General features: G+C 52.1%; 78 protein-coding genes, 1 tRNA gene and 35 pseudogenes (1 of these 114 running past the window's edge). 54 read left to right on the plus strand and 60 right to left on the minus strand.

Annotated features, from left to right (window positions below; genetic code table 11):
* From ACMZI0_RS06630 to gmk, 5 genes and pseudogenes are all read right to left on the minus strand, one after another.
* Positions 1-740, minus strand: a 740-nt coding sequence (locus ACMZI0_RS06630) for an OB-fold nucleic acid binding domain-containing protein (protein WP_415672372.1), incomplete at its 3' end; no start/stop codon positions are given.
* Between the two features lie 11 nt (positions 741-751).
* Positions 752-1,441: pseudogene (gene trmH / locus ACMZI0_RS06635) on the minus strand (tRNA (guanosine(18)-2'-O)-methyltransferase TrmH).
* Positions 1,442-1,500: 59 nt separating this feature from the next.
* Positions 1,501-3,603: a bifunctional GTP diphosphokinase/guanosine-3',5'-bis pyrophosphate 3'-pyrophosphohydrolase gene (gene spoT / locus ACMZI0_RS06640; RefSeq protein WP_415672373.1), complete on the minus strand. Its 2,103-nt coding sequence runs from the start codon at positions 3,601-3,603 to the stop codon at positions 1,501-1,503.
* 18 nt (positions 3,604-3,621) lie between these two features.
* Positions 3,622-3,897 (minus strand): DNA-directed RNA polymerase subunit omega, encoded by a 276-nt coding sequence (gene rpoZ, locus ACMZI0_RS06645; protein ID WP_415672374.1) that lies wholly within the window; start codon positions 3,895-3,897, stop codon positions 3,622-3,624.
* 56 nt (positions 3,898-3,953) lie between these two features.
* The gene (gmk, locus tag ACMZI0_RS06650) at positions 3,954-4,577 is read right to left on the minus strand and encodes a guanylate kinase (protein ID WP_415672375.1); all 624 of its coding nucleotides are present in this window, start codon (positions 4,575-4,577) and stop codon (positions 3,954-3,956) included.
* 251 nt (positions 4,578-4,828) lie between these two features.
* On the opposite strand from gmk, the gene ACMZI0_RS06655 reads away from it, so the two are divergent.
* The 5 genes and pseudogenes from ACMZI0_RS06655 to ACMZI0_RS06675 all read left to right on the plus strand — a co-directional run bounded on the left by ACMZI0_RS06655 (position 4,829) and on the right by ACMZI0_RS06675 (position 8,048).
* Positions 4,829-5,152, plus strand: coding sequence for a hypothetical protein (locus ACMZI0_RS06655; RefSeq protein ID WP_415672376.1), 324 nt, complete (start codon positions 4,829-4,831; stop codon positions 5,150-5,152).
* Between the two features lie 266 nt (positions 5,153-5,418).
* A pseudogene (gene eptB, locus ACMZI0_RS06660) lies at positions 5,419-7,057 on the plus strand (kdo(2)-lipid A phosphoethanolamine 7''-transferase).
* Positions 7,058-7,166: 109 nt separating this feature from the next.
* A tRNA-Pro gene (locus ACMZI0_RS06665) sits at positions 7,167-7,243 on the plus strand.
* 289 nt (positions 7,244-7,532) lie between these two features.
* The gene (locus tag ACMZI0_RS06670) at positions 7,533-7,787 is read left to right on the plus strand and encodes an Ail/Lom family outer membrane beta-barrel protein (protein ID WP_415672377.1); all 255 of its coding nucleotides are present in this window, start codon (positions 7,533-7,535) and stop codon (positions 7,785-7,787) included.
* Between the two features lie 15 nt (positions 7,788-7,802).
* Complete coding sequence (locus ACMZI0_RS06675) at positions 7,803-8,048, plus strand: Ail/Lom family outer membrane beta-barrel protein (RefSeq protein ID WP_415672490.1); 246 nt, start codon at positions 7,803-7,805, stop codon at positions 8,046-8,048.
* 77 nt (positions 8,049-8,125) lie between these two features.
* Here the strand turns inward: ACMZI0_RS06675 and ACMZI0_RS06680 are convergent, their stop codons facing one another.
* The 9 genes and pseudogenes from ACMZI0_RS06680 to ACMZI0_RS06720 form a co-directional block, all read right to left on the minus strand.
* Complete coding sequence (locus ACMZI0_RS06680; RefSeq protein WP_415672378.1) at positions 8,126-8,743, minus strand: EAL domain-containing protein; 618 nt, start codon at positions 8,741-8,743, stop codon at positions 8,126-8,128.
* The gene (locus ACMZI0_RS06685) at positions 8,710-9,711 is read right to left on the minus strand and encodes a CSS-motif domain-containing protein (protein ID WP_415672379.1); all 1,002 of its coding nucleotides are present in this window, start codon (positions 9,709-9,711) and stop codon (positions 8,710-8,712) included. The genes ACMZI0_RS06680 and ACMZI0_RS06685 overlap by 34 nt, the downstream gene beginning before the upstream one ends.
* A gap of 224 nt (positions 9,712-9,935) precedes the next feature.
* On the minus strand, positions 9,936-11,018 hold the full coding sequence (fbpC, locus tag ACMZI0_RS06690; RefSeq protein WP_415672491.1) for a ferric ABC transporter ATP-binding protein: 1,083 nt from the start codon (positions 11,016-11,018) through the stop codon (positions 9,936-9,938).
* A gap of 25 nt (positions 11,019-11,043) precedes the next feature.
* Positions 11,044-13,103, minus strand: a pseudogene (locus ACMZI0_RS06695) (ABC transporter permease).
* A gap of 71 nt (positions 13,104-13,174) precedes the next feature.
* The gene (locus ACMZI0_RS06700) at positions 13,175-14,206 is read right to left on the minus strand and encodes an ABC transporter substrate-binding protein (protein WP_415672380.1); all 1,032 of its coding nucleotides are present in this window, start codon (positions 14,204-14,206) and stop codon (positions 13,175-13,177) included.
* A gap of 31 nt (positions 14,207-14,237) precedes the next feature.
* Positions 14,238-14,669: pseudogene (locus ACMZI0_RS06705) on the minus strand (MFS transporter family glucose-6-phosphate receptor UhpC); the annotation flags it as partial.
* Positions 14,670-14,874: 205 nt separating this feature from the next.
* Positions 14,875-15,504 carry a response regulator gene (locus ACMZI0_RS06710; protein ID WP_415672381.1) on the minus strand — a complete coding sequence of 210 codons (630 nt, stop codon included), beginning with the start codon at positions 15,502-15,504 and terminating at the stop codon, positions 14,875-14,877.
* A 110-nt stretch (positions 15,505-15,614) separates the two neighbouring features.
* Positions 15,615-16,014, minus strand: a pseudogene (locus tag ACMZI0_RS06715) (rhodanese-like domain-containing protein).
* Between the two features lie 121 nt (positions 16,015-16,135).
* Positions 16,136-17,638: pseudogene (locus tag ACMZI0_RS06720) on the minus strand (PLP-dependent aminotransferase family protein).
* Positions 17,639-17,874: 236 nt separating this feature from the next.
* Between ACMZI0_RS06720 and ACMZI0_RS06725 the strand changes: the two are divergent.
* From ACMZI0_RS06725 to ACMZI0_RS06735, 3 genes and pseudogenes are all read left to right on the plus strand, one after another.
* Positions 17,875-18,696, plus strand: a complete 822-nt coding sequence (locus tag ACMZI0_RS06725; RefSeq protein WP_415672382.1) for a YggS family pyridoxal phosphate-dependent enzyme — start codon at positions 17,875-17,877, stop codon at positions 18,694-18,696.
* 56 nt (positions 18,697-18,752) lie between these two features.
* Positions 18,753-20,025: pseudogene (glyA, locus tag ACMZI0_RS06730) on the plus strand (serine hydroxymethyltransferase).
* An 88-nt stretch (positions 20,026-20,113) separates the two neighbouring features.
* Entirely contained in the window at positions 20,114-20,944 is an 831-nt protein-coding gene (locus tag ACMZI0_RS06735) for a LysR family transcriptional regulator (RefSeq protein ID WP_415672383.1), read from the plus strand.
* Here ACMZI0_RS06735 and ACMZI0_RS06740 read toward each other — a convergent pair.
* A pseudogene (locus tag ACMZI0_RS06740) lies at positions 20,941-22,846 on the minus strand (TonB-dependent copper receptor); the annotation flags it as partial. The gene ACMZI0_RS06735 and the pseudogene ACMZI0_RS06740 sit on opposite strands and share 4 nt — an antisense overlap.
* Before the next feature lie 301 nt (positions 22,847-23,147).
* The gene (locus ACMZI0_RS06745) at positions 23,148-23,525 is read right to left on the minus strand and encodes a DUF2946 family protein (protein WP_415672384.1); all 378 of its coding nucleotides are present in this window, start codon (positions 23,523-23,525) and stop codon (positions 23,148-23,150) included.
* A 209-nt stretch (positions 23,526-23,734) separates the two neighbouring features.
* Here ACMZI0_RS06745 and ACMZI0_RS06750 point away from each other — a divergent pair, with 209 nt between their 5' ends.
* The 3 genes and pseudogenes from ACMZI0_RS06750 to ACMZI0_RS06760 all read left to right on the plus strand — a co-directional run bounded on the left by ACMZI0_RS06750 (position 23,735) and on the right by ACMZI0_RS06760 (position 25,568).
* A complete protein-coding gene (locus tag ACMZI0_RS06750; protein ID WP_415672385.1) occupies positions 23,735-24,181 on the plus strand; it encodes a TetR family transcriptional regulator in 447 nt (148 codons plus the stop codon).
* Entirely contained in the window at positions 24,147-24,404 is a 258-nt protein-coding gene (locus tag ACMZI0_RS06755; protein ID WP_415672386.1) for a TetR family transcriptional regulator C-terminal domain-containing protein, read from the plus strand. Before ACMZI0_RS06750 ends, ACMZI0_RS06755 begins: the two co-directional genes overlap by 35 nt.
* A gap of 193 nt (positions 24,405-24,597) precedes the next feature.
* Positions 24,598-25,568, plus strand: a pseudogene (locus ACMZI0_RS06760) (MDR family oxidoreductase).
* Between the two features lie 71 nt (positions 25,569-25,639).
* On the opposite strand, the gene ACMZI0_RS06765 reads toward ACMZI0_RS06760, so the two are convergent.
* From ACMZI0_RS06765 to ACMZI0_RS06775, 3 genes and pseudogenes are all read right to left on the minus strand, one after another.
* On the minus strand, positions 25,640-25,876 hold the full coding sequence (locus ACMZI0_RS06765) for a hypothetical protein (RefSeq protein WP_415672387.1): 237 nt from the start codon (positions 25,874-25,876) through the stop codon (positions 25,640-25,642).
* 381 nt (positions 25,877-26,257) lie between these two features.
* Positions 26,258-26,689, minus strand: coding sequence for a hypothetical protein (locus tag ACMZI0_RS06770; RefSeq protein WP_415672388.1), 432 nt, complete (start codon positions 26,687-26,689; stop codon positions 26,258-26,260).
* Between the two features lie 604 nt (positions 26,690-27,293).
* Positions 27,294-28,696 (minus strand): annotated as a pseudogene (locus tag ACMZI0_RS06775) (M24 family metallopeptidase).
* A gap of 345 nt (positions 28,697-29,041) precedes the next feature.
* Between ACMZI0_RS06775 and ACMZI0_RS06780 the strand changes: the two are divergent.
* The 4 genes from ACMZI0_RS06780 (at position 29,042) to ACMZI0_RS06795 (ending at position 31,690) form a co-directional block, all read left to right on the plus strand.
* Entirely contained in the window at positions 29,042-29,686 is a 645-nt protein-coding gene (locus ACMZI0_RS06780; protein WP_415672389.1) for an RraA family protein, read from the plus strand.
* 31 nt (positions 29,687-29,717) lie between these two features.
* Positions 29,718-30,371 carry an RraA family protein gene (locus ACMZI0_RS06785; protein WP_415672390.1) on the plus strand — a complete coding sequence of 218 codons (654 nt, stop codon included), beginning with the start codon at positions 29,718-29,720 and terminating at the stop codon, positions 30,369-30,371.
* Between the two features lie 162 nt (positions 30,372-30,533).
* Complete coding sequence (locus ACMZI0_RS06790) at positions 30,534-31,544, plus strand: MFS transporter (protein WP_415672391.1); 1,011 nt, start codon at positions 30,534-30,536, stop codon at positions 31,542-31,544.
* A gap of 20 nt (positions 31,545-31,564) precedes the next feature.
* On the plus strand, positions 31,565-31,690 hold the full coding sequence (locus ACMZI0_RS06795; protein WP_415672392.1) for a hypothetical protein: 126 nt from the start codon (positions 31,565-31,567) through the stop codon (positions 31,688-31,690).
* Between the two features lie 69 nt (positions 31,691-31,759).
* Here ACMZI0_RS06795 and ACMZI0_RS06800 read toward each other — a convergent pair.
* Positions 31,760-32,646 (minus strand): annotated as a pseudogene (locus ACMZI0_RS06800) (LysR family transcriptional regulator).
* 238 nt (positions 32,647-32,884) lie between these two features.
* A complete protein-coding gene (gene norR, locus ACMZI0_RS06805) occupies positions 32,885-34,399 on the minus strand; it encodes a nitric oxide reductase transcriptional regulator NorR (RefSeq protein ID WP_415672393.1) in 1,515 nt (504 codons plus the stop codon).
* Positions 34,400-34,586: 187 nt separating this feature from the next.
* Here norR and norV point away from each other — a divergent pair.
* The 3 genes and pseudogenes from norV to ACMZI0_RS06820 all read left to right on the plus strand — a co-directional run bounded on the left by norV (position 34,587) and on the right by ACMZI0_RS06820 (position 38,209).
* Positions 34,587-36,029 (plus strand): annotated as a pseudogene (norV, locus tag ACMZI0_RS06810) (anaerobic nitric oxide reductase flavorubredoxin).
* On the plus strand, positions 36,026-37,153 hold the full coding sequence (gene norW / locus ACMZI0_RS06815; RefSeq protein WP_415672394.1) for an NADH:flavorubredoxin reductase NorW: 1,128 nt from the start codon (positions 36,026-36,028) through the stop codon (positions 37,151-37,153). The pseudogene norV and the gene norW overlap by 4 nt, the downstream one beginning before the upstream one ends.
* 156 nt (positions 37,154-37,309) lie before the next feature.
* Positions 37,310-38,209, plus strand: a complete 900-nt coding sequence (locus tag ACMZI0_RS06820; RefSeq protein ID WP_415672395.1) for an EamA family transporter — start codon at positions 37,310-37,312, stop codon at positions 38,207-38,209.
* 213 nt (positions 38,210-38,422) lie between these two features.
* Here the strand turns inward: ACMZI0_RS06820 and ACMZI0_RS06825 are convergent, their stop codons facing one another.
* The gene (locus ACMZI0_RS06825; RefSeq protein WP_415672396.1) at positions 38,423-39,490 is read right to left on the minus strand and encodes an NAD(P)/FAD-dependent oxidoreductase; all 1,068 of its coding nucleotides are present in this window, start codon (positions 39,488-39,490) and stop codon (positions 38,423-38,425) included.
* 269 nt (positions 39,491-39,759) lie between these two features.
* On the opposite strand from ACMZI0_RS06825, the pseudogene ACMZI0_RS06830 reads away from it, so the two are divergent.
* The 3 pseudogenes from ACMZI0_RS06830 to ACMZI0_RS06840 form a co-directional block, all read left to right on the plus strand.
* Positions 39,760-40,800, plus strand: a pseudogene (locus tag ACMZI0_RS06830) (inorganic phosphate transporter); the annotation flags it as partial.
* Between the two features lie 507 nt (positions 40,801-41,307).
* A pseudogene (uspA, locus tag ACMZI0_RS06835) lies at positions 41,308-41,619 on the plus strand (universal stress protein UspA); the annotation flags it as partial.
* 6 nt (positions 41,620-41,625) lie between these two features.
* Positions 41,626-42,426, plus strand: a pseudogene (locus ACMZI0_RS06840) (glutamate dehydrogenase); the annotation flags it as partial.
* Between the two features lie 264 nt (positions 42,427-42,690).
* Here the strand turns inward: ACMZI0_RS06840 and ACMZI0_RS06845 are convergent.
* The 4 genes and pseudogenes from ACMZI0_RS06845 to ACMZI0_RS06860 all read right to left on the minus strand — a co-directional run bounded on the left by ACMZI0_RS06845 (position 42,691) and on the right by ACMZI0_RS06860 (position 47,556).
* Positions 42,691-43,938, minus strand: a pseudogene (locus tag ACMZI0_RS06845) (LVIVD repeat-containing protein).
* 11 nt (positions 43,939-43,949) lie between these two features.
* Positions 43,950-45,003, minus strand: a pseudogene (locus tag ACMZI0_RS06850) (sugar ABC transporter substrate-binding protein).
* A 48-nt stretch (positions 45,004-45,051) separates the two neighbouring features.
* Complete coding sequence (locus tag ACMZI0_RS06855; RefSeq protein ID WP_415672397.1) at positions 45,052-46,047, minus strand: ABC transporter permease; 996 nt, start codon at positions 46,045-46,047, stop codon at positions 45,052-45,054.
* Positions 46,044-47,556, minus strand: a pseudogene (locus ACMZI0_RS06860) (sugar ABC transporter ATP-binding protein). Before ACMZI0_RS06860 ends, ACMZI0_RS06855 begins: the two are co-directional and overlap by 4 nt.
* A 180-nt stretch (positions 47,557-47,736) precedes the next feature.
* On the opposite strand from ACMZI0_RS06860, the pseudogene ACMZI0_RS06865 reads away from it, so the two are divergent.
* Positions 47,737-48,809, plus strand: a pseudogene (locus ACMZI0_RS06865) (oxidoreductase).
* Between the two features lie 120 nt (positions 48,810-48,929).
* Here ACMZI0_RS06865 and ACMZI0_RS06870 read toward each other — a convergent pair.
* The 4 genes from ACMZI0_RS06870 to ACMZI0_RS06885 form a co-directional block, all read right to left on the minus strand.
* Positions 48,930-49,274, minus strand: a complete 345-nt coding sequence (locus ACMZI0_RS06870) for a helix-turn-helix domain-containing protein (RefSeq protein ID WP_415672398.1) — start codon at positions 49,272-49,274, stop codon at positions 48,930-48,932.
* A gap of 76 nt (positions 49,275-49,350) precedes the next feature.
* Positions 49,351-50,097 carry a 16S rRNA (guanine(1516)-N(2))-methyltransferase RsmJ gene (gene rsmJ, locus ACMZI0_RS06875; RefSeq protein ID WP_415672399.1) on the minus strand — a complete coding sequence of 249 codons (747 nt, stop codon included), beginning with the start codon at positions 50,095-50,097 and terminating at the stop codon, positions 49,351-49,353.
* The gene (prlC, locus tag ACMZI0_RS06880) at positions 50,094-52,136 is read right to left on the minus strand and encodes an oligopeptidase A (protein ID WP_415672400.1); all 2,043 of its coding nucleotides are present in this window, start codon (positions 52,134-52,136) and stop codon (positions 50,094-50,096) included. Before prlC ends, rsmJ begins: the two co-directional genes overlap by 4 nt.
* Positions 52,137-52,370: 234 nt before the next feature.
* The gene (locus ACMZI0_RS06885) at positions 52,371-52,691 is read right to left on the minus strand and encodes a DUF2623 family protein (RefSeq protein WP_415672401.1); all 321 of its coding nucleotides are present in this window, start codon (positions 52,689-52,691) and stop codon (positions 52,371-52,373) included.
* A gap of 190 nt (positions 52,692-52,881) precedes the next feature.
* Here ACMZI0_RS06885 and ACMZI0_RS06890 point away from each other — a divergent pair, with 190 nt between their 5' ends.
* Positions 52,882-53,724, plus strand: a complete 843-nt coding sequence (locus ACMZI0_RS06890) for a 23S rRNA (adenine(2030)-N(6))-methyltransferase RlmJ (protein ID WP_415672402.1) — start codon at positions 52,882-52,884, stop codon at positions 53,722-53,724.
* Positions 53,725-53,852: 128 nt separating this feature from the next.
* Positions 53,853-55,218 (plus strand): annotated as a pseudogene (gene gorA, locus ACMZI0_RS06895) (glutathione-disulfide reductase).
* Positions 55,219-55,298: 80 nt separating this feature from the next.
* Here gorA and ACMZI0_RS06900 read toward each other — a convergent pair.
* Positions 55,299-55,913 (minus strand): TetR/AcrR family transcriptional regulator, encoded by a 615-nt coding sequence (locus ACMZI0_RS06900; protein WP_415672403.1) that lies wholly within the window; start codon positions 55,911-55,913, stop codon positions 55,299-55,301.
* Between the two features lie 181 nt (positions 55,914-56,094).
* Here ACMZI0_RS06900 and ACMZI0_RS06905 point away from each other — a divergent pair, with 181 nt between their 5' ends.
* The 4 genes from ACMZI0_RS06905 (at position 56,095) to ACMZI0_RS06920 (ending at position 59,406) form a co-directional block, all read left to right on the plus strand.
* Positions 56,095-57,459 carry an efflux transporter outer membrane subunit gene (locus ACMZI0_RS06905; protein ID WP_415672404.1) on the plus strand — a complete coding sequence of 455 codons (1,365 nt, stop codon included), beginning with the start codon at positions 56,095-56,097 and terminating at the stop codon, positions 57,457-57,459.
* Positions 57,460-57,487: 28 nt separating this feature from the next.
* Positions 57,488-57,889, plus strand: coding sequence for a biotin/lipoyl-binding protein (locus ACMZI0_RS06910; protein WP_415672405.1), 402 nt, complete (start codon positions 57,488-57,490; stop codon positions 57,887-57,889).
* A 217-nt stretch (positions 57,890-58,106) separates the two neighbouring features.
* Complete coding sequence (locus tag ACMZI0_RS06915) at positions 58,107-58,574, plus strand: HlyD family efflux transporter periplasmic adaptor subunit (protein WP_415672406.1); 468 nt, start codon at positions 58,107-58,109, stop codon at positions 58,572-58,574.
* The gene (locus ACMZI0_RS06920; protein ID WP_415672407.1) at positions 58,540-59,406 is read left to right on the plus strand and encodes a hypothetical protein; all 867 of its coding nucleotides are present in this window, start codon (positions 58,540-58,542) and stop codon (positions 59,404-59,406) included. Before ACMZI0_RS06915 ends, ACMZI0_RS06920 begins: the two co-directional genes overlap by 35 nt.
* 126 nt (positions 59,407-59,532) lie before the next feature.
* Here ACMZI0_RS06920 and ACMZI0_RS06925 read toward each other — a convergent pair.
* Positions 59,533-60,793 (minus strand): annotated as a pseudogene (locus ACMZI0_RS06925) (valine--pyruvate transaminase).
* Between the two features lie 382 nt (positions 60,794-61,175).
* Here ACMZI0_RS06925 and ACMZI0_RS06930 point away from each other — a divergent pair.
* Positions 61,176-62,591 (plus strand): PhoPQ-activated pathogenicity-related family protein, encoded by a 1,416-nt coding sequence (locus ACMZI0_RS06930; protein ID WP_415672408.1) that lies wholly within the window; start codon positions 61,176-61,178, stop codon positions 62,589-62,591.
* A gap of 44 nt (positions 62,592-62,635) precedes the next feature.
* Here ACMZI0_RS06930 and ghrB read toward each other — a convergent pair.
* Together ghrB and ACMZI0_RS06940 are read right to left on the minus strand one after the other, a co-directional pair.
* Positions 62,636-63,399, minus strand: a pseudogene (ghrB, locus tag ACMZI0_RS06935) (glyoxylate/hydroxypyruvate reductase GhrB); the annotation flags it as partial.
* Positions 63,399-64,064, minus strand: a pseudogene (locus ACMZI0_RS06940) (ADP-ribosylglycohydrolase family protein); the annotation flags it as partial. The pseudogenes ghrB and ACMZI0_RS06940, both read right to left, overlap by 1 nt.
* A gap of 278 nt (positions 64,065-64,342) precedes the next feature.
* Between ACMZI0_RS06940 and ACMZI0_RS06945 the strand changes: the two are divergent.
* Positions 64,343-65,098 (plus strand): IclR family transcriptional regulator, encoded by a 756-nt coding sequence (locus tag ACMZI0_RS06945; protein WP_415672409.1) that lies wholly within the window; start codon positions 64,343-64,345, stop codon positions 65,096-65,098.
* A 50-nt stretch (positions 65,099-65,148) separates the two neighbouring features.
* Here ACMZI0_RS06945 and ACMZI0_RS06950 read toward each other — a convergent pair.
* From ACMZI0_RS06950 to ACMZI0_RS06980, 7 genes and pseudogenes are all read right to left on the minus strand, one after another.
* Positions 65,149-66,448 (minus strand): annotated as a pseudogene (locus ACMZI0_RS06950) (MFS transporter).
* Positions 66,449-66,611: 163 nt separating this feature from the next.
* Complete coding sequence (gene ilvD, locus ACMZI0_RS06955; RefSeq protein ID WP_415672410.1) at positions 66,612-68,282, minus strand: dihydroxy-acid dehydratase; 1,671 nt, start codon at positions 68,280-68,282, stop codon at positions 66,612-66,614.
* 27 nt (positions 68,283-68,309) lie between these two features.
* Positions 68,310-69,338, minus strand: a complete 1,029-nt coding sequence (gene dmpG / locus ACMZI0_RS06960) for a 4-hydroxy-2-oxovalerate aldolase (RefSeq protein ID WP_415672411.1) — start codon at positions 69,336-69,338, stop codon at positions 68,310-68,312.
* Positions 69,339-69,363: 25 nt separating this feature from the next.
* A pseudogene (locus tag ACMZI0_RS06965) lies at positions 69,364-70,202 on the minus strand (acetylating acetaldehyde dehydrogenase).
* 3 nt (positions 70,203-70,205) lie between these two features.
* On the minus strand, positions 70,206-71,114 hold the full coding sequence (locus ACMZI0_RS06970) for a dihydrodipicolinate synthase family protein (RefSeq protein ID WP_415672412.1): 909 nt from the start codon (positions 71,112-71,114) through the stop codon (positions 70,206-70,208).
* Between the two features lie 186 nt (positions 71,115-71,300).
* A pseudogene (locus tag ACMZI0_RS06975) lies at positions 71,301-71,735 on the minus strand (N-acetyltransferase).
* Entirely contained in the window at positions 71,728-72,294 is a 567-nt protein-coding gene (locus tag ACMZI0_RS06980; RefSeq protein ID WP_415672413.1) for a DNA-3-methyladenine glycosylase I, read from the minus strand. The pseudogene ACMZI0_RS06975 and the gene ACMZI0_RS06980 overlap by 8 nt, the downstream one beginning before the upstream one ends.
* A 217-nt stretch (positions 72,295-72,511) precedes the next feature.
* On the opposite strand from ACMZI0_RS06980, the gene ACMZI0_RS06985 reads away from it, so the two are divergent.
* The 3 genes from ACMZI0_RS06985 to glyS all read left to right on the plus strand — a co-directional run bounded on the left by ACMZI0_RS06985 (position 72,512) and on the right by glyS (position 76,076).
* Positions 72,512-72,919 (plus strand): TSUP family transporter, encoded by a 408-nt coding sequence (locus ACMZI0_RS06985; protein ID WP_415672414.1) that lies wholly within the window; start codon positions 72,512-72,514, stop codon positions 72,917-72,919.
* A gap of 167 nt (positions 72,920-73,086) precedes the next feature.
* Positions 73,087-74,001, plus strand: coding sequence for a glycine--tRNA ligase subunit alpha (glyQ, locus tag ACMZI0_RS06990; protein WP_415672415.1), 915 nt, complete (start codon positions 73,087-73,089; stop codon positions 73,999-74,001).
* Positions 74,002-74,006: 5 nt separating this feature from the next.
* Positions 74,007-76,076 (plus strand): glycine--tRNA ligase subunit beta, encoded by a 2,070-nt coding sequence (gene glyS / locus ACMZI0_RS06995; protein WP_415672416.1) that lies wholly within the window; start codon positions 74,007-74,009, stop codon positions 76,074-76,076.
* 55 nt (positions 76,077-76,131) lie between these two features.
* Here the strand turns inward: glyS and ACMZI0_RS07000 are convergent, their stop codons facing one another.
* Positions 76,132-76,611, minus strand: coding sequence for a hypothetical protein (locus ACMZI0_RS07000; RefSeq protein WP_415672417.1), 480 nt, complete (start codon positions 76,609-76,611; stop codon positions 76,132-76,134).
* A 415-nt stretch (positions 76,612-77,026) separates the two neighbouring features.
* Between ACMZI0_RS07000 and ACMZI0_RS07005 the strand changes: the two genes are divergently transcribed.
* Entirely contained in the window at positions 77,027-77,335 is a 309-nt protein-coding gene (locus ACMZI0_RS07005; RefSeq protein WP_415672418.1) for an addiction module antidote protein, read from the plus strand.
* Between the two features lie 191 nt (positions 77,336-77,526).
* Here ACMZI0_RS07005 and ACMZI0_RS07010 read toward each other — a convergent pair whose 3' ends face one another.
* Positions 77,527-77,931, minus strand: coding sequence for an aminotransferase class III-fold pyridoxal phosphate-dependent enzyme (locus ACMZI0_RS07010; protein WP_415672419.1), 405 nt, complete (start codon positions 77,929-77,931; stop codon positions 77,527-77,529).
* A gap of 37 nt (positions 77,932-77,968) precedes the next feature.
* Between ACMZI0_RS07010 and ACMZI0_RS07015 the strand changes: the two are divergent.
* The 3 genes and pseudogenes from ACMZI0_RS07015 to ACMZI0_RS07025 form a co-directional block, all read left to right on the plus strand.
* Positions 77,969-78,963, plus strand: a pseudogene (locus ACMZI0_RS07015) (PTS sugar transporter subunit IIA); the annotation flags it as partial.
* A 65-nt stretch (positions 78,964-79,028) separates the two neighbouring features.
* Positions 79,029-80,183 carry a mannitol-1-phosphate 5-dehydrogenase gene (locus ACMZI0_RS07020; protein WP_415672492.1) on the plus strand — a complete coding sequence of 385 codons (1,155 nt, stop codon included), beginning with the start codon at positions 79,029-79,031 and terminating at the stop codon, positions 80,181-80,183.
* 24 nt (positions 80,184-80,207) lie between these two features.
* The gene (locus ACMZI0_RS07025; protein WP_415672420.1) at positions 80,208-80,741 is read left to right on the plus strand and encodes an MltR family transcriptional regulator; all 534 of its coding nucleotides are present in this window, start codon (positions 80,208-80,210) and stop codon (positions 80,739-80,741) included.
* A 111-nt stretch (positions 80,742-80,852) separates the two neighbouring features.
* Here ACMZI0_RS07025 and ACMZI0_RS07030 read toward each other — a convergent pair.
* From ACMZI0_RS07030 to fdhD, 3 genes and pseudogenes are all read right to left on the minus strand, one after another.
* A pseudogene (locus ACMZI0_RS07030) lies at positions 80,853-82,660 on the minus strand (methyl-accepting chemotaxis protein).
* Positions 82,661-83,134: 474 nt separating this feature from the next.
* Positions 83,135-83,758: a superoxide dismutase [Mn] gene (gene sodA / locus ACMZI0_RS07035; RefSeq protein WP_415672421.1), complete on the minus strand. Its 624-nt coding sequence runs from the start codon at positions 83,756-83,758 to the stop codon at positions 83,135-83,137.
* A gap of 285 nt (positions 83,759-84,043) precedes the next feature.
* Entirely contained in the window at positions 84,044-84,856 is an 813-nt protein-coding gene (fdhD, locus tag ACMZI0_RS07040; RefSeq protein ID WP_415672422.1) for a formate dehydrogenase accessory sulfurtransferase FdhD, read from the minus strand.
* A 296-nt stretch (positions 84,857-85,152) separates the two neighbouring features.
* Here fdhD and ACMZI0_RS07045 point away from each other — a divergent pair, with 296 nt between their 5' ends.
* The 3 genes from ACMZI0_RS07045 (at position 85,153) to ACMZI0_RS07055 (ending at position 88,356) form a co-directional block, all read left to right on the plus strand.
* Positions 85,153-86,685: an aldehyde dehydrogenase family protein gene (locus ACMZI0_RS07045; RefSeq protein WP_415672423.1), complete on the plus strand. Its 1,533-nt coding sequence runs from the start codon at positions 85,153-85,155 to the stop codon at positions 86,683-86,685.
* Between the two features lie 114 nt (positions 86,686-86,799).
* A complete protein-coding gene (locus ACMZI0_RS07050) occupies positions 86,800-87,252 on the plus strand; it encodes a GNAT family N-acetyltransferase (RefSeq protein ID WP_415672424.1) in 453 nt (150 codons plus the stop codon).
* 111 nt (positions 87,253-87,363) lie between these two features.
* Complete coding sequence (locus ACMZI0_RS07055) at positions 87,364-88,356, plus strand: acyltransferase (RefSeq protein WP_415672425.1); 993 nt, start codon at positions 87,364-87,366, stop codon at positions 88,354-88,356.
* On the opposite strand, the pseudogene xylB reads toward ACMZI0_RS07055, so the two are convergent.
* Positions 88,349-89,735: pseudogene (gene xylB, locus ACMZI0_RS07060) on the minus strand (xylulokinase). The gene ACMZI0_RS07055 and the pseudogene xylB sit on opposite strands and share 8 nt — an antisense overlap.
* A gap of 107 nt (positions 89,736-89,842) precedes the next feature.
* A pseudogene (xylA, locus tag ACMZI0_RS07065) lies at positions 89,843-91,162 on the minus strand (xylose isomerase).
* Between the two features lie 361 nt (positions 91,163-91,523).
* Between xylA and xylF the strand changes: the two are divergent.
* The 4 genes and pseudogenes from xylF (at position 91,524) to xylR (ending at position 96,591) form a co-directional block, all read left to right on the plus strand.
* Positions 91,524-92,519 (plus strand): annotated as a pseudogene (gene xylF, locus ACMZI0_RS07070) (D-xylose ABC transporter substrate-binding protein).
* An 82-nt stretch (positions 92,520-92,601) separates the two neighbouring features.
* Positions 92,602-94,089 carry a xylose ABC transporter ATP-binding protein gene (locus ACMZI0_RS07075; RefSeq protein WP_415672493.1) on the plus strand — a complete coding sequence of 496 codons (1,488 nt, stop codon included), beginning with the start codon at positions 92,602-92,604 and terminating at the stop codon, positions 94,087-94,089.
* 31 nt (positions 94,090-94,120) lie between these two features.
* Positions 94,121-95,290: a sugar ABC transporter permease gene (locus ACMZI0_RS07080; RefSeq protein ID WP_415672426.1), complete on the plus strand. Its 1,170-nt coding sequence runs from the start codon at positions 94,121-94,123 to the stop codon at positions 95,288-95,290.
* A gap of 116 nt (positions 95,291-95,406) precedes the next feature.
* A complete protein-coding gene (gene xylR / locus ACMZI0_RS07085) occupies positions 95,407-96,591 on the plus strand; it encodes a D-xylose utilization transcriptional activator XylR (RefSeq protein ID WP_415672427.1) in 1,185 nt (394 codons plus the stop codon).
* A gap of 38 nt (positions 96,592-96,629) precedes the next feature.
* Here the strand turns inward: xylR and ACMZI0_RS07090 are convergent, their stop codons facing one another.
* Complete coding sequence (locus ACMZI0_RS07090) at positions 96,630-97,208, minus strand: DJ-1/PfpI family protein (protein WP_415672428.1); 579 nt, start codon at positions 97,206-97,208, stop codon at positions 96,630-96,632.
* Positions 97,209-97,338: 130 nt separating this feature from the next.
* Between ACMZI0_RS07090 and fic the strand changes: the two genes are divergently transcribed.
* Complete coding sequence (gene fic, locus ACMZI0_RS07095; protein WP_415672494.1) at positions 97,339-98,406, plus strand: protein adenylyltransferase Fic; 1,068 nt, start codon at positions 97,339-97,341, stop codon at positions 98,404-98,406.
* Between the two features lie 356 nt (positions 98,407-98,762).
* Entirely contained in the window at positions 98,763-100,118 is a 1,356-nt protein-coding gene (gene argG, locus ACMZI0_RS07100) for an argininosuccinate synthase (protein WP_415672429.1), read from the plus strand.
* A 243-nt stretch (positions 100,119-100,361) separates the two neighbouring features.
* Here argG and ACMZI0_RS07105 read toward each other — a convergent pair whose 3' ends face one another.
* Positions 100,362-101,099: a hypothetical protein gene (locus tag ACMZI0_RS07105; RefSeq protein ID WP_415672430.1), complete on the minus strand. Its 738-nt coding sequence runs from the start codon at positions 101,097-101,099 to the stop codon at positions 100,362-100,364.
* 27 nt (positions 101,100-101,126) lie between these two features.
* Here ACMZI0_RS07105 and ACMZI0_RS07110 point away from each other — a divergent pair.
* A pseudogene (locus ACMZI0_RS07110) lies at positions 101,127-101,867 on the plus strand (Gfo/Idh/MocA family protein); the annotation flags it as partial.
* 201 nt (positions 101,868-102,068) lie between these two features.
* Positions 102,069-102,407 carry a GlpM family protein gene (locus ACMZI0_RS07115; RefSeq protein WP_415672495.1) on the plus strand — a complete coding sequence of 113 codons (339 nt, stop codon included), beginning with the start codon at positions 102,069-102,071 and terminating at the stop codon, positions 102,405-102,407.
* Positions 102,408-102,609: 202 nt separating this feature from the next.
* Here ACMZI0_RS07115 and ACMZI0_RS07120 read toward each other — a convergent pair whose 3' ends face one another.
* Positions 102,610-102,921, minus strand: coding sequence for a hypothetical protein (locus tag ACMZI0_RS07120; protein ID WP_415672431.1), 312 nt, complete (start codon positions 102,919-102,921; stop codon positions 102,610-102,612).
* 176 nt (positions 102,922-103,097) lie between these two features.
* A complete protein-coding gene (locus tag ACMZI0_RS07125; protein WP_415672432.1) occupies positions 103,098-103,637 on the minus strand; it encodes a phosphoadenosine phosphosulfate reductase family protein in 540 nt (179 codons plus the stop codon).
* A gap of 1,950 nt (positions 103,638-105,587) precedes the next feature.
* Here ACMZI0_RS07125 and ACMZI0_RS07130 point away from each other — a divergent pair.
* The 6 genes and pseudogenes from ACMZI0_RS07130 (at position 105,588) to ACMZI0_RS07155 (ending at position 109,416) form a co-directional block, all read left to right on the plus strand.
* On the plus strand, positions 105,588-105,965 hold the full coding sequence (locus ACMZI0_RS07130; protein ID WP_415672433.1) for a hypothetical protein: 378 nt from the start codon (positions 105,588-105,590) through the stop codon (positions 105,963-105,965).
* A 321-nt stretch (positions 105,966-106,286) separates the two neighbouring features.
* On the plus strand, positions 106,287-106,682 hold the full coding sequence (locus tag ACMZI0_RS07135) for a helix-turn-helix domain-containing protein (RefSeq protein ID WP_415672434.1): 396 nt from the start codon (positions 106,287-106,289) through the stop codon (positions 106,680-106,682).
* Positions 106,683-107,350: 668 nt separating this feature from the next.
* The gene (locus ACMZI0_RS07140; RefSeq protein ID WP_415672435.1) at positions 107,351-107,653 is read left to right on the plus strand and encodes an inverse autotransporter beta domain-containing protein; all 303 of its coding nucleotides are present in this window, start codon (positions 107,351-107,353) and stop codon (positions 107,651-107,653) included.
* On the plus strand, positions 107,637-107,777 hold the full coding sequence (locus ACMZI0_RS07145) for a hypothetical protein (protein ID WP_415672496.1): 141 nt from the start codon (positions 107,637-107,639) through the stop codon (positions 107,775-107,777). Before ACMZI0_RS07140 ends, ACMZI0_RS07145 begins: the two co-directional genes overlap by 17 nt.
* Positions 107,722-108,606, plus strand: a pseudogene (locus ACMZI0_RS07150) (inverse autotransporter beta domain-containing protein); the annotation flags it as partial. The gene ACMZI0_RS07145 and the pseudogene ACMZI0_RS07150, both read left to right, overlap by 56 nt.
* Positions 108,607-108,660: 54 nt before the next feature.
* Positions 108,661-109,416, plus strand: a complete 756-nt coding sequence (locus tag ACMZI0_RS07155; protein ID WP_415672436.1) for an Ig-like domain-containing protein — start codon at positions 108,661-108,663, stop codon at positions 109,414-109,416.
* Between the two features lie 107 nt (positions 109,417-109,523).
* Here ACMZI0_RS07155 and ACMZI0_RS07160 read toward each other — a convergent pair.
* The 8 genes and pseudogenes from ACMZI0_RS07160 to ACMZI0_RS07195 form a co-directional block, all read right to left on the minus strand.
* A pseudogene (locus ACMZI0_RS07160) lies at positions 109,524-109,619 on the minus strand (type II toxin-antitoxin system death-on-curing family toxin); the annotation flags it as partial.
* Between the two features lie 196 nt (positions 109,620-109,815).
* Entirely contained in the window at positions 109,816-110,679 is an 864-nt protein-coding gene (locus ACMZI0_RS07165) for a YicC/YloC family endoribonuclease (protein WP_415672437.1), read from the minus strand.
* 116 nt (positions 110,680-110,795) lie between these two features.
* The gene (locus ACMZI0_RS07170) at positions 110,796-111,704 is read right to left on the minus strand and encodes a LysR family transcriptional regulator (RefSeq protein ID WP_415672438.1); all 909 of its coding nucleotides are present in this window, start codon (positions 111,702-111,704) and stop codon (positions 110,796-110,798) included.
* Positions 111,705-111,793: 89 nt separating this feature from the next.
* Positions 111,794-112,024 (minus strand): membrane dipeptidase, encoded by a 231-nt coding sequence (locus tag ACMZI0_RS07175; RefSeq protein ID WP_415672439.1) that lies wholly within the window; start codon positions 112,022-112,024, stop codon positions 111,794-111,796.
* Positions 111,988-112,951 (minus strand): annotated as a pseudogene (locus tag ACMZI0_RS07180) (isoaspartyl peptidase/L-asparaginase). The gene ACMZI0_RS07175 and the pseudogene ACMZI0_RS07180 overlap by 37 nt, the downstream one beginning before the upstream one ends.
* 15 nt (positions 112,952-112,966) lie before the next feature.
* The gene (locus ACMZI0_RS07185) at positions 112,967-113,788 is read right to left on the minus strand and encodes a M55 family metallopeptidase (protein ID WP_415672440.1); all 822 of its coding nucleotides are present in this window, start codon (positions 113,786-113,788) and stop codon (positions 112,967-112,969) included.
* 10 nt (positions 113,789-113,798) lie between these two features.
* Positions 113,799-114,839, minus strand: a complete 1,041-nt coding sequence (locus tag ACMZI0_RS07190) for a P1 family peptidase (RefSeq protein WP_415672441.1) — start codon at positions 114,837-114,839, stop codon at positions 113,799-113,801.
* A gap of 7 nt (positions 114,840-114,846) precedes the next feature.
* Positions 114,847-115,343 carry the 3' portion of an ABC transporter permease subunit gene (locus tag ACMZI0_RS07195; RefSeq protein WP_415672442.1) on the minus strand. The gene runs 370 nt beyond the window's last position, so the window shows 497 of its 867 coding nt (coding positions 371-867); its start codon lies beyond the right edge, outside the window; its stop codon occupies positions 114,847-114,849.

Raw genomic sequence — 115,343 nt, forward strand, 5'->3', positions numbered from 1 at the left:
CCCCCCCCCCCCCCCCCTTTCACTGCAAGCATGCTCAAGTGATGCGCCAGCAGTTCTTCCATGATTAAGCGTATTTGCGCCGGGTGTTTACCGTGTTCAAGCTCACTCAGTGGGGTGCCAGCCGGTGGGCGGTGCAATATATGTAACGCATCTGACAGACCGATCATGCTGCGGCTTAATTCCTGCGGCAGCAGCTCTTCTATCGGTTGTGCATCCAGGCGTTCCAGCGCCTGTTCGGTCAGTTTGCGCAACGTGGCCTGTCGAACCCCTTCGGTGGTTGGGTAAACCGGCGTCAGGGATTCTTGTAATTCCACCGATGGTTGTGCCTCGCCTTGAACGCGGTATTCCGGGTGGATAATCTCCGCGCCGTTCTTGCCACGCTTGATTTCACCGTAGGCGATAACGTGCTGCCCGGGGGACAGGCTATTCTTCATCGCAGCATTGAAGTTGAAGAAGCGCATCGTCAACACGCCGCTGCCGTCGCTGATCTGGCAGGTCAGCATGCGTTTGCGGCCAAAAACGATATCATTGCGCAACACTTCGCCTTCCACGGTGACGTAAATGCCGGGCAGCAGGTCGCCAATGGCGTAGAGGTGGGTGCGGTCTTCGTAACGCAGAGGCAGGTGCAGTAGCACGTCCTGCACGGTTTCCAACCCAAGGCGTGCGAGTTTAGCCGCCTGACTGGCCCCCACACCCGCGAGGGTGTTCAACGGTTGGTTATTCAGCAGGTGGCTTTTCATTGGCGGTCTCGCTATTCGGCGGCGGATTGCATGGCTGCCCACCAGGCGGTGTCGGCAACGACCTGCCCCTGGTTGTCGATCAGCGGGCGGGGGAGTTTTTTCCGCTTCGCTACGTGCGCCAGCACCGGATAGCCCCCTTCGAACAACAAGCGCTGTTGCTCATCATCAAGCATACCCACTTCACGTTGGTACATGCCCGCATTCTAACGCTGGCGCTGAGCTTCGTAAAGAATCAGTGCTGAAGCGACAGAGACGTTCAGGGATTGCACCATGCCGATCATCGGAGTGATGATATCCTGGTCCGCCAGAGCGAGCGCTTCTTGAGTGATACCGGTTTTTTCCTGGCCGAGAAGAATGCAGGTTGGTCGCGTGTAATCAATCTCGCGAAAATCCACTGCCTTGGTGGAAAGATTGGTCGCCAGAATTTGCATACCTTGCGTTTTTAAATGCGAGGCAGCATCGGCAATGGTGCGGTGTGTTTTAACCTGTACCTAACTGTTGCTGCCTGCCGCCGATGACACCAGTGTGCGCATGCGGCTGGTGGGCCAAACGGCATGCACTTCATGTACACCAACGGCATCGGCGGTGCGAATGACAACGGAAATATTATGGGGTTTGTGCACCTGCTCCATACACACCGTCAAATCGGGTTGACGGCTGGTCAGCATCTCTTTGATGCGGGCGTAGCGTTCTGGTGTCATACGATGTCTCTTGCATTATCCCGGCGCTCTTGGTGCGACCAGGACGGATACGGTGGCGATCAGTTGCGATTACGGGTCACTTTGATGACATCAGGCATCACGCGAATTTTGCGCATGACGTTAGCTAGATGTACCCGATCGCGCGTGGTCAAACGGATAAAGGCGCTATAGACGCGACCATCCCGCTCTTCCGTATTGATGCTCTGGATATTGGAGTTGGCGGCATTAATCGCTGCGGTCAGGTTGGCCAATGCCCCCTGATGGTTGAACATGTCGACTTTTATCTCAGCGATAAACTCTTGTTCGGTAACCTTATCCCACTCGACTGCCATGAATTTTTCCGGCTCTTTCTGGTAGCCGCGAATATTACGGCAAGACTCATGGTGGATGACCAAACCCTTGCCGGGGCTGACGTGTGCCACAATGGGATCGCCGGGGATCGGACGGCAGCATTTGGCAAAGGTGATCAGCACGCCATTTGCACCCTTAATCGGCAGTTTGCGCAAACCGGTGTGCTCTTGCTGTAACGGTTGCTCATCCAGCAGGTTTTTTGCGACCACCACACTCATGGCGTTGCCGAGGCCAATTTCCGCCAGCAGGTCATCCAGCGTTGTGAGCTTCATGCGATCGAGCTCGAGCTGGATACTCTTTTGCGGAATATCACTGAGCTTTCTGCCATTCCCCAAGGCGTGGTTCAATAAGCGACGCCCCAGACTCACCGAATCGTCGCGCTTGAGATTCTTCAGCATTTGGCGAATCTTGGCGCGTGCGCGCGAACTGACGACAAAGTTTAACCAAGCGGCATTGGGACGTGCGCCCGGTGCTGTAATGATCTCTACAGTCTGCCCGCTGTTGAGGGACTGGGAGAGCGGGTAGGGCTGTCTGTCTACGCGCGCGCCGACGCAGGCGTGGCCGATATCCGTATGTACTGCGTAGGCAAAATCGACCGGCGTCGCTCCAGCAGGAAGTTCGATGATGCGCCCTTCCGGGGTGAACACATATATTTCATCAGGGAAGAGATCGGATTTGACGCTCTCGATAAACTCGAACGAGCTACCTGCACTTTGTTGTAGCTCCAGCAGGCTCTGCATCCAGCGTTGGGCGCGTACCTGTGCCGTGGTGCTGCTTTCGCCTTCTTTATAAGCCCAATGCGCAGCCACACCCATTTCGGCCATCTGGTCCATGTCTTCGGTGCGAATCTGCACTTCCACCGGCACGCCGTGCGGCCCAATCAGCGAAGTATGTAGCGATTGATAACCGTTAGCCTTCGGAATAGCGATGTAATCTTTGACGCGGCCGGGACGCGGTTTGTACAGGCTATGCACCTGTCCGAGCACGCGATAGCAGGTATCCAACTCTTTGACGATCACCCGAAACGCGTAAATATCCATGATGGAATGGAAACGCTGTTCTTTCAGGTGCATTTTGCAGTAGATGGAATAGAGGTGCTTTTCGCGTCCACTGACGCGACAGGGAATGCCTGCTTCGTTCAACCGCCCTTCAATTTCGGAAAGGATTTTTTGAATCATTTCCTTGCGGTTGCCGCGTGCGGCTTTGACCACTTCCTTGATGACCCGGTAGCGGTTCGGATACAACGCCTCAAAACCCAGTTCTTCCAACTCGGTTTTCAGATGGTGGATACCCAAACGGTGTGCCAACGGGCTGTAGATTTCCAGCGTTTCACGCGCGATGCGACGACGCTTGTCAGGGCGCAGCGATCCCAGCGTGCGCATGTTATGCGTGCGGTCAGCCAGTTTGATGAGAATGACGCGGATATCCTGCACCATCGCCATAATCATCTTGCGGAAGTTCTCAGCCTGCGCTTCTTTCTTGTCGCGGAATTTCAGCTTGTCCAGCTTTGAGACGCCATCTACCAGTTCGGCGACGCTTTTGCCGAATTGTTGTTCAATATCCTGATAGGTGGTGGGTGTATCTTCGATGGTGTCATGCAACAGCGCTGCCATCAGCGTCTCATAATCAAGACGCATCTCCGCCAAAATGCACGCTACGGCGACGGGATGAGTGATGTAGGGTTCACCGCTGGAGCGTGTCTGCCCCTCGTGAGCATCACGTGCAACAATATAAGCCTGCTGAAGGCGCTTGATCTGGTCTTCCGGCAGATAGCGCTGAATCAGCAGATTGAGGCTTTCGAAGATATACAAGGGCGGCCCGTAGCGAGATTAACGACGACCTTCAGCAATCGCGGTAACCGCTTGGATTTCTGCGGCTTCTTGCTCTTGCTGTTCCTGACGCTCACGCACATCCAGAATCTGGTTGTTGATCAGGCCTTCTTCGATTTCGCGCAACGCGATAACGGTGTATTTGTCGTTCTCTTCAGGGACCAGCGGAGCTTTTCCGCCTGCTTGCATCTGGCGGGCGCGGCGAGCAGCGACCAACACCAGGTCAAAACGGTTACCAATTTTCTCTACAGCGTCTTGAACAGTTATGCGTGCCATAATGTGCTACTACTCCACAGGAAATAAAATGACTGCGCATCATACTGAAAGTGATGTCAGTCTGCCAATAGTTTGGTGATTAAAGCATCATGCCGCAATGCCTGGCGGCTCAGCAATAGGCGTTCAGCGCGGATGATGTTTTTCAGATCGGACAGCGCCAGATCGAAATCATCGTTAACGATCAGATAATCGTACTCTGCATAGTGTGTCATTTCTGCCACCGCTTGCGCCATACGTCGCGCAATAACTTCATCGCTATCTTGACCGCGTCCGCGTAAACGGCGCCCCAGCTCTTCTTTGGACGGCGGCAAAATGAAAATACTGCGCGCCTGCGGCATCCGGCGGCGGATTTGCTGCGCGCCCTGCCAGTCGATATCCAGGAAAATGTCTACACCGGTTGCCAGCACCTGCTCGATAGCGGCTTTGGACGTACCGTAGTAGTTCCCAAAGACTTCCGCGTACTCAAGGAAAGCATCTTCCTGAATCATACGCTTAAATTCATCCACAGAAACGAAGAAATAGTGTTCACCGTGGTTTTCGCCCGGGCGTTTGGCGCGGGTCGTGTGGGAAATTGACACCTGAGTGTCGTACAACGGCTGCGTTTTCAGTAACGCATTTATTAAGCTGGACTTCCCTGCGCCGCTGGGGGCGGAAACAATGTATAACGTGCCTTGAGCCATAGTGATGAACGTAATGTATGGTGAATGTGATGGGTCGGTTGACTGTTTCGCTGGTGCGAATTTTTGCATTATACACGCAGTAATCTTTACCGTCGTGTCGCCTGATATCACATCAAGTGATGACCGGATTCGTGATCGCTTTCGATAGTTTGCTTAAATTTTCATGCAATATGTAATTTTCGCGCGTTTTTTGGTTTCTGAGGCGTTTTAGTGTGTGCCAGCATAACGACAGAAACGTAAAGGATGCGCTTATGAGACAATCTGTTCTCCATTACGGCACTATGTTGTTTTTCCTGGTGCTGCTGCAATCATTGACGATGCTGGTGCGAACATCGATGTCTGACCCCACCGTGCGGGCAGTAACGCTGGTGGCTCAGGAAAAGCGTTTTTCTGTATGCTGGGATCGTTATTCCTGGTGGCAACGGCTGGACAAAAAGCTTGATTCAGCGCCTGATTCGACGAAAAAAACCTTACCTCACCGGCACTCTATGCAAATGGTGAAAATAATAACGCGCTGGATTAAGCAGGGAACGAAAACGATCCGCTGTATTCATAAAATTTCGTTGCAACGGTGAAAAGTTCTTACAGCGCTGGTGTTGTCACTCGTGCGGGATGTTATGCGCTAATCGAGCGACGGAATAAAAGCATTAGACACGTTTAAGTTTAACAAGGGTGTGTTCGCGAGAACGAAGGAAAGAGTTAAAAAATTATATTATTCATTAAGTTATAAATTATTCCTGTGTCCTAATTTTTTTAAAGAAGCATCAGTTTATGCTGGAGCCACAGTAATATGTCGGTGATTACCTCTTTTTCGCAGTCTGCTTTGTAGTTTTTTCTCGCAATGTATATTGGGTTATGTCTTAACGTCTCCGTCTATTATCGCCGCTTTGATGATGCTGCTTCCCCCTCTGGGGCCGTTATTGCCAAATTCCTGCCCGCGTTGATTGAATTATCGCTCAGTGTGCTATTCACTTTTTTCTTAATGCGGGTACTCTCTCTCGGCGGTCGTTATTTCTACCGCCTTATCGCCTCACTGTTAGTGTTGATTTCTGTTGCGGCCAGTTATTACATGACGTTTTTCAATGTGGTCATTGGCTACGGTATTATTGCTGCTGTGATGACAACGGATATTGATTTGTCAAAGGAGGTAATTGGCTGGCAGTTTGTGGTCTGGACGCTGTGTGTCAGTGCGATTCCCCTGGCGATCATTTGGAAGGCTGATTTGCGTAATACACTGATAGAACAATTAAAAACGCCGGGAAAACGCATAAAGCCAGTAGCGATTCTGCTTGTTGTCATCACGTTGGTATGGGGCACCATGGAATATATGGGAACCCAACAAAAGCGCATGGAAAAGCGCACCAATGTGGATTTGCCCAGCTACGGCGGCGTTATTGCACACTCCTATTTGCCATCCAACTGGATCTCGGCATTGGGGCTGTTTGCTTACACGCAATATGACGAAAGCCAGGATGCAGCGGAATTGTTCGACCCCGCCAAAAAATTTACCTATGTGGCCCCCGCCGGTATTGAGGATACCTATGTGATTTTTATCCTGGGGGAGACCGCTCGTTGGGATCATATGGGGCTGTTGGGTTATCAACGCGATACCACGCCACAACTGTTAAAAGAGCGCAATCTGGTGGCGTTTCGCGGTCAGTCTTGTGATACCTCAACCAAACTTTCCATGCGCTGTATGTTTGTGCGTGAGGGCGGCGTTGAAAACAATCAGCAACGCACATTAAAAGAACAGAACATTTTTAATGTGCTGCAATGTGCTGCGTTCACTGGGGTTTACCTCGGAACTGTTCGCTATGCAAAGTGAGGTCTGGTTTTATAACAGCATCAATGCCAATAACTATTCGTTTCGTGAAATGATCGCTTCCGAAGAACGTAATGAGGGCAAATCGGTGGACGACATGATTTTGGTCGACGAGGTGAAGCGTTCACTGGCGCGCTATCCTCAGGGTAAGCACTTGATTGTGCTGCACACCAAAGGCTCCCATTATCTCTATTCCATGCGTTACCTGCGCAGCTATGCGCGCTATCAGCCCGAATGTATGGGCGTTGATGCCTCTTGCTCACGGGAACAACTGATCAACGCGTTTGATAACAGCGTGTTGTATACCGACACCTTCATTAAAAACGTGTTGGATCAGGTGCGTGACAAGAAAGCGCTGGTGTTTTATGCCTCAGACCACGGTGAGTCGATTGATGAAAACTACCATTTGCACGGCACCCCGCGCGATGTCGCGCCGCCGGAACAGTTCCGCTCGCCGATGCTGGCCTTGGCGTCAGACACGTTCCTGGCACAACCGCAAAATACGCAAATGTTTGAACGGTTGAAAGCACAGCAGCGCGTGGGAACCCTCCACCGCCATGAGGAGTTGTTTGATTCCATATTGGGCTGCCTGGGTTATCGTTCGCCCGATGGTGGCATCAACGCCAGCAATAACTGGTGCGTGTTACCGTCACGTTAATGGGAGATGAGCATTGTTCGTTTTCGCGCCAACAGCGCGCTTGCGCGTGCTCTTTTATCAAAAAGGGATTGACGCTTTTTCGAGGGCGCAGTAATATGCGCCCCGCATTCGGCGAGTAGCGCAGCCTGGTAGCGCAACACGTTCGGGACGTGTGGGTCGGAGGTTCAAATCCTCTCTCGCCGACCAAATTCCCTCAGTTTTGTCTGATGCATTTCAGATGGGGCTGCAAGAAACGGTAGATGACATCATCTGCCGTTTTTTTTCGCCTAATATCCTGTCCAGATAGTCTCTGTTTACTCTTTTGGCAGAATGTCTTATTGCATTCAGGCTGATAATAAAAGTAACTTTTATAAGCTCATGATAATATTTATTTTGGTTCTATTGTAGGGTGTTTGGCTTATTTACATGCCAAGTATCAACTGACATTTTACGCTCTGTTTTGGGATGTTACATATCATAAAAGGAGCGTGTAAAAGTGAATATCAATAAGAATCTGTTAGCGTTATCTGTGTTGTTGGCCGCAATGGGCAGTTGTGCTATAGCTAAAGCGGATACACAGACAATCAGTCTGGGTTATTCTAATGCTAAAGTTCCTGGCTTTAAAAATATCCACGGCGCTACCGCAAAATATCACTATCAGGCGGATAATTCATTGGGTTTTATTAGCTCACTGACCTATATGGGTGGAACTAAAAAATTTAATGATGATGGAGATAAAGGAAAAGTATAACTGAAATATTATTCGCTGTTAGTGGGGCCATCCTATCGTGTCAATGAATTTGTTAGCCTTTACGGTTTAGCGGGGACCGCGCATGGTAAAATCAAAGCCTCTGGAACTGATTTTAAGGAAAGCGCGACAGGTTTTGCCTACGGTGCCGGTGTTCAGATAGCGCCTGCGGCAAACTGGACGGTCGATATTGGCTACGAGGGTTCAGGAATCAAGGAGGCGAAACTCAACGGATTCAATATCGGCCTCGGCTATCGCTTTTAAGCCTGACTATGTCGAAGTGGACTTCGGCGTTTGATCTCCCGCCTGAGGGGGCGTTGCGGCATGCTCTTCGCTGGGTGTTAACTTGCGTCCGGCGTGGTAATGCTGCCAAATGGTAAAATTTTCATTATCCATGGATTTGGCATACAAAAATCCTTGGAATGTAGCCAACCCCATGCTGTGTCGGGTAGCGAAGCTGACGCGAGGTTTCCCCCCCCTTCTGCCACAATCTTCAAATTGAGGCGGTGAGCAAGGCTGATAATGGTATCCAAAATCGGCGTCTCTTCTTCCTGTGATGAAATGGTACGGACAAACCCCTGATCGACTTTTAAATAGTCGAGCGGGAAACTTTGCAGGTAAGAAAGAGAGCAGTGGCCGGTGCCAAAATCATAAATAGCGATGTGTATGCCCTCCTGGCGTAGCTGTTGCAGGCGTTGCGCCACCTCGGGCCCTTCGCTGATGAGGCTGCGCTCCGTCAGTTCTAGCGTTATCAAGAAACGATGGGCCGCCACATTGGCTGCAAACTGGCGTATATCGGCGATAAACTCACTGTCTTGCAGATGCTCTGCCGATACATTCAGGCCCAGGTGAAAATGCGGCTCGATGTGCCAACTGGAAACGTCTTCTTCCACCAGTTTCAACAAATGTCGCGTCAACGGGATAATCATGTTCTCCGCTTCAGCGGCGGCGATAAACACATCCGGGCGAATTCACTGTCCATCGGCGCGACGCCATCGCAATGACGCCATCGCAATAAAGCCTCTGCGCCAGTGCAACGTTGCGCCTCAGTGCCGTAACCCGGCTGATAGTAGACAGAAAACTCATTGTTAGTAATACCGCGGCGTAATTCGTCCTGAAAGGAGAGCTTGCGTTTTTGCCAATACAGCGCGGCCAGAACAAACAGCGCGGAAAGCACCAACGTGAGCGGAAGAAGCGTCAGGAAGGCAAACTGCCAGGCTTTGCCCATTTCAGCGGCGGGGGCAGTAATGGAGACGGTAATGGGGAAACGTTCTGATGTAATGTGAAATTCGACGCCAGAAAGCCATTCGGGCTGATTCGGTACCGCGGTGACACTGGGATGAATCAAATCGCCATCTCCCACCCTGATATTCAGTTGAAAGCCGCGCAGCTTGTTGACGGCGTTCATTAAAGTCACCAGATATTGCGCATCCACCAGACCAAATGCGCCCCAGCTATCGTCTGGCGTGCGAATAAAAATGAGCGTCGGGCTGATGTCTGCATCTTTGATCTGATCAACAGAGAGGCTCCAGGCGGGAGGAAGTTTCGCCGGAAGCGGCATCATGATCACATCGCTGATTTCCAGGGCGTTATGGGCAAACAGCGAGGAGCAGTAAATGCTCTTGTCATAGGTCAGTCCAATAGCGCGAAAGTAGGCGAACTGCGCGCTGAGTAGTTGGAGATCGTCTCTGATATCCTCGCAGAGTTTTCCTTGCGGTGGTTGCAAGGCTTCCAGTAGTGACCAGGCACGGGTGGTGATGCTTTCAGACTGGTCGAGTGCCAGATTTGCCGTGGATTGCAGATCGCGTTTTACAATTTGCCGTGATTCTACAAAGGTAAAAAGTAATACCAATAGCAATGGGAACACCCCGGCGCAGAGAATCAGCCAGCGGCCCCGCTGTTGCGCGCGTTTATGCTGTGGACTCACGTCACTACTCCTTGGTACCACGTAGATATGACTCTGCCTGTCGTGGCGTATAGCATTGTGAAGAACCAGGCAGCCAGCGCACCCTGAAACGCGTCGTGACATGAAGACGTCTACGCGCTCTTTAAGTATATCAATCCCATGTAAATCGATCGGAAATTGTTTTGAAAGTAAAGGATGAAAAAAAAGGAGCCCAAAGTGGGCTCCCAGAAGGGGTTAGGCAAGCGTTAGCCTTCGTTGAGAATAAACATGCCGTAAGGGTGAATCTGCAGGTAGAGATCGTCACCCACGTTGGGCTGTAGCTGGGTGGCATTTACCTGTAATAGCAGTGATTGCCCGTGCCAGATGACGCTCACTTCATACTGTGAGCCCATGTAAGCCACATGGCGCACCGAGCAGCGCTGGCTCTCATCGCCCTGCGTATTAAGCGTAATGGCTTCGGGGCGTATGCCCACGGTGCATTCCCCTCGTTCCGCGCCGAAATGTTCCGGTTTAGGAATGCGATAGCCGAAAATCTCTACGCTGTCGGCCTGTCGCTGTGCCGGGAAGATATTGGCCTCGCCCATAAAACTTGCCATAAAACGCGAAGCGGGCTGACGGTACAGCGCTTGTGGCGACCCCATCTGCATGATGTGACCTTTATTCATCACCAGTACGCTGTCAGACACGGCAAAGGCTTCGCTTTGATCGTGAGTGACGTAAAGTGACGTGATGTTGAACTGCTGCTGCAATTCGCGGATTTTTTCCCGCATGCTGCGACGCAGGTTGGCATCCAGGTTACTCAGCGGCTCATCGAAGAGCAGCACTTTAGGTTTAAGAATCAATGCGCGGGCTAACGCTACGCGCTGCTGCTGGTCGCCGGAGATCTGATCGACATAGCGATCGGCAAAGCCTTCCAGATCCACCAGCGCCAACGCTTCGTTGACCCGATCGCGAATTTCGCTTTTGGGTCTGCCGAGCATCTTCAGGCCGTAGCCGATATTCTCTCCCAGCGACATGTGGGGGAATAACGCATAGAACTGAAACACCATACAAATATTACGCTGCTGGATGGAGCGATCGGTCACGTCTTCGCCGTCGATATAGATTCGACCTTCACTGGGTTTTTCCAGCCCAGCCACCAGTCGCAGTACGGTGGTCTTGCCGCAGCCGGAAGGGCCGAGCAATGTCACCATGTGTCCCTGTGGAATAGCCAGATCGAGATTTTCCAGCACGGTGTTGGTGCCAAAGCACTTTGTCACGCCTTTAAGTTCAACGAAGTTTTTACGCGGTGCCTGCTCCGCTTCAGCGGTGGCGTGTTGGGTTAATATAGTATCCACGATAGTCACCTTCTGATTATTGTGCGTTTTTGGCTTTGGAGCGGGCGGTGCGAGATTCGCCAACCAAATAGTCAAACAGGAAAATGATCGCCAGCATCACCACGATCAGGATAGAGCCGTAGGCGATAGCCACCCCATATTCACCGTCCTCGACGCGGTTCAGGGTATAGGCGGTGGCGACGCGCGTGTCCGGTGTCACCAGAAACACGATGGCACTCACCGTGGTGATGGCGCGCACAAAGCTGTAGATCAACGCGGAAAGAATGGCTGGGCGCAGCAGCGGCAGTAAAATGTAGACGATAGTGAGCATTGCCCCGGCGCGCAGGCTGAGGGAGGCTTCATCCAGCGATTTATCCAGTTGACCCAATCCGGCGATGCCCGCGCGAATCCCGACCGGTACGTTACGCATCACCATCGAGATGATGACGATGGCGGCGGTACCCGTCAGATAAATGGGCGCGTTGTTGAACGCTAGAATATAGGAGATACCCGCCACGGTTCCCGGTACGGCAAAACAGAGCATGGTGGTGAACTCGATGGTTTTTTTGCAGCGGAACTGCTGGCGTACCACGATATAGGCAATCAACAGGCCGAACAGCGCGGCGATCCCCGCGTAGAGCAGCGTATCGAGCAGTGAAGGCCAGGCTCCGTCGCTAACACCTTGTCCGAACAGGGTAATAAAGTTTTGCAGCGTCAGAGTGTAATCCACACCCCAGTTAACGGTGAAGCTGCCGTAGAAAATGCTGCCATACAGCAGACCGTTAAACGCCACCCAGGCAATGAGAATAAAGGTGACACCCCACACCATCAGGCGCGGCAGCGGTTGCACGTCGGCCCCGGCTGAATTTTCCGGAAATGGTGACGTAAGAACGTTTCCCTATCCACAGATATTGGATACAAAATACCACCAGCGAGAACACCAGCAGAATCACGCCTAGGGTACTGGCGGCCTGATAATCCAACTGCGCGCCGGTGATGTAGAAGTAAATCTGTGTGGCCAATACGTCGAAGTTACCGCCCAGCACCAGCGGGTTACTGAAATCTGCCAGTGACCGAACGATCACGATCAGGAAAGCGTTCGCCAGCGCCGGTTTCAAGAGTGGCAGGAAGATGCGGTTAAAGGTTTGGTAGCGGTTGACACGCAGCGTATAGGACGCTTCTTCCAGCGACGGGTGGATGCTTTTTATGGCACCGTCGAGGATCATAAATGCCATGGGAGTAAAGGCCAGTACCTGCGCAATCCAGATGCCGGTGAAGCCGTACAGCCAGTTGGTGTTGGTCAGCCCGAACCAGGAAACCATCAGCTCGGTCACATAGCCGGAACGGCCCATCATCAGCGTTAAGCCCAGCCCAACGATAAACGGCGGTGTGACAATCGGAAGAATGGAGAATACCCGCCCGATAATGGCGGTACGCTTGTCAATACGCGAGGTGTAAATCGCCAGCACTAGCCCAAAGAAAGTACAACCAAAGCCAACGGCCATGGCGAGCAGGAAGGAGTTCCAGATCACCTGAAGAATGTATGATTGCCCCAAAACCTAACGGCACGAATTCGCCCGCGCTGTTGGTAAACATGGGAATAAAAATGGCAATACTGGGGTAGAGAATAAAGATACCGATCAGCACAATGATGGTTATCAATGAGCCGATGACGAAGCGATCGCCGCCCAGCCATTCCAGGCGTGCCATGGCCAACGTCATGATAGCGCCTAACGCGATAAATATGCCGATGGTGGCATACCCCATGCCCTGCTGTACTACGGTGGCGCTGATTAACATAAACAGCATGCAAAACAGGGCATAGCCGGCATCAAACAGGTGGCGACCTCGCTGTTTACGCGAGGCGGGCGTGCGTGGACGCAGCAACAGAGCGAAGGGAAGCAACAGCCACAGCAGGCTGATATTGACGCCAGACCAGCCGTAAGCGTGCAGCACTTCTTCCCGGGTGGCACCGAACAGGCCGTAATCCAAACTCCAGGCAGGCATCAGCGCGAACGAGAGCGGGATAACGCCGAGCCAGAGAAAGATGGCGTCCAATGCCTGCGGGCGTTGAGCCGAGGCGAGTGAGTGAGACATGGATTTCCTTCTAAGTTGACGAATAGTCACAATGGTGATGGGGAGCCCCGGCTTATGCCGGGGCGGTGGGCTTATTTGCCCATCTTGATTTCATTCACCCATTTGGTGATAAGCGCTTTACGCACATCTTCCGCGCCGTATTTATCCATGTCGTAATTGATCAATTTCAGCTCTTCGAGCTTGAGCGACAGCGGTGATGCTTCGGCTTTGGTGTTGGTCAGGATCTGGTAGGACTGGCCCTTCTGCCAGGACAGTTCTTGCGCTTCTTTTGACAGCGCCCAATCGACAAAGAGCTTGGCATTTTCCAGGTTACACGCGTTTTTCAGAATGCTGACGCCGCCCACTTCATAGTCGGTACCTTCACAAGGCGATACCAGTTGCAGCGGGGCACCATTCTCTTTTTCCTGTGAGTAATCATGCAGGAAGCCGATGCCGATAGCGCTTTCGCCACGGGCGGCATTACGTGCCGGGGCAATACCCGACTTGGTGTACTGCGACACGTTGGCATTGAGTTTTTTCAGGTAATCAAAAGCCTGATCTTCACCCCACAGCTGCGAGAAGGTGGCCAGGGCGGTGTAGGCGGTGCCGGAACTTTGCGGGTCGGCAATCTGGATTTCACCTTTGTAGATAGGGTCGATGAGATCTTTCCAGCATTGCGGTACCGGCAGGTTTTTCTCTTTCAAACGTTCGGTGTTAACACCAAAGCCGAGAATCCCGATGTAGACTGCCAAAGAATAGTTGCCTTTGCGTTTCGCCGGATCGCGGAACTGCGGCATGATATTCGCCAACTCAGGGGAGACATACGGTTGCAGCAGATCCATCTCACCGGCCTGCGACTGCGGATCGAGCGTGCCTCCATACCAAACATCGGCTTGCGGGTTACGTTTTTCCGCTTCTACTTTTGCCAGCGTACTGCCAGAACCGTTGCGGATGAAGGAGGTTTGTACGTCATACTTTTCACCAAACGCTTTAGTTTCTGCTTCGCAGAAGGCGTTGGTGGCACTGCAATACACCACGAGACGGCCTTTGGCTTGTGCCGCGCCCGACAGTGTGGCCGCCGCGCTCCCGGTAACGATAAGGGCAGAGAGAAGAGAAAGTTTCATAATGCTTCCTTATTATCAGTGGTTAACAGCGTCAGGGCGGGCCTGAAGCGTTTGGCCCCCGAGACGGATGCATTTGCGATCGACTGGTGCCCGCCATCATCAATGGCATCAGCAGCAGCCCGACACAGGCTGCCGCCAGTGTCAGTAAGGCAAAGAAACCGGACCAGCCGTAGAATTGCATCCACTGGGCCAGCGGCCACCCTGCCAACGCCGCACCAAGATAAGCGAACAGGCCAAGAAACCCAGTGGCGGTCCCTGCTGCTTCCTTATGGGCGTATTCCGTGGCCGCCAGACCGATAATCATCTGAGGGCCAAAAACAAAAAAGCCGATACTGAAAAAATTCACCGCCAGCAGTGCGTAATGGTGGATAGGCACCAGCCAGATGGCGGTTACGCTGAGAAATAATCCCAGCGAGAACAGCAAAATCATCGGTGCACGTTGACCGCGGAACAGCAGGGCGGTTTCCACCCCAATGAGCACTGGCCAGTAACGGCGTGTCAGCAGAATCAGTAACGCCAGACGTAGCCCTTGTGGCAATAACAACGCCGCCTGTTGGCCGTTATCATTGAGGTAGAAGCTGATGGTCCACAATGCCAGCCAGCTCAAGCCATAAAACAGCGCCAGAAACAGCATCAATCCACAACGCCGTAGTGCAGACATGGTCGTATTACGCTTTATTGATCAGTTGGTGTTGCAAGGCGAAGTGCACCAGTTCAATGGTGGATTCGCATTGCAGCTTTCCGAGCACATTGGCGCGGTGCACGTGCACGGTTTTATGGCTCAGCGCCAGACGCTCAGCGATGGCTTTGACGCTCACACCAGCCACCAGCAGATCGAACACCTCGCGCTCGCGCGGCGTCAATTCATGTAAGGCATCTGATTTCTGCGGCGGGTGGCGCAGGGCGCGCATCGCATCGGCGCACAGATAAGTACCGCCCGCGTGCACGGCGCGCAGTGCCTGCACCAGCTCTTCCGGGCCACAGCGTTTGGTGAGATAACCGCGTGCGCCCGCATCCAGCGCGCTTTGCACAAACGCGGAGGTATCGTAAATGCTGAGGATAATGGCGCGAAAATCCGGGCGTTTTTGTCGCAAATGCGCCAGTAGGTTTAGCCCGCTCTCGTCTGGCATATCAATATCCATCACTGCCACATCAATATTCATGCGCAACAGTGACGACCAGGCGCTGGCAGCCGAGGCATATTGCCCGACCACCTGCATATCAGGCTCGAGTGAAAGTAATTGGGCAAAACCGGAACGCACCACTACGTGGTCGTCAATCAAGGCTACATTAATCATGTTGCTGTAACAGTCATGAAAACTTTCTGCATCATGCGCAGGAAAACACGGTTACAGCAACCACCGATCGATAAATTGTTGGGAGGTTAACACTATTTGCTGGCGATGGGTTAACAGCCGCACTGCAAAGGGTGTTTTGCCTGCCCCTGATCGCCTTCAATGGGGTAGCCATCACGTTTCCACCAATCCAGCCCGCCGATCAGTTCTTTGACTTCAAATCCCAGCATTAACAGCTTGAGTGCCGTTTGCGTCGATCCATTGCAACCAATACTGTCGCAGTAGCAGATGTAGAGTACCCGATTTGTCCAATGCCGTGGTGGTATCGAACGAGAGTTCTCGATGGGGCAAATTGACGGCACCGGGAATATGCTCGATTTGATAATAACTGTGCTGCCGGCCATCAACCACCACGAGGTTCTTGCCTTGCTGGCGCGCCCAGTGCAGGTCGGCAGCGTCAATTTCAAACGTCAGCTTTTGCTGGTAGTAGTTGATTTGTTCAGTGATGGACATGATTTCCCCTTTTTATGACGTGATGTAGCACGACGTGATGTAGCACAAAGAGCGTGGATAGACGCCCTTGCCGTAAGCGGGAAAATAACAGGTCTGTTAATGCGGTAAATTCAATTGTTTTTCAGGCATATGAATTTTTTTTGAGGACGTTTGCCAACGTTTTTACGGCGATCTCCAGTTCATAGGGCGTGTGTGCGGCGAACTCCATCAGAAAGCCAGTGCGGTGTTGATGCAATGCAGAGAGTGTCGATAGCCCCAGCAGGTCGACACCAGCCTGGCGGGCGCACTCTACCACCTCACGTTCGGGATAAACACGCAGGGCATCTGCATGCCGCCGCTGGGCACCAAGGGCTCCACGATATCGGCCAGATGCTGTCGCACCAGCCGTGCCAACACATCACGTCGCTCGGCATACAGCAGGCGCATGGTGCGCACATGGGCACCAAAGTGACCATCTTCGATAAAGCGCGCCAGTGTGAGCTGGGGGATGGGCGCACTGTGGCCATCCAGCAGGGTGCGGGCCACGGTCATGGGTGCCACCAGCGACGGCGGCAGCACCATATAGCCGATACGCAGGCCGGGGAACTGAAGGTGCCGATGTAGATCGTGCGCTCGTGCAGGTCCAGTCCTTGTACACAGGCGGTGGGTTTGCCTGCATAGTGGAACTCGCTGTCATAATCGTCCTCGATAATCCAGCTTTGGTGTTGTCTGGCCCATTCAATGACAGCCAGCCGTCTATCCAAGGCCAGCGTTGCACTGGAAGGAAACTGGTGTGAAGGCGTCAGAAACACCGCTCTGAGCGGTACTTCAGAAGAAGCTGCGGCGGTAAAAAGCTGATCCACTCTTACGCCATCGGCATCCAGAGGCACCGGCACACCGATGAGACCAGCAGCATCGAATGCTTTGCGCGCGCCGTGGTAGGCGGGTCTTCGAGGAGGATTTTGTCGCCCACATCAAGCAAGACATTGGCACACAGAGTCAATGCCTGCTGGGAACTGGTCAGCACCAGCACCCGCTCGGGTGTTGCGCGTGCGCCACGCGCCAGATTCACGTGATTGGCAATGGCCTGGCGCAGTGGCTCCATGCCCTGAGGTGGGCTGTGCAGCAATGCCTGAGTGCCATATTCTTTCAGTACCTGCCGTTCCAGATGTTCCCAGATGGCGAGTGGGAAACTGCGCGTTTCCGGCACGCCCGGTGCAAAAGGGCGAGAGATGAGAAAATCGCGTACGCCACCGCCCTGAAACATCGCGCTACCACGCTGGCTGAGGCGCGGCGTCCCGCTGTCAGCCTCCGCTCGCCGGGGTTTGCCGCGTCCTGGCAAACGCCGTGTTCGTTCAGAGACGAAGCTGCCACTGCCCACACGTCGCTCAATGAAGCCTTCTGCGTGCAACTGCCCGTAAGCCGATTCGATGGTATCGCGGGAAACGCCCAGAGACGTTGCCAATGCGCGCGATGCGGGCAATGGTCTGCCCACATCCAAAACGCCATCGAGGATCAACTGACGTACAGCCCGTTGTATGCGCACATGCAGCGGCAGGGCGTGCTGTGCGGGATCGCCGATCCAGGCTTTGACCGATTCAAGCTGGGCATGTTTAAATAATTGGTCTGTATCTCTTCGGCTAATTGGTGGGGTGGTTCAGGCCATTTTAGAGCTATAAATAACGGGTACAACCTATTTCAGGTTAATGGCAAAGTCCGTTGTTAGGTGAAGTGCGGCGGTGGGGTCGTAGCGGCGTAAGCCGCCGGAGCGCCCCTCGTCGTGATTCGCCGGGAAACACGGACATATCGAAAAGGGGGTTGTGTGCAACCTCTAATAGGTACAACCCGTTTGTTCCCTTTTTCAGGAGTTAGTGTCAGGCCATGTCATCTTCTACTTCACGCTCATCGGTTCTTGAGAGCACGCAGACCCATCACGATCGCCACGGCCTTTATCCTGAGGCAACGACCGTTGAGGATTTCCGGCACAACCTGGCGGCGGTGCAGGCGCGTATCGAGGCGGCCTGTCACCGCGTGGGGCGCGATCCTGCCACGGTGCGTCTGCTGCCGGTCAGCAAGACCAAACCCGAAAGCAACCTGCGTATGGCGTATGCGGCGGGTTGCCGCATGCTGGGTGAAAACAAGGTGCAGGAAGCGTTGGGTAAGTGGGAGGTAATGCAGGATCTGACCGATTTGCAATGGTCTGTTATCGGCCATTTGCAAACCAATAAGGCTCGGCTGGTGGCGCGTTTCGCCACCGAGTTTCAGGCGCTGGACAGCCTGAAACTCGCCGAAGCGCTGGATCGTCGTCTGCAAAGTGAAGGGCGTTCGCTGGATGTGTTTGTGCAGGTCAACACCTCCGGTGAGGTGAGCAAATATGGCCTCGCGCCCGAGAACGTGTCGGCATTTATTCAGGCATTGCCCACCTTCAGCGCGTTGCGCGTGCGTGGATTGATGACGCTGGCGCGCTTTTCCAGTGAGGCTGAACGAGTACGCGAGTGCTTTGTGCTATTACGCACCCTGAGCGATCAATTGCGGCAGAGTGCTCCCGCACAGATTGAGCTGGATGCGCTATCGATGGGGATGTCGGGTGACTTCGAGATAGCGATCGAAGAGGGCGCCACCGTGGTGCGCGTTGGACAGGCCATCTTCGGCGCTCGCGCGCTGCCTGACAGCCATTACTGGCCCGGAGAGCCATCGCAATAATGCCCATCCGCCACTGATGAATCAAATGCGACTATTTCAATTTAGAGGACAATGCCATGTATGACGCTTCCCTTACCCTGACCGATGTCGACCCTGAGCTGGCGGATGCCATCCTGAATGAAGAACGCCGTCAGGAGGAGCACGTCGAGCTGATTGCTTCTGAGAACTACGCCAGTCCGTTGGTGATGGCTATCCAAAATTCCGTGTTCACCAACAAATACGCCGAAGGTTACCCAGGCAAGCGCTATTACAGCGGCTGTGAGTTTGTCGATGTGGCGGAGCGCTTAGCCATCGAACGCGCCAAGGTGTTGTTCGACTGCGACTATGCCAATGTGCAGCCTCACGCGGGCGCTCAAGCCAATGCGGCGGTGTTTCTGGCACTCACAAACCCCGGTGATACCGTGATGGGCATGAATCTGGCTCAGGGGGGGCACCTGACGCACGGCAATCCGTCCAACTTCTCGGGCCGTCACTACAAGATTGTGCCCTATGGGCTCGATCCCGAGACGGGGCTTATCAACTACGACGAGATGGAGCGTATTGCGCTGGAAACGCGACCTAAAATGCTGATCGGGGGGCTTTTCTGCCTACTCGCGCCACAAAGACTGGGCACGGATGCGTGCCATCGCCGACAAAGTAGGGGCTGTGTTTTGGGTGGATATGGCGCATGTTGCAGGTCTGGTGGCTGCGGGAGAATACCCCAATCCGTTGCCCTATGCTCATGTGGTAACCAGTACGACACACAAAACCTTGCGCGGCCCGCGCGGCGGCATCATCCTCGCCAAAGGGCAAAGTGAGGATTTCTACAAGAAGCTCAATGCTGCCGTGTTTCCCGGTATTCAGGGGGGACCGCTGATGCACGTTATTGTTGCCAAAGCCGTAGCTTTCAAGGAGGCGCTGCGTCCTGAGTTCAAAACCTACCAGCGTCAGGTGGTGACTAATGCCCGCGCCATGGCGGCCGTGCTGCAACAGCGTGGTTACAAGATTGTCTCGGGCGGTACTGACAACCATCTGATACTGATTGACCTCTCAGACCGCGCTTACACGGGCAAAGACGCCGATGCTGCGCTGGGTGATGCCTATATCACCGTGAATAAAAATACCGTACCTAACGATCCCCGTTCGCCCTTTGTCACCTCCGGGTTGCGCATTGGCACACCGGCGGTAATCACGCGCGGTTTTGGCGCCACCGAGTGTGAACAACTGGCCGGCTGGCTGTGTGATGTACTGGATGTGCTGGAGAACGGTGAAAGTGCACAGAGGGCTGTGCGCGATCGGGTTCGTAAGCAGGTGGTGGATTTATGTTGTTGCCATCCGGTCTACCGATAACTGACGGTAAGCCAAGCCCCCCCTACGCTGCGTTGAAAAGGATAACGACGGCTGCTATAACGGGACAATCAAGGTGGCCGGGTAGCGTATGGACAGCAAAGTACTGAAGCACTTTTTAAAAATCGTCCAGTTAGGATCGCTGACGGCGCAAATCAAAAAACTGGAACAACACATGGGGTTCCGGTTGCTCAACCGTACTAACAAGGGTGTGTCGCTGACCCCGGAGGGTCAGCACATGCTGCCAGAAATCATGGCGATGGTCAGAACGGCGGAGCAACTGCAACGCAAGGTTGATCAGTTGCGCCAGCATGCGCCAACGACGCTACACATCGCGCTGAACAGTACGTTTTCACTGGATATTAACCACAGCATCATGAACTTTATGATGGATACGCTGCACGGTTATCGCATCGTATTTAGCAGTTCTGAATCGCCGGAAAACCTAACCAAACTGGCCAATGGCGATGCAGACATGGGGATGGTGATTGGCTGTCCGGCGCAATGTGATGACCCTATGTACCTGATTGATGCACTGAAAGTGCCGATCGTGGCGGCGATGGCACCGGGCACCACGCTGGCACTGGCTCCGTTGATCAAACCGGTGGCGGAATGCGCTTATGTTCGTGTGTTCGAGCGCTTTGTGGCCATGTATCAGCCGTGGGTGCAGGGGAAAGCGGTTTACGATTCCGGAAGTGAACAAGTCAGTATGTCATTAATGAAAAGCCAGGGTGGCGTGGGCATGGTGTCGCAAGCGATTGCCGAAGCGCATCAACTGACGGTGGTACCGGATTTCATGGATGCGTTGGATGTGTATCTGGCGATGAAAAATCCATTGCTGGATAACCAAGATATCGCGGCGCTCAATGCGTTGCTCTCATTGCCAGCGACGAGCGTGCCGCCGGCATCTGCATGGGTTTAGAACGTCACATTAATTTTTCCCCAGAAGGTTCTTCCCAGCTCATTCACCGTGGTATTGGCGGAATAACCGAAGCTGCTGTTACCCGCCAGATTCAGGTGCTCGCTGTAGGCGGTGTTAAACAGGTTGTCGACGCCTGCACCGACCTTCACCTGCTCAGTGACTTTATACGCCAGATTGGCAAAGAAAATGGCGAAACCGCTGCTGCTGCCGAAATCTTTACCTACCACATTGCCTTCGTTAACCGCTAACCGACTTTGGCTGCTGACCAGTCGCAGCAAGCCGCCGCTGCTCCAGTTGCCAGATTCCCAGGAGAGCCCTAAGCGTGTTTCCAGCGGCGGAATTTGCGGCAGAGGGCGGCCATCTGAACGGTTCTCAGCCCAAAGAGTAAGCCAGGCTGGCATCCGTTTTCCAATGATCGGTCAGTTGATAGCTCAAGCCGGTTTCACCCCCCAGGGTGAGCGCATTGACGTTATCCGCCTGACTTATACGGGCATTGTTGGCATTGTAACGAAACAGAATAAAATCATTCACCCGACCCACATAAGCGGATACCCAACTGGTCAGGCGTTCCCCTTGGTATTGAGCACCGATATCCAACTGGGTGGTTTTCTCCGTTTTTAAATCATCTAATGCATTGGTGCTGCCTCCGGGGCCGCGTTTAGGCGAGAAAAGCTTCCAGTAATCGGGGAAACGTGTGGTGTAGCCAACCCCGGCATAGACCATCAACGGCAATGAAGCGACAGTGTGCTCTACGCGCAGGAAGCCGGCGGGCAGCGTGGCGCTGCGGCTGGGTTGTTCTGCTGCGGTGAAATTATCCACCTGCGCACGATCCAGTCTCGTACCGGCAATAATCTTGTTTTGTGCGCTGGCCTCCCTGGTCAGTTCACCGAACAGGCCATAATTGTGGAAACGGGCATCTTTGTCCCAGCGCCCATTGTCCAAACTGCGGTGGGTATTCAACTGGGTATCGACGCCCGTTTGTAACTGGTAGTCCTGCCACAGCCAGGTGGTCATCATCCTGCCGCCGACGGTTCGGCGATCCAGACGCATTGCCATTGCCATCGGCATAGACATACCCATGCCTCCCATAGACATGCTGCCCGGCGTGCGCAAACTGAAGTTATCCATGACGTGGTCGGCATAATTGTAATAGGCGCTGGCTTCGAACTTATCGAGCAGGGGGCCAATGTTGCTCTTTTCAAAACGCAGCCCCAGGCTCTCCCGTTTGAACTGCGAGCTATCCATGCTGAGCCCTGCGTAGCGTGCTTCGCCATCGCCTGCGGAAAGTTCCAGCAGTGTATCCTTATCTGGCGTCCACCCCAGTGCGATATCGCTGTTCCACTTATCCCACTTTGAGGGCACACGGCGGTTATCACCGTCCTTGTAGTCGTTGGCGCGGGATTTGTTTCCCGTCAGTCGTAGATAGCCTTGCTCGTTGCCGACGCTGATATCCGCATTTTGATCCCAGCGGCGATTGGAGGCGGCCAGCAGGCTGACATTTCCTTTGACGCCAGCCTGCGTGAACTGAGGGGGTAACCTTTCGAAGCGCAGCGTGCCCGCGGAGTTACCCGGCCCCCATAACACGCTCTGTGGCCCCTTAATTAACGTGAGTACATCGTAACTTTCCGGCGAGATATAAGAGCTGGGTGCATCCATTCGTGCCGGGCAGGCACCGAGCATTTCGCCATCGTTGGTGAGCAACCGCAAACGCGATCCAAACATGCCGCGAAACACCGGGTCACCGTTGGTGCCGCCATTGCGAATTTGGCTAAAGCCGGGGATGGTTTTCAAGTAATCCGACCCATCGCTGGCGGGGACGGGTTGGCGCGGCGTTTTTGGGGAGGTCACGATGGTTAACGGCGAATAGACCGGGGCCGTTACCGTCATCACATCGCCTTCATCGTGATGGTATTGCGCTTTCTTCGCGGGTCGTTGCCTGAAGCGGTAAGGAGCTGAATACCGCCAGTAATGTGATTAACATTATAGTTTTGTTCATTATTTTCACCTGTCTTCGACCGTGCGTATGACAAACGCCACGATCGGCAGCCACCTGATCCCGGTGGATAAAAAGGTTATGTCGTTGCGAAAAGGCAGATATGCGTTTCGAACGAGATGAAATATCCCTGGCCCATAAGCGCGAGGTTTGCGGGCACGACATGTCCACGGTGTTAACCCGATAACCGGTTACTGTGGAAAGGGGAATTTACGCTGTGGGTGACAGATGAAGGCGCGGCGGCACACGCGGAAGATGCGTGGCATCAAGCTGGGGGCAAAGCGGAGGGAGAACTCGGGGGAGTGGCGGTGCCCGAGCTAACAGGACCATCAGCCACATAAATATGCCGACGATAAAGGGGACATGTACCAGCAGTTCACAGTAGCCGCAGGCGAACCCCTCTTCCTGCATCATGGCGGCGTGATCGTGAGCAGCATGCGTTGCGCCGTGATGATTCATCGCCATTTCGCGGGTTTGCGGTAATGGCATACGATCGGCACGTCCCTTTGATATCACTGGAGCGACAAACAGCAGTAGCACTGCCAGTAATGCTGCGCTTTTTTGTGTCGTTACGTGTGAAACGATCATCGGGCAAGAGAAACCAGAGTGGAAACAGAGGCGTAGTCTATCGCAGGAGCGATGATGAGAATGAGAAATATTATCTTATATTATCGATTTCTTGCTTTATGTCATACTTGGTTGAACATTGCTGCATCCGACATAACCCCTCCGTGCCTGGCATAGTGGTATTGTGGTCATGGGTGTATGATTTTAGCAGTGGGTTTCAGGAGGCTGATTTGAGTACGGACATTGCGCCACGCGGCAGAGGGCGACCGCCAAAAACCGATGCGAGCTATAATGCGAGCTATAAAGACACGCGCGAAGTATTGATTCGCAGTGGGTTGGCGTTGCTGACGCAAAATGGCTTTCTTTCCACCGGTATCGATGCCATCGTGAAAAACGTCGGTGTTCCCAAGGGTTCTTTTTATTACTATTTTGAAAATAAAGAGGATTATGGGCGCGCGGTGCTCGCTTCCTATGACAGCTTTTTTCAACATAAGTTGAATAAATTCCTGTCAGATGCGTCTGTGACGCCGATGAAACGGCTCAGCCATTTTGTGGCAGATGTGGGCCGAGGCATGCAGAAATACGCCTTCACTCGAGGTTGTCTGGTGGGCAACCTGATGCAGGAAGCGTCAGGATTGCCCGATGCGTTTCAGAGGGCAGTTGCAGCAGATTCTTAAGGCATGGCAAGGGCTGGTGGGAGCCTGTTTGCGGGCTGCGCTGGCCACAGGCGAAATCCGCACTGCGACGTCACCCGAGCAACTGGCAGAGATGTTCTGGAGCGGTTGGGAAGGGGCGGTGATGAGAGCCAAACTGTACCAATCCACTCAACCGCTTAATGAATTTTGGTACTTCTTTTCGCATGCCCTCGGTTATCACTCGGATGATGAAGTATCGCGCTGACAGCAGCGTGCTTTTCACTGCCGAGAAATTGATAAATAACAAACTTTTCTCACTCTTCAATGCCGGTTGCGGCGCTTCGCTTGAAACGCAAAGTGATGACCGTTACCTTGATATTAATTTATAGACGATCGGTCAATAATTAAATTAATGAATTGTTCCCGCCACGGGCGAACGATACGGAGACGAGGTTTACATGTTCAATGCAATAGTGATCGACAAGGTTGAAGGTAACTACCATACGGCGCTGGTGGCGCAAGAGGAAAGCGCATTGCCGGAGGGTGACGTTACTGTCGCCATCGACTACTCCTCCATCAATTACAAGGATGCGCTGGCCATCACGGGGAGTGGCCCTATCGTGCGTAAATTCCCGATGGTACCCGGTATCGATTTTGCTGGCACGGTAACAGAAAGCGCTAACCCGGCGTACAAAGCCGGTGACAAGGTGCTGTTGACCGGATGGGGCGTTGGGGAAAAACATTGGGGCGGCCTTGCAGGTAAGGCGCGGGTGAGTGTTGAGTGGTTGACGCCGCTGCCGCAGAGCGCGGATGCCAAGCACGTGATGGCGATCGGCACGGCTGGGTTTACCGCGATGCTTTGTGTCGAAGCTGTGCTTAACCATGGGGTGAAACCGGAGGATGGGTGACGGGTGCCAGCGGCAGCGTGGGCAGCTACGCGGCCCTCATTCTTGCGCAGTTGGGTTATCAAATGGTGGCCTCCACGGGCCGCCCGGCAGAGGCTGACTGGCTGCGTAACGAGGTGGGGGTGAGTGAAGTTATCGATCGTGCTGAACTGAGTGCGCCGGGTAAACCGCTGCAAAAAGAGCGCTGGGTGGCGGCTGTGGATACCGTGGGCAGCCATACGCTGGCTAACGTGTGCGCCAGTATTCAGTATGGCGGCGTGGTTGCCGCGTGTGGCATGGCACAAGGGCTGGATTTCCCGGCGAGCGTTGCGCCGTTTATCCTGCGCAACGTCACCTTGCAAGGTATCGACAGTGTGATGGTGAGTACGGAAAAACGCCCTGCACTGTGGGAGAAAGCCTGTAAACACCTGCCGATGGCAAAACTGGCTGCGTTAACGACGGAATACCCACTGACGCAGGCCATTGATGTTGCTGAGGCATTGCTGGCGGGTAAGGTGCGAGGCCGTGCAGTGATTAAATGCTGATGATTTGATGGATGACTGGCCCGCCCCGTTATCGGGAAGGGCCAGATGTCTTCTTCGACACCTTGCTATGGCTACTGTTTTGGCAAGGGGGGAGAAGGTAACGCGAAATCCTGTTCTTTGCGGGCTTCTCTGCCTTGTGCAGCCGTATACCTGTCGAGATTAAACTGCCGAATGGCACTGAGCCGTTGCTCTATTTTCTCCATTTCATATTTTGCCCGGAATGCTTTTATTTTTTCCAGCTTATGCTCTATTTTCCAATTTTTACGTGTATTTTGAGCAAAGACCGTTGATGATGAATCAGGATCCATTACCTCATCCATTTTTCTTTTTTTATTTGTTACGGTTTCTCGGTATAATTTTTCAGCATATGTTTGACAGCACTTTTCGCGCGCATTGATGCGTCTTCATTTAGCTTACGTAACAGAACCATAGCCTGTTCTGGCGTTTTTGCTGCGGTCAGGTATTCATCTATATCTTGGCGTTTTTTATTGGGGGGACGTTAACGTTATATCATTCATTTTTCTTGGCAAATCACCTGTGAAGGTGATTCTTTTTATAAGTGCATTTAACCGAACGAAAAAATCGTGTTTGCTGATATGTAACTGGCGCATCGATAAGTGAAGAGTACTATTTTCTTCATTGTAGTGTTTTTCAGTAATAATAAACTTCACATCAGGGAGGAATAAAAATTAATTTTCTTTGTCATTCATTATTTCTGAAATGAATATACCTGAGTAGGGGGTGATTTCTTCTATGGTGTAAAGTACATTTATTTCTCCTTGCTTTAGTGTTTCCTTGGCGTTGAGGAATGATTCCGCAACTTCTTGAACGTCAGAGGTGCTGAGAAATAGCGGTGAGGAAAAAGTGTCACCCTCTTCAATAAACTGAAAATCATCGTTTTTTCTTACTTCCCCTCGGAATGAAGGAACTGCGTTGCTGAAGTGTTCATCATCATCGGCTTGTTTCATGGCCACATGGTGCATGCTGAGCGCCAGTTGCTCAATTTGTGTCGGTTTCGAAGCATCCGGCGAAAGGGTTAAGAGTTTTTTTATTGATATCCACATAGCCATCTTTGCCATAATCATAAATTGAAAACAGATCAATGAAGTGAATTTTTCCATACAATTTTGTCTGGTTAAATGAATTTATTAATTCATCCATATCTCCAGTAGGGCCAGCCATTGAGATACTCTTCTGTATAAATATTTTTTAACTCACGGAGTGCCTGTTTTTTACTGTGTATAATGTCCGAAACCTTGTAGGAATAATCTACTGAATTTCTCAGATGTCTTAAATGCTGTCCTTCCGCAATAGAAATATGTGTCGTTAAATAGGTAGACTCCCATGCCGGTTCTGTTCGATGCATTGTGCATAGATCAACATTATTCGAAATGATATTGAGACTTTCCCTGATATTCCTGTGTGATGAGCCTGATGGGTCATCTGCATTTTGGCGATTAATCGTATTGTGTCTATCGACTTCCAGAGGGGGGAATGTGAGAAGCGATGGACCGTTACTCAGAATAGGATTAAACATGGCGCATCCTTATGCGAAGTGAAGAACGAGCCTGTAATGAATGATAGAGCCTCCTTGGTTTCTTTCAAAATTCAATTGTTTTGGCTTTGAATTCATTGATGTGTTTATCGGCGATTAATCATCGCTTGGGATAGTGGATACACTATCCCAATAGTACTAACTGCTAATCGGAATAGACGATCAGGCTGTTATCCACCGCATACCAGCGCTCTTTGTTTATCCAGCAGAAAAGGACGCAAATAACCGACGGTATTGGACATCGGCAGCACATCGGCATGTAATGGAATATGCAATATCTCGTCCAGATACCTTCTTCGATTAACAATACGTTGCCACAATGCTGGGTAGGTTGAGGCTATTTCGTCCCGTAGGTCTGCATCTGCAAGCGCCACGGTATCTTCGATGCTGGCACCCGCATAGCCAGATACTGAAGGGATAATATCAATTTGCAACAGCATGCCGCTGGCAAGCGCGATGGGTGAGTTGTGGCTGATGGGTGAACAGAGCCACTCTTCATCGGCCACTAAATGACCCGGGTTCAGGTGCCAGTTGAACCTCTCCTTGGGCAGGACATGCTCGATCAAGGCATAGATTTCTCCTCCCATGATGCCGACGCGAAGTGCGGTCAGCCAGCATACCACGGCGTGATAATAAGGAATGGCGACACGTTCCAGATAGTCATTGGTTTTGGCAGTCAGTATCTCTCGATGTTTTACCACATAGGCCGCTCGGCTTGAGAGCCCGCCTTTGAAACCGGTGGTGAGGGAAAACTTATCTCCCAGGGCTATCTTTTTATCACCGGGATAGAGCCGGGCTTGCTCGAAACGATCGCCGGTGGCTGCAATGGTAACCACATTATGAGGTTGCCCTTCAACTGTCAGTAATGCGGCGATCTCTTTTTCCGTTTTGCCGATCTCTATCGCATTTAACGCATTGAGGATGGCGGTCGATGCCAGATTCGCTCCGTATTCATAGTGCGCCAGTTCGTTGGCGTTATTGATGGTGCGCACGCCCGCGTCGGGTGCGATAAAAATGCCGGTGGCATTCACCAGTGCCGTGGCGGAGGGTAATGCATCCCGAATGCTTTGATAAATAAAGTGTGGGATATCAAACATGGCCTTACCTGCTGGCCCGTTTAACGTCAGATGTTTCCAGCCAGCGATGCCGACGCGCTTACAAAGCGCAATGCCGGACTGCTTAAGCAGTTGAGTGAGATCGAAATCGGGTGGAATTGGCTGGTCGGGGAGTGAAAAACAGGGGGCATGCAGAACCGCACCAGGCAGTCGGGCGTGAGGTACCAGCTTAAGATTTTCGTTCCCCATGACATAGGTTGCGGCACCACTTTTCGCGACGATCAGCAGCGCCTCTTCGAAGCGGGGAATAAATCCACTCAGATATTCGAAATTTCCCCCATGTTCTTTATCGGCATAGATAACCAACGCATCAAGACCGTGCTGACGCATGCCGTGCAGGACACGCCGCAGACGTTCTCGCTGGGTTTCATCACTAAGAGGAGTGCTTTCACACAAGCGTAGGTTTCCGGCTGAGGAATGGCTTGCAGTGTGTATGATTCCGGTTCATTCACTGTCATGATCGCCTCTGAATAATGGGGGAAAAGATTCTGTCTCTGGTCGCATGAACAAATTATAACCTAAGGTAGCTTCGTCTCGCTGTGCCTGACCCGGTGATAATAAAGATTTCCTGACGGATCACATTTTAGTTATCGCCGGTAAGTAATTAAATTATTTTTATATAATAAAATTATTTTAATGTTATGAATTTTATTGTTTTTATCGTTTGTTTCATCAAGTGAGATATTTGTTTTTTGGCCAGATTCATTTTTTCTGAACTTAGATTCAGCGATGTACCGTTGTGGCCTGTGTCGCTATTTCAGATATTTAGCGCGAAATGTTTTTGTTTTTTTGAGAGGTTCGCAATGAATGATGCTGAATATTTAGCAAAGGCCAAAACACTGATCACTCCGGAACTTGCTGACGCGCTTGATTTCTTTTCTTTGCCTGGAACGTTACTGGGTTTAAAGGCGATTACGGGAAATCAAAAAATAGCCGGATGGGCTTGGACAGTCCGTTATGTGCCGGTAGATCCCGATAACCCCGGCTCGGTGGGAGATTATATCGATCAGGTTGAAAAGGACGATGTCGTTGTTATTGATAATGCGGGTCGTCAGGATTGTACCGTGTGTGGCGGCATTTTAAGTCAGGTTGCTGCGGCTAAAGGTGTTTCCGGAACCATTATTAATGGCGTCAGCCGCGACACGGATGAAGCGATAAATGCGCATTATCCTATTTATGCCCGTGGTAATTATATGCGTACAGGAAAAGATCGGGTTCAGGTTGCTGCGGTAGCCGGTGCTGTCAATATCTATGGTGTTTTAGTTAATCATGGTGACCTGATGGTGGCTGATATTGATGGTGTGGTGGTGATTGGCAAAAAACATATTGCTCAGGTGATCGATCGCGCATTGGAAATGAAAGAAATAGAAGAACAAATTGTTCATGATGCCCTGGCCTGGATGTCTATTTCTGCCGCCAGAAAGAAGCATAATTATCACCTTCTATAACGCAACCCCTCTTTATAAATAAGGCCATATCGTGAAAAATGAAAATACGCTGACTGACGCTGTTGTCGAACATTTAATTCGACTGGGAAGCGCAACCGTTTATGAAGCGCAAGGGGCCGTTGGGGCATTGTCTGAAGAAATAAAACCCTTGGCTCGCGGCATGAAAATGGCGGGGCCTGCATTAACGTTACACATGCGTCCCGGCGATAACCTGATGGTTCACTATGCCTTAATGCATGCAAAGAAAGGTGATGTCCTGGTTATTAATTGTGATGGTTTTATCGGCGCAGGCATTTGGGATGATGTGCTTACTACACAAGCGCAACATATTGGTCTGGCGGGGTTGGTTGTCAATGGTGCGGTAAGAGACAGCGATGCAATTATCGAATCTGGTTTTCCTGTCTTTGCCCGAGGTATCTCTATTCGAGGCACGGAGAAAAAACAACCAGGTACGCTCAATGGAGCGTTGATTATCGGTGACTGTATAATCCGGTCAGGTGATATCGTTGTCGGTGATTCGGATGGTCTGGTAATCATTGAGCGGGAGCAGGTTGATAACGTTATTAAACTCTCCGACGCTCGAGAGGAAAAAGAAAATAACTATAAAAATAAAATTATCAATGGCGCAACAACGGCGGAATTAATGCAACTAAACCGCGTCTTTGATTATCTCGATTTAAAATGAGGTTTTGAAAATAAGTCTGAATATAGAACAGGCAGCATCAGGGGTTAAACCGACCCACCATCGGTGGTGGGTCGCCTTCTTATTTTTCTTGATTTATACCATTGCGGCGGCAGACAGGGCCAACCTGGGAGTAGCGCTGCCGTTTATCAGAAAAGAATTTACATGACCAACGCGGAGGCCGGGGCGCTCGTTAGCTTGTTCCTGTTGGCCTATGCCTTTATCCAGATCTCTTCAGCCTGGTTGATTACGCGCTTTGGTGTGAGAAAAGTCTTCACGTCATCTATGATTCTGACGTCTATCGCGACCGCGCTGACGGGGTTTGCCGGGTCCATCCTGCAACTGAAAGTGTGCCGGGTGCTGTTGGGTATTGCCGAAGGTCCACTGCCTATTGGCGTGACCTCCACCATTAACAATTGGTTTCCTTCGAAAGAAAAAGGCATCACTTCCGGCATTTTTCTCTCTTCTATCAAGCTTGGTCCGGTAATAACGCCGATCATTGGCTCGTTTATTATCATCCATTGGGGTTGGAAAGAGGTCTTTTTATTCTTTGCCCTGCCGGGCCTGATCCTGCCAGTCATGTGGTTTCTGTTTGTGAAAGACAAGCCAGCTGATTCCGGCTTCGTCAATCAACAGGAAGTCGACATCATCAATGAAAAGCAGACGACGGCGCAGGTACAAGAGAAGAAAGCCTACAAACGGATACCTTATCTGGACAGCTTTATTCGGGTACGTAATACCCCTAAAGTGACCACTACCAAGCAAGTGTATCGCTCATGGAATGTGTTTGGCTGCGGCCTGGGCTATTGCTGTCAGTTAGGGATTCCCACCTATCTGCTGTCGGAAAAAAACCTTTCTATGGTCGGTATGGGGTTCGTCTCTGCGGCACCTTGGGTCGGTGCAGTGCTGGGTAATCTGCTGGGCGGCATCCTCTCTGATACGCTTCTGGATAAACGCAGAAAACCGGGCATGTTGCTCTCTGCTGTTTCCACATCGGTGATGATGCTGTGCCTGCTCTATATGCCTGCTAATCCTGTGTTGTGCGCACTACTGCTGTTTATGACCGGTTTGTTGCTGAGCATTGGGTTCTCTGCCTACATGGTCTATCCCATGTCTTTTGTGGCCAAAGATAAATTCCCGGTTGCCAATGCCATTGTCAACATGGGGGGCAATTAGGCGGTGCGGCGACGTCCTTTATGGCCGGGCTGATTCTTGACCATTATGGTTGGAATACCGTGTTTCTGTTTATGGCGGCCATTTCACTACTGACATTTTTGGTAGTAGTAACCATTGATGAGCCGATGGAAAACTGTGACGCATAAAAATCGCTGTTGATGAGATAAGATTCAATGCCGGGGAAGCGGAGTCTACGCTTCCCTTTTTTCACCGTATTATTCAGCGATTTTTTTCATGGTATCAATAAAGGCTTGAATATTAGGATTGGTATTTTTCGGGTTATAAACCGCGTAGATATAGCTGAGGCAGCGAAAATCTTCGATAGGTAAAAAGATAATATCTTGTCGATTATTGGGAATGGTGGTTTTGCCCACCAACGTCACGTCTAGCCCTGCACCTACCAACGCCAATGCCGTATGAATTTCAACGACGCGATGAGAAACGGCAGGACGAATACCGTATTCATCGAATTTCTCAAATACCCGTAATGAGTAACCGCTTTTAGGATCGCTGGGGAAAATGATAAACGGTGAGTTACAAAAATCACGCAATGTATTTTCTTGCTTAAATAATGATTTTTGGGAATCGCAGCGATAAGAGGATCAACCAGTATCAGTTCATGATTGAGTTCATGGCCAATAAAATTATCGTTATCCATTTCTCGTGTGAAGCCAATATCAAGCTCATGGTTCAATAGCAATTCAGGTTGATACTCGGAAAGCACTTCTTTCAGATTGATTTCTATATGGCCATGCGTGTCAGCGAAGTATTTTATCGTTTCTGGAATCAGGTTAAACATCACGGAGCGAACGAACCCAAGTGTCAACGTGATAGATTTACTGTTAACATATTGCCAGGCATCTTTTTCAAGTTTTTCAATATTAAAAATGATCTCTGGCGCACGTTGATAGATAAATTCCCCAAGCCGGGTTAAGGTCATCGGACGTGAACTACGATTGAATAACTCACCGTTAAGCTCTTTTTCAAGTGCCGAAATTTGCATGCTGATTGCTGCAGGTGCCAAATCGAGCATTTTTGCTGCTTGACTGGCACTCCCTGTTTCAACCACTTTACAAAAATAGCGCAGTTGTTTGATATTCAATGGTAGGCTCTTATCGTGGTAAGAATGTTATTTAATAATATCTTGAGTAATCTTTTTTTTCAAATTATCACGGGTGTGAGAATGGGAAAAATTGTGATGTCGCCTTTATTTTAAATTATTAAGCGCGGTGTTTTTATTTCAGTGTGATAAATAATGGTGCGTAACAATAAATAACGTTTTCCATTTTCTCACGTCATTACCAATGAGCGCCATGAGTTATGGCGCTGGCTGAGTATGGTTATGTTTTGATCCCCAATCGTTTCGCCAATCGATGAAGATTGGCAACATCGATTTCAAGCGCTCTGGCGCTGGCTGCCCAGTTATGTCCATTTTGCGTTAGTGCCTGGTTAATCACCTTGCGCTGAAAATCCTCCGTGGCGTGGCGTAAGTTGGGCGTTTGGTTTATGGCGCGGCTTTCCCGCACTGGGCGCTCAGGTTCACCCTGCTGCGCAACATGGCGCGCTTCCAGCACAACGTCATCGCCAGCCCGCTCTGCGCGAGCAAGGATGATGGCGCGGTGGATGGCATGCTCCAGTTCCCGCACATTCCCCGGCCAGGTGTAATGCAGCAGCAGTGCATGCGCGCTTTGGCTGAGCGCCACACGGGTCAACCCCAGTCGCACGTGGCACTGCTCGCAGAAATACCCCGCTAGAAGAATCACATCTTCGCCGCGATCGCGCAGGGGAGGCACCAGGAGCGGGAATACGCTTAGTCGGTGATATAAGTCGGCGCGAAAGCGCCCCGCCAGCACCTCTTCGCGCAAGTCTCGATTGGTTGCCGCCAGCACGCGCACATCAACGCGCAGACTGCGATCGTCACCAACGCGCTGTATGTCACCGTATTGCAGAACACGCAGTAATTTGGCTTGTAACGCCAAGGAGAGTTCACCGATCTCATCGAGGAACAGCGTGCCTTTGTCGGCCATTTCAAACTTGCCGCTGCGATGACTGATGGCACCGGTAAAGGCCCCCTTCACATGCCCAAAGAGCTCACTTTCGGCCACACTTTCCGGCAGTGCTGCACAGTTCAGGTAGATAAGCGGGTTTGCACAACGGGCCGACCCCTGATGAATGGATTGAGCAACCAATTCCTTTCCGGTACCCGTTTCTCCGCCGATCAGCACGTTAAGATCGGAAGCGGCGACAATCTCGATCTCTTTTTTTAACTGGGTCATACCCGCAGAGAGGCCGATCATCTCGGTATGCGTGGCCTTTTCAAATGCGGGAGCTGCGCCGGGCAGTATGTTTTGGCTTTCCAACTGCTCGATCAGCAGCGCGTTATTCAATGCACCTGCGGTTAACGCGGCGATCAGGCGTAGCTCTTCATCACTGAAAGTATCGAATTGATCCGGAGCCAGACCGTCAAGGGTGAGCGCGCCAATCAGATTCTGCCCGACAAACAGCGGCAGGCCGATACACGCATGCACTTTCAATGTCTCCTGGCCGGGGATCAATCCATCGTAGGGATCGGGTAAGTCGCTGTCGGCGGGGAAACGTACCACATCGCCAGCGTGCGCAATCGCCTCCAGCCGTGGGTGCGCTTCCAGAGTGAAGCGTCGGCCCAACACATCTGATACCAGACCATCAATGGCCAGAGGAATAAATTGCCGCGTTTCATAGCGCAGCAGGGCAGAGGCATCGCAATCCAATACCTGGCGCAGGGTGGTAATAAGACGCTGAAACCGGTCCTTATGGCCGATGCCGCTTTGCAGTTCAATGGCAATCTTCGCCAAGACGTTAACGGAAAAACTCATGGCTATCCCCGACAGTCAAATTGACAATGGAGGATGTCATAATGACTATAAAATGTATAGTTATTATGACATTTTTTATTTTTGATAAAAACAATAAATAAATTAAAACAGTTAATTAAAAACATGGCGCGCCAATTGATATAGCCAAAATATCTTATTCGCATTACAGCATAAATTTGAGGTTGATATGGCTATTCATGTAAAGAACAACATCCACTGGGTAGGGCAACGTGACTGGGAAGTTCGCGATTTTCACGGCACCGAATACAAAACGTTGCGCGGCAGTAGCTATAACAGTTACCTGATTCGCGAAGAGAAAAACGTGCTTATCGACACGGTGGACCACAAATTCAGCCGAGATTTCGTACAGAACCTGCGCGCAGAAATCGATCTGGCACAGATTGACTACATCATTATCAACCATGCGGAAGAAGACCACGCGGGAGCGTTAACTGAGCTGATGTCTCAAATTCCCGATACACCTATCTACTGCACTGCCGATGCTATTGATTCGATCAATGGTCACCACCATCACCCGGAATGGCACTTCCACATAGTGAAAACCGGCGACACGTTGGATATTGGCAATGGTAAACAGTTGGTGTTTGTGGAAACGCCGATGCTGCATTGGCCGGATAGCATGATGACCTACATGACGGGGGATGCGGTGCTGTTCAGTAACGATGCATTCTGTCAACACTACTGTGACGAGCGCTTGTTTAACGACGAAGTTGATCAAACTGAACTGTTTGAGCAGTGCCAGCGCTACTATGCCAACATTCTCACGCCGTTCAGCCGACTGGTGACGCCTAAAATCAATGAGATCCTCGGTTTTAATCTGCCGGTCGATATGATTGCTACCTCACACGGTGTGGCGTGACAACCCGACGCAAATTGTTGAGCTGTATTTGAAATGGGCGGCGGATTATCAGGAAGACCGCATCACAATCTTCTACGACACCATGTCCAACAACACACGCATGATGGCGGATGCTATCGCACAGGGAATCAACGACGTTGACCCGCGCGTTGCCGTGAAAATTTTCAATATCTCACGCAGCGATAAAAACGAGATTCTGGCTAATGTGTTCCGCTCCAAGGGGGGTTCTGGTGGGATCTTCCACCATGAACAACGTCATGATGCCCAAAGTTGCGGGCATGATGGAGGAATTGACTGGTCTGCGTTTTCGCAACAAGAAAGCCTCTGCTTTCGGCAGCTATGGTTGGAACGGCGGCGCGGTCGATCGCGTGCAAACGCGCTTGATGGATGCCGGTTTCGAAACCAAGATTGCCCTGAAAGCCAAATGGCGTCCCGATATCGATGCACTGAAAATGTGCCCGTGAGCACGGGCGTGAAATTGGCCGTCAGTGGGCGCTCTCCCCGTTGCCGGAGGCGGTTCGCGCAATGCCGCAACAAGAATCCTGCGCCTGTGCAGCGAAAGCTGCCGCCGATCTGGGGCTACAGATGCAGTGCAGCGTATGTCAGTGGGTGTATGACCCGGCACGCGGTGAGCCGATGCAGGACGTGGCACCCGGAACGCCGTGGAGCCAAGTGCCGGATAATTTCCTGTGCCCGGAATGTTCGCTGGGGAAAGACGTGTTTGATGAGCTGGCTGTGGAGGCAGTATGAGTCACGGTATCGTTATTATCGGCTCAGGCTTCGCGGCGCGCCAATTGGTGAAAAATATCCGCAAGCAGGATGCGGCGATCCCGCTGTCTCTGATTGCGGCTGACAGTATGGATGAATATAACAAACCCGATCTCAGCCATGTGATAAGCCAAGGGCAGCGAGCCGACGATCTCACACGGCAGTCGATGGGAGCATTTGCGGAGCAATATCAGCTACGGCTTTACCCTAACACGCATATCACTGACATTGATGCCGTACATCGCCGGGTAAAAAGTCACGACAGCGAATGGGGTTACGACAAGCTGGTGTTGGCAACGGGTGCCTTCGCGCGGGTGCCACCGGTACCGGGGCATGAACTGATGCTGACGTTGAACAGCCAGCAGGAGTACCGCGCGTGTGAATCGCAGTTGCAGGATGCGCGGCGGGTGTTGGTGGTGGGGGCCGGGTTGATCGGTACTGAGTTGGCGATAGATTTTTGCCGTGCCGGTAAGGTTGTTACGCTGGCCGATTGCGCAGCCAGCGTATTATCGACATTGATGCCGCCGGAGGTGAGTGGCCGCCTGCAACACTGCCTGGTCGATATGGGAACGCATCTGTTACTGAAATCACAGCTGCAATCGCTGGAACAGACCGATAAAGGCATTCGTGCCCGATTCGATGGCGATCGCATTATTGACGTGGATGTGGTGGTGGCCGCGACCGGCCTGTGCCCGGAAACGGCGCTGGCGCAGCGCGCAGGGATTGTCACCCGACGCGGCGTGGTGGTAGACAACACCCTGCAAACCAGCCAGGCGGACATTGATGCGTTAGGTGACTGCGCCGAGATAGCGGGGCAGGTTCGGCCATTTTTGCAACCGATCCAGCTAAGCGCTATTGCGCTGGCGAAAACGCTGCTTGGTGTTAACACCGAGCTCGCGCTGCCCGCCATGCTGGTCAAGGTTAAAACACCGGCGTTACCGTTACATCTGGCTGGAGAATCGGGTCGCAGTGACTTGCGCTGGCAGATTGCCACTGCACCGGAGGGCATGGTAGCGCAGGGGATGGATGCCGAGGGGCGACTGCGCGCCTTTGTGGTAAGCGAAGATCGGATGAAAGAGGCGTTCGCGCTGCTAAAAGCGCTGTAATGTAGTGTGGGACTGTGATTTTTTAGGCTGACTTATCGAAAAGGCTGTCTATCTTCAGTATGGTGTAGGGCATAGGGCGATAACGTATTGGTTGCGTGCCGTGAGCGTTATTGATAGGTGTCGCCTTACTCCGTTTTATTCCGCCATGAGGTTGTGATGAGTCTTGCCAAAAAAGGCATCCTGTATGTGTTAATCGCCTCCATCCTGTGGGGCAGTTCCGGTGTTTGTGCCCAATATTTGATGGAGCATCTGCACATTTCCGCCGGTTGGTTGACGATGTCGCGCCTGCTGTTTTCCGGCATTATTCTGTTAATGCTGGGCTTCTTGCAAGGCCAGCCGGTGTTTAGCGTATTCAGCGATAAGAAAGGGGCCATAAAGCTATTTATTTTCAGTCTGTGCGGTACGTTGACCGTGCAGTTTACGTTTTTGGTTACGATTGAAAAATCGAATGCGGCAACCGGGACCATCCTTCAGTTTCTCTCTCCGACGGTGATTGTCACATGGTTCGCGCTGACGCGGAAAAAGTTGCCGGGAATCTTCGTGTGTGCCGCAATATTGACCTCACTGGCAGGCACCTTTTTACTGGTGACGCACGGAAACCCGACGTCGCTGTCGATCTCGCCTGCGGCACTGATTTGGGGGATTGCCTCGGCGTTCGCCGCCGCCTTCTATTCCACCTATTCCTCGGGGCTGATAGCCCGACACGGCACGTTGCTGGTGGTGGGGTGGAGCATGTTTATTGCGGGGGTATCGATGATGCCGTTTTTCCTGCTGCCGGAAGAGAATATTGCGGTTAACGGCCTTGGCCTGTTTGCCTTTTTCTACCTGATTATCGTGGGCACCGCCGTTACGTTCAGCCTGTATCTTAAAGGCGCATCGCTGATTGGCGGCCAGAAGGCCAGTATTCTTAGCTGCGCGGAGCCGCTGACCAGCGCTGTGCTATCTTTGCTGCTGCTGGGCATTACCTTCACCCTACCAGATTGGCTTGGCACGTTGCTTATCCTCTCATCCGTGCTGCTGATTGCGATGGACGCCAAGGGGAAATTGCATCAGTGATGATGGAAAACCAGCGCAGGCCGTGAAGAACTGCGCTGGTATGTTTTTCGTGGTTTTGAAGCTGCCATTTATTCAAGATAATTAGGCAGTATCTTGATGGTAAAACGCCAACGCCTGCCCACATGCCCAGGCTGAGCTCCACGCCCACTGGAGATTATAGCCTCCCAGCCAGTAACGTCTACCACTGCGCCGATAAAATAGAGGCCGGGCACTTTACTGGCTTCCATGGTTTTTGACGATAACTCGCGCGTATCCACGTCGCCGGGGGGTGACTTCTGCGGTGCGGTAGCCTTCCGTGCCGTTGGGCTGCACCTGCCAGGCATGCAGATTTTCCGTGAGCGCCGCGATCTGGGGGTTTTGCAGTTGTTTAAGCGTAAGCTCGGGCACCAATCCCAAAATTTGCAGGCACTCGACCAATCGTTTTGGCAGCCATAGCGCCAGCGTATTTTTCAGGCTCTGATTCGGGTGCGCGGCGCGCTGCTCGGCGAGCAGTGCGTTAAGGTCGTGCTGCGGCAACAGATTGATCGTTATTACTTCACCCGGTAGCCAATAGCTGGACAGTTGCAGGATGGCCGGGCCAGAAAGACCGTGATGGGTAAACAGCAAGCTCTCTTTAAAACTGACACCGTTTTTCGCCGTCACCGCTACGGGCACGGAAACGCCAGACAGGGTATGTATCTGCTCCAACAGCGGTTTATGCAGCGTAAAGGGCGCCAGCGCTGCGCGCGTGGGCAGCACGTTAAGGCCAAACTGTTGTGCGACCTGATACCCCAATGGCGATGCGCCCAACCCCGGCATGGAAAGCCCGCCGCTGGCAATGACGACCTGTGGAACGGTGAGTGTGCCATTGGCAAAGGTGAGCGTGAACCGGGTGCCCGTTTGCGCAATGCTCTGGAGTTCGCTGCGCAGGCGGAACTGCACGTTGCCGAGTTCGCATTCGCGCATCAGCATATCCACAATCTGTTGTGCGCTGTCATCACAGAACAGTTGCCCAAGGGTTTTCTCGTGATAGGCAATACCGTGCCGGTTAACCAGATCGATAAAATCCCACTGGGTGTAGCGCGCCAGAGCGGATTTACAAAAATGCGGATTGTGTGACAGATAGGCAGCCGGCTCGGCGTACATATTGGTGAAATTGCAGCGGCTACCGCCCGACATCAATATTTTACGGCCCGGTTTTTTGCCGTTATCCACCAGCAGAACGCGCAGTCCGCGTTGTCCGGCCTGAGCGGCGCAAAACAGACCCGCAGCGCCCACAATGACAACATCAAACGATTCCACAGTGCGTTCTCCTGCCAATGGCAACGTAAAAAGTAAGAATCTTCCCAATAATATACGGGCGGCTGATTGTAGTGTCAGGCGCGAATGGATTCCAGCGTAACAAAATGTATATTTATACAAGAATATGTATTTTTTGATTTTATTGAGATAAATCTGACTGGCAGCCGAATTGGTCATCTTTTCGTCAAAAAAAGTCATATTTTCCTTTTCCCGTTTAGGCTTGTCGCAGATAATGCGCCGCGTTCATGACCACAAATGGCCTAACGCTTATGCTACATTTATTTACTGGAGTTGATTTTCATACCGGTCTGATGCTGATTTTGGCACTGGTATTTGTTCTGTTCTATGAAGCCATCAACGGCTTTCACGATACGGCGAATGCTGTTGCCACCGTCATATACACGCGTGCGATGCGGACGGAATATGCGGTTTTCATGGCCGGACTGTTTAACTTTTTCGGCGTGATGTTGGGCGGGCTGAGCGTGGCTTATGCCATCGTTCATTTGCTGCCTACCGATTTGCTGCTTAATGTCAGTTCCGCGCACGGCCTGGCCATGGTGTTCTCCATGCTGTTGGCGGCGATTATCTGGAACCTGGGCACCTGGTACTTTGGTCTGCCTGCTTCCAGTTCCCACACCCTGATTGGTTCTATCATCGGGATTGGCTTGACCAACACCCTGCTCACCGATACCTCCGTGGTGGATGCACTTAACGTTCCCAAAATGATCAGTATCTTCCTGTCGTTAATTCTTTCTCCGATTGTGGGGATGGTCGTGGTCGTTGCAGGCTTGATGCTGTTTGTGCTGCTGCGTTTCTGGAATAACAACAAAAAACGTAAACGCGTTCACCTGACGCCTGCCGATCGTGAAAAGCAGGATGGCAAACGTAAGCCACCGTTCTGGACCCGTACCGCGCTGATTATTTCCGCTATTAGTGTCAGCTTTTCTCACGGCGCAAATGACGGCCAGAAGGGCATCTGTTTGATTATGCTGGTATTAATTAGTGTCGCCCCTGTGGGCTTTGTGGTTAACATGAGTGCTTCTGGTTATGAGATCAGCCGAACGCGTGATGCGGTCGTCAATTTGCAGGAGTTCTATCAACAGCATGGTGATGCGCTCAAACACGTTATCGACCTTTCTACGCCAGTGCCAGCAACAGAAAATGTGCTGCCTGATAATGGCGTAAAAGAGTTTCACTGTGACAGCTCTCGCGTGATGATTGCCATTGAACGTTCACTGGGCCTGTTGAATAACCTGAAGAGTTATGACCAGTTGAATGCCGAGGATCGCGGTCGCGTGCGTCGTTTGCTGCCGGGCAGTATGCAGTACGGTGATGCGAGAGACCTCAAGCACCGTAATGGAACACCGCTCGGCTCACCCTGAAAGGAGGGGAGTAGCAATAGAATGATGCGTTGATATCCCCCTCATTGTTATTGTAGAAGAGGAAAACAGATTTTTGCCAGAGAGTGACCGATATCAAATAATTTTGATGATTTTCCCCACCCTTTTCCCGGTTTTAAAGCGGAACATCGGGAATCCTGGCGTGATAGGGAGCAGTTTCTACTACACTTATCAATGAGTACGAGAAATTTCACGGTCATATCGCCGTGCCTGTAAGGCGGCATGCAGTAAGCGTCGCTCGGGGAGCGTGCCCTATGCGTGCCATCTCGCAGAGTGAGGTAAATATGTGGTGGTGTGATCTGCTGAACATAACAAAAATCGGCAGGGGTGCTATTCTATAGCCAAGCCGTTAATTATCAGATTAGCAGGCGGAAAATCTGCTGAACCATTAATGTGTCTTTACGGAAGGAGCTTATTATGGCTTATAAACATATCCTGATTGCTGTTGACCTTTCTCCAGAAAGTAAAGTGTTAGTGGAAAAGGCGGTCTCGATGGCAAGGCCGTACAATGCTAAAGTCTCGTTGATACATGTCGATGTCAATTACTCCGATCTCTACACCGGCCTGAGCGACGTTAATCTGGGTGACATGCAGCAGCGTATTTCTGAAGAAATGCAAAACGCGTTGACCGATCTTTCTAAAAATGCAGGTTACCCGATTACGGAAACCTTGAGCGGCAGTGGCGATCTGAGGCAAGTACTGGTGGATGCCATTAAGAAATATGATGCGGACCTGATGATGAAAAAGCTGACCAACAACACCGCGTGCGTGTTTACCGGCAAAGGGCTCTCTTTTGGCGGTAGCCTGATTCGCCCGGAAGCGACAGGGTATGGGTTGGTTTACTTCACGCAGGCGATGCTGGAGCGCCACGGTCTGGGATTTGAGGGAATGCGTGTTGCAGTATCGGGCTCAGGCAATGTGGCACAGTATGCCATTGAAAAAGCGTTGTCTCTGGGCGCTCGCGTGATTACGGCTTCAGACTCCAATGGGACTGTTGTGGATGAAGCGGGCTTTACGCCGGAGAAACTGGCGCTGCTGGCTGAGATCAAAAACCAACGCTATGGCCGTGTGGAAGATTATGCGCGTGAAGCCAATCTCACCTATCTGCCGGGCCAAACGCCGCGGAACGTTCCGGTGGACATCGCACTGCCGTGCGCCACGCAGAATGAGCTGGACCTGACCAGTGCTAAAACGCTGATTGCTAATGGTGTAAAAGTCGTGGCGGAAGGGGCAAACATGCCGACCACTATTGAGGCGACGGACGCCTTCCTGGAAGCGAATGTGCTGTTTGCGCCGGGTAAAGAGGCAAACGCTGGTGGCGTAGCAACGTCTGGATTGGAAATGGCGCAGAACGCGGCGCGTATGGGCTGGAAAGCGGAGAAGGTGGATGCGCGCCTGCACCACATCATGCTGGATATCCACCATGCGTGCGTGGATTTCGGCGGCGAAGGTAAGCACACCAACTATGTGCGTGGCGCGAACATCGCGGGCTTTGTGAAAGTGGCTGATGCCATGCTGGCTCAGGGCGTGGTGTAATCGGAATTTCGTGCAATTATCGATGATGTCGATTCGGTTTTGGTCTTTTGACCTTCACTCGCGTAAAGAATTACGCTGAGGTGGTCGTGATTCCTCGCGAAAAGCCGGGAGTCACGAGGCGGTGGCGATTGAGCCGCCTCGTGTCGGGCGCGTGCTGCATCGGTTGCAGAAATCAGCGTGGGTTAAAGCGCACGAAACATCAACGGTCTTGCAGAGAGACACTTCTTTTTCCCAGAGTTCTCCGTCATAACGGAGAAAATAGCGTCAGCCCAGATACTCAATGATCGAGAGTCCGCCGTTGTAATCGGTGCTGTAGATCATGCCCTGTGCATCCACAAACACATCACAAGATTGAATCACTCGCGGGCGGCCCGGACGGGTATCCATCATTTTCTCTGGTGCAGCAGGCACCAGCGCGCCGGTTTCCACCGGTCGGTACGGGTTACTGATATCATAAGCGCGCACGCCTGCGTTCTGGTAGGTAGCAAAAATCAGCGTTGAGCTGATGAAGCTACCCGGCCGGTTCTCGTGCAGGTTATGCGGCCCGAAGTGCGCGCCCTTGGCGACGTAATCCACTTCATCCGGCTGCGGAAAGGTGGAAATGCTGACCGGATTGCTCGGTTCGCGAATATCGAACAGCCAGATCAGCTTTTCGCCATCTTCCTGGTTGTCCAGCACCGCCTCATCCAGCACCACCAGCAGATCGCGATCCGGCAACGGCAGCGCGGTGTGGGTACCGCCGCCGAACGGCGGGCTCCAGTTACGGTGGCTGATTAACTGCGGCTGACTGCGATCGCTCACGTCCAGCAGCGTCAGGCCACCGTCACGCCAGCTGGCGTAAGCGGTATCGCCGCTGATAATCGCGTGGTGCAGGGCATAGCGTTTCCCTTCCGGCCAGTTTGGTGTTTCGCCTGCGGAGCTGTGCATGCCCGGCAACCACCAGCGCCCTGCCACTTCGGGCTTACGCGGATCGGCAAGATCGATGGTCAGGAAGATATAATCACTAAAACCGTCCAACAGGGCAGAGACTTAGGCCCAGCGCCTGCCGACGTACCAAATACGGTGAATACCAATGCCGTTCAGCGGCAGAAAGCCGATTTCACGCGGCTTATCCAGCGTTGCGATATCAAACACGCGCAGTCCGGCGCTACAGCCTCTGTCTTGTACATCACTCACCGTATCGGCAACGGAGCGCGTGTAATAGACCTTTTCATCGGCAAAGCGGGTATCGGCGAACAGATCGCGTGCATTAATCACCAGCAGCAGATCGTCATGCGCCTGCAAGTGCACATTCCAGGTGCCGGGCGGAGCGGGCACGTAACCCACCGCCTTAGGGTTTTTCGCATCGCGCACATCAACGATGGAGAACCCCTGCGACACCATGTGCCCGATATAGGCGTAGCCGCGATGGACCATCACCTGTACGCCTTCCGGCCGACCGCCCTGATCGCTATGTCCGATCAACTGCATATTGCGGCTGTAATCGGGACGCGGCAGTTCCTGCTTTGCCATGCTGTAGTTCCTTATTTTTTCTGTTTGGCTTCCAGCGTGGCGAACCACGGGGCAATGAAATCATCGCTCTGGCCCCAGCCGGGAATGATGTTGCCGAGTGAAGAAACGTTAACTTGCCCCGGTTGGCTCACCAGCAGCGCCTGTGGAATGGTGGCGGCCTTGAAATCATAGGTTGCCGGGGTGGGTTCGCCTGCAATTTTGTTGGCAATCAGGCGTACGTTGGTGGCACCGATCAGTTTCGGGTCAACCGCTACGCTCACTTTCCATGGGCTGTTGGCTTCGCGCATCAGTTGCACATCCTGATTGGAGATGTCGATGCTGTAGAGTTTGATCTCGGTGCGACCATTCTTCAGTGCCTTGTAAGCGCCCTGGCTGAAGGCATCCCAGGTGCCCCAGATTGCGTCGATTTTGCCTTTCGGGTATTTCGCCAGCACAGCGCCTACTTTGTTGGCGGTGTCACCCTGCACGTCGGAAGAGACTGCACCAATGGACTCCAGCTCTTTGATGCCGGGATGCTCTTTCAGGATATTCTGGTAGGCAGCCTGGCGTCGCTCCATCGGCGGGAACCCGGCTACCCACAGCTTGATGATGTTGGCCTGACCGTTGAAATCCTTCACCAGTTGGCCGAAGGAGAGCTCGGTCAGCGAAGCGTCATCCTGCTGAGTCACGGTCACGCCGGGAATGGTGCTATTAACGGCGGTATCGAAGGTGGAGACCGCAATGCCGCTGTCAACGATGCGCTGAACCAGCGCAGTCGAGTACGGGTCGCGGCCCTGAGACAGGATAATCCGGCTGATAGCCTGATTAACGAAATCCTGAAAGCGTGCATCATCACCGTTGCTCAGGAAGGTATTGACGGTGAATCCCAGCTTCTTCCCTTGCTGGATGGGCACCGGCAATGAACTGGGTGGTGTTATCATCAGAGCCAAGATTGCGGATTACGGCGATGCGAATCGGTCCGTCGTGTTTGGCGATAGCTTCCGGCACTGGTGTAAGGGTGGCCGCAAAGGTGGGGGCGATGGTCAGCAGGCTCAGCGCCAGCAGTGAAAACGTCAATTTTTTCATTATAGTTTCCCGTATTTTTTAATGAATAGCTTCGGTGAACAGCTTCGGTTAACGGCGTTGAACGTAAGTGATTGCCAGGGCGGCGTCCAGCACCAGCCCTTTGATAATGTCCATGGCGTAGTAGGGAACGGAAAGCATCACCAGCCTGTTCTGCAATACGCCGAGGATCACGGCGCCGACCAGAGTACCCAATGCGTTGGGCTTGCCGGAGCCAGCGAGTGAAAAGCCGATCCAGGCCGCTGCCACGGCGTCCATCAGGTAACTGCCACCGGCGTTTACTTGTGATGAGCCAATGCGCGATGCCAGCAGAATGCCGCCCAATCCCGCCAACAATGAGGCGATGATATAAGCCGCAACGCGGTAATGGGTGGTACGAATGCCGGAAAGCCGTGCGGCTTCGGCGTTGCCGCCGATGGCATACATGCGGCGGCCATGTTTGGTCAGTGACAGGCCCAACTGCGCCACCAACGTGACAGCCAGCATGATAATCACGATGGTCGGCACCTGACCGAGCAGCGAGAATGCGTCAGGGATAACGCCCTCTGCCATCTCTCCGCTGGGCAGCACCATGTTTTGGGTAATGGAACCACCGTAGCTGTAGGTCATCGCTACGCCTTGAATCACGAACAAGCTGGCAAGTGTTGCCAACATGTCGGGAATTTTCAGCACTACGATGAGAAACGCATTAAACAGTCCGACCAGAGTACACAGCAGCAGCGTCACCAGAATCGCTTCTGTGGTGCCAAAAGCGTGCCAGACGAACAGCGAAATGACCAGCGCGTTGGCCAGCGACGCGGTAGAACCGACGGATAGATCGAACCCACCCACCGTGAGTGAGACAGATACGCCAATGGCGATCACCGTGACGATGGCAATTGAGCGCAGAATATTGATGATGTTGTACGGATCGAGAAAGTTGTCGGAGGCGATGCCAAACAGCGCGATCAGCGCGACAACCGTCAGCAGCATTCCCCATTTGTAGAGAAATTCAAACAGCTGTTGGCGGCCCGAAACTGTCGCCTTAAGGGGAAGTGCTTTGCTCACGCAGGGGTTCCTCCGGTGGAGTAAAGTAAAAGGGTTTCTTCGCTGGCTTTGCGGCCATCCAGTTCTGCCACAATGCGGCCATCTCATAGCACGCAAATGCGATCGCACAGTCCGACCAGCTCGGCGAATTCGCCGGAGGCGTAAATCACGCCTTTGCCTTCGCGAGCCAGTTGATCGATCAGAAGAAAGAGATCGGTTTTGGCTTTCACATCAACGCCTTTGGTCGGCTCATCAAAAATCAGTACGTCGGCATCGTTGCGCAGCCATTTGCCAATGGCGACCTTCTGCTGGTTGCCCCCTGACAGGCGGCGCAGCGTCTGTGCCGGCCCGGTGGTTCGTACCCCGAGACGGGAAATAATCTCCTGCGCCCAGCGCGCCGATGATTGAAAAGGCTCCAGCGAGAAAAGCTGTCGTCGGCGCTGATGCTCAGGTTCATCGCCACCGACTCATCAATAAAAATACCCTCTTTGCGGCGCTCTTCCGGCACCAGAGCAATCCCTGCGGCGACGGCATCCGCCGGCGTGCTAGGTTGCCAGGGTTTGCCGCGCAGTTCGCCTGCCCGCACGCGGCTGGCGCTGGCACCAAACAGCGCTTTGCACAATTCGGTTTTTCCTGCGCCTGCCAGTTCGGCAATCCCAAGAATTTCGCCTCTGCGCAGTTGCAACGAGATATCGTGCAGCAAGGTATTGTCATGCAGGCCCTCAATGGCCAGCAGCGCCTTACCGGTTATCGCCGGGCGGCGCGGCGGATAGATATCATCCAAAGCATGGCCGAGCATCTTTTCGACGATTGCTTCGCCGCTTAGCCCAGCCATTGGGATGCTCTCAATCAGGCGGCCATCGCGCAGTACCGTCATGCGGTCGCAAATCGCTTTTAACTCATGAATACGGTGCGAGATAAACACCACGCCGATACCGCTGTGCTGCAAGTGACGCACTACGCTGAACAGACGCTCGCTTTCATGCTGATCGAGCGGTGCAGTGGGTTCATCGAGGATCAGAAAGCGGCAGTGGTGGGAGAGGGCGCGAGCCAGCAGGATTTGCTGCTTTTCGGCCAGTGAGCATTGCTCGATGCGGCGACGCACGTCCAGATCGACACCCAGCAGCGCCAGCGCGTTGCGAGCGCTGTGGCGGATATGCTGCCAGCGATAGGTATGCCCCGGCTCTGCCAACTGATCGAGCATAATGTTTTCAGCCACACTCAGGCCTGGCACCAACGCGACGTCGACTTCCTGTTGTACCAAATGGATACCGAGCTGCTTGGCCTGACGCGGCGAGCGAATCTCAACGGGTTCCCCGTCAATGACAATTGTTCCCTGATAGTGCTCATGAGCTCCGGCAAGTACCGCCATCAGCGTCGATTTGCCTGCGCCGTTGGCACCGGTCAGCGCGTGGATAGAGCCGCCTCCAGCGTGAAATCGACCTGCGTCAGAGCGGCGAAGCCGGAAAAGGCAATGGAAATTCCACGCATTTCCAGTCTGTGTGGCGTTGGCCGAAGTGTGTGCGTCATGACGGTCATCCCAGGAAAAAATCATCTGATCGGCCAAATCTTTCACGGGGTGATAACGCCTGGCGATGAACGAAAACGCATAAGATAAAGCAAAATGTTATTAGCCATCCAGAAGTCTGTTTGTGATAAGGTAGTCACTATTCACCCTATGACAGTCAACACATGACAGGATTTAGCACCATGACCAGCACGGCAATTCGCGTGGTAACCGGCCCCGCCAACTATTACTCCTACCCCGGTGCGCTGCAGGAGCTGGAGAACCTTTATACCCCGGCACAGCTGGAACAAGCGGTCTGGATTTATGGTGAACGGGCGATTGCGGCGGCTACCTCGTTTTTGCCCGCGGCATTCACATTAGCCGGTGCGAAGCACATTGCTTTAGGCGGCCATTGCAGCGAAAGCGCGGTGGGGCAGTTATGTGCACAAGCGGGTGACGATCGTCAGGTGGTGATCGGTGTTGGCGGCGGTGCGCTGTTGGATACGGCTAAAGTGGTGGCGCGTCGCCTCGGTGTACCGCTGGTGGCTATCCCCACCATCGCCGCGACGTGCGCAGCCTGGACGCCGCTTTCCGTCTGGTATAACGATGAAGGGCAGGCGCTGCGTTTTGAAATTTTCAACGATGCCAACCATCTGGTTCTGGTGGAGCCAAATATCATTCTGCGCGCGCCGCAGGAAATACCTGTTGGCAGGGATCGGCGATACGCTGGCAAAATGGTATGAAGCGGTGGTGTTGAGTCCGCAACCGGAAAACCTGCCGCTGACGGTGCGCTTGGGGATTGAAGCGGCGCTCTCCATTCGCAATGTTCTGCTCAACAGCAGCGAACAAGCGTTGGCCGATCAACTGCGTGGCGAACTGACGCAGTCTTTCCTTGATGTGGTGGATGCGATTATTGCAGGTGGCGGGATGGTCGGCGGATTGGGTGAGCGCTACACTCGCGTGGCTGCGGCGTATGCAGTGCATAACGGGCTGACCACATTACCGCAAACTGAGCGTTTCCTGCACGGCACTAAAGTGGCTTATGGCATTCTAGTGCAGAGCGAACTGCTCGGGCAGCGCGACGTTACCGAGCAACTGATTGCGGCGTTTGCGCGTTTCAACCTGCCCAACAGCCTGAAGGAGCTGGATGTAGATATCCATAATCACGCCGATGTGGAGAAAGTCATTGCGCGCACGCTGGCACCTTTCGAATCTGCCTGTGCCCTTGAGCACTGATAGCCTGCGTGGTGCCATTGAGCGCGTTGAGGCTCTGTAGGAGTAAGGTCGCCGAGTGGCCTGTCAGGTGACGAACAGGCCACGCGTTATCCTATCTCTCCCACCGGCAGTGCTGATTGACCGATGGCAACCCGAACAGCTTGCTGTCTTGCCGACATGGCTATAATCCTCCTGAACCAGACTTGAGGCGTTTGGCGCGTACACGCTGAGGAAGTGCATCGTTCATCATCATCAACCCAATGTCATCCGTGGCTATGTCCAGCAATCCATTTATTTTCGCTAATTCGCCCAGTATCAGTAGCGCTTGCGCCAGCGTTCCGATGGAGATACGCGGATCGCCCTTTTCCAAACGGCGTAACGTAGCGACAGAGATATCAAGGTGTTCCGCCATGGATACCTGTGTAATATGCCGTCGCCGCCGTGCCAGAGCGATATCAGCCCCCAACTTTTTGAGTGCCCGAACGACAGGGGCAGAAAGCGACCGGGTATTGGGTTTAGCGCTCACATATAAGCGCTAATGCGATTTAAGAGCTTATATGTGAGCGCTTAACTGTATGGGAGACAAAAATGAGGACGGTGAACTACAGCGGCAAATAAAAATCAAACCGATGACTTTTGGTGGTCAGCATCGATTGGGCCGCAATGCCTGCCAGCGGTGGGGCATAGTCCGGGCGTTTTACCACAACGCGCTTTTTCGCCAAGGCTCGCGCGGGTGCCAGTAGGGCATCTGTATCTTCGTCCGCCCCCACCAGTGATTGAAACACTCTCATCTCTTTCTTTACCAGCGCACTTTTTTGCCGATGAGGAAACATGGGATCGAGGTAGACCACATCCGGTGGCGGTGTGATATCGCTCAGGGCGGTATGGCTGGAGGCGTGAATCAGGATAAACCTTTCACGCAGCCAGATGCCGATCTCGCCATCTTCATAGCCGCGCCTTAAGCCATCATCGAGCAGGGCGGCAACCACTGGGTTACGTTCCAGCATGCGTACATGACAGCCTAGCGAGGCCAGCACAAAGGCGTCACGGCCCAGCCCGGCGGTCGCGTCCACGACGTCCGGCAGATAATCCTTTTTGATGCCGACCGCTTTGGCGACCGCTTCGCCGCGCCCGCCGCCAAAGCGACGGCGGTGGGCCATTGCGCCAGAGACGAAATCGACATAGATAGCACCGAGTTTCTCTTCATCCTGCTTGCGCAATTCCAGGCGTTCTGGCGTCAGTACCAGTGCTAGCGTAGCGGCAGGATCGTCCTGTAACCCCCAGCGTGTTGCTAATGCATCAAGGGTGCCTCGATCGGCGCCCCCTTCTGTCAGCAGGCTGATGTTCACCCTTTGATACCGTAGTGGTGCAGCATGGCATCAAGCTGCGGCTCACGGCCACGGAAGCGTTTAAACAGTTTCATCGGCTCTTCCGAACCGCCGCGCGATAGGATGTTATCCAGGAAGGATTGTCCGGTGGTGCGGTTGAAAATGCCTTCTTCTTCGAAACGCGAGTAGGCGTCCGCTGCCAGCACGTCGGCCCACAGGTAGCTGTAGTAGCCTGCGGCGTAACCGCCTGCGAAGATATGGCTGAACGCATGCGGGAAGCGATTCCAGCTTGGGCTAGGCACGACAGCGACCTTGGCTTTGACATCGGCCAGTGTCGGCAGGATTTGTGCACCTTTTGCCGGATCATACTCAGCATGCAGGCGGAAATCGAACAGGCCAGACTCTAACTGGCGCAGGATAAACAGCGCCGCCTGATAGTTTTTCGCAGCCAGCATCTTGTCCAGCATCGCTTGCGGTAGCGGTTCTCCGGTTTCGTAGTGGCCGGAGATAAACGCTAGCGCATCCGGCTCCCAGCACCAGTTTTCCATAAACTGGCTCGGCAGTTCGACGGCATCCCACGGCACGCCGCTGATACCCGCGACGCCTGCGGTGTCGATCTGGGTCAGCATATGGTGCAGGCCGTGACCAAATTCGTGGAACAGCGTCGTCACTTCATCATGGGTGAACAGTGCGGGTTTGCCGTTGACCGGGCGGTTGAAGTTACACACCAGATAGGCCACCGGTTTTTGCAACTCGCTGTTGCTCTTACGCAACCGTCCGGCACAGTCGTCCATCCAGGCACCGCCACGTTTGTGTTCGCGTGCATAGAGATCGAGGTAGAAGCTGCCGCGCAGCTCGCCGCTTTCATCGAATAAATCGAAGAAACGCACTTCGGGGTGCCACACATCCACATCGTGGCGCTCTTTGGCCGTAATGCCGTAAATGTGCTTCACGACTTCAAACAGCCCTTCAACCACGCGCTGCTCCGGGAAATAAGGGCGCAGTTGTTCATCACTGATGGTGTAGAGGTGTTGTTTTTGCAATTCGCTGTAGTAAGTAATGTCCCAGGGTTGCAACTCGTCAGCGCCATGATGCGCTTTGGCGAAGGCGCGCAGTTGTGCCAGTTCCGCTTCCCCTTGTAGGCGGGCACGCGTCGCCAGATCGTTTAAGAAATCCAGCACCTGCTGCGGATTTTCTGCCATTTTGGTGGCAAGGGATTTATCGGCGAAGCTGTCAAAGCCCAACAATTGTGCCAGTTCATGGCGCAGCGCCAACTCTTCTGCCATCACCTCGCTGTTATCCCACTTGCCCGCATTCGGCCCCTGATCGGAGGCGCGGGTTGCATAGGCGCGATACATCTCTTCACGCAGCGCCTGATTGGCACAGTAGGTCATGACGGGCAGATAACTGGGGATATCCAGCGTCAGCAGCCAGCCTTCCAGCCCTTTCGCCTCGGCTTGCGCAGCGGCGGCGGCCAGCGCGCTTTCCGGCATCCCTTCAAGCTGCGCAACGTCGGTAACGTGTTTATTCCAGCCCATGGTGGCGTCAAGTACGTTATTGCTGTACTGCGCCCCCAGTCCAGACAGACGCGCGGCGATTTCGCCGTAGCGTTTCTGTTTTTCCGGCGGCAAACCGATACCCGACAGTTCGAAGTCGCGCAGCGCATTATCCACCGCTTTTTTCTGCGCCACGCTCAATGTGGCGTAGTGAGCCCCTTCTTTCAGGTCGCGATAGGCCTGATACAAACCGGTGTGTTGCCCGACCCAGGTGCTGTACTCAGAGAGCAGCGGTAAGCACTGTTCGTAGGCGCTACGCAGTTCAGGGCTATTTTTTACGGCATTGAGATGGCCGATAGGGGAAAACAGACGGCCCAGACGATCGTCGCTCTCTGCCAGTGGCTGACACAGATTCTCCCAGGTGAACGGCGCGCCCTGCGCGACCACGCGCTCAACCGCATTACGGCAGTCTGTCAGAACGGACTGAACGGCGGGGACGATGTCATCGATGTTGATGGCGGAAAATGGGGGCAGAGTGAACGGGGTCAATAATGGATTCGTCATATCACGGTCCTATCGTTATGTGTCAGCCAGCGGCAAGGGCCATCGCGCGAGCGGCGGCCCTGGCAAAAAAGGGCGAATTACTGATTAACATGAGGCCAGAAAGGGCAAAAATCAATGAACGGGGAAAAATTCCCTGAGCGCGTTAGGTCTGCATGTATCGCACACGTTGGCGTGCGCTGCCACGCAGACGCTGTGCTGCGGTATGGTGACAGTATCGAGTGAGTGGCGCTGTGGTTAACGTAATGCGCGAGCTGTCTCTCTGCTTCCCGGCGCATCATAACCGGCGTAAAAATAGACCACGGTTTGTGGGTTGCCGTATTCACTAAAAAATTCCGCGATGTGGTCACGCTCCAGCCCATAGCGCCGCGACAGGAGACCCGCCTCAAACGCAGCTTTTTGCCGATCGCCCACCGCTTCTGCCAGGTTATACGCGTATCCGCAGATATAACCACGCCGATATTCGATGCCGTGATGCTGAATTTCGCTTAATGGCTGGGGCGTTTGGGCCTTAAGCTTAAGCCCGTCCATGACGCCATCGCCAAAGGGGTTTGTCATGATGTTCTCCACTCATGATCGTTATATATTTAATAATATAATGATCGATCGACCCTCTCGGCAAGGGGAGAACAAGAGGATTGCGTTATTGTTTTACGGTGATATTTTCTGCGGCAGAACGTTTATACTGTGCCTGACCATGATATTGCCTTTGGGCACCCCAGTTTATTTCACCGGAACAAAAACCGTTATGTTGAGTTATCGCCACAGTTTTCATGCCGGCAACCATGCCGACGTACTGAAGCACACTGTCCAGAGCCTGATCATTACTGCACTCAAAGAAAAAGAGAAACCGTTCCTGTATCTGGATACGCATGCGGGAGCCGGGCGCTACCAGCTTAGCGGTGAACATGCGGAACGTACCGGGGAGTATCTGGACGGTATTGCCAAACTGTGGCAACGGGATGATATTCCTGAGGCGCTGATGCCTTACCTCAATGCGGTAAAAGCTTACAACAGCAACGGTACGCTACGTTTCTACCCCGGGTCGCCGTTGATTGCCCGTCAGTTGCTGCGCGAGCAGGACAGTATCCATTTGACAGAACTGCATCCGAGCGACTTCCCTTTACTGCGCGGTGAATTTCAACGCGACGCGCGAGCGAAAGTGGTGCGCGAAGATGGCTATCAGCAGTTGAAATCCCAATTGCCGCCAGCCTCTCGCCGTGGGTTTATTCTGATAGACCCCCCTTACGAGTTGAAAACCGACTATCAAGCCGTGGTGAAAGGGATTCAGGAAGGTTACAAACGTTTTGCCACGGGCGTGTACGCGCTGTGGTATCCGGTGGTGCTGCGCCAGCAAATCAAGCGGTTGCTGAAAGAGCTGGAAGCAACGGGTATCCGTAATATTCTGCAAATTGAGTTGGCGGTGCTGCCGGACAGCGACCGCCACGGCATGACGGCCTCAGGCATGATTGTCATCAACCCGCCGTGGAAACTGCAAGCGCAAATGCAAGCGCTGCTGCCGTGGCTGCACGGTGTGCTTTCGCCGAACGGTACCGGGCATACGCTGATTGAGCAAGTGGTGCCGGAGTAAGCCAGACCCTGTGTGACAGGTTTTGTCTGTTGCGCCCATCGGCAAAACAGACATGAACGGTTTTGCCGCAGACCGAGCTCCGGGGTTACACTGCGTTTTATTCTCTTCACTTAACCATGGATCTTCTCATGACAAAGCATTATGACTATCTCGCCATCGGTGGCGGCAGTGGCGGTATCGCGTCCATTAACCGTGCGGCAATGTAATGTATGGGCAAAAATGTGCGTTGTGCGTTGATTGAAGCAAAGTATCTGGGCGGCACCTGCGTTAATGTTGGCTGCGTACCGAAAAAGGTCATGTGGCACGCGGCGCAGATTGCCGAAGCGATCCACCAGTATGGGCCGGACTATGGTTTTGATACCACCGTTAACGCCTTCAACTGGGATATCCTGGTGAAGAACCGCAGTGCCTATATCGATCGCATTCATCGGTCCTACAACAATGTGCTTGGCAAAAACAAGGTGGAGGTCATTCACGGCTTTGCCCGCTTTGTGGATGCACATACCGTTGAAGTGAGTGGCGAAACCATCACTGCCGACCATATTTTGATCGCAACCGGTGGACGCCCGACACGTCCTTCGATTCCCGGAGTAGAGTACGGCATCGATTCCGACGGCTTTTTTGCGCTTGATGGGTTGCCAAAGCGTATGGCAATTGTCGGTGCGGGTTATATCGCCGTTGAGATCGCGGGCGTCGTGAATGCGCTCGGCTCTGAAACTCATCTGTTTGTGCGCAAGCATGCGCCGTTGCGCAGCTTCGATCCGCTGATCTTTAGTACGCTGGTGGAAGTGATGAAGGTAGAAGGGCCGACGCTGCATACTGAATCCACGCCGCAGGCGGTGGAAAAGAACACGGATGGCAGCCTGACCCTACGCTTGACCAACGGTGAATTCTATACCGTGGATTGCCTGATTGGGGCGCTTGGGCGCGAACCGGCGACTGACAACCTGAATATTGAAGCGGCGGGCGTAGTTAAAGATGAACGCGGTTTTATCAAGGTTGATAAATATCAGAACACTAACGTGCCGGGTATTTATGCGGTGGGCGACAACACGGGCGCAGTCGAACTGACGCAGGTGGCAGTGGCGGCGGGGCGCCGTCTCTCAGAGCGCCTGTTTAACAATAAGCCGGAAGAACACTTGGATTACACCAATATTCCCACCGTGGTGTTCAGCCATCCGCCAATTGGCACTGTCGGGCTGACTGAACCGCAAGCGCGGGAAAAATTCGGTGATGACAAGGTTGAGGTCTACACCTCTTCCTTCACCGCGATGTATACCGCGGTAACGCAGCATCGCCAGCCGTGCCGCATGAAGCTGGTGTGTGTCGGGCCAGAAGAGAAGATTGTTTGGCATACATGGCATCGGTTTCGGCATGGATAAAATGCTGCAAGGCTTTGCCGTGGCGGTGAAAATGGGCACGACCAAACGTGATTTCGATAATACTGTGGCGATTCACCCGACCGCATCGGAAGAGTTTGTGACCATGCGCTAAGGCTGCTGTTTGAAGACCTATTCAATGCCTCAAAAGAAGCTCGATCTCGAGCTTCTTTTTTATTGGTGGCAGCATACGGTTTAAGGTTTCGGTGCTTCAGCCCGATAGGCGAGCAGAAATACCGTGATGGCGCGAGAAACCGCTTCCTCAATGCGCTGGGCGTCTGGCGCTGTGTCGACGCCCAGCGCTGCGACAAGAAACAGCTCCGCTTCAATCAGCCCTTTCAAATGCATTGCGCATACCCAACTGTCTGATTTGCGCAGTACGCCTTCGTCAATTTTCTTACTGAGATAATGGCTTAACCGTTTCCAGCCTTTTTGTGGCCCTTCGGCGTAAAACAATCGGCCAATGTCGCTACGTTCTGATTCGCTAATCGCCATGCGCCAGATCGCCATCAGGCTGCTGCTCAGTACCGAGGAGAGGTAATTGCAGCCAAACTTATTGAGCGTCGTTTCGATGTCTTTCTTTAGGTCTAATGATTCGAACGCATCTGCGATGTCTGTTTTCGCCAATGACGCTATGACAGCAGAGAAGATTTCTTCTTTAGAACTGAAATAGTTATAGAGCGTTGACTTGGAGCCCCCCACGCGACTGGCGATCTCCGACATCGACGTGTTGTTGAATCCCTGCTCTATAAATGCGTGCGTCGCGATATCCAGAATGGTTTGACGCTTTGTTTCACTTTTAACCCGCATACGCTTCTCTTCTCTTTCCGTCCAATAGGCAAGCTTCTCTTGACTCTCGTTTTATGTCAAATTATAACAAAACAGTACAGTACGGTATTAAAAATGGTGTATCTTGAAAATCAATAAGTTAATAAATCGCAGCCTGTTACCTCCTGATTTGCGGTTCTCAATGTTTGCCACAGTGCTCATCTTGGCGGGCTGTTCAACCGCGCCAGACAACACACTGAGCCAAATAAAACACGCCGATGAGTTTGCCTCCTCGCAGTCGCTAACAACGGAAAAAGAAGGCCGTTGGCCAGACTCGCAGTGGTGGCTGCTCTATCACGACAGGCAGTTGGATAGCCTGATGGCAACGGCGTTGGCTTCTGCGCCAACCTTGAAAATAGCCGAGTCTCGATTAAAGAACGCGGCCGGGATCGCCGAGCAAATCGGCTCGATTCGTTCTGTGCAAGTCGGCGCGTCAGCGTCAGCCTCCAAGGACAAAGTCAGCTATGCCTACCAAGCTTACATGCCGCCGCATGGCTGGAATGACTACGGTTCGGTTACCGCCAATCTGAGTTTTAATCTGGATTTTTGGGGCAAAAACCGTGCTGAGGTCGCTGCCGCAACTTCAGATTATGCTGCCGTTGGCGCAGAAATGCAGTCGGCAAAATTACTGCTTCAGGCCTCATTAGTTCAAGCCTATGCGGAGTTGGCGCGTTTGTACCTCAATCATGACACGACACTGAATGCGCTGGAAATCCGTAGCAAGACCGTTGAATTGATGACAGAGCGCAATCTCAATGGGTTAGAAACCGACGGTGTGGTCAAACAGGTGCAGGCGCTAAAAGCGAGCGCTGAAGCTGAATTGATTGCCTCCGATGAGGCTATCCAGCTACAGAAAAATGCCATTGCCGCACTGTTGGGAGAAGGGCCAGACAAGGGGCTCTCCATTCAGCGTCCGGCGATTCATTTGGATGAATCCTTCAATTTGCCGGCTAAAACCGGCATCAACATTCTGGGCCATCGCCCAGATATTAGCGCCGCGCGTTGGCGCGTTGAAGCCGCGGCAAAACGCATTCATGTCGCCAAAACCGCTTACTACCCCGATGTCAGCATTACCGGCTTTATTGGCTATCAGTCGTTCGGCCTGAATAATCTGACGAGCTCGGGCAATGATGCCGGAAGCATCGGGCCTGCGCTGTATCTGCCTATTTTCACCGGTGGGCTCTTGTCCGGGCAATTAACGTCCGCCGAGGCCAATTACGAAGAGTCCGTGAAGACCTATAACAATACGCTGACGCTGGCATTGCACGATATCGCCAATGTTATCACCCGTGATCATGCCCTGAAAGAACGCCTGTCGAAAACCGAAAATGCGTTCGAAAATGCCAAAGCGGCGTATCTCATTGCGGATAAACGCTATCGCGGTGGGCTGGCAACCTATCTCGCTGTTCTGACAACTGAGGACGCCATGCTGGATACCCAGCGTGCATTGGTGAATTTGCAATCACAGGCGTTCTCACTCGACGTTTCATTAATCCACGCCCTAGGCGGCGGGTTTGATGCTTCTTAATCCTCACTGACTTGCAGGAAGTTTTTCTATGTCACAGCGAAATAATGACTCTGCCACGCCTGCGGCTGATGCGCATTTTCATGCGTCGCGCGCGGCAGCGTCGCGTAAAAAAGGGTTTATGGGATTGGCTGCTGCGGTAGTTATCGCCGCAGGAGGTTACGGCACGTGGTACGCCGTTGTGGACTCTCGTTATGTCACGACAGATAACGCCTACAGCGCGGCGGAAGTGGCGGAAGTGACGCCTTCGGTAACGGGCATTGTGCAGACCGTGAATGTGGTGGATACACAGTGGGTGAAACAAGGTGATGTGTTGGTACAGCTGGATGATACCGATGCCCGCCTGGCGTTGGCGCAGGCCGAGGCGTTGCTGGGGCAGTCGAGGAGGCGCGTGAGCAGCTACATGGCGACCGATGAGGGATTAGCCGCGTAAGTCAAGGCGCGAGAAGCGGATGAGGCGCAGGCGCGGCTGGTTGCATCGCAGACTGATTTCACCAAAGCTCAGGTGGATTTAACGCGCCGTGAGGCGTTGGCAAAGTCTGGCGCGGAGCTCACCAATGCGCGTAATGCGATGACGTAGGCTGAATCTAATCTCAATATCGCCAAAGCGGCAGCCGCACAGTCGGTAGCTAATCGCTTATCGACCATCGGTGCGAAAAAGGAATGCTGCACTGACCATTAATGCCACGGTTGAAACCAACCCGGAGGTGATGCTGGCGAAGGCCAGGGTGGAGCAAGCGCAAGTTGATCTGGCACGAACGGTCATCAAGGCACCGGTCGAGGGGGTGATTGCCAGACGTCAGGTGCAGGTCGGCCAACGCGTACAGAACGGTGAACGCTTAATGACGGTGGTGCCGCTGCATGATGTCCATATCGATGCCAACTTTAAAGAGGTTGAACTGCGCCACGTGAAAATCGGCCAGCCTGTTGAAGTAACAGCAGATATCTATGGCGATAAGGTGGTGTACCACGGTGTGGTGAGCGGTGTCTCTGGCGGCACGGGGTCTGCATTCTCCATGATTCCTGCGCAAAATGCGACGGGTAACTGGATCAAGGTCGTTCAACGTCTGCCGCTGCGTATAGGTGGTTTGGGTTTCTGCCTTACAGATTATGCTTGATGAAGGGAAGGATCATGACTGGTTCGCCTCTACGCGTATAGTCATTCTTGCGATTATTGCGCTGATTGGCTTTATCTCATTCCTTATTTGGGAACTGACAGAACGTAATCCCGTGGTGGATCTTAAAGTTTTTCGTCATCGCGGTTTTACTACCAGTATGGTTACACTCTCGCTGGAGTTTGGCGCATTCTTCGGCATTACCGTGCTAACACCCTTGTGGCTGCAAATTTACATGGGCTATACCGCGACGATGGGGGTGCTGGCGGTATTTCTGGCACCGCTGATTGCCACGCTGGCGACGAAAATCGATCCACGTCCGCTGGTGTTTGCTGGAGTGCTGTGGCTTGGCCTGTGGACGCTGTTTCGCAGTCAGGCAGATATGAGCATGACATTTTCCCAGATAAGTTTGCCGATGTTGTTCCAGGGCATTGGTATGCCCCTGTTTTTTGTTCCACTGACTGGGATTTCCCTCGGGTGCGTGCTTGAGCGAGAGATGGATTCTGCCGCAGGGTTGATGAACTTTATTCGTACCTTGTCAGGCGCTTTTGCCACATCCATGGTCAACACCTCCTGGGAGAACCAAACCCGCTACGTGCATGCGGAGCTGGCCGGTCTAACAGATAGGGGATCGATCGCTACCCATGCCATGCTGAATAATGGAATGAATATAGACGAAGTTCGCGGATCGATAGAGTGGATGTTGCAAGGGCAGAGCGTCATGGTTGCCACAAACCATATATTTATGGCGATTGCCGCTATTTTTGCTGTCGCTGCTCTGGTTATTTGGTTTGCGCCGAAACCGAAGAGAGTAAGTATCTCGTCAGTACATTAATAACAATATTGGTTTCTTCCCTGCTGCTCTGATAATTCCATTCCCAGGTTGTCAGAACTTTTTTATGACAGCGCCTTCTGGTAGAAGGCGCTGTCGGCATAGGCATGTTGAGCACTGTAGCGAGAATCAGGCAACATCCCTCTCACTCAATGCCCGCTCCACCTCTTGTGCCAAAATCGCAATACCCTGTTCGATCTTCCCGGGTTCAGGCACATAGTTCATGCGCAAACACTGGTGGGCATGGGGCCACTCTTCAGCTAAACCGGGGAAGAAATAGTGGCCAGGCACCATCAATACGCCACGCTTTTTCAGCCGCTGATAGAGCGTTTCCGTTGAGATGGGAAGATCCTTGAACCACAACCACAGGAAAATAGCCCCTTCCGGTTTATGGATCAGACAACGCTCTGGTGACAGATAACGGCGAATCGTAGCGATGGTTTCCGTTACACGCTGCTGATAAAATGGGCGTACCACCTCATTGGATAAACGCAGCAGATCGCCACGCACAATCATTTCGTTGGCGAGCGCAGGGCCAATGGAGCCAGGTGACAGGCTAACAATCCCGTTCATGTTGCTGATGGCGGAGATAACCTGCTCGCTGCCAATGATGATACCACAGCGCGATCCTGGCAGACCCAGTTTGGACAGGCTCATGCAGAGGATGGTATTGGTGTTCCGCAGCGGCGTGGCGTCTCTAAAGATGATGCCGGGGAAGGGAACGCCGTAGGCGTTATCGATCACTAACGGAATGCCGTGCTGTTGAGCCAGCTTATCGAGACGTACCAGCTCTTCATCCGTTAACACATTGCCGGTTGGATTGGTCGGGCGTGACACGCAAATCATCCCGATGTCATCACCAATGGTTAAATTCTCAAAATCGACATGGTATTTGAACTGGCCTTCGGGCAGTAATTCAATCCGCGGACGCACCGAGACAAACATGTCCTCTTCCAACCCGGAATCGGCATAACCAATATATTCAGGGGCGAGCGGGAACAACACCTTGCGCGATGACCCTTCTTGATAACGACCTGCAAAGAGATTGAACAGGTAAAAGAAGGCGCTTTGGCTGCCATTGGTCAGGGCAATATTTTGCGGTCCAATCTCCCTGCCGAACGTCTGTTTGAGCAACGCAGATAAGTTGGTGAGGAGCGTATCTTTTCCTTAGCGGGCCATCGTAGTTGCACAGCGCTTCGGTCAGTGTGCCTGTGCTTAACATCTCCTGACAGGGTTGTTGAAAATAGGCATCCATTGCCGGAATGTGTGCGGGATTGCCGCCGCCCAGCATAATGGCACCTGGCGTGCGTAGCCCGTCGTTCAGGTCGTCCATCAATTGGGTAATGCCTGCGTGGCGAGTGAATTTGTTGCCGAAAAGAGAAAAGTTCATCATGTGTCGCTTAAAGGTGATGCTAACGTTAACAAAGAACATGGCGCTTGCCGCCGGTGGCTGCAATGGTAACCCGTTTCCTGGTGGCGAGTGGACTATATTTTGTCCGCAATGTGCGAAGAAAATAAGCAATCGGTGATGTTATCGCGTTGCTGAAAAGTTTCAAATACCGCGACAAAAAATTACAGGTGTTAGACCTATATACAAAGGTGAAGTAGACTGCTGGAAATTGAAAATTCACATTCCTCTTACACGTTCATTTAATTACGCACGGATACACTATCAAATCTCAGCTCATTAATAAGGACGATAAATGAAGATTGATAACTTAACTTTTATTTTTTTCTTATTATTTATGGGATTTCTGTCTCAGGCAAATGCATTGGAAACAGCGTGCCACGATGATAAGGACATTGATTTCACACACGTGGTGTCGTGTTATCGCGAGGATTTGGCGGCCCTTCCGATGAATTATCATTACGACGGTGATGAAGTTCAGTCTGATGTCAGGGTAAAGAAATATCAGATGGTTTCGCAATCCTGGTCCCCCGGCGGATTGGTGCAACCTACACAGTGGCAACACCATGTTGATATCTATTTTCCTGCTCGTCCTGTTAAATCACAGCATGCGCTGATTGTCGTCAATAACGAAACCAACTACTCTAATGGCGTTATCAAAGCCGATCAGCGCAATGAATTCAGCCCGGAGATGTTGGTTTCTATTGCCCGAGCGACTAAAACGATCGTTATTTCAGTGAGCAATATACCGAACCAATACCTGACGTATAGCGCGGACAGCAAACCGCTGAAAGAGGATGACAGTGTTGCTCGCAGTTGGTCCTTATTTATGGAAAACCCGGCGTTAAGAACGCGGGCCTCCGTACACATCCCTATGGCGACGGCAGTATCTCAGGCAATCAGACTGGCGAAGCAGGAATTAAAAGCGCAAAACATCACTCGGTTTATTGTGACGGGGGCGTCCAAGCGCGGTTGGTCGTCCTGGTTGACCTTTATTTCCGATCCTGATGTAGATGCCGTGGTGCCTTTTGTTATCGATCTGCTGGATACACGCGTTGCGCTGACACATATGTATCGCTCCTATGGTGGAAATTGGCCTATCGTCTTTTACCCTTATTACCAGCAGGGAATTGATAAAGCCATTGATACACCGGCATTTCAGGAATTGATGAAAATTGAAGATCCCATGCAATATTTAGCCGCAGGGCAGATTACGCAGTTAAATAAAACAAAATATATCGTCAACGCCAGCGGTGATGATTTCTATGCCACTGATAATGCGCGGTTTTATTATGACGCATTACCGGGGGAAAAATCCCTGCGTGTGGTGCCTAATACTAACCACAACGGTATTTTGAAACACGTTGAACGAACGTTGATCACGTTTGTTAATCGTTTCCTGAAAAACAAACCGCTGCCGCAGATTACCGTCAAACTTAAAGATGATGCGCTTAGCGTTAGCTTTTCTGAAAAACCCATCACAGTAAGACGCTGGACGGCGAAGAACCCTGAGGCGCGGGATTTCCGCTATGCCTGTAATATTCAATATCAGGGGACGAAGGTGACGCTGCCCAATCACGGGCCGGTCAGCCTTGCGCTGAACCCAGAGCACAGTGGTTGGCAGGCGACCTTTGTGGAGGCCACATTCAAGGACGGTTTCGTTGCGACCAGTCGTGTTTACGTTACGCCGGATGATGCTTTCCCGACTACAGCACCGCCAGTCAATGGAAACTTTTGCAAGACATTGCCTGGTCGCGGGCTTGGCGAAATGACACCTTAAAGCGTGATGAGCGCGCCAACGGGGGAACGTTGGCGCGCAATAGGCTATTTCAGAACCTGTGGGTTGACGCAGTTCTCTTTAACCTCGCCAGTCAGTGCGGCGTCAGATTATCAACAGCGCAGGCAGCCATGCCATAACGAGTTTCATGAGTGGCAGAGCCGATATGCGGCAGTGCAACAACATTCGGCAGCTTCAGCAGCGGGGAATCAACCGGCAACGGTTCCTGAACGAACACATCCAGACCTGCTGCGTGGATAGTCCCGTTATTCAGGGCTTCGACCAATGCGGCCTCATCCACCACGGCACCGCGACCGATGTTGATCAGAATGGCGCTGGATTTCATTTTCGCCAGTTGTTCACGGCTAATCAGATGGCGTGTCTCTTCTGTCAGCAGCAGGGTGACGCACAGGAAATCGGATTCTGCCAGTAAGGTATCCAAATCGCAGTAGCGCGCGTTAAAACGTGTTTCGGCTTCGGCATGATGGCGCCGCGCGTTGTATAGCACCTCCATGCTGAAACCGAAATGCGCACGTTGCGCTACGGCAAGACCAATACGGCCCATACCGAGGATCCCGATAGTTTTATGATGAACGTCAATACCGAACCAGTCGCTGCCGATACCACTTTTCCACTCACCTGCTTTGACGCGTTCAGCCACTTCGACCACGCGGCGGGCGCTTGACAGGATTAACGCAAAAACGGTGTCAGCCACGGTTTCGGTCAGTACTGTCGGCGTGTGCATGAGCGGGATGGCCTTTTCTGTTAATGCTGCAACATCAAAGGTGTCATAGCCGACGGAAATGAGTGAAGACGAGCCGACAATGCCGGACTGTACGTCGTCACGCGTTTTTCCTGTGCCGCCTGTGCCACTGTCGGTAATACTGCCCGAATCTCCGACCAACTGTTCCCTGCAATACCTTGAGAGATCGCCCAAGCGATAACAGTGGCCCCAGCTACGGTGATATCTGATTTGTGCGTCGGGCTGGAAGCCAGCGCCACTGCATCAATGAAATCAGATAATGGCATGGGCGGAAGCAGGCAACCCAGCGGAGAGACGCGCATCGCGGCACCATTGGTAATGCCGTTGTTTTCCAGTGAGTCGATATTCACACCTTGCTTGAGTGCGAAAAGTGCCGCTTTAGAACTGGGGCCAAGAATGTTCTTCTCAAAGACACCAAACTGTAACGCCCAAGTGAGGATGTGGTTACCAATAACCTCAGGCACGACGGCACCTTCGCATTCAATCAGCGCATCAGCAAGTGCCAGCGCCATGGAGGTGTCATCGGTATACTGCGCGGCGGTGAAATAGCAGGCGGCAATATTATCCGCAGGACCCGGCAGAAAGCGGTCTATCCATCCAAAATGCGCCTTGATACGCGCTCGCGGCCACAGCTCTGATGGCATTCCCATCGCATCCCCCAGCATTTGCCCATATAACGCCCCGGCGATATGACTCTCTATTTTTGATGGCATAAGCTGTACTCTGATTGTTGTTATAGGTAACGCTGGTGGTGCATAAGTGACACTGAACTAATACCAATATAATATCATTGGCATTGTATTTGAACAAAAATCCTGCATTACAGGATACCATTCGTGCTGTTGAGTGGCGCGGTGTTGTCAAAGCAATATGTCAGGATAGGTGCAGGTTTGCTGTGGTATGAAATCTGATGAGTAGATAATGTCATATTAAATATCAATCAGTTATAAATTGGTGTCGGGGTTAAACAGGGTGTAAACCAGGAGCAAAAATGAATAATGCAAAAACAAAAGTGCCGGCTATCGATAAAATGATTTTGCTGCTTGATTATCTTTCAACACGTAATGTGGCAACCTTCACTGAAATACACAATGCATTATCATTACCGAAAAGCAGTCTCTCCCTGATGTTGGCGTCGCTGGTAACACACCGCCTGGTGAAATTTGAAAAAAACAAGTATCACCTGGGGTTGAAAATGTATGAATACGGCAGTGCAGCAATTCAGAATTTTAATGTTAAATCTGTTGCACACACGATATTGTCCGATCTTGTGAACCAACTCAATTTGACCTGCCATTTGGGCGTACTTGATGGCGATAGCCCGATCTACCTGGATAAGATTGAAAGCAATCAACTGATCAGCATCAAAAGTGTAGTGGGTAAAAAACTATCACTGCACAGTTCAGGGCTGAGTAAGACGCTGATTTCTCAGCTAAGTGATGCTGAGTTGGATCGTTTGTTGCCAGAAGAGAATTTAGAAATCTTCACCCCGATGACCATTCCGACAAAAACGGCACTGAAAAAAGAGCTGCAAGCAATCAGAAAATCAGGTTATGCCTTTGATAGCGAAGAAGGGGATTTGGGCATATTTTGTATTGCCATGCCAATATTCGATGGTAATCACGATATTATTGCGGGTGTGAGCGTAACAGGGGTTACTTTCCAAATGCCCGAAACGCGGCATGAAGAAATCATTCATCAATTACGCGAAGCCTGCCAAAAAATTAGCCGCAAGTTATATGAATAAAAATAAAAAAGAGCGCTGCCAGCAACGCTCTTTTTTTCTAGCCAGTGTGATTATTTATTCGCTGTCACTTTGGGCAGCGATAACGTAAGCAATGCAGCGATAATCAATGAGATCACCAGCGTTAATACGCCCATCTTGCTGCCTAAATAGAGTGAGACCAGACCAACTAAATATGGCCCACAGAATCCACCTAAACTGCTGATGGCATTGATGGTGCCGTGTGCGCCGCCTAACGCTTCAGTCGGGAACAGCAGGGTGGGCATCAACCAATACGGGCCTGCCCAGGCGTTGAGGAAGAAGCCGCCGCACACCAGCATACCGTAGGAAAGCCAGACGTTTTCTTTCAGTACCACAGAAAGGGCCAGCGAGATCGCAATGCCAAAGAATGACAGTGCGGTAAACAGCCGCCGGTTCATGGTGGCGTCGCACAGTCTGGCGAAAATATACTGGCCGATAATGGTAAAGATAAAGGGTACTGCGGTCAGTAAACCCACAACTGTCATGGTGGATTTGGTGAGTTCGCTGATAAGCGTTGGCATCCACAGTGAAAAACCGTAAAAACCGGCAGACATAAAGAAGTAGATTGCCACCATGCGCCACAGGTTAAGGCTACGGTAAAGGGCTTTATAGCCGCCTTTTGCCGATGTGCCCTGATTGCGTTTGTTTTCTTCCGCATCTTTGCGCAGTTCAGTTTCAATCCATTCCCGTTCTTGTGCCGACAACCATTTGGCATCTTTGGGATGATCGGCGACCATTGGCAACCAGATAAACAGCAGCTCCAGTGAAACCAGGCCTTCAACGATAAACATCACGCGCCAGTCGTAGTTTTGAATCAGCCAGCCGGAAATCGGGCTGGTGATGATCACCGCAATGGCCATGTTCATCTGGAAAAATGCAATGGCTCGGGCCCGCTCTTTATTGGGGAACCAGTGACCGATCAAGGCCAGAATCGCAGGATATACCCCGCCTTCCGCCACGCCGAGGAAGAAACGAACCGTCATGAGTTGCCAGGTATTTTGCACAAAGCCCGATACCACAGCCAGACCGCCACAAAATACGATGGTCCAGGCGATAAATTTCTTGGCGCTGGCTTTTTCTGCAAAGTGGCCGCCAGGGATTTGCAAAAAAAAGATAGCCAAAAAAGAAGATACCCGCAGCGGCACCGGCGACCGAGGAGGTAATACTGAGATCTTTATCCATACCGCCGGCAATGGCAATCCCGATATTGGTACGATCCATAAATGCGACGATATAAACTAATATTGTGGCAGGAATAATATGCCACGATCTGGCGTTGGGTATTTTTGCGTCAACCTGATTGTAAGTTACTGCTGGATTAGTATTTTCCATACTATAGACCTGCTATTATTAATTGGTAGGTACAGCGTGTATACCCGTCATAATTCAAACGGCATGCGTTATTCATTTCATCCCTGGGCCTCACGGTGAGTGAGGCCATATTCCGGCTACGCAAATTATTACGGGTGTAATGTCATCAATGATGACAATCTGGTTATTTCAAAACGGCGCCCTCATGCGCCGAGCTGGCTAATTGTGAGTAGATACCCAAAATACCCTTGGTGAATTTACGTTTGGGTGCTTGCCATTGTTGTAACCGTTGAGCGATTTCCTCATCGGTTAAATGGGCGTGAATCGTTTTGTTAGGAATATCAATGGTAATAATGTCACCATCGCGCAGCGCGGCAATGGGACCGCCTTCCGCCGCCTCCGGTGAAATATGACCAACAAAGCAGCCATTATTGGTGCCGGAGAAGCGGCCATCGGTAATGATGGCGGTGTTACTGGCGAGCCCCATGCCATACAGGTATTTCATCGCCTTGAACATTTCACGCATGCCGGGGCCGCCTTTCGGGCCTTCATAGCGAATGACCAACACGTCGCCAGGTTTAATGTGCCTAGCCAGAATGGCTTCCTCGGCGGCATCTTCACTGTCAAAACAGACGGCTTTTCCGGTGAAATGGCGCATTTCTGGCAAAATGGTGGCGGGTTTGGTCACCCCGCTTTTCGGTGCGATATTGCCTTTGAGAATGGCGATACCCCCCTGAGGTGCAAAGGGCGTTTCTATGGGTTTGATAATGTCGCGGTTGGGCTGGTACAGCAGGTTCATGGCCGCCAGGTTTTCCCCCACGGTTTGCCCGGTGACAGTGAGTGCGCCTTTTTCCAGCAACCCGCTGATTTCATGCATCACTTGCGGAATGCCGCCTGCTCGGTGAAAATCTTCCATATCAAACTTCGCTGCCGGATTCACTTTGACGATTTGCGGCGTGCTGTCGCTCAGCTCTTCATACAGATCCATCATGGTTTCGGCAGAAATATCAAGCTCATGTGCCAATGCAGAGAGGTGCAGGACGGCATTGGTGGAGCCGCCAATCGCCATCAACACCCTGATAGCGTTTTTAATCGCATCGATCGTGATAATGTCGCGGGCGGTAACGTTGTTTTTCACCATGTTCATAATGGCAAAACCGGTGCTTTCACCCAACCGCAGGCGTTCGGAATAAACAGCGGGCGTCAGCGCGCCATTGGGTAATGTCATGCCGATGGCTTCTGACAGGCTGCACATGGTGTTGGCCGTGCCGAGGAATGGGCAGGAACCGCAGGTCGGGCCGCAGGTGTTCTCCAGACGATGGCAAACGTCTTCGGTGATTTTGCCTGCTTTCAGCATGCCTAATGATTCAGACATGGTGGTCAGATCGGATTTGCGTCCGTCGAACACTTTGCCGCCCAGCATCGGGCCGCCGGGCAGAATGATGGCGGGAATATCCAGACGTGCTGCGGCCATCAGCATCGCGGGGACAATTTTGTCGCAAGAGCCGAGCATCACGATGGCATCAAGCTGATGGGCTTCTACCATGATCTCGATATCGTTGGCGATCATATCCCGTGAAGGCAGGATATAGTGCATGCCTTTATGGCCTTGTGCTGTGCCGTCACAGGCGGCAATCAGGCCAAATTCCACGGCGGTACCGCCCGCCATGTGGATGCCTTTTTTCACCGATTCGCCGACCTGACGCAGATTGAAATGGCCGGGGACCAGTTCATTCCAGGAGTTGGCGATACCAATAACAGGTCTTTTAAGATCTTCATCAGAATAACCGATGTTTTTAAATACGCTACGGTTAAAACCCCACTCAAGGCTTCCTAATATTTTTTGGCTTCGCATAATTAAAACCTCATATAATCATTAGTATTATTGTGCTTGCTTGGTGTTGGCGTTTTTTAAATCCAATGCAACATCGACAATCATGTCTTCCTGACCGCCGACCATTTTTCGTTTTCCGAGCTCCATTAAAATATCCATGGTACTGATGCCGTATTTTTGCGATGCACGTTCGGCGTGCAGCAAAAAGCTGGAATAAACCCTGGCGAGTCCGAGCGATAAGGTTTCGCGATCGACGCGCACCGGGCGGTGTTGCAACGGGCGCACCACATCGTCAGCACCGTTGATCAACGTGTCCAATTGACAGCTGTGCTGCCATCCCTGTTTTTCCAGACAACCGATAAACACTTCGGTGGGAGTATTTCCCGCGCCAGCACCCATGCCCGCCAGGCTGGTATCCACCCGATCGCAGCCCTCTTCAATGGCGGTCAGTGAGTTGGCAATACTGACGGAAAGATTGTTGTGCGCATGTATGCCAGTCTGGGTATCGCTGTTCAGGATGGCTTTCAGCGCGCGGAAGCGATCGCGAATGTCCTGCATCAGCATGGCGCCGCTGGAATCTACGACGTAGATGCAATTCGCGCCATAGCTCTCCATTTTTTTCGCCTGCTCAGCCAGTTCCTGCGGTGTAATCATGTGGCTCATCATCAGAAAACCGACGGTGCCCATACCGAGGTTGAGTGCAAATTCAATATGTTGTCGAAAGATATCTGCTTCGGTGCAGTGGGTGGCAACACGAACCACGCGTGCGCCTGCATCATAGGCGGCTTGCAAATCATGGATGGTTCCGACGCCGGGGATCAGCAATGTGGCAATTTTACTGTGGGTGACAACCTCTGCGGCGGCGGCGATCATCTCGGTATCGGCACAGCGGCTGAAACCATAGTTAAAACTCGATCCTGCCAGCCCGTCGCCGTGGGCGATCTCAATAGAGTCCACATGCGCCCTGTCCAGCACAGTGGCGATCTGTTTTACCTGTTCTTGCGTGTACTGGTGTTTAACGGCATGGGAGCCGTCGCGTAATGTTACGTCCGAGATGTAGATTTTTTTATTATTCATCGTCATTCTCTTTTATCGCTGAGGATTAATTTTTCAGGTTCTTGGCAAAATGATCGCCACAGGCTAAAGCGGCGGAAGTCATAATATCCAGGTTGCCGGCATAGGTGGGTAAATAGTGGGCTGCGCCTTCCACTTCGATAAATACCGATGTTTTTAACCCTGTCGTGTATTTTTCCCCGTCGATAAAAAGCGGATTGTCCTCATTGATAACATCGAATTGCACGGCTTGTTTCAGGCGATAGCCCGGCACATAGCGGCTGACTTTTTGCACCATGCTGTGAATGCTGGCTTCAATTTTTTCGGGCTCGACATGGGCGGAATAGGTAAACACCGTGTCGCGCATCATGATAGGCGGTGACGCCGGGTTGAGAATAATAATGGCTTTTCCGGCGCGCGCTTTACCTACGTTAACAATGGCGGCAGAGGTCGTTTCAGTAAACTCATCAATATTGGCGCGGGTGCCTGGCCGTCGCAGGTAACCATATTGATATTCGCTGCGTCGCTTTCTTGCTCCAGATTAATGGAGGGAACCACATAAGGGCCGATGGCGGCCGGTGTCAGGTCAATCACCTTAATACCGAACGGTTGCAGCTTCTCGTTGTGTACCAGATGCGATTTAGCAGAGGTGGCATCGAAAACGATTTTAATGTCCTGGAAATTGGGCAATGCCAGCAGCCCATCGATGCCCTCGGCAGAAACCGGCACGCCCAACCGCGCAGCGCGCGCCAAACCGTCAGATGCAGGATCGATACCGATCATCGCTCCCATGCTCAGGTATTGACTGTTTTTCATTATCTTGAACATCAAGTCAGTGCCAATATTTCCTGAACCAATAATGGCCGCCTGGATCTTTTCACTACCCATGGTTTATTCCTTTTCTTCACGTAATGGCAGAAGGTCTTTTAATTCTGCAATGTGTTCCGGTGAGAGCGCATTTGCTTTATTGCGTTCGCCGTCAGACGTATAAATTCCCGTCATCGCTAACAGATGTTTGAGTAAATCAGGCAAGGGCGCGGTAATGGAAAAGAGCTGCGCCAGACGCGATAATTCACGGCGTTGCTGAAATAAGGCCGAATAATTTTCCGCGCAAAAGTTCTCATATAATTTAACGGTAACTTCGGGGGAGAAATTGGCACTCGCCGGAAAGCCGCCGTCGCCCCCTAATATCAGCGTGTCTAACAGGTATTCGTCGTAACCGGCGAAAATAAGGAAGTCTGGGCGGTGGGATTTGACCTGATTAATCAATTCCCGAATGTGGCTGATATTATTAGTGGTGTCTTTAATGCCGATTATCGAAGGGAATTGCTGCGCCAAACGGTTCACCATTTCGGCAGAAATCGTATGCCCCGTCAGCTGCGGAAAATTATAAATCATGATCGGCAGAGCAAGATTTTCCGCAACGGTTTGGTAGAAGTGAAAAAGACTCTCTGCGCTGAGCGGCGCATAATAAGGATTGATGACCAATACTGCATCCGCGCCGCAACGTGCTGCATGCTGCCCGAAATACAAGACATCATCGATGCAGGTGCCGCCGATGCCGAGAATCACCGGCACACGACCGTTAACATAATCAACCACAAACTCTGCGGTTTCCTGACGCGTTTCCCGGCGCAGGGCATAAAACTCACCGCAGGTGCCCAGCGCTAACACGCCGTGTACGCCAGCGTTAATCACCTGGTCGAGCAACCTGCCCATTGCTTGCTTATCGAGGTTCCCTGCACCATCCGTCAATGTGGGGAGCGGTGGAATCACGCCCTTAATTCGATCTGCTTTCATTATGTTTATTATATTAAACAATAGTTCTATATAATAAACCACTCAACCGGTGAGTGATTCAACCACAGGGTTGATGAAACGCGATCGTTATCACTAATTACTCGTTGAACAGATAATGCGCACTACAAAGTATTGGCAGGCAGGGCAGGTTATTGAGAGGAACTCGTGCATGCTAGCCTGACATCGTCAGGCCATTTTTTCCCATTGCATAATCTGCACTGGGGCATTGGTTTCTGCGGGAAACGTGCGTTTTACCGGGGAGAAACCCAGCTTCTGGTAAAAGGCACAGGCGCGCAGGTTTTGTCCATACACTTCCAGGCTCAGAATAGGGTAGCGCTGCTGCACATGGGTCATCAGCGCTACGCCAACGCCTTTGCCATGTCAGCGATGATTGACGAATAGCGCGCCGACAAAACGTTGTTCCATCACGCTAATGAAACCGATGATCGCCCCTTCCACCTCATAAACCCAGGTCTCTGCGTTCGGGATATAGCGTTCGCGCACCAGCGGTTCGCTTTCTTGCCAATAGGTTAAGTTGATAAACGGGTGCGCTCGGGTTGTGCTTTCCAGCCACAGGGGGAGGAGGAGTGCAAGATCCTCTGGCTGATAGCCTCTAATCACGCGTGGCCTCTTGATAGCAGAAACAGTCGGTAGTGTGATCGTTTACCAAACCGGCGGCTTGCATAAAGGCGTAGCAGATGGTGGAACCGATAAACTTGAAGCCGCGTTTTTTCAGCGCTTTTGACATGGCATCGGAAATGGCGGTTTTGGCGGGCACATCGGACAGCGTGGTTGGGCTGTTGACCAACGGCGTGTGGTTAACGAAAGACCAGATAAAATCGGAAAACGATTCGCCCCGCGCTTCCATTTCACACCAGATGCGCGCATTGGTGATGATGGCTTCAATTTTGCCGCGATGACGGATAATGCCGCTGTATTGTAACAAGCGTTCGACGTCTTCCTGCGTCATGCTCGCCAAGCGTTTCGGGTCAAACTGATGAAAGCTCGCCCGGTAGTTTTCCCGCTTTTTCAGTACCGTTATCCATGACAAACCGGCCTGTTGTCCTTCAAGGCAGAGCAGTTCGAACAGTTTGACGCTCTCTTTGTACGGTTTGCCCCATTCCGTATCGTGATAATCGAGATAGAGCGGGTCTTGCGTGACCCAAGCGCATCTGTTCATTGTGGCGTTCCTGTGATAAGGGGACGCTATTGCAGTTTCATCAAGTTGTCATTTCATCATGATGTTGCTAAAGATAATCGCGATCATGGCAAAATTTAGCTGTATATGCAACCAGTTTTTTGTGTGCATGCTCATAAGAAATCAATAAGATCAGCACGCTAAAGGCACTGCACAGGTTATACACCATCACACATTGCAAGCGGGGAAGGGGAAGCACATGGCTATTGAGTGGATCGTCGCCTATCTAGCGTTGGGCGGCGTTGTCGGGTTCGTGGCGGGGCTGTTGGGGATTGGCGGTGGTTCGCTCACCGTGCCGTTTCTGACCTGGTGTAATGTGCGCATCCAGCAGGCGATCGGCACGTCGGCGGCGGTGGGGCTGCCTATCGCGCTGTCGGGGGCGCTGGGTTATATGATTAACGGCTGGTCCACTGCGGGGATGCCTGCCTACACACTGGGATATGTCTCGGTGCCTGCCGTGGTGCTGATCTCTGCAGTGAGCTTCTTTACCGCGCCGTATGGTGCCCGTTTGGCACATCGCTTGCCGGTTGCTACCCTGAAAAAGATCTTTGCTGCACTGCTGCTGGTGCTGAGCCTGAAAATGCTGCAAACGGTGTTCACCGCCTGAGCCGATGGGCGCGGCCAGTAACGGGGCCACGCCGCCGTGAAACCGCCCTCAACATCAATAAAGTGCCGCTGAAATGAAGTTGTTGCAGTATTCTGGCTGTATATCTTGCACTCAGAGGGTATACTGGTAAATTCCATATAAATCCACATGTATCGCGTGAATCTGACATGCAAAAGTTTGATACCAAGACCTTCCAGGGCCTGATCCTGACGTTGCAGGATTACTGGGCTCGCCAAGGCTGCACCATTGTCCAACCCTTGGATATGGAAGTCGGCGCTGGCACTTCTCATCCGATGACCTGTCTGCGCGCCCTGGGGCCAGAGCCTATTGCCGCCGCCTATGTGCAGCCGTCGCGTCGTCCTACCGACGGCCGTTACGGGGAAAACCCAAACCGCCTGCAACACTATTATCAGTTTCAGGTCATCATCAAGCCGTCACCGGATAACATTCAGGAGCTGTACCTTGGTTCGCTGAAAGAGCTTGGGCTGGACCCGACCATTCACGATATCCGTTTCGTGGAAGATAACTGGGAGAACCCGACGCTGGGTGCCTGGGGGTTGGGTTGGGAAGTGTGGTTGAACGGTATGGAAGTCACACAGTTCACCTACTTCCAACAGGTGGGCGGTCTTGGGTGCAAGCCGGTTACCGGTGAGATCACCTACGGTTTGGAACGTCTGGCGATGTATATCCAGGGCGTAGACAGCGTCTATGACCTGGTGTGGAGCGATGGCCCGCTGGGTAAAACCACCTACGGTGACGTGTTCCACCAAAACGAAGTGGAGCAATCCACCTACAACTTCGAATACGCCGACGTTGATTTCCTGTTTACCTGCTTCGAGCAGTACGAGAAAGAAGCGCAACAGCTGCTGGCGCTGGAAAAACCGCTGCCGCTGCCTGCCTACGAGCGCATTCTGAAAGCCGCGCACAGCTTTAACCTGCTGGACGCGCGTAAAGCCATTTCCGTTACCGAACGTCAGCGCTATATCCTGCGCATTCGCACGCTGACCAAAGCGGTGGCCGAAGCCTACTACGCTTCCCGTGAAGCGCTGGGCTTCCCGATGTGTAATAAGAAAGAGAGCTAACAGCGATGACTGACAAGACTTTTCTGGTGGAAATCGGCACGGAAGAGCTGCCGCCGAAGGCTCTGCGTTCTCTGGCGGAGTCCTTTGCCGCCAACTTCACCACTGAACTGGATAATGCCGGGCTGACGCACGGCGATGTGCGCTGGTTTGCCGCGCCGCGCCGTTTGGCGCTGAAAGTGGCGCAACTGAGCGCTGCGCAACCGGATCACGAAGTTGAAAAACGTGGTCCGGCCATTGCTCAGGCGTATGACGCCGAGGGTAAACCGACCAAAGCGGCTGAAGGCTGGGCGCGCGGCTGCGGTATCACTGTCGATCAGGCGGAACGTTTGACGACGGACAAAGGCGAATGGCTGCTTTATCGTGCACAGGTAAAAGGTGGAAGCGCGCAGGGTTTGTTGGCGGATATGGTCGCTAACGCGCTGGCGAAACTGCCGATCCCAAAACTGATGCATTGGGGCGACAAAGAAACCCAGTTTGTGCGTCCGGTGCATACGGTAACGATGCTGCTGGGTGATGAACTGATCCCCGGCAAGGTGCTGGGCATTGAATCCGCTCGCACCGTTCGCGGCCATCGCTTTATGGGCGAACCCGAATTTACTATTGATAACGCTGACCAATATCCGAGCATCCTGTTGGAGCGCGGCAAGGTTATCGCCGATTACGAAGCGCGTAAGACGCAGATCAAAGCCGATGCACAAGCGGCTGCGCGTCAGATGGGTGGCAATGCCTATCTGAGCGAAAGCCTGCTGGAAGAAGTGACGTCACTGGTGGAATGGCCAGTGGTGCTGACCGCGCGCTTTGAAGAGAAATTCCTCGCGGTGCCTGCCGAAGCGCTGGTTTACACCATGAAGGGCGACCAGAAGTATTTCCCGGTGTATGACAACGCCGGTAAGCTGCTGCCGAATTTCATCTTTGTGGCCAACATTGAATCCAAAGATCCGCAGCAGATTATCTCGGGTAACGAGAAAGTGGTGCGCCCGCGTCTGGCGGATGCCGAGTTCTTCTTCAACACCGACCGCAAAAAGCGTCTGGAAGACCATCTGCCGCGTCTGCAAACCGTGCTGTTCCAACAGCAACTGGGTACGCTGCGTGACAAGACCGATCGCATTCAAGCGTTGGCGGGTTGGGTGGCTGAGAAGATCGGTGCTGATGTGGCACACGCTGGGCGCGCAGGGTTGCTTTCCAAGTGCGACCTGATGACCAACATGGTGTTCGAATTTACCGACACCCAGGGCGTTATGGGGATGCACTACGCGCGTCACGACGGTGAAGCCGAAGACGTTGCCGTTGCCCTGAACGAACAGTACCAGCCGCGTTTTGCCGGAGATGCGTTGCCTGCTTCTGGCGTTGCCTGCGCATTGGCGATTGCCGACAAGATGGATACGCTGGCGGGTATTTTCGGCATCGGCCAACACCCGAAAGGGGATAAAGACCCGTTCGCTCTGCGCCGTGCTGCGCTGGGTGTTCTGCGTATTATCGTTGAGAAACAGCTGCCGCTCGATCTGCAAACCTTGACGGAAGAAGCGGTACGTCTGTATGGCGACAAGCTGACCAACGCCAAAGTGGTCGATGACGTGATCGAATTCATGCTGGGCCGTTTCCGCGCCTGGTATCAGGAAGAAGGTCATAGCGTGGACACCATTCAGGCGGTACTGGCCTGTCGCCCGACGCGCCCGGCAGATTTCGACGCCCGTGTGAAAGCGGTGAGCCACTTCCGCTCGCTGGACGCCGCCACTGCGTTGGCTGCTGCCAACAAGCGTGTGTCTAACATTCTGGCGAAATCCACCGATACGCTGAAAGCTAACGTTGATGCTTCTCTGCTCAAAGAGAAAGAGGAAATTCAACTGGCGACCTATGTCACCGCGCTGGAAAGCAAGCTGGCACCCTGGTTTGCCGAAGGGCGTTATCAGGAAGCATTGGCGGAACTGGCCGAACTGCGTGAACCGGTTGATAACTTCTTCGATAAGGTGATGGTAAACGCAGAAGACGAAAGCGTGTGCCTCAACCGTCTGACGCTGCTTAACCAACTGCGTAACCTGTTCCTGAAAGTGGCGGATATTTCCGTATTGCAGTAGAGGTTTTAGTGCCTGTTGTTTTTGTATCCTCCGCGAAATCGGAGGATAACAGACACTATATCGGCAAAACATTCTCCCTGTTGTTCATCTCGATACTCTCCACACCGTTCTCTGTTCGTACCCAACGTGGGGCTTTGAGTTCAGCGGAAAAGAACCAAACCAGTTCCGCCAGTAACCCTGTTAGCGCCCTTTCTGCCTCCAACGATAGCGCCCGCTCCGTCACCAACTGTGCCAACGTCATGCAGTAGTCGCAGAGTGATTCAGTATCCGGCTCAAAACAAGGACGTGTGACAGGAAGGACATCGACGGTGAGGCTTTCGATTAAATGCGGTGGAACAGGCGCATTGAGTGTAGCGCGCAGCAGCGTAAGATAAGCCGTAAGTCGCCCGCACAGCGCAATCTTGAGCGTGGGATCGTCGCTTTCTAGTAGAGTGTCGGCGAAGCGCTCGCAGTGGACAGCTAAAACGGTGAAATCCGTGGTGGCGCTAAAGGGAATGTCCAGTAAAGGGTGAGTCTGGGTTGGGGTTGTAGCCATAAGGCAGCCTTCAGTGAGTAATAAAATATCTTCCACCACTGAAGAGGCTAATCTTGCGGGTGGTGGAACCGGACGGAGTTAGCCTTACCGGCCTCACTGACACCGGCGCGTCTTGCGACGCCCCCGCCCGGCCCACCATTGAGATGTAACTAAGCGCACGACACAAAGCGCAGACGCGCTTTGTGTCGTCAGTGAAGTCATTCAGGAGGCTAATCCCGGCACCTGATTTTGCAGGTGCCACTAGAAGATATCTTTATCGGTGAGGGGTCGCAAGGGGTTTAATCTATGCATGTTAAGTTCAAGCTGTAGTGCACCGTTGAACAATTCTAAAAAGTCCCTAGACGATTTTTGGGGAAACTCTCAGAAAGCTAAGGCCCCTTCACGGATCAACTGGATGGTTTTAAAAAGGTGATGTATGGCTAAAGAACGTTTATATGATGATGTAATGGTGGATGCTCTCCGAGAAGATCCGGCCTTTGCTCAGGCCTATCTGCATCAGGCGTTCCTTGATATGGACGAAGATGGCGGTCAGGAAGCCTTTTTACTCGCGTTGCGTCATGTGGTTGAAGCTCGAGGGGGAATGGCTATGGTCGCCCAGAAAGCCGGTGTATCACGTGAATCGCTATACCGCACTCTCTCTCCGACTGGCAACCCAACATTGAAAACACTCCGCAGTGTCGTTCATGCAACGGGTTTCCAGTTCTCTGTACTTGCAAGTGCCTAAGCGAAGCGCCTGACTTAATCGGGCGCTACATCCTCTGATGTCAAACGCAATAATGTTAGTTCACAGGATATCTCTGTCTTGCCAAAAAGGTGCCTTTCTGCTTTGTGTTGACAGGATTTAATCCACTCGTTGACCTCTCGTACTGACAGAAATACTTGCCTTAGATGTCTAATGCTTCCAGTGCCAAGGCACTATCTATCTTCCTTCTCAAACGCCGTTTGCAGAGCCATCACCAGCGTATCACAACCTGCTTTATCAATGGTTAACGGCGGAGCCAGCATCAGTTTCGGTCCGACCGGGCGCACCACCGCTCCGGCATCGCGTGCCGCTTCTGCAATGCGAAATGCCAGGCCGTTATCCGGCGCTAATGATCGCTTGCCCGCTTTGTCTTCCACCAGATCCAGCGCCAGCATCAGCCCCTTGCCCCGCACGTTGCCCACGGAGCGAAAGCGTGATTCAAACGGCAGCAGTTGACCCAGCAAGTATTCTCCCATGTGTGCGGCATTGGCAGGCAGATTCTCCTGTTCCACAATATCCAGTACCGCCAGCCCGGCGGAGCAGGCCAACAGATGGCCGCCATAGGTGAAGCCCGTCATCAGCAACCCACGCGCATCACGGTTTTCCAGATAGGCGGCTTCTCCGGGGTCTATTCTGGCCGTGTTGGCGATGACGCCGAAAGGGGCCTACTTTGCCAATATCGTGGCGATTACCGCGGCGTTTGCCGTCTCCTTCGTGGTGTCAGCTATCCTGCTGAAAAGCACCAAGGCCAAAGAAGGTGACGATCTGGATGAAGCCACACGCCGTGCGCAAGAGATGAAAGCGGCCTCCAAAGGCGGTTCGGTACCAACCGGCATCAGCGGCGATCTGAGCACCGTGCGCAAAATCATTGTGGCCTGTGACGCAGGCATGGGTTCCAGTGCCATGGGGGCGGGTGTGCTACGCAAGAAAGTGCAGGACGCCGGGCTTAACGCAAATATCCGTCACTAACAGCGCCATCAACAACTTGCCTGATGATGTCGGTCTGGTGATCACTCACCGTGATTTGACCGAGCGCGCCATGCGTCATGCGCCGCAAGCACAGCATATCTCGCTGACTAATTTCCTCGACAGCCAGTTGCACAGCGATCTGGTGGGGAGTCTGGCAGCCGTTCAGCCAGCGGGTGGCAGCGCCAGAAGCAGCAAGCTTGTTCCAACTGGGCGCTGCGAACGTGTTCCTGAACTTGCAGGCGAGCGACAAAGAGCAGGCAATTCGCTTTGCCGGCGAACAACTGGTTAAAGGCGGCTATGTTGAGCCGGAATATGTGGATGCGATGCTGGCGCGTGAAAAGCTGACTTCAACGTATCTGGGCGAATCCATCGCTGTGCCGCATGGCACCATTGAAACCAAAGATCGCGTGCTGAAAACTGGCATCGTCTTCTGCCAATATCCGCAGGGGGTTCGCTTCGGTGATGATGAAGATGACGTCGCAAAATTGGTTATCGGTATAGCGGCGCGTAATAATGAACATATTGCGGTGATTACCCGCCTGACCAATGCGCTGGACGACGACACGGTGATTGCCCGTTTGGCGCAGACCCAGGATGTGCAGGAAGTGCTAGACCTGCTCTCCGAGAAAAAGAGTGCCTGATTTATCGGCAGCGCCGCCTTCGGGCGGCCTCTTTTTTTGCCATTGTTTTTAAAGGTTAACGCATGATGAAAGCTTTACATTTTGGTGCCGGAAATATCGGACGCGGATTTATCGGAAAATTGCTGGCGGACGCCAACATTGAACTCACCTTTGCAGATGTGAACCAGCCGCTGCTGGATGCCATCAACAGCCGTAAGCAGTATCAGGTGAAAGTGGTCGGCGAACAGGCGCAGTTGGAAACGGTCAGCAACGTTAGCGCGGTGTACAGCGCAAGCCCGGAGGCCGTGGCGCTGATTGCCGAGGCCGATTTGGTGACGACAGCGGTAGGGCCGCAAATTCTCGAAAAAATCGCGGGTGCCATCGCTCAAGGTTTGGTGAAGCGCCATGCGCTGGGCAATACGCGTCCACTGAATATCATCGCTTGCGAAAATATGGTACGCGGCACCACACAGTTAAAACAACACGTATGGAAGCATCTGCCGGAGAACGCACAAGCGTGGGTCAACGAGCATGTTGGTTTTGTTGACTCGGCGGTAGATCGCATTGTCCCGCCGGTGGAAGCGGGCCAGGACGATCCTTTGGCCGTGACGGTAGAAACCTTCAGTGAATGGATTGTGGACCAAACCCAATTCGTCGGGCCGCTACCGCAGATCGCAGGTATGGAATTAACCGACAATCTGATGGCATTCGTTGAACGTAAGCTGTTTACACTCAATACTGGTCACGCCATTACCGCGTATCTGGGGCAGCAGGCCCGTCATCAGACGATCCGAGATGCTATTCTGGATACAGAGGTGCGCGCTGTGGTGCGCGGTGCGATGGAAGAGAGCGGGGCAGTGCTGATTAAACGCTACGGTCTTGATGCCGAGAAGCATGCCGCGTACATCAACAAGATTTTGAGTCGCTTCGAAAACCCCTATCTGCACGACGATGTTGGGCGTGTCTGGCGTCAGCCGCTGCGTAAACTCAGCGCAGGCGATCGCCTGATCAAACCGCTGCTGGGCACGCTGGAATACCAGTTGCCAAATGATAACCTGATTATCGGCATCGCGGCGGCAATGCATTATCGCAGCGAACAGGATCCGCAGGCGCAGGCGCAGGAACTGGCGACGCTGCTGGAGAAAGTGGGGCCACAGGCTGCGTTGGTGCAAATTTCTGGTCTGGATGCGCAGAGTAAGGTTGTGGAGCAAGCAGTGAGTGTGTATAACGCCATGCAATAATTCGCGCCGTTCGGCAGGGACGTTATGATGGAAGAAACTCAAGCCTTTGAGAATCGCGTGCTGGAATCCCTCAATGCGGCGAAGACGGTGCGCAGCTTTATGCTGAAAGCGGTTGAGCTGCTGGCGGAAGCCGTGAGTATTCTTATGCTGCAGATCTTCCGCAAAGACGATTACGCGGTGAAATACGCAGTAGAGCCGCTAATGACCGGCAGCGGCCCGTTAGGGGATCTCTCCGTGCGTTTGAAGCTGATTTACGGTCTGGGCGTGATCAGCCGTAAAGAGTATGAAGATGCAGAGCTGGTGATGGCATTGGGGGAAGAGTTATTCCACGACGAAAGCGACTATCGCTTCACGGATGATGAAATCCTCGGGCCGATTATCGAGCTGCATTGTGTCACCGCGTTGCCTCAACCTCCAGAGATGCTGGCTGGCAGTAAGCCTGCCGATCCATTGCTGATCCCGATGCAGCAGCAGCGTTATCAGCAGGTGGTGCGTTCCACGCTGGTGCTTTCTTTGACGGCGTTAATCTTGCAGATTAGCCTCAAAAAAGCTTTTTAAGTCTGTGGTTCACAATGTTGACGGGCGGTGCGTTATTACCCTTAACGCACCTGCCCGTTTTGTTACGCCAAATTTTATTTTAACCGCATTCTACGCTTGGCCTGTTGATACTTACCGCTGATAGTCGAGCTGTGCGGGGCGTTCGCCATAGCCTATTGCAGCATTGGCGCTGTTTACGGGTTGTGTAAGGCGAAATACCGATACCGCTTCCGTCAACACCTGCGTTTGTTCTTCCAACGAGTTAGCCGCTGCGGCGGATTGTTCTACCAGCGCGGCGTTCTGCTGAGTGGTGCCATCCATTTCCGCCATCGCCTGACTGACCTGCGCAATGCCACGGCTCTGCTCTTCAGAAGCGGTGGCGATTTCACCCATAATATCGTGTACCTGCGTTACCGATTTCACGATGTTATCCATGGTCTTGCCCGCGTTGGTGACCAGATTGGCTCCCTGACTGATTTGCGAGACTGACTCACTGATTAACCCTTCGATCTCTTTGGCGGCTTGTGAGCTGCTCTGTGCCAGATTGCGCACTTCACCAGCGACCACCACGGCGAAACCGCGTCCTTGCTCTCCGGCACGCGCGGCTTCGACCGCTGCGTTCAGCGCCAGAATGTTGGTCTGGAAGGTAATGCTGTTGATAACCGAAGTGATTTCGGCAATGCGCTTGGAGCTTTGTTCGATATCCACCATGGTTTGCACCATATGGCCCACCTGTTCGCCGCTCTGTTTAGCCGTTTGCTCCACGGCTGCGGCTTGCTGCTCGGTGCGAGAAGAGAGATCAGTGTTACCAGCGACGATCTCGCTGGCGGCAGTGGAGATTTGGCCGACGCCGACGCGAATGTCATCAATCATTTGGTGCAGGTTGCCGTCATTTTTGCCATGGCGTTCAACAGCTGGCCCAGCTCGTCACGGCGCGAGGTCGACATGTTCATGGTCAGATCCCCCGTGGCGATGCGCTCGGTGATGGTGAGCGTATGGGTGAGCGGCGCGGTGATTTGTCGCGAAATGAACCAGGCGATCATCAGGCCAGCCAACAGGGTGATCAATGCCGTTATGGTCAGTTGGATTTCTGACGTACGCACGTTGTGGTCGGTTTGCTGCAACTGCGCGTTCAGGAGCTCCGTGATGCGACCGCCCAGTGCGACGGCGATGTCGTTCATCTGTTTGACGCTCTCCATCTCCTTCTGGTAAGCCAGCATGTAAGAGAGCACCTGCTGCATCTGCTCTTCGTAATGGTTCATGGTGGTCAGAACCGGGTCCAACGTTTCCCGTTGCTCAACGGAAAGTCTATAGCTCAGGAAGGTCAACGCCGTTTGCGCTTCATTGATGGGATCAGTCAGCGTTTCCTCTGCTGCTTTGGTGCGTTCGAGTAGCAGGTTGTCCAGATGGAAACGCGCCGTCATCAGCTTAGTTTTGAAATCGGCCAGCAGCAGTTGCTGCGACTGGCTATCGCCCGTAGCGCGCAGTTGGTCGTCAAGCTTGCTCATCGCTTCATCTGTGCCGTCCAGGCTCCAGCTTTTTCTGACGTTATCTTTGGTGGTAACGGCATCCAGATAGTTTTGGCGCTGCTGCTTGTAGCTGTTTATCGTGGTCGCAATGCTATCGAGCGTTTTGATATCCTGAGCGGACCAGCTTAGCGTCTTGGCCTGTGCGACCAGGGTATTGATGTTGTCGATATGGATACTGTTTTGTTTGATGTCGTTCAGATCGTAGTTGGCACCAAACCATGCACGATAATATTTGGCCTGATTAACCTCGGTATTAATCTGATTACTTAAATTAACTTTCTGAATACTCTCTTGTAACGACTCAACGTAGTTAATTCCTGCACCGGCAATCAGCGCGGTTAACAGCAATACTAAAAAGAACCCCAGCCCTAATTTCTTACCGACGTTGATATTTTCAAACTTGATAGCCATTCTGTTTTTCCACTGTGTGTGAAGCCAAACAATGGCGTCTATCCGGGGAGCGCACAGGCTCACGCCGTGCGGTGGGGTGTCAGGCTGAAGGCACGTCAGGAAAGAAAGACAAGCTCCGTGTCAGCGTGTGGCTATGTACCGTATTGCACCGTACAAACCGTATTCACCTTCCCATGGTAAAATTCCGGATGGGATAGACTGCCTACTTCAGACAGCAGGGACTGCCATCTGATGCGGTGTTAATCGCCATCATCAGGGTACAAGGCAGCGTGTGCGGCAAAGGAGGCAGCACAAAACACAGCATGATTTCGACGAGTTAACCCCGGCAGCATAAATGAAAAATACGCCTTTAAAAAATTTTTTAATTGTTTAAATGTAAGAAAGATGAATCGAGTCAGCTAGTAGAAAGCAAATAAAACCGAAATAACAAAATCTTATTTCGGTTTTATTTATTTTTTCTGCCTTCAGGACTGATTATTTAGCGGCAGCAAAACGCGCAGCAGCTTCATCCCAGTTCACCACGTTCCAGAAAGCTTTGATGTAATCCGGACGGCGGTTTTGATATTTTAGGTAGTAAGCGTGCTCCCACACGTCAAGTGCGACGATCGGGTAACCGGAGGCACCAGAAATGGCTTCACACATCAGCGGGCTATCCTGGTTAGCGGTGGATACCACGGCCAGTTTTCCGTCTTCTTTGCGCGCCAGCCACGCCCAGCCTGAACCGAAACGGGTTGCAGCAGCTTGCTCAAATTTTTCTTTGAATGCATCAACGCTGCCGAAATCGCGTTCGATAGCAGCCTTCAGATCGCCGCCCAGCGTGGTGCCCAGTTTCAGGCCTTTCCAGAACAGGCTGTGGTTGGCATGGCCGCCTGCGTTGTTACGCAGTGCCGCTTTCTTCTCTGCTGGCACTTTATCCAGTTTGGCGATCAGTTCTTCTGCGGAGAGGCTAGCGAATTCCGGCAGACTTTCCAGCGCTGCGTTAGCGTTATTGACGTAAGCCTGGTGGTGCTTAGAGTGATGGATTTCCATCGTTTGTTTGTCGAAATGCGGTTCCAGCGCGTCATAAGCGTAAGGTAGGGATGGCAGTGAATAACTCATATTTATCATCTCCATAGTTGTACTACTAAATAATCGCGAGCGTGCTTGGTCTTCGTTGTGGCGCGCGCGTGATAGTCAGGTACGGCACGCCTCAAGCGGTGGTGGTTAACAAACAACCGTTTGTTAGCGTCGCGTAATCATGAGGTTCATTATAGTTAATTAAATGATCTTGAAAACGATTATTCGCGCCGCAATCACACGGAGTTCGCACGTTTACCCCCGGAAAACAAACGGTTATATCATTGTTGCCTAAGCTAAAAACAGATTAATCTATCCGCGCTTACCTCATGTGCTGTCGTGCAGGCGCTGCGGGTGCGTATAAATGGTCGCCCGACCTGGGCGACAAAAGCCCGCCAGCGTCAGGTTGCAACGCTCAGCCACATCGATGGCGAGCGACGTCGCCGCCGAGACGGCAAACAAGATCTCGACGCCGCACATCGCGGCTTTCTGTACCATCTCATAGCTGGCACGGCTGGAAACCAACACGGCACCAGATTGCCAGGGGCGTGTGGCGCGAACGCCCAACAGTTTATCGAGCGCAACGTGGCGGCCGACATCTTCGCAACCGCCCAAAATGTTGCCGTCGCTGGAGAGCCAGGCTGCCGCGTGGGTAGAGCCAGTCAACTGGCCGATGTGCTGCACGTCTGTCAGCTGCTTTAATGCACTGCCCAGTTGATTCAGCGAGAAGGTTTGTGTGAAGGGTAGCGGTGTGACCGGCTTGCCGATCTCTTCCAACTGTTCAACGCCGCAGACGCCGCAGCCGGTTCGGCCGTTCATGGCGCGCCGGCGCTCTTTTAGCCCGGCAAAGCGGCGGCTGGAGAGCTCTATCTGGACTTCAATACCATTACAGACCGGCTGCACGTCCATGCCGTAAATCTCTTGTGGCGACGTGATAATGCCTTCCGACAGGGAAAAGCCTAACGCAAAGGCTTCCAGATCTTTTGGCGTGGCCATCATCACCACATGGGAAATACCGTTGTACACCAGCGCGACAGGCACTTCTTCCGCCAGCCAGTCAGTTTTGGCCTGAGACAGGCTGCCTTGATGGCGTACCGTTCGCTGGCATGTGCCCTCGAGCGCAGGGATCGCTTCTTCCACGTGTTATCCCCATAAGGTATTCATTCTGGAGTAGAAAGCCATTATTTCACCCCACCGGGTGCGATGCGAGTTTTATCGTGGAAAGTGACGATTTTCCTGTGGTACAGGGCACAAAATGGGGTATATGCACAGTAAAGTGTGCGTTTCATCGAAGAGTCGCTAAACAGCGCGGCAGGAAAGCCGATTTGTGTATACGCTTGGTAAACCATCCTTGATGTTAGCAATTTTTTGCATATTGGCTCTGTTTTCATCGCGGCCAGGCCGCGCAACCGTACGGCGAAGAAAAGGAGACCGCAATGGCACATCACACCGCTGAAGACCGGGTTGCGCCCGGCACCTATGCTCACCCCCTCAATTTGAAAAAACGCTATGACAACTTTATTGGCGGCACCTGGGTGCCTCCGGTCAGTGGCGACTATTTCGTTAACCTGACGCCTGTCACCGGACAACCCCTGTGTGAAGTCGCCGGTTCCGGCATGCGTGATGTCGATCATGCGCTGGATGCAGCCCATGACGCCAAGGCAGAGTGGGGAGCGATGTCGGTACAGGAGCGTGCCTTGCTGCTGAACCGCATTGCGGATCGCATGGAGGAGAACCTGGAACTGCTGGCGTATGCGGAAACCTGGGATAACGGGAAACCGATTCGTGAGACGTTAGGGGCTGATGTTCCGCTGGCGATCGACCATTTCCGCTACTTTGCCGCCTGTGCCCGCGCGCAGGAAGGGGCTATCAGTGAAATCGACAAGGATACGGTCGCTTACCATTTTCACGAACCGCTGGGTGTGGTGGGGCAGATTATTCCATGGAATTTCCCCCTGCTGATGGCATGCTGGAAAATGGCTCCGGCGCTGGCGGCAGGCAACTGCATCGTGCTTAAACCGGCAAAATTGACGCCGCTCTCTGTGCTGATGGAACTGATTCAGGATTTGTTGCCGCCAGGCGTGGTCAACGTCTTGAATGGCTCTGGCAGTGAGATTAGTGAGTATCTGGCGACATCGCCGCGCATCGCGAAAGTGGCGTTTACCGGTTCCACCGAAGTTGGGCAACAAATCATGAGCTATGCGGCACGCAATGTGGTGCCCGTGACGCTGGAGCTGGGTGGGAAATCCCCCAATATCTTTTTTGCTGATGTCATGGACAAAGAAGACAGCTATTTCGACAAAGTGTTGGAAGGCTTCACGCTGTTTGCCTTTAACCAGGGGGAAGTCTGTACCTGCCCAAGCCGGGCATTGATTCAGGAATCCATCTATGACCGTTTTATGGAACGGGCGATAAAACGAGTCGAAGCCATCCGCATTGGTAACCCACTGGACAGCCAGACCATGATGAGGGCACAGGTATCGGAAGGCCAACTGAAAACCATCCTTGATTATATTGAAGTCGGTAAACAGGAAGGCGCGCGGATTCTGACTGGTGGGCGGCGTAAAGCGTTGCCGGACGCATTGACGCAGGGCTACTATCTGGAGCCGACCGTGCTGTTCGGCAAGAACAGCATGCGCGTGTTTCAGGAGGAAATTTTTGGTCCAGTGCTCGCCGTAACCACGTTTAAAACCATGGACGATGCGCTGGAGATCGCCAACGATACCCACTATGGATTGGGGGCTGGGGTGTGGAGCCGTAACAGTAACATAGCCTATCGTATGGGACGCGGTATCCAGGCGGGGCGCGTGTGGACCAACTGCTACCATGCTTACCCGGCACATGCGGCTTTTGGCGGCTATAAACAGTCGGGAATTGGCCGTGAAAATCACAAGATGATGCTGGAGCACTACCAGCAAACTAAATGCTTGCTGGTAAGTTACTCCGACAAACCGCTCGGGTTATTCTGACGGTTTGTTGCTATCAACCTTGCGGCTGCGTATAAGTAGACCGCGGGTGTTACCGTGGATAAACGCCCGTCTACAACGGGCGTTGCATTTTGTTCTATCACGAAGGAACGTTGTGTGAAGATAATTTCTGTGCGTGAAACACCGCGCTGGGCCGCAATTGCTACGGCTTATTTTCAGAAACATTGGGCATCCGAAGAGACGATGGTGCTGTATCAGGATGCGATTGAACGCTCGCTAACGGCGGATAATCCGTTGCCGCAATGGTATCTGCTCGTTGAAGATGAGCGGGTTATTGGCTGTGCAGGGCTGATTACCAATGATTTTATCAGTCGGATGGAGCTCTACTCGTGGTTGTGTGCGCTTTATGTGGAACCTGATTGTCGTTCTCGCGGCCATACTCGCCAATTGATCCGCCATGTCGCCAATGAAGCTAAAAAGCACGGTTTTTCCCATCTTCATCTGTGTACCGATTTGATTGGATTTTATGAGCAAGCGGGATTTGTGTATGCGGGGACTGGTTATCACCCGTGGGGCGAATCATCGCGCGTCTACTCATTAGCGTTGTGATGTTAGTGGATTACTAGATATCTGACTTAATGATATTTCCAGAACCCATGCCATTGAGGCATACCGGGATGGCGGCTACCCTTATGTTGTTAAAAACAAAAGGGGAGCCTCATGTCGGACAAGATAGACTGGGTGGATAACCTACGCGCCGTCGCCTGCCTGATGGTGGTGTTGATCCATAGCACCACCTATTACATTACGGCAGCTGGCATGCCAGGAGAGCACCATTGGGATGTGGCGAACTGGCTTAATTCCGCTTGCCGGGTAGGTGTTCCGTTGTTCTTTATGATTTCAGGCTACCTGTTTTTTGGCGAACGGCGGGCGGAAAAAAAACACATCCTGCGTATCGGCTTCTGTCTGCTGTTTTACAGCGCGGTGGCACTGGCGTATATGGCGCTGCTGACACCGATTCATGCAGGCAACGCGCTACGGCTGTTCCGGCAAAAGCCGGTTTTTTACCACCTGTGGTTTTTCTATGCGATTCTGGTTATCTATCTGTTATCGCCGCTCATACGCGTTCCCCCAGTATCGGGACGCTATCTTGCCGTAGTTGTCGTGATTCTGGCCGTTGTTGTCAACCTCAATACGCCTGAACTTACGGTAGGACACACCCCGCTGTTACCGGTCAATTTGTATATTGTGGGCGACACGTTTTACTACCTGCTGTATGCGGTGGTGGGGCGTGCACTGGGTACGTTGACGCCAGCGCGTTGGGTAACGCTGGGAGCGGCACCGTTGTTTGTTGCCTCCGTGCTGCTGATTGCGATGGGCACCTCGCAGCAGACCATAGCAAACGATAACTTTACCCAAACCTTCTACCTCTATGCCAACCCGTTAGTGTTTATTGCGGCGGTATGCCTGATGATGCTGTTTAAAGCGTCAGCGCCGAGCGCGCCTTTGTCGGGCTTTGCGTTTATCTCCCGCCATTCTCTGGCTATTTACGGCTTCCATGCCCTGATCATTCATTTTATTCGCGCTCGCGATTTGGCCCTAAAAGGTTGGCCGATACTGGATATCTTTTACGTTTTTCTGTGTGCGGTTGTGTGCAGCATGCTGCTCTCCCCGTTGGTGCAGCGTTGCGACATTCGGCGTTGGGTTAGTTGACCGAGGCATCGCTCATCAGCGGGTGCAACTGCTGGTAAAGCATACGAAACGTTTCTCGTTGTTGCGCATAGCGTTTGTGCTGTGCGGCATCAGGCTGGTGAACCTGTTCCAAGGGCAGCGGTGGCAATAGTTCGGCCAGTGAGATATCGGGATTCACAGCGCTTTGTGCCAGCCGCGCTGCCCCCAGTGCGGCGCCGACATCGCCCCCAGTGCGGTATTCCAGCGTCTGTCCGCTGATATCCGCCAGCATTTGACGCCAGTAAGCGCTGCGTGCGCCACCGCCAATCAAGGTGATGCTGGTGGGGCGCAGCCCGGTCATATGCAGCACGTCCATGCCATCGGCAAGGGCGAATCCCACGCCTTCCAGCACGGCGCGCGCCAGTTCGGCCCGGCCATGCTGGTGGGTTAACCCCCAAAATGCGCCTTTTGCCTGCGGGTTATTGTGTGGGGTGCGCCCGCCTGAAAGGTAGGGGAGGAACCAGATGGGCGGCACGGCGGCGCTGACGGAGGCCTGCGCGGCCTCTTCCAACAATTGCGGTACGCCTTCGGCGTGGGTCAACCGGGCTGCCCAATCCAGGCACGATGCCGCACTCAACATGACAGACATCAGATGCCAGGTACCCGGTAGGGCATGGCAAAAGCTGTGCACCGCGTGCTTCGGGTTGCTGAGAAAACCATCGCTAACGGCAAAATAGACGCCGGATGTTCCCAGTGACAGCATGGCTTGCCCTGCTTGCCACAGGCCTACCCCGACGGCACTCGCAGCGTTATCCCCACCGCCCGCGACAACCGGGATGCAATTCATGCTCCAGTGTTGTGCCTGTGCGTCGGAGAGATAGCCGGTTATCTGATTACCTTCAAACAAGTCAGGCATTGCCCGGCAATCGAGCGAACAGGCGGCGAGTAAAGCATCACTCCAGTCCCGTTTGCCGACGTCCAGCCACATCGTACCGGCGGCATCCGACATGTCGCTGGCAAATTCACCCGTCATACGTCAGCGCAGGTAGTCTTTGGGTAACAAGACCTTATCAATCTTTCGAAAGCATTCGGGCTCGTGTTCCTGAACCCATTTCAGCTTGGGGGCAGTAAACCCCGGCATCATCAGATTACCGGTAATCTGACGGGAGTCCGGCACCTGTTGTTCCAGCGTATTGCATTGGGCGGCACTACGTTCATCGTTCCATAGCATCGCGGGGCGCAACACCTGATGCTGTTTGTCCAGCGGGGTAGCGCCATGCATTTGCCCTGTCAGGCCGATAGCTTTAACGGCACGCAAATCGTGCTGTGTTGCCAGCGCCTGCACCGTGGCATCGGTTGCCTTCCTCATTCAGCAGAATGGTCTTTACACCCGATGTGCCGAGATCGATACCCATATACATAGCGTGAGATCCTGTTGTTTTTTATATGCCTGCAGATACCGCTGCTATTCCACCTCGCTGTTCCCACGAACAAAACACTACCCGTGGGAACAGGCTACTGCGGGTTGTTACTGGTACAGGTAGTCGTTAATCAAATTTTCCAACATCTCCTGATGCCCGCTCTGGTGTTTCGGGGCGAGCTGTTGTGCATGAACGTGTTTCGCCAACTGTTCAAGGGAGAGTTTACCTTGCAGGATTTGCTGTCCGAGTTCGCCGTTCCAGCCCGCATAGCGTTTGGCAACCCATTGGTTCAGCTTGTCATCTTCCAGCATACGGGCTGCGACTTTTAATGATAAGGCCAGCGTATCCATGGCACCGATATGAGCGTGGAACAGATCGTAACGGTCGGTGCTTTGGCGACGGACTTTGGCGTCAAAATTCAGTCCACCGGTAGTAAAGCCGCCCGCTTTCAGGATCTCATACATGATCAAGGAATTCTCTTCCACACTGTTCGGGAACTGATCGGTGTCCCAGCCCAACTGTGGGTCGCCGCGGTTAGCGTCAACGGAGCCAAAAATCCCAAGCGCGATGGCAGTGGCGATTTCATGGTGGAACGTGTGCCCTGCCAGCGTGGCGTGGTTTGCTTCAATATTAACCTTAATCTCTTTCTCTAAGCCGAACTGTTTCAGGAAACCGTAAACGGTCGCCACATCGTAATCGTACTGGTGCTTGGTGGGTTCTTGCGGTTTGGGTTCGATAAGCAGTGTGCCCCGAAAACCGATTTTATGCTTATGTTCGACCACCATCTGCATAAAGCGGCCGATCTGTTCCCGTTCCTGACGCAAGTCGGTGTTGAGCAAGGTTTCATACCCTTCGCGCCCGCCCTACAGCACGTAGTTTTCTCCCCTGAGCTTCTGGGTGGCATTCATGGCAGAAAAGACCTGCGTGGCCGCCCAGGCAAAAATTTCCGGGTCCGGGTTGGTGGCGGCACCTGCGGCATAGCGCGGATGTGTAAAGCAGTTGGCGGTGCCCCAGAGCAGCTTTACTCCGGTTTGCTGCTGCTTTTCGGCAAATCTGTCGACAATGGTTTGGAAGTTATACAGATAGTCATTCCACGAACTGCCTTCCGGAGCGATGTCCACATCGTGGAAGCAGTAATAGGGCACGTTCAGTTTTTGGAAAAACTCAAACGCAATATCGGCTTTTTGCTTTGCCAACGCCAAAGGATCCCTTGCGGCTTGCCAGGGGCGCTCAAAGGAACCCACGCCAAACATATCGGCACCGTTCCAGCAGAAGGTGTGCCAGTAGGCGACGGCGAAACGCGGATGCTCTGCCATACGTTTCCCAAAAATTTCCTGATCGGGGTTGTAATGGCGAAAAGCAAAGGGATTTGTGGTGCCGCGGCCTTCATAACGAACACGTTCAATTTGTTCAAAATAGGTTGGCATGGAGAACTCCTCAAGAAAATCACTCAGCGGATAAGCGGTCATTTTTATTCATCTTCGGAGTGGATAGCCGTTTGCTCAATTACGTTATTTCACACTTAAGTTCAGATAATTATTAAATGTGCAGCAGATCGCAAAAAGAAGATGGAAAAACATTCTGAATGCGCATTCATAAATAATGAGGAAGGGTTGAGGTCGATAACAATAAAATATAACCGACTTCATAAAATTACGATTAAACCAAAAAACGTAATTGCTTGGTGAAAGTCTGTAATTGAAGCTGCGCCAGTTACCAGCAACACTTTTTCTGCTCGGTAGCGTTTCTTTCCTGCACGTTAAACGTTAAAAAAGAAAGGTACTCATGATGAAAGTTAAACACTTTTTACTGTCAGCCTGTGCCGTACTTGCTTTAATGAGCCATGCCGGATTTGCCAAAGAGGTAAAAATTAGTATGGCAATCGATGACTTGCGTTTGGAACGCTGGCAGAAAGATCGCGATCTCTTCGTTGCCAAGGCACAGGCGCAAGGGGCGACAGTGTTCGTTCAATCCTCGAACGGCAATGAAGAAACCCAGATTTCTCAAATTGAAAACATGATAAATCGCGGTGTTGATGTTCTGGTTATTATTCCTTATAACGGTCAAGTGCTTAGCAATGTGATTGCAGAGGCAAAGCGGGAAGGCATTAAGGTATTAGCTTATGATCGAATGATTAATAACGCGGATGTTGATTTTTATATCTCGTTTGATAATGAAAAGGTTGGAGAATTACAGGCGAAATACCTGGTTGACAAAGTACCACAAGGGAATTATTTCCTGATGGGCGGCTCCCCCGTAGATAATAATGCAAAATTGTTCCGTAAGGGACAGATGAACATATTAAAACCCTTGATTGACTCTGGAAAAATAAAAGTTGTTGGCGATCAATGGGTCGATGCCTGGTTGCCGGAAAATGCCTTGAAAATTATGGAAAATGCGCTAACCGCAAACAATAACAATATTCAGGCTGTCGTCGCGTAAAATGATGCAACGGCGGGCGGCGCGATTCAGGCGCTGGCCGCGCAGGGATTGGCGGGAAAGGTGGCGATCTCCGGTCAGGATGCGGATTTGGCGGCGATAAAACGCATTATCGCTGGAACGCAAACCATGGCGGTGTACAAGCCGATCACCAAATTGGCGACGGAAGCGGCGGATATTGCCGTCGCGTTAGGGGTGGGTAAAGCACTAAAATCCAATGTCGCGCTGGATAACGGACTGAAAGCGGTGCCGTCGTATCTGTTAGAGCCGGTGCCGGTTGATAAATCCAACATTGAAACCACCGTGATTGCAGATGGGTTCCATAAAGCCGCAGACCTGAAGTGAGTCACTGGCCCCGGCGTTTCCTGACGCCGGGGCCAGTGAGCAGCGTTATCCGGTGTGCGGCGGGTGAATGATGGAGGCGAGAATGCCGTTGTTGTTGGAAATGAAAAACATCACCAAGGCGTTTGGCAGCGTAAAGGCGGTGGATAACGTCAGCCTGGCGCTTGAAGCCGGACAAGTATTATCGCTGTGCGGTGAGAATGGTTCAGGCAAATCGACCTTGATGAAAGTGCTTTGCGCCATCTACCCCTATGGAGGTTATGAAGGAGAGATTGTCTTCGCCGGTGATCCGCTGCACGCCAGCCATATTCGCGAGACCGAGCAGAAGGGAATCGCCATCATTCATCGGGAACTGGCGCTGGTCAAAGAGATGAGCGTGTTGGAGAACATCTTCCTGGGCAATGAGTGGACGACACGCGGCATATTGGAAAGCGACGAGATGTTTTTACGCTGCCAAACCATGCTGGCGCGCGTCAAGCTTGAGGTCGATCCCCATACCCGAGTAGGCGAACTTGGCCTGGGCCAACAGCAGTTGGTGGAGATTGCCAAAGCGCTTAATAAGCAGGTGCGGTTGCTGGTGTTGGATGAGCCGACCGCCTCGCTGACTGAGCGCGAAGCCGCGATTTTGCTGGATATCATCCGTGATTTGCGCAATCACGGTATCGCCTGTATCTACATTTCCCACAAACTTAATGAAGTCAAAGCCATTTCGGACACCATCTGCGTGATTCGCGATGGCAAGCACATTGGTACCCACCCCTCCAGCTCGCTCAGTGAAGATCAGATCATTGCCATGATGGTTGGGCGTGAACTAACCGAGCTCTATCCGTCTGAGGCGCACGACATTGGCGAGGAGATCCTGTGCGTCGAGCACCTGACCGCTTGGCACCCGGTTAATCGCCATATTCGTCGCGTCAATGATGTTTCCTTTACGCTGCGTCGGGGCGAAATTCTGGGCGTTGCGGGGCTGGTTGGCTCCGGTCGGACCGAAATGGTGCAGTGTCTGTTTGGCGCTTACCGCGGGCGATGGCAGGGCGAGATTGTGCTTAAGGGGCAGCCGGTGGTTATCAACGATTGCCAACAGGCGATGGCGCTGGGTATCGCGATGGTGCCGGAAGATCGTAAAAAGGATGGCATCGTTTCGGTGATGAACGTGGCGCAAAACATCACGCTGGCGGCGCTCGATCGTTTTTCCGGGCTGTTTTCTTCGCTGGATGACGCGCGCGAGCAGGATGTGATTCGCTATTCGATTGCACATCTTAAAGTGAAAACGGCCAGCCAGGATTTAGCGATTGCCCGCCTGAGCGGCGGAAATCAGCAAAAAGCGGTCTTGGCAAAATGCCTGTTGTTAAACCCCGATATTTTGATCCTCGATGAACCCACACGTGGTATCGATATCGGTGCCAAATATAAAATATATAAATTTATTAATCAGTTAGACAAAGACAAAATGGCCATTATCGTCATTTCGTCTGAGCTGCCCGAGGTGCTGGGGCTGAGCGATCGCGTCTTGGTGATACATGAAGGTCGCGTAAAAGCGGATTTGGTTAATCGCGATTTGACACAAGAGTAGGTTATGGAAGCCGCGCTGAGAAGTGAACAACATGTTGAAAACGCCACCATCTAATGCCTCCGCCGATACTCTGGCGCCTAAACAATCAGCACCAGCAGGCGACGCTGCGCGCTGGTTCAAGCAGATAAATCTTCAGGTGTTTGTGATGATTGCTGCCATCATCGCGATTATGCTGTTTTTCACGCTGATGACCGAGGGTGCCTATCTCAGCGCACACAATGTTTCTAACCTGCTGCGCCAGACCGCTATCACTGGCATCCTGGCGGTGGGGATGGTGTTTGTTATCGTCTCTGCCGAGATTGATCTCTCAGTGGGTTCCATGATGGGGTTGCTGGGTGGATTGGCCGCCATCTTTGACGTTTGGTTAGGGTGGCCGTTGCCGTTGACGATTGTGGTGACGTTAATCCTCGGGCTGCTGTTGGGAGCCTGGAACGGCTGGTGGGTGGCGTACCGCAAGGTGCCCTCTTTTATCGTCACGCTGGCGGGAATGCTGGCTTTTCGCGGCATTCTGATTGGCATTACCAACGGTACGACGGTATCGCCTACCAGTAGCGCCATGGCGCAGATCGGCCAAAGTTATTTGCCCGCGGGTATGGGTTTTACGCTCGGGGTGGCGGGGCTACTGACATTTGTTGCCTGGCAGTGGCGTCGGCGGCAAAAGCGAGCCAATCTGGGCCTTGCCGTAACGCGCCCTGCCAGTGATATAGGGCGTCAGGTATTGATGGCTGTGCTGGTGCTGGGCGCGATTTACTTGCTGAATGATTATCGTGGCGTGCCAACGCCGGTGCTGATCCTGACGCTGCTGATGCCGGGCGGGATTTTTATGGCAACGCGCACGGCGTTTGGTCGTCGTATTTATGCCATTGGGGGCAATATTGAGGCGGCCCGTTTGTCGGGTATCAATGTTGCACGCAGCAAACTGGCGGTCTTTGCCATCAACGGGTTGATTTTAAGCTCGCGTCTGGGGGCTGGCTCACCTTCTGCCGGGAATATTGCCGAGCTGGATGCCATTGCTGCGTGCGTGATTGGCGGCACCAGTTTGGCAGGCGGCGTGGGCAGCGTGGCTGGGGCGGTCATGGGGGCGTTTATCATGGCCTCGTTAGATAACGGAATGAGCATGCTGGGTGTCCCGACCATCGTCAAAGGGGGCATCTTGTTGTTAGCTGTTTGGATGGATACGGCCACCAAGAGCAAGGGATAACCGCCGCTGACGCATTTCAGGAAACCTGCTGCGGCTCGCATTAATCAGCAAAATATTTTTGCTCACCGTGGGGGTGTGCTATTGAGAAGGGCATCTCCACGGCAGGAGCAGTGAATATGTTTGAGAAACGCTACCGTATTACGCTGTTGTTTAATGCCAACAAAGTCTATGACCGGCAAGTGGTGGAGGGCGTAGGCGAGTACTTGCAGGCATCTCAATGCGGTTGGGATATCTTTATTGAAGAGGATTTCCGTTGCCGTATTGATAATGTGAAAGACTGGCTGGGCGATGGCGTGATTGCCGATTTTGACGATCGGGAAATTGTTCAGTCGTTGCAAAATGTGGGCGTGCCGCTGGTGGGCGTTGGTGGCTCTTATCACGATCCTGATGATTATCCGCCGGTGCACTATATCGCTACCGATAATCATGCTCTGGTGCAATGTGCGTTTATGCACCTGAAAGAGAAAGGGCTTAACCGCTTTGCCTTTTATGGATTACCGCCTTCTGGTGGTAAAGAATGGGCTCAGGAGCGCGAGTACGCCTTTCGCCAACTGGTGGCATCGGAGCAGTATCAGGGCGTGGTGTATCAGGGGATGGAAACCGTACCGGATAACTGGCAATACGCGCAAAATCGTCTGGCAGACTGGGTGCAAACCTTACCGCCGCAAACCAGTATTATTGCCGTTACCGATGCCCGTGCCCGCCACTTATTGCAGGTGTGTGAATATTTGAATATCGCGGTGCCGGAAAAACTGTGCGTCATCGGTATCGATAATGAAGAGCTGACGCGCTATCTGTCACGGGTTGCGCTCTCTTCTGTTGCGCAAGGTACGCGGCAGATGGGCTATCGCGCTGCCAAATTGCTGCATCAGTTATTACACAACCCGGTAGCGATATCCCTTCAGCGCATTCTGGTTCCTCCCGTGCGGGTGGTGGGGCGCAGTTCTACCGATTACCGTTCGGTGCACGATCCGGCAGTAATTCAGGCCATGCACTATATTCGTTGCTATGCCTGTAAGGGCATCAAGGTCGAACAGGTGCTGGGTGCTGTTGGCATGTCGCGCTCCAATCTGGAAAAGCGCTTCAAAGATGAGATGGGGAAGACCATTCACGTTGTCATTCATGCGGAAAAACTCGAGCGTGCGCGCAATCTGCTAGTGTCGACCTCATTGTCGATCAACGAGATTTCGGTGATGTGCGGTTACTCGCCGCTGCCCTATTTTTATGCGGTGTTCAGAAAAGAGTACGATTTGACGCCAAAAGAGTATCGCGATTGCTTCGGTGAAGATGTGAATCGGTGAAATGCCCGGCGTAATCCGATATGCCGGGCCATCGATTTTTATGCCGGTACGCGCCAGTGATCGTAATAGATATGCTCGATCTGGAAGTTGGTGTCTTCAACGTCTCCGATCAAACGGCAGGCAATGGTGTCCGCGAAGTCGAAGGCTACGCCCAACCCTTTGCCGCTGATCAGGTTGCCATCTTCCACTACGTTTTGATCGACATAGACGCCGTCCGTTACGTCCTTCCAGAGATCGCCCGAGCAGACATAGAGCTGGCCTTTTAGCAGCTTGTTGCCGCCTAATACGCGCGCTGCCGCAGAACAGATAGGGCAGATCAGTTTTCCTGTGTCGTCATGACGGCGAATAAATTCGACCACCAGTGGGTTCGCGGCCAGACTCAGCGTGCCTTGCAAGCCACCCGGAATCACCACGGCATCGAACATTTCATCCATGCTTCTTTCCAGCAGCGCATCAGCAAACATGCGGATGTTGTGGTAGCTGCGCAGTTCCAGCATGTTCTGGCAAGACAACATTTTCACGCCGATCTTCATACGGTGCAGGATATCTATCACCATAACCGCCTCTGCTTCTTCAAAGCCTGGTGCCAGCAGGACGGCAACTTTCTTAGTAGACATAACATCTCCAGCAAATAGGCAAGGGAAACCATAGTCAACCGAGAATAACAAAGATTTATCTTTTAAATGAAGCATTGTTTTATTATTTGGTTTTCCGTCGCGTAAATCGCTTTTAGCTGCTGGATCGGCCATAAAATGGCGGTATAATTGCCTGCTACGTTTGTTTCCTCCTGAATTAGAGATCGTTGAAACACGAGCGGTGTTAAAAGCTTGTATCAAGGCTCGTGCGGCATTGGCTGAATTGAAAACCGCAGGGCAGCTTCTGCCAGATCAAGGCTTGCTGGTTAACATTCTCCCGATGTTGGAAGCAAAAGACTCTTCCCGCATTGAAAACATTGTCACCACCAGCGACCAACTGTTTCGGTTCGTTGACCACGCAGAGCAGGCCGATCCCGCAACGAAGGAAACTCTACGTTATCGCACGGCAATGTATGAAGGCGTTAAACATCTTGAGACGCATCCGTTGTGCGCACGCACGGCGGTAGATATCTGTACAACATTGCGTGCTGTGGATACCGATGTCCGTAAGACGCCAGGCACGGTTTTGCGCGACCAGCATATGAATGTGGTTTATACCCCCCCGGAAAGCGAAATCGTGATTCGGGATTTGTTGGGTAACTGGGAACGCTTCTTACACGTGCAGGATGATATTGATCCACTCGTGAAGATGGCGATAGCACATTACCAGTTTGAATGTATTCATCCTTTCCTCGATGGAAATGGGCGTACTGGCCATATTCTGAACATCCTTTTCTTGATCGAGAATGACTTGCTGTCGCTGCCTATTCTTTATTTGTCCCGCTTTATCCTTGAAAATAGGGCAGATTATTACACGCTGCTGCGGGATGTTACCACCAAAAAAGAGTGGGAGCCTTGGCTCTTGTTCATGCTGGAGGCCGTTGCCACTACAGCAGACTGGACGACGAAGAAAATAGCTATTGTGAGAGATCTTATCAGGAGGACTGCCGACTATGTGCGTGAAAAACTCCCAAAAATCTATTCGCATGAGCTTATTCAGGTGGTGTTTATGCAACCCTATTGTCGTATTGAGAATTTGGTGGAATTGGGCATTGCACGTCGTCAGACTGCGTCTATTTATCTGAAACAACTGGTTGAGATTGGTGTGCTGGAAGAGATGGGCGCTGGGCGAGAAAAACTCTATCTCAATACACGACTGCTTACTGAACTCAATGCTTAAGGGGTCCAAATGCCTAACTATCGTCGTGATGCCATGAAGGTTGCCAAAGCCGCATGTTGATGAATCTTTGTGGTAGAAACCTATAGATACCGTTACATTCAAAGGCTGCTTAGCGACACTTACGGTTTTTTGCAGAAATCATCACTCGGCTCTTCCTGTCGCGGCAAAAAGATGTTTAAATTATAACTCACTTATTTTGCATAAATATGCATTTGTTGGATGGCAAACAAGATCGGTACATGAGCGTGCCGCCACGCGCATAACGATCTGATTTTTTCTCATCAATGCGTGGCTAACATATCGTGGTGTGGCTGTTAAGCTTCTCTCCATAAGTCTATCGAGCAGGGATTTATTTTATGACGACGATTCTCAAGCACCTTCCGGCAGGTCAACGTATTGGCATTGCGTTCTCCGGAGGTCTGGATACCAGTGCAGCACTGCTGTGGATGCGTAAAAAAGGCGCGTTTCCTTATGCTTACACCGCAAACCTGGGGCAGCCGGATGAGGATGACTATGAGGCGATTCCCCGTCGCGCGATGGAGTATGGCGCAGAAGACGCCCGTCTGGTCGATTGCCGCAAGCAGTTGGTGGCAGAAGGGATTGCGGCTATTCAGTGTGGCGCCTTCCATAACACTACCGGCGGCTTGACCTATTTCAACACTACCCCGCTGGGCCGTGCGGTAACCGGAACCATGCTGGTAGCGGCCATGAAAGAAGATGGCGTAAATATCTGGGGTGACGGCAGCACTTATAAGGGCAATGATATCGAGCGTTTCTACCGCTATGGCTTGCTGACCAACGCTGAATTGAAAATCTATAAGCCGTGGCTGGATACCGACTTTATCGATGAACTGGGCGGACGTCAGGAGATGTCTGAGTTCATGGTGCAGTCTGGCTTCAACTATAAGATGTCAGCGGAAAAAGCCTACTCGACCGATTCCAACATGCTGGGTGCGACGCACGAAGCCAAAGATTTGGAATTCCTGAACTCCAGCGTGAAGATCGTGAACTCAATCATGGGCGTGAAGTTCTGGGATGAAAACGTCAAGGTCGCGGCAGAAGAAGTGACGGTACGTTTTGAGCGTGGCTATCCAGTGGCGCTGAACGGTAAAACGTTTGCTGATGATGTGGAGTTGATGCTGGAAGCCAACCGGATTGGCGGTCGTCATGGTTTGGGCATGAGCGACCAGATTGAAAACCGTATTATTGAAGCGAAGAGTCGTGGCATTTATGAAGCCCCCGGTATGGCGCTGCTGCATATCGCCTACGAGCGTTTGGTTACCGGTATTCATAACGAAGATACCATTGAGCAATACCATGCTCATGGTCGCCAGTTGGGCCGTCTGTTGTATCAGGGCCGCTGGTTTGACCCGCAAGCGCTGATGCTGCGTGATGGGCTGCAACGCTGGGTAGCCAGTGCCATTACCGGTGAAGTGATGTTGGAACTGCGTCGCGGCAATGACTACTCCATCCTGAACACAGTGTCGGATAACCTGACCTACAAGCCGGAACGTCTGACGATGGAAAAAGGCGACTCGATGTTCTCGCCGGATGACCGTATTGGTCAGTTGACAATGCGTAATCTGGACATCATTGATACGCGTGAAAAACTGTTCAACTACGTCGAGACTGGGCTGCTTTCCTCCTCAGCGACGGCGGGCTTGCCGCAGATGGAAAGTGTGGAGCAGTTGCAGGACAAGAACAGAAAATAACGCGTCGATTGTTGCATTCCTCTTCAAAAGGGCACCTGTGGGTGCCCTTTTTCGTTGCTACATCGCGGTCAACAAATGACCGCTATCACATTTTCAGGCTACCCACCCGTGACTGTTATCACACACAAGTTGTTAATTGTATGAGTGATTTCAAGATTTATCCCAATAAGTCCGTCCCCTGATGCTGAGTATCGGGTTCCTGTGTGTTTTACCTGTGGGGAAATGCTTATGCTCATTTCACGGTCAAGACGCGGCGATGTCGCATTCCAGACTGGCCGCTAAATGAAGAAGACGCTGCGGGTCGAGCAGCAATTGAAAGGTGTAAGGATGGTGCGCTCCTGCCGAAAAAAACCAGGTTTCCAGTTCGGCGATGAAGTGACGCAGCGTTTGTAACGCTTGCAGCAGTTGTTCGTGTTGCGCAGGGGTATTGCCGTATTTGTGGATCCACAAGCAGAGCGCAAAGGCATGGGTAATGTGGCTGTAAGCGTGGGTATACCAGAAGGCGCGTTCCCAGCTATCGGTGAGCATGTGTTTAAAGGCGTCAGTGAGCGGCATGGCGGGCAGTTTTTTATCCACCTGAGCACGCAGGTATTCCGCCAGAAAGCGGGACTTTTGTTTTTCCAGGATGATGAGCTGCATTTGCTGCTCACCGACGGCCTCATCATCCGGCGGCATCAACGGCTGAAAAGACTGAGACCAATTTGCGCTGCGGGTATCCATATGCAGCAGTTGCAGTGCCTGCTCAAAGTCATGTGGAGGGCGGCTATGGCGTTGCAACAGTCTCCCCAGCAAGCTAGAGGTTTTACACATCCAGTCGTGGCTGGAGGTGTAAATGGCAAACAGATCGTCAATCTCTTGCTGTGAGAGGGGACTCAGGGCGTGGGGTTCCAGCCACTCGCTAAACAGCGCTCGCGGTGAGGCTGACGGCGCGCGGATCAGACGCGAAAGACCTACAGATTCAGTTCGTTGATCGCACAGCATCGTCCTGACATCGTGATCGTTACTAGCGTGGATCGCACGCACGATCGCTACATCATCCGCGCTATGGAGCTGGGGTGCGATGTTATTACTGAAAAGCCGATGACCATCGATGAAGAACGCTGTCTGGCGATTGTTGATGCGGTGGAACGCACCGGTCGCGATCTGCGCGTAACGTTTAACTATCGCTATGTGCCTCATCACAGCAAGCTGCGTGAGCTTATCCTCAACGGTACTGTCGGTGACGTTTTCTCCGTGCATTTTGAGTGGCTGCTGAATACTCAACACGGCGCTGATTATTTTCGCCGTTGGCACCGCGACAAACGTAACAGCGGCGGGCTGCTGGTCCATAAATCCACTCACCATTTCGATTTAGTCAATTTCTGGCTCGACTCCGTGCCGGAGTTCGTTTTCGCCCAAGGCGATCTGTGTTTCTACGGTGAGGAAAATGCCGAGCGGCGCGGAGTGAGTGAGTTCTATTCCCGCTGTCATAACCAGCCGGCTGCGCGCAACGATCCTTTCGCATTGCATATGGAGGAGCGGGCGATGCTCAAGGAACTGTATCTGAATGCGGAACATGAGGATGGCTACCTGCGCGATCAGAGCGTGTTCGGGGATGGCATCAGCATCGAAGATACCCTGGCGGTGATGGTGAAGTACCGCAATAAAACGCTGCTGACTTACTCCCTCAACGCTTATCAGCCTTGGGAAGGGTTGAATATCGCCTTCAATGGCAGCAAAGGGCGGCTGGAAATGAAACTGGTCGAGAACTCCTACGTCAATGGCGGGGGAGAGCGCAAGAACGAAGGTAGCCTGATGGACTGCGATATCACCTGGTATCCGATGTTTGGTGCGCCGGAGCGTATCGAGGTGGCCTACGGGCAAGGGGGACACGGTGGTTCTTTCTGTATTTTTTATTCCTTTTCTGTTACACTTGACGCTCTTGTCCCCGCACGGCACGGTAAATCTGCAATGTCTCTGTTAATCAAAGCCATTCTTGGCGCTGTTATTGTTGTGCTAATTGGTATTTTGGCTAAGACCAGACACTACTATATTGCGGGGCTGATCCCGCTGTTCCCAACATTTGCATTAATTGCTCACTACATTGTGGGGACAGAGCGCGGCACAGAAGCGCTGCGAGCCACTATCCTGTTTGGCATCTGGTCGGTCATTCCCTATCTGATTTACCTGATATCACTTTACTATTTTACCGCGTCCATGAAACTGCCGCTGGCATTGCTATCTGCGGTAGCCTGCTGGAGTGTCTCTGCCTTTGTGTTGATCAAGGCTTGGTCACACTTTTATGGTTAGTAAGCTATTACCAGCAACGATCAGTATCAAGCAAAGAAGACAGCGGATGTTACAGAAAGATGGCATCGTTACTTTTACAACGCCTTCTGCGAGATTTCTTCCTGCCGCTACCGCCAGGTGTCGCGTCCCCCATAAGAGAGGGGGATGCTGAGAGCGCCAGGCCACGGTAATCGTTACTCATGATCATGGCGCATATCTTTTCCTATGATACGATATCGTGTTCCTCAGTCGCGCATGCATCTTCATCCGGAATGCAATGAAGAAAACCGCGTGAACGGTGCCAACTGAGATACTGAGCAATGTTGACGCGAAATTGATCTGCCATTTTCCGCGGCATTGAGTTCAAGAGAAACGTGGCATAGTTTTGCCATGTATCGTCGCTGGGTTTGGCTGGTTTTTCGCAATCGGAATCATCGCATAAGTAAGCGCTACTAAACAGGCTGCGGTGAGTACCTTGCGCCATACTCAGAGAGGCATCTACTGTTCGTTGTTCAAACGGTTCTTGTATTTTCATATCGCTACGCGGTGATCCTGAGCGGTACATGAGATCATACAAGGGGTTGGTAAGAGGCTTTTGAAAGACTATTGAATAACCAAACGTCTTGCGAGTGCCAATCAAACAGCGAATATAGCGTATGAATTAGGTTGCTTGTTCCTGATTCAATATGGGTTTCAGGATATGCTATAGAGTTAACTTTTCTGAGTAAGCGCGCTATCATTGGTCGCTTCATTGGTCATTGTTCCCATTATGAACGCGAGTGTTTTTCCTGAGGCGAGCCAATTCAGAAACGCAGAGGTAAAATCGCGCTCCGTCATCGCATAATAGTAAAATGGAAAGATATTTTGATCCGTAATTGCGTCTGCTGGGGGGAGTCTCCACCATTCAACATTATCTTCCCAGGATATCCAGGTGCGTGCGTTAGATGTCAGGCTGTTCTCATTTGTGAGCGGCAACGCAATCCAATAAAAATTGTCAATTACATCGCAGTAGAGTTGTTTCAAGCGTTGTATATGAGCGATAGTTTGCGTATGTTGTGCTTCCTGATCAATGAACAATATGGTAAGCCTTTTTCCGTGAGCTTTAGCAACGGTAGCGGCGAGGTGCAATAATACTGTCGAACCTTTTCCCCCAGATAAGGAAATACACACTTCTTCATAGTTACTGACGATGATGTCAAGGCGTAATAAAGCCGCATCAAAAACATTGGATGTGGAATGTATCTCTTTCATTTCTTTTTCCTGGCGATAAAGTTCTGCTATGCTGTCGGTTAATGGTTGTCTGTCACTGTTTTTATATTTTTATAGCTGATACGATGAATGAATCTCGTTATCATTCATTTTGACAACGACACACTGGCAAGAATGGCCATTCCATTTCATTGATGCTAATTAGTTGATACATAGCTAATTTCAACAAATATCATCCAGGGTTGATGAATGTTTTCGTCTTCATTATGTGCATCGTGTTGGCAGGTAATATAAACTTTTTTTCGTCATTTCCTGTCATTTTTCGCTCAATGTTTTGAAAATTTTTATTGGGGAATAGTAAGGCGTTTGCCGGTCAGTGATGATTTTTTATTTTCTATTTAATAATAGTTGTGGTTATTCCTTAATAAGTGGGGTGAATGGCTTATTGACTTTTATGCTTTCATTGCAAATTTTTTCGGTTTGATGTGAGGTATATTTCCTCTTTTTTGTGTCTTAAATGAGACAGTGACCCATTAGGACCAGGAAGGTAAAATCCATCTGGTTTTTCTTTTATTGAATGTGAAAGTTGTGCATTTTTTGAAGTTAGCTACATTTGCTAGGATATGAAGATAAATCTCGAATGTCGGGACCTTGTTCGGGCTATTTAAATTAAGAATTATCTGAAGTTTTGATTTATTTCTTCTGCTATGGATATCATCGTGTTGATGGTATTGTTTGTGCTGCAAAGGATATTGTTGACTCTCTTAATATCAGGTAAGAAGCGCATTAACTTTGTTATCGCACCTGAACTCAGCTGCGTTGAGCGCCACAGGGTGAAGGCTGTCCAGCAAAGGGTCAGGCTGGGGAAATCGTGAGGTTTTGGGGCATGATGGCCTTTTTGAGAAAATAGGCGAATGGATTGATATGCGCATGCCGAATTTTATGTACCTATATGTATGAACGTGAGTTGCTTAAAAGTGGTGGGATGACTGGCCGTTCATTTAGTGTTTTGATTTCTATTAACTTATTGATAATAATGATTATTGTATGTAATTAAATTCTTCTTTAAGAGGTTGCGGACCATTGAAATGTAGAGCTATACATGGTCATGTTTATAATAACGCTGAGTGAAAATGTCTGGTTACACTATCTGGATACTTGAGCTACACTTGTTTTAGGTTACTCCGTAGATTGGTGCTCTTGCGCAGAGAAGAAGAATACTTCGAACCCTTTCCATGATGACTGGGCGCAATCTTGGGCGCAATCTTAAGTTGTGCGTACTCATTCGTATCTTTTCATGATATCGGTTTGGTTGCTCTTGTTTCGATTAGGCAACTTTAGGATGGTCAAGGCTACGCCCATGTGGTGAGTGAAAAAGTAAAATTTCGCGATTGATGCGCAACGGAGGATTTATGATAAAAAATAACGTTTTGATCTTCGGTCAAGATTATTTTTTCTGTAAGAACGTATCTGATATTATGCTAGAAAGAAATATCCAGTGCGTTCATGTAAAAAGTTATCGTCAATTTTTCACACAGCTCGTTAGTGATGCCCCATCTCTCGTCATCGTAACGGATGATATATTGGATTGTGAAAGGAAAAGAGAACTCTTCAAGCTCAAATGCTATACATTGGGAGTGAGAGTCCTGCTTTTTACCGATGGGTGTGTCGACTTTAGTATTAGCAAAGATCTTTCTGTTGTGGATAAAAAATCCATTACCATTCTATGAAACCATCATCGATCTGTTTTGTGCGGGCTACCGTCTAACAGACTCGAAAGTCGTCCCCGATAAGAAGTTGAATGTCCAGAAAGTCCTAAGCCCGCGAGAAAATACCATTTTATCCATGATGACCGGCGGTGTAAGCGTAAGGGATATATAAAAGCAATTGAAAATTAAAGAAAAACGATCATGACCTATAAGCGACGTTTCTTCGCAAAACTGGGTGTGAGAAAACTTCGAGACTGTATTATTCCTTGATCAGAGCTTTAATATGCCGAGTAATATTGTTTTTTATGATTTGGATTCTTTCTTTGTGCTTGGTGCCAAGGCATTGCTTGATACCTTTGACCCTATTTATATTGCTGCAACGCAGCGAGATGTGATTGAACTTGTCAAAACGCAGAGTATTGATATCCTCATCATTGATCCTTCACAAAGCATTTGGATTATCTCAGAGGATTTTTTAGCCTCTGTCCGTTCTGTTTCGGAAAAAACGAAGATTGTTTTCTTAATAGAGAGTAAGAATAAAAGTAATTTTTACATCAATAGACTCTGCCCGCATTTAGTAATAGAAAAAAATATTGAACCCGCTCTCTTTGTGAAAATATTGAAGTTGCTCAATATTGGTATCTGTGCCAATAAAATATAACCCTATTATTGTTTGTAAGTTTTTTATTTATACTGTTTCATCGTTTAAATTAAAGCCCGGTTTTCCTGATAAGGTAAGAAACAAGAATGTTATATAATTATGAAGGTAAACGCTGCCCGTTGTTTGAAAAAAATTGAGCAGTAAAATAAATCTATTGAAAAGCCATTTTCTGCCTCATATGGTGAAGGTGAAAAACGTGAAGGATAAGCAGGATTTAATGTCGTTCTTCTACATTTCCTCTGGCTTTATCTCTGTTTATAGAAAAAATGAAGACATTCTTCTCGGGCATTTACATGCACCTATTTTTTTGGCGTTAATTATTTGTACGATGCCTACTTCTCCGTTTATTTTACTGGGGGTGTGGGGTCAGTTATTTATAAGGGCGACGTTGATACACTTCTAAAGAAAATAAATGAGAATCATCTGGAAGAGTGTCTTCTCTATGTTATGATTTCTAATATGAATGAATTATATCGTAGAGATCTAATTTCTGGGAAATCAGATGGTTATCAGGTAATAAAAAGTATTTTACTGCATTATATTGATAAACCGCTGGATTTCAGAATGCAGTTTGGCATAGCCTCGATTATTACCAAGCTAACTGGGTTGTCTCGTAGCCATGTCATGCGAATTCTGTCTGAGTTGAAAAAGGGTGGATACATTGAAACAAAAGATGGGAAGCTTATCTCTGTCGCAGATTTGCCAGAAAAATTTTAAGGGGTAAATTGGCGGAAGTTATCTTTCTATTTTCGCCGTTTTTCATGGTTGTTTTAATGGTGATAATTTCTTTTAAATCAATATATTATATCAGCGTTCCTTTTCATGTATTTTGTTTTTATCCGATAATAAAGTTGTAGCATTTCTTGAAAGAATTGTGGTGTGGTCTGTTCTAATCTGTTAGTCGATACTATTTCGATAGAATGCAATCGTAAAAATAGTTTCTCATTGTGACTATATCAAGTTTCTCTTTTTCTCGGCCTTTTTTTCCCTGTATTCGTTACGATCAGAATTACAGATGAAGTAAATGGTTATAAACGACGTTTTTTCATACCTATCGTGCATTTTACGGTTAAGCGTTACTTTCTCTCAGAGAAGTATCCTGTGCTTGCTGACGCTTAGCGGTATGTTGTTTTCTACGCATGTTCAGAGTGATAATCGAGTCTCTACTCATCCCGAATATCTAGCCTCATTGCCTACCACGTTATATACGCTCAAAACGGGCGAATCTCCTCAGTCCGTGGCGAAAAGCCTTCATATTAATATGGATATATTGCGAAAATTAAATGAATCACGGATTTTTTTGCACGGGTTCAATAATCTTCAACCTGGTAAGGCGCTTATTGTCCCGCAGTCGCCTCTGATATCAACAGAGACAAATTTTCAACGTGGCGAAACCTCCAGATGATGAACGTTCGTATAGGCTTGCTTTATTAGCTTCTCGTGCCGGGCCTTTTCTTGCCAACGATCCAAAGCACGATACGGCTATTGCCGAACTGCATCGCATTGCTATTGATCAGGCGGGCAGTGGATTTCAGCATTGGCTGAGCCGTTTTGGCACTGCTCGTGTGCAGCTCGATGCGAATAATGCCTCTCTGCTGAAAAAATCTCAGGTCGATCTACTGCTTCCTTATACGCGACAGGCAGGACAATCTTATTTTCACTCAGGGCAGCATTCATCATACGGATAGACGCGTGCAAGCAAACCTGGGTTTAGGCATGCGTCATGTAACGCATAACGTTATAGTGGGGGGGCAACGGCTTTCTCGACTACGATTTTTCGCATCATCATGTACGGGCAGGAATTGGCATTGAGTATTGGCGTGATTTCCTGAAACTAGGTGTGAACAGCTACCTGCGCCTCAGTAATTGGAAGACGCCCTATGGCAACGAACGAGAGCGCCCCGCTAATGGATGGGACATTCGCACGGAAGCCTATCTGCCTGATTGGCCTCAATTAGGGGTGAAGCTGTTGTATGAACAGTTTTATGGCGATCAGGTGGTGCTGTTTGGTAAGGACGATCGTCAGCATAATCCTCATGCTATTGGTGCGGGTGTAAGCTATACGCCCTTTCCGTTGCTCATGTTGAGCGCGGAGCAGCGCCTCTTTTTAAGTATGATTCGGGCAGTGGACGGTTATTCAGGAGAGCAAAAACCGCTCAACGTAGAAGTGAATGCAACCCATAAACTCGCACGTCTGGAATGGTCTGCCCCAGCGTTGATCGCTGCTGGCGGAAAAATTTTACCGCGCGGATACGAAAATTATGCGGTGGTGTTACCGAACTACAAAGAAGGCGGCCAGCCCAAGAACTGCTATCGTGTTTGTGCGGTTGCGGTGGATACGGAAGGTCATCGCTCTAATCAGGGGAAATCCTGGATACGCGTTCATGCGCCCGCAATGACTATGATGCGTCTGGTCTCTGACACCGCTCGCAGCACATTTTCAGTTATGCCAGCTTCTGCCGTTGCGAATAATGCAGCCAGTGTAAACATCATTCTTAACGTAAAAGACAGCAACGATAAACCCCTAAGCAATATGGCCGGCCATATTGCACTTAGGCTAAGAAACCAACAGGGTGGTGAACCTCCTGCCAGTGAAGTCACTATCAGTGCAATACGAGAAAGTGGAGGGGCAGGCCGTTAAAAGGGAACGAGAGCGGGCGTTTATTCAGTCACTCCTCTGCTTGATGGCGTGGCGATGGCATCTTTATCTGCGACATTTGCCCTTAAAGCGGATGTCACCACTGCCAAGGTAGAGTCTCTGTCGGCAGATAAATCGTTACTGACCGGTGATGGCATGAATTATGTTCAGTTTACCGCTGTGGTCACTGATGCGCATGGCAACCCGGTTCCAAATGTCATGGTGCAGTGGCGTCATTCATTTGGTCGCTTGTCGGCCAGTAAGACACTGACATCAGAGCAGGGGGTTGCCAGCGTCAGCTTTAAAAGTGTTGATAAAGGCAAAGTGACGGTAACCGCCTCTATTAACCACTCGAGTGTGAGTGATGTCAGCGTCAAAACGATGGGGTTTATTGAAGACTCATGGGATATGGCGAGCGATGGTGTCAGGTATCGCTCGGCACCGGTTAAGGGCTATACCTCATTGGGTTTTGTTGCAAAAGCACCGACCCTTGTCCCCCGGCAGTTGGTCTGGTCATCACGTAGCAATCAGGCCTTGGTTGCTACGCTGACCAATCAAATGGATGAAAATCGCTATGCGGTAAAATTTAGAGGATATCGCCACTCTGGTTGTAAACTCAGGCCGCTAAATGACGCAATAAGCTGCCCAAAGGCGGGAAGTGGCATGGATGCAGAACTGGTTTTTGCCGCAGACGATAATGCAACCTTACCGCCGGGTCGCTATGTGGGTGACGTACATTTCTCTGCGAGAAGCGGCCCTGGGGATTTTGAAGTGGAATACTTGCTGCACGTGACGTTGCAGCTGGCAAGGTAGTTGTGCCTCTAGAATGTGTTGGCGGAAGCGTCAACGCTGATATGGGTTTAAACGTGGGTTTACAGGGCGTTATTTCTGGATAGTAGCTCTCAATGAGAATAAGCACCTCATAGGCTATCCATCCGTTCTCGTAGATGATGTGCTAGTTGGGCAACGTTCTTTGCCCCCGTCGCAGCTTCTACGGTTAAGTTCTCCAGGGTATTTAGCCCCTTGTGTGAAGGGAACGCAGGGTTTGGATATTAGAAGAATACGGAAGATACATTTTAACGATGCTGCTCAGCCTGTCTTTTGCTCAGCACGAGCATATCAATGAGGTCATTTGTATTCTCATTGCGGAAGCAGATGGCAATAAAAACGCCCTGAAAAGGGCGTTGCGGTGTTCAGTTTATTGCATTGAATTTACTCAATATTCTGGATTTGTTCCCGCATCTGCTCAATCAGCACCTTCAACTCAATGGCGCTGGCAGTGACGTCGGCGTTGATGGATTTGGAGGCCAGGGTGTTTGATTCGCGGTTGAACTCTTGCATCATGAAATCCAGACGGCGGCCAACGGCTTCCGGCTTCTTCAGGATGTTGTAGGTTTCTTTGACGTGCGCTTCCAGCCGGTCCAGCTCTTCGGCAACGTCAACTCGCTGTGCCAGCAGCACCAACTCTTGTTCCAGCCGGTTGCTTTCCAACTGAACCTGCGCTTCTTCCAGCTTGTTCAGCAGGCGTTCGCGTTGCCATTGCAGGATGGTTGGCATGTGCGCACGCACTTTCACCACTTCGGCACTAACGCCAGCAAGGCGCTGTTCAATCAGTTGTTTGAGTGCAGCACCTTCGGTTTCTCGCGCGGTGATAAAGTCGTCCAGCGCCTTTTCCAGCGCGGCCATCAACTCTGTGCTGATCGCATCCAGATCTTGCTCTTGCGCAGACATCACGCCCGGCCAACGCAGGATATCAACCGGGTTAATTTCCCCTTCGTCGCTCTGCATTTTGACCCAGTTGGCGGCTTCGACCAGTTGTTTTGCCAACTTTTCATTCAGGATCAAACTGCCTTGCGCGCTCGGGTCGAGTTCAAAACGCAGGTTGCATTCGATTTTTCCGCGCGTCAGACGGGCGCGGATACGCTCACGAATCACCGGCTCCAGGCTGCGGAACTGTTCCGGTAAACGGATGTATGTTTCAAGGTAACGTTGGTTAACGGAGCGAAGCTCCCACGCGGCGTTACCCCAGCCGCCCTTGATGTTACCGCGGGTGTAGGCGGTCATACTGCGGATCATCGGTATTTACCTGTTTAGCAAGTGATGAGGCGAGTATAACGCGCCCGTGGTTTTGCAGGGTAGGATAAAATCAGTTGAGCGGTCGGAGCGGAGCAGGATTTCAGAGCGCTGCCGCATTATGCAGCGTGAAACAGACCTTCATTTTGCCGGGCAATCTCCCAGCATTTGTTTTTCATCAGTTGCTTCAATTGCAATGCGGCGCGTGATTGTGGATTGTCGCGGCGGCTGATGAGCGTCATCTCGAACGGCAGCGGCTGTGCAATCGGTACGATTTTCAACATATCGGCATAGCGATGTGTGGTAAACAGATCGACGATACCCGCACCGCTGCCCGCCAACACCATATCGGCAATCACCGAGTAGGTTTTGATATACACTGATGACATCGGCGTCAGCCCTTTGGCGCGTAACGCACGGTGCAGCACCTGGCCTAACGGATCTTGCTGCTGCATCATCAGCAGATTATTGGAGCAGAGCCACTCCAGCGATACCGGGCCGTTTTGCGGGCTGTCTTTGGGCAACACCGCCACCATATAGGCTTGAAACAGCGGCTCTGCCAGTAGCGCAGCAGGCACCTGCTGGCCAAATACCAGCGCAAAATCGAGCTGGTCTTGCAGAATGTTTTGGCACAAAGTGGAGAAGTGCTCGGTGACCAGTTCCACGTTGACGCGTTCTTCCTGTTTGTGAAACTCCACCATCGTCGGGGCAACCACCATTTGGCTGAACGCATGGGCAGCCCCTAAACGCACAGTTTGCACCCAGTTTTTTCTCATCTGTTCCGTAAGCGAACCAATGGCTTGCAGGTGGATGTAAAGCTCCTGCACTTCCGGGATCAGACGCCGCCCCTCGAGGGTGGCGACCATGCCCTGCGTGCCGCGCTCAAACAGGGCAAATCCCAGTTGCTGCTCGGCATGATTGAGCACCCGGCTGACGTTCGGCTGTGAAACGTTCAGTAAGCGGGTGGCACCGCTGATGGTGCCAGCCTGAAGAATAGCCTGAAAGATTTCGATGTGGCGTAAGCGCATGGACAGGTGCTCCGTGTTGGTTAGGTCATGATTTCACCTTGAGCAAATTCCATGCAATATCCACGCCACCCGGCGTTTTTACCCGGTGGTTATTTGCCCCAGGTGGCTTCCAGTACACGCAACCAGTTGCCGTAGCAGATTTTTTCCAGTAATGGGCGATCGTATCCGCGCTGCGTCAGCGCATCGACCAAAATCGGCAGCCCTGCGACATCATGCAGGTCCGACGGCACGGTGGTGCCATCGAAATCGAATCCCAATCCAACGCAGTCTTCTCCCAGCTTGTTCAGCAGGTAATCGACATGGCGCACAATCTCTTCCACCGTGGCATTGGGGTCTTTTTTACCATCGGCGCATCGCTGATGCTCGCGGTCTGCCAGAACCCTTTTTCATCCATGTGCGACAAATCCACCATGATGCGTTTGGCGTTACAGGCTTTCACCAGGCGCAGGCCGGTTTCCGTCAGCCCGGCATATTCCATTAACGCAGACACATCATATGCTGCCACGCAGCGGATAAATACTTCGCCTGTTCCGGTACAAGAGACGGCGACGGTATTGTTGTTGGCGTAGCAGCCTGCGCCAACGATTGGGCTATCGCCTACGCGGTCCGGCCTGCTTGTTGGTCATGCCGCCGGTTGAGGTTGCCGCTGCGAGATTTCCTGCACTATCCAGCGCCACGGCACCAACGGTGCCATATTTGCGTTCCGGATCGATAGGGTCACCCTGCGCTACATCGCGCTGACCATCGTGATCCAGCACCACGCGACCTTCTCCTGCTTGCGCGTGGTGTAACTGCTTACGTCGGGCATCGGTTGAGAAGAAGTCGGGTTCGACCATCTCCAATCCCTGTTTCCGAGCGAATGCTTCCGCACCCGCCGCGGTAAACATCACGTGCTGGCTCTGCTGCATGACAGCCCTTGCAGCCAGCACTGGATTGCGGATATGGCTGACGCAACTGATGGCACCGGCATCCAATGTGCGGCCATCCATGATACTGGCGTCGAGTTCGTGGGTTTCATCGTGCGTAAAGACCGAACCGTGTCCGGCATTAAACAGTGGACACTCTTCAAGTAAACGCACCGCTTCGGTGACTGCATCCAGCGCACTGCCGCCCTGGCTGAGAATCTGCTGGCCGCTGGCGACGATAGCGTTTAACGTCTCGCGGTAGGCTTGCTCTTTTTCCGCGCTCATGGCGGAGCGGGTCAATGCTCCCGCACCTCCGTGGATCACAATGACTGGCTTGACCATGTCATCTCCCTGTTATTAGTTCTGTGTGGTGGCCAGATATGAGAAAGTGCTTAGCAAGCGAACGATATCTGTCATGCTTTGTGCGGTGTAGTGTACCGTCACCGCATCACCGCGTTCCACTCCGGGGATCAGGCTAAACAGATCGGCCAGCACCGGTTTGGCGGTCATCAGCTCAAGATGATAGGGGGCAGCGATACGCGAGGTTCTTTCACGGTGTGCGCGTTGAACGGCCTGTTGTGCCTGTGCGCGAATCAGTTGCTGTGCCGCTTGCGGGCTGAGAGATTCCGCCGAGGTTTGCGAAATGGCGCGTTTGACGCAAGCATAGCCTGTTTGGGGATAATAGCGGGTTATCCACTGTTGCAGGATATTGTCGCCGCTGACCAGCCACAACGGTGTACCCTTTTCGGCTCCGGCGGCGGCATAGATGTCGCTCTCGCCCATCACTTCATCGTTGATTTTCACACGATAAAAGGCGCGGCCATTAATGGTATGTGCCAGCAGGCCGTGCTCCCCGGCTGCGCTGTGGTAGCCGATGAACATCAGGCCATCGAAAGCCTGCTGCTCCAGCCCGTCGACCATCGATAATATGCGTGGTTTGCCCTGAACCAGACGGGCGCGAGCATCGATATTCTCAGCCCGCAGATTGGTCATGGCGGCGTGGCTGTCAGCCACCACGACTTCCGTTGCGCCACCGGCAAAGGCACCGTCAATGGCGGCGTTCACTTCCTGCTCCATCAGCCCGCGAGCCAGTTGGTACTCTGCGTGTCCGGGGCTGTACTGCTCCGGTCGCATCACGCCGGCGATCCCTTCGATGTCGGCAGAAATAAACACTTTCATGGTTATGTCCTTACGCTAAAACGTTTTGTGCAAGACGGTCTAAAACCTGCCGCAATGCCGGGCGATGGTGACCACGAAAACCGGTCACCGCTTCGGCGCAGAGCAGGGCATCCAGTACGGCATGTTCAGTGGCATCGGCGGCGCACAGCATGGATTCCAGTTTTGCCTCTTCCGGCGGCTGCGGCGTGGGTTGTGTGGAAAAAGCGACAGCGATATCGCCAGAGCCGTGGCCCCAATAGCTGCCCAGACGGCCCAGCCCGGCACCAGCGCGTTTGGCGATGCGCCCGAGCTGGCGCGCATCCAGCGGTGCATCGGTTGCCATGATGATGATAATCGAACCCGCATCGCGTTGCGGTGTGAGCTCAGGCAACAGCGGTTCAATAAAGGGGCCGATTTGCAGTCTGTCCAGCGTGCTAAAATTGGCCAGCACCAGCACACCCAGTGTGGCATTCAGCTCGGGAATCAGACGAGATGCAGTGCCGATGCCACCCTTCAGGCCGAAGCAGCTCATGCCGTGCCCGGCACCGACGCTGCCGCGCGCAAAGTGGGTATCTGCATTGTGCAGCGCCGCCTGCGCCATGGCTTCAGTCACCGCCAATGCCTGAATATCGTTCAGCCAGCCATCGTTGCATTCCAGCGCCAGCGGGTTCACCGTGGGCAGCGTGCGCCCGAGTTCAGGGGTCTTGGCAATGGCGTCGCGCACTAGCGTGGTAAACAGTGTACCGACGGCAAGCGTATTACTCAGCAGGATCGGGGTTTGCAGTTGCCCCAGCTCTTCCACCTGCACCAGACCCACCGGTTTGGCAAAACCGTTAAGGACGGCGACACCGCACGGCAACGGCTGCGTAAACAGGTTGTCACCGGGGGGCACAATGGCGGTAACGCCGGTTTGCACCTCGCCCTGCGCCAGCGTTTCATGCCCGACGCGCACGCCAGTCACATCGCACAGGCTGTTGCTTGGACCGCTGGGCATGCGTGGCACGCCGACTTGCTGGTGGTCATGCCAGCGCTGCAATAGGGCGTGCAGCTGTGCCTGTTGAAAAGCCATCATGGAGTTCTCATGCATTCTTCAGTTTCGGGTCCAGCGTATCGCGCAAGGCGTCGCCTAACAAATTGAATGACAGCACGGTAAAGAAAATGGCCAGACCGGGGAAGACGCTGACGTGCCATTGCCCGGCCATCATCATACTGCGGCTCATCTCAAGGATATTGCCCCACTCCGGCACGTCCGGCTCGGGGCCAAGACCGATAAAGCTCAGGCTGGCCGCTGTGAGAATACTGGTGCCAATACGCATGGTGAAATAGACGATCACGTTCGGCAAGGTGGCTGGCAGAATATGGCGGATCAGCAAGATGCGATCCGGCGCGCCTGCGCTGCGCACCGCTTCCACATAAGCGGCTTGTTTCAAGGTTAATGCGGATGCGCGCACGATACGCGCGAACACCGGCACGCTGAACACTGCGACGGCGATAATCACGTTATTCAAGCCAGGGCCGAGAATGGCGACGACTTCGATAGCCAACAGCATACCGGGGAAGGCAAACAGCACATCGG

Source organism: Symbiopectobacterium sp., from assembly GCF_047692315.1.
Lineage (GTDB): Bacteria > Pseudomonadota > Gammaproteobacteria > Enterobacterales > Enterobacteriaceae > Symbiopectobacterium.

What these genes read in the sequence shown, in the direction of transcription:
- ACMZI0_RS07045 (WP_415672423.1), top strand. Translation starts at nt 85,153, where the DNA reads ATGGCACATCACACCGCTGAAGACCGGGTTGCGCCCGGCACCTATGCT.
- glyS (WP_415672416.1), top strand. Translation starts at nt 74,007, where the DNA reads ATGACTGACAAGACTTTTCTGGTGGAAATCGGCACGGAAGAGCTGCCG.
- ACMZI0_RS07005 (WP_415672418.1), top strand. Translation starts at nt 77,027, where the DNA reads ATGGCTAAAGAACGTTTATATGATGATGTAATGGTGGATGCTCTCCGA.
- ACMZI0_RS07185 (WP_415672440.1), bottom strand. Translation starts at nt 113,788, where the DNA reads ATGAAAGTGTTTATTTCTGCCGACATCGAAGGGATCGCCGGCGTGATG.
- ACMZI0_RS06820 (WP_415672395.1), top strand. Translation starts at nt 37,310, where the DNA reads ATGAGTCTTGCCAAAAAAGGCATCCTGTATGTGTTAATCGCCTCCATC.
- ACMZI0_RS06790 (WP_415672391.1), top strand. Translation starts at nt 30,534, where the DNA reads ATGACCAACGCGGAGGCCGGGGCGCTCGTTAGCTTGTTCCTGTTGGCC.
- rpoZ (WP_415672374.1), bottom strand. Translation starts at nt 3,897, where the DNA reads ATGGCACGCATAACTGTTCAAGACGCTGTAGAGAAAATTGGTAACCGT.
- ACMZI0_RS07125 (WP_415672432.1), bottom strand. Translation starts at nt 103,637, where the DNA reads ATGAAAGAGATACATTCCACATCCAATGTTTTTGATGCGGCTTTATTA.
- ACMZI0_RS07020 (WP_415672492.1), top strand. Translation starts at nt 79,029, where the DNA reads ATGAAAGCTTTACATTTTGGTGCCGGAAATATCGGACGCGGATTTATC.
- ACMZI0_RS07170 (WP_415672438.1), bottom strand. Translation starts at nt 111,704, where the DNA reads ATGCGCTTACGCCACATCGAAATCTTTCAGGCTATTCTTCAGGCTGGC.
- ACMZI0_RS06900 (WP_415672403.1), bottom strand. Translation starts at nt 55,913, where the DNA reads ATGCGGGTTAAAAGTGAAACAAAGCGTCAAACCATTCTGGATATCGCG.
- norW (WP_415672394.1), top strand. Translation starts at nt 36,026, where the DNA reads ATGAGTCACGGTATCGTTATTATCGGCTCAGGCTTCGCGGCGCGCCAA.
- norR (WP_415672393.1), bottom strand. Translation starts at nt 34,399, where the DNA reads ATGAGTTTTTCCGTTAACGTCTTGGCGAAGATTGCCATTGAACTGCAA.
- ACMZI0_RS07000 (WP_415672417.1), bottom strand. Translation starts at nt 76,611, where the DNA reads ATGGCTACAACCCCAACCCAGACTCACCCTTTACTGGACATTCCCTTT.
- ACMZI0_RS06890 (WP_415672402.1), top strand. Translation starts at nt 52,882, where the DNA reads ATGTTGAGTTATCGCCACAGTTTTCATGCCGGCAACCATGCCGACGTA.
- argG (WP_415672429.1), top strand. Translation starts at nt 98,763, where the DNA reads ATGACGACGATTCTCAAGCACCTTCCGGCAGGTCAACGTATTGGCATT.
- ACMZI0_RS06655 (WP_415672376.1), top strand. Translation starts at nt 4,829, where the DNA reads ATGAGACAATCTGTTCTCCATTACGGCACTATGTTGTTTTTCCTGGTG.
- glyQ (WP_415672415.1), top strand. Translation starts at nt 73,087, where the DNA reads ATGCAAAAGTTTGATACCAAGACCTTCCAGGGCCTGATCCTGACGTTG.
- ACMZI0_RS06700 (WP_415672380.1), bottom strand. Translation starts at nt 14,206, where the DNA reads ATGAAACTTTCTCTTCTCTCTGCCCTTATCGTTACCGGGAGCGCGGCG.
- ACMZI0_RS06710 (WP_415672381.1), bottom strand. Translation starts at nt 15,504, where the DNA reads ATGATTAATGTAGCCTTGATTGACGACCACGTAGTGGTGCGTTCCGGT.
- ACMZI0_RS06795 (WP_415672392.1), top strand. Translation starts at nt 31,565, where the DNA reads ATGGCCGGGCTGATTCTTGACCATTATGGTTGGAATACCGTGTTTCTG.
- ACMZI0_RS06755 (WP_415672386.1), top strand. Translation starts at nt 24,147, where the DNA reads ATGCGTTTCAGAGGGCAGTTGCAGCAGATTCTTAAGGCATGGCAAGGG.
- ACMZI0_RS06725 (WP_415672382.1), top strand. Translation starts at nt 17,875, where the DNA reads ATGTCATCTTCTACTTCACGCTCATCGGTTCTTGAGAGCACGCAGACC.
- gmk (WP_415672375.1), bottom strand. Translation starts at nt 4,577, where the DNA reads ATGGCTCAAGGCACGTTATACATTGTTTCCGCCCCCAGCGGCGCAGGG.
- ACMZI0_RS06970 (WP_415672412.1), bottom strand. Translation starts at nt 71,114, where the DNA reads ATGAAAGCAGATCGAATTAAGGGCGTGATTCCACCGCTCCCCACATTG.
- ACMZI0_RS06980 (WP_415672413.1), bottom strand. Translation starts at nt 72,294, where the DNA reads ATGAACAGATGCGCTTGGGTCACGCAAGACCCGCTCTATCTCGATTAT.
- ACMZI0_RS07080 (WP_415672426.1), top strand. Translation starts at nt 94,121, where the DNA reads ATGTTGAAAACGCCACCATCTAATGCCTCCGCCGATACTCTGGCGCCT.
- ACMZI0_RS07120 (WP_415672431.1), bottom strand. Translation starts at nt 102,921, where the DNA reads ATGAAAATACAAGAACCGTTTGAACAACGAACAGTAGATGCCTCTCTG.
- ACMZI0_RS06945 (WP_415672409.1), top strand. Translation starts at nt 64,343, where the DNA reads ATGAATAATGCAAAAACAAAAGTGCCGGCTATCGATAAAATGATTTTG.
- ACMZI0_RS06770 (WP_415672388.1), bottom strand. Translation starts at nt 26,689, where the DNA reads ATGGAAAAATTCACTTCATTGATCTGTTTTCAATTTATGATTATGGCA.
- ACMZI0_RS07010 (WP_415672419.1), bottom strand. Translation starts at nt 77,931, where the DNA reads ATGACGGGCTTCACCTATGGCGGCCATCTGTTGGCCTGCTCCGCCGGG.
- ACMZI0_RS07190 (WP_415672441.1), bottom strand. Translation starts at nt 114,839, where the DNA reads ATGATGGCTTTTCAACAGGCACAGCTGCACGCCCTATTGCAGCGCTGG.
- ACMZI0_RS07165 (WP_415672437.1), bottom strand. Translation starts at nt 110,679, where the DNA reads ATGATCCGCAGTATGACCGCCTACACCCGCGGTAACATCAAGGGCGGC.
- prlC (WP_415672400.1), bottom strand. Translation starts at nt 52,136, where the DNA reads ATGACGAATCCATTATTGACCCCGTTCACTCTGCCCCCATTTTCCGCC.
- ACMZI0_RS06780 (WP_415672389.1), top strand. Translation starts at nt 29,042, where the DNA reads ATGAATGATGCTGAATATTTAGCAAAGGCCAAAACACTGATCACTCCG.
- ACMZI0_RS07075 (WP_415672493.1), top strand. Translation starts at nt 92,602, where the DNA reads ATGCCGTTGTTGTTGGAAATGAAAAACATCACCAAGGCGTTTGGCAGC.
- ACMZI0_RS06910 (WP_415672405.1), top strand. Translation starts at nt 57,488, where the DNA reads ATGTCACAGCGAAATAATGACTCTGCCACGCCTGCGGCTGATGCGCAT.
- xylR (WP_415672427.1), top strand. Translation starts at nt 95,407, where the DNA reads ATGTTTGAGAAACGCTACCGTATTACGCTGTTGTTTAATGCCAACAAA.
- ACMZI0_RS06735 (WP_415672383.1), top strand. Translation starts at nt 20,114, where the DNA reads ATGGACAGCAAAGTACTGAAGCACTTTTTAAAAATCGTCCAGTTAGGA.
- ACMZI0_RS06885 (WP_415672401.1), bottom strand. Translation starts at nt 52,691, where the DNA reads ATGACAAACCCCTTTGGCGATGGCGTCATGGACGGGCTTAAGCTTAAG.
- ACMZI0_RS07055 (WP_415672425.1), top strand. Translation starts at nt 87,364, where the DNA reads ATGTCGGACAAGATAGACTGGGTGGATAACCTACGCGCCGTCGCCTGC.
- ACMZI0_RS07130 (WP_415672433.1), top strand. Translation starts at nt 105,588, where the DNA reads ATGCCGAGTAATATTGTTTTTTATGATTTGGATTCTTTCTTTGTGCTT.
- ACMZI0_RS06765 (WP_415672387.1), bottom strand. Translation starts at nt 25,876, where the DNA reads ATGGATCCTGATTCATCATCAACGGTCTTTGCTCAAAATACACGTAAA.
- ACMZI0_RS07115 (WP_415672495.1), top strand. Translation starts at nt 102,069, where the DNA reads ATGTCTCTGTTAATCAAAGCCATTCTTGGCGCTGTTATTGTTGTGCTA.
- ACMZI0_RS07025 (WP_415672420.1), top strand. Translation starts at nt 80,208, where the DNA reads ATGATGGAAGAAACTCAAGCCTTTGAGAATCGCGTGCTGGAATCCCTC.
- sodA (WP_415672421.1), bottom strand. Translation starts at nt 83,758, where the DNA reads ATGAGTTATTCACTGCCATCCCTACCTTACGCTTATGACGCGCTGGAA.
- ACMZI0_RS07105 (WP_415672430.1), bottom strand. Translation starts at nt 101,099, where the DNA reads ATGCTGTGCGATCAACGAACTGAATCTGTAGGTCTTTCGCGTCTGATC.
- ACMZI0_RS06745 (WP_415672384.1), bottom strand. Translation starts at nt 23,525, where the DNA reads ATGATCGTTTCACACGTAACGACACAAAAAAGCGCAGCATTACTGGCA.
- ACMZI0_RS07155 (WP_415672436.1), top strand. Translation starts at nt 108,661, where the DNA reads ATGGCATCTTTATCTGCGACATTTGCCCTTAAAGCGGATGTCACCACT.
- ACMZI0_RS07090 (WP_415672428.1), bottom strand. Translation starts at nt 97,208, where the DNA reads ATGTCTACTAAGAAAGTTGCCGTCCTGCTGGCACCAGGCTTTGAAGAA.
- ACMZI0_RS06985 (WP_415672414.1), top strand. Translation starts at nt 72,512, where the DNA reads ATGGCTATTGAGTGGATCGTCGCCTATCTAGCGTTGGGCGGCGTTGTC.
- dmpG (WP_415672411.1), bottom strand. Translation starts at nt 69,338, where the DNA reads ATGAATAATAAAAAAATCTACATCTCGGACGTAACATTACGCGACGGC.
- ilvD (WP_415672410.1), bottom strand. Translation starts at nt 68,282, where the DNA reads ATGCGAAGCCAAAAAATATTAGGAAGCCTTGAGTGGGGTTTTAACCGT.